This window comes from Rummeliibacillus sp. NPDC094406 (genome assembly GCF_044763875.1).
GTDB lineage: Bacteria > Bacillota > Bacilli > Bacillales_A > Planococcaceae > Rummeliibacillus.
Window position 1 is genome coordinate 230,687 of record NZ_JBIWGZ010000001.1, and the last position, 115,343, is coordinate 346,029.

A 115,343-nucleotide genomic window follows, 5' to 3' on the forward strand; every position below is an offset into this window, starting at 1 on the left:
GGCATTACACTTGAATTTGCTGAAGTAATTCAAAAGGTCTGCGATGAAAAAGGTATTTTATGTATTGTTGATGAAGTGCAAACTGGTATTGGTCGATCAGGTACAGCTTATGCTTATATGCAAACAGCCCTAAAACCCGATATTGTAACACTTGCTAAAGGCTTAGCTGGTGGTTTCCCAATTGGTGCGATGCTTGGTACAGCAGAATTATATGATAGTTTTGGTCCCGGTACTCACGGCTGTACTTTTGGTGGGAATCCATTAGCTATGTCAGTTGCAGCAACTGTTGTAAATGAAATTTTTGATGCTACTTTTTTAGAAAGAGTAAAGAAAAAATCCCAATATTTAAAGGAGAAATTAATAGAAGCATTGCCTGAATCAGTTGAAGTTAGAGGAATGGGCTTACTACTAGGTATGACTTGTGAAAATTCTACTGTAATCGTTGATACTGCAGAAAAGAACGGCTTATTACTCGTAGCAGCTGGCGAAAATGTTGTTCGTCTTTTACCGCCACTAACCGTAACCTACGACGAAATAGATGAGGCAGTTGCAATTTTACAAGCTATAATTCCGGCTACAACATCAGTGAAATAACATCAGTGAATTAAAGCGCTCAGAGAACCGCCATTCACAAGCAAATAACCTCTTTTTAGTGCTTCCAATAAGCGGAAAGGAACGGGTACCTTTCACTTATTGAAAAGCACTATTTTTTTTGGAGGTATAGAAAATAGTTTAGATAGGTAGAGCAAAGGATCTCTCAAATTTGAAAATAATATATAATAGAAGTAAGGGGGAATATTTCATGCAGTATCAATGTATAGAAGGTCAAATTTTAAATATTGAAGAGGATACTAGGATTATGTGCCAGCTTAAATACTCCGATGAAACGATTCTTTTGAAATTACAACCTCATATCCCTCTTGTAAATGGACGAAGTTTTGCTATATTACAATTTAAAGATATAAAGGTTGGTAATTATTTTAAAGCATACATTCAAAATTCAAAATTTGGATCAAGAAAGAGTTCATTAGAATTCAAGCCTTCAATTCTAGTGGTAAATGAAGGAGAAAACTTTTTTGCAGTAGCTGTTGGTCAATTTGATAATGAGACAAATATGGTTGGCAATCAAGTACGTACAAGAATAAATGAGAATGCTGTTATTTGGTCATCGCAAGGGTTTTTGAAATACAGAAGTGAAATCTTTGCAAATCATGAAGTGGCAGTTTTATATAAATTCAGTACACTTTCAATTCCACCACAAGCAACTCCTCAGCTTTGGATTATTTTGTGAGAATAAGAGAAAAAAATAAGTAACGAAAAATACAATTTTAAAATTTTATATCTAGAATTATGGATATATAATAAAGCTATCTTATGATAGCTTATTTTTATTTTTATTATAAACCTCGATAGTCTATATAATAAAAAAAGAATTTACAATAAGAGATAAAATTAAATTGGACTATTTAACAAGTTTATTAATGTTGTATTGCAATAGAGTCGAGTGATGTATATTAAATCTTCAAAAGGAATGTTTACTAAGACAATCTCCGCAAGTAGAGAGCAGCAAAAACTTTTACCTTGAACAGTAAGAGTCATAATTAAAAATGTTGAAGATCATTAAAGAAAGCTAAAACTTATTTTAACTCCCGAAGCATAAAAAAACCGAGCCTGCATCAAGCAAGCTCGGTTTTTTAAACTTACAAGTTTCTACGAATTCACATTAAGCTTCAATCTTAGAAAGTTTTCCAAGACGTTCAACTGCTTCACTTAATAATACTTCATCTTGAACTAATGCTATACGGACATAATTTTTTCCAGCTTCCCCGAAGATTGAACCAGGTACAATTACGACTCCAGTTTCTTCAATCACCTTGAAAGCAAAATCGATATCATTCAGTTCTTGCATTGGATATTTTGCCCAAACGAACATACCCCCATTTGAAGGTGTAACTGTCCAACCAATGTTATTTAAACCTTCCATCAAAGTACGATGGCGCTTTGTGAATATAGCACGTAAACGATCTGTAATTTCTTCAGCGTTATCTAAAGCCACACAAGCGGCATCTTGAATAGGTTGGAAAGTACCAAAGTCAAGGTTTGATTTAAGCTCTTGAATAATAGAAATCATTTCAGCATTTCCTGCGATATATGCGATACGTGATCCAGCTAAACTAAAGCTTTTTGATAGTGAATTAATCTCCATACCAACTTCTTTAGCACCAGGAGTAGATAAGAAACTCATTGGTTTACCACCATCAAAATAGAACTCTGAATATGCAGAATCATGAAGAACGATAATATTATGTTTTTTTGCAAATGCAACGACTTTTGCAAAAAATTCTTCAGATGGCATAGCAGGTACTGGATTACCAGGTAAATTTAAAATCATCAATTTAGCTTTTTCTGCAATTTCCGTAGGAATTGCATCTAAGTCTGGTAAAAACGAGTTTTCTTCTAATAAAGGCATATAATAAGGAATCGCTTCGGCTAAGTGAATACCGGCATCATAGGCTACATAGGCGGGATTAGTCGATAAAACATAATCCCCAGGGTTACAAAAAGCCATTGGTAAATGGACTAAACCTTCTTGTGAACCCATTGTTTGAATAATTTCTGTTTCGGGATCTAAATCTACATTGCTGCGGCGTTTATAGTAATTTGCTACAGCTTGATAGAATTTTTTTGTTCCGCCTAAAGTATAACCATAAGAACTTTCCAAAGCTGCTTGTTTTGAAAGCTCCATACGAACCTTCTCATCTGGTGGTAGATCTGGGCTACCTAGACTTAAATCAATTATCTTTGTGCCAGTAGCTGCTTTACGAGTGGCGGCGGCCTTTAAATCTCCGAATATTGCTTTTGGAAACATAGCCATTTTCTTTGATCGTTCGATTTTCACTAGTAAGCACTCCTTAGTTGAAATATAAATTTAACAAATATTCTACCATAGTTATCTATTATATAACAGAGAAATATATATAAATTAAAAAAATATAAATAATTTGGTTATAACTTGAAGTATAGTATATATCGATTTTAGAAGTATCATATTCCGGAAAAATTAAGTATTAGTGTGAATTTTCTTAAAAAATAAAATTATTTGTGAAGTATTTTGTCGAAATTTGTTATACTATTGAGGTGGAAAAATTCATGAGTCTATATTACCTGTTTAATGTTAATAATTTATTACTATGGGGCTTAGAAGGGAAAAGAATAAAATGGGTAAAACAATTAAGTGGAAAATTATAAGTACAGTTATTTTTCTGGTTGCTGTAGGATTATTTTTACTGAATATTGTCAGTACATATACAGTAAATAAAAAAACAGATGCTAGTTTAATCGACCAAAGTCAAGTACTGGTAACTGAAATGTCTTCATCAATTGAAAATTATCTTGGTAACTATGAAAAAGGTCTTATTCAATTTTCTAAATCAAGTGAAGTTCTTAATTATAAAGGCAAGTCATCGAAAAAAATCTTAAATGGAAAGTTCAATGATTTCTTATCAATCTATAACTCAACAACTTCTGTATACTATGCACAATCAAACCGACATTTAGATATTATGCCCGAAGTTGATTTAGGTTCTGATTTTGATCCTACATCACGAGATTGGTATAAAAATGCTTTCAATAATCCAGATCAAGTATATTGGACTGCTCCTTATATTGATCAAGCAACAAAGGAATATACGATTTCTGCTGCAAAAGCTGTGGTGAAAGATGGCGAAGTTATTGGTGTAGTAGGGACTGATATTTTGTTATCAAACTTATCTAAAGAAATTTCTAAAAGGGAACTTGGGTTTAATGGTTATCCAGTGATTATCGGTAACAATGGTACAGCAATTGTACATCCGACAAAATCTGGTCAAGATTTGTCTAAATATTCATATGTCAAAAAAATATTTGATAGCAGTAAAGAAAAAGGCGTTGTATATGATGACGAAGAAGGTAAATCGTACATAACTATTTACAATACTTTACCTAACTTAAAGTGGAAAATTGGGGCTGTTTATGATGAAGGGCAAATTCACAAAACAGCTACAGATATCCGAAATATCTTTGTTATTGTATCAATTATTCTATTAGCTATCCTTTTTGCTGCACTAGTAGTAGTTATTGCCAAAATTACAAAACCAATAGGTGTATTAAGAAAGTTAATGGATCAAGTTGCAAACGGTGATTTAACCGTTCGCTCAAGATACAAAGGCAATGATGAAGTAGGTCAGCTGTCTGAAGATTTCAACAAAATGACAGAAAATATGAGTTCAATTATACGAGTTGTAAAAGATTCATCTTTTGAAGTGAATGATAACTCGATCAGATTAAACGCTTTAGCTGAGGAGACCAATGCTTCAAGTGAAGAAGTTACAGCTGCTATAGGTGAAATTGCTGAAGGTGCAAGTAATTCTGCGGGTCGTGCAGAAACTGCGGGCGAACATGCAAATTCGTTAAGCATCCAAATTAATGATATTCACGAAAAATCTATTGGCATGAAGGTTATCGCAGAAGAAGCGCAACAAGTAAATAAAGGCGGCCAAAAGCAAATAAATAAATTACAATCCACATTCGCTGAGTCGGAAAATAGTATGTCAGAAATGGCAAAGGTAATTTTAGCTTTGGAAAGTAAAATCAACTCAATAAATAGTGTTATGCAAACAATAATGGATATTTCAAATCAAACAAATTTATTGGCTCTTAATGCTAGTATTGAAGCAGCAAGAGCAGGAGAACACGGAAAAGGCTTTGCTGTCGTAGCAGAAGAAGTTCGAAAATTAGCAAAGCAATCAGCAACGGCAACTGAAGAGGTTCGAGAAACTGTCAATGCATTACAATTAGAATCAAAACTAGTAACAGATCAAATGTTAGCAACCAAAAAAACTTTCCATACACAAAATGAAGTGGTAGAAATCACAAGTGAAACTTTTGGTAATATTTCGAATCTAGTTCTTCGTCTTGAAGAATCAATCTCTGAAGTTTCTAAAGATGTATTGGAAGTAACGAATTTTAAAGATGAAGTAGTTGATATTATTCAACTAATGGCAGCAACTTCTGAAGAAACAGCAGCAGCATGTGAAGAAGTAAGCGCCTCTTCAACAGAACAACTAAATGCGATCGAATCGATTTCTGTATCTGCTGAAAACTTAACTCAATTAAGTGAAAATCTTTCAAAAGCCGTTAAAAAATTTAATATAGATTAATACATTAATAAAAAGGTTATTAAAATTGACTTGAAAACCCAAATGTTTAAGTCTAACATTTGGGTTTATTACTTAAATTGTGTGTGAAATCTCAATACCTATAAAATTAATGTGTTTGGTAACCTTTATAAATCAACGTTTATTTTTGAAATTTAATTTTCAGAAAAGTTTGCATTAATAATGTTAACATGTTAGGATTACATTAATTACATAACTCTTATCAAGAGAAGCTGAGGGAAATGGCCCGACGAAGCTTCAGCAACCTCTGCATTGCAGAAAGGTGCTAAGTCCTACAAGACATTCGTCTTGGAAGATAAGAAAAAGAAGCCCAGATTTTAAACCTCTTTTCTTATCATAGAAAAGAGGTTTTTATTTTATTATGAAAAGGAGTGTTCACGAATGCCAATTAATATTCCAAAAGATCTACCTGCCACAGAACTTTTAAAGAAAGAAAAAATCTTCGTAATGGATGAGGATCGTTCAAATAGCCAAAATATACGTCCTTTAAATATTGCAATCTTAAATTTAATGCCTCAAAAAGAGAAAACAGAATTACAGCTTCTTAGATTACTAGGAAACACACCTTTACAAACAAATGTTACGTTTTTAAACACTGCAACACATGAATCAAAAAATGTTAGCAAATCTCATTTAGAAACATTCTACACAACTTATGAAGAAGTAAAACATCGAAGATTTGATGGTCTTATTATTACCGGGGCACCAATCGAACTAATGGAATTTGAAGACGTCGACTTTTGGGATGAGATTCAAGCGATAATGGATTGGTCAAAATCAAATGTTACCTCCGTATTGCATATCTGTTGGGGGGCACAAGCAGCGCTTTATCATCACTTTGGAATTGGAAAGTTTCCATTACCAGAAAAATGTTCGGGAATTTATCAACATACTGTGAATGATTCAACAATCAAATTGTTAAGAGGTTTTAATGATGTATTTACAGCACCCCATTCACGGAACACTTCCGTTTCGCTTGAAGAAGTTGAAGCACATCCAGATTTAACTGTATTATCAGCTTCAGATGAAGCAGGGCTATTTATGGCCATTTCAAACGATGAAAAATTAATAATGGTGACTGGACATTTAGAATATGATGCAGACACATTGAAGGAAGAATACGAACGAGATGTTGCAAAGGGTTTAGATATTGCCGTTCCAGAACATTACTTCCCGAATGATGATCCTACAAAAACACCATTAAATATATGGCGTTCACATACACATCTATTATTTTCAAATTGGTTAAACTACTATGTTTACCAAGAAACACCATATGAATGGGAATAATGAATTCATTAATAGTTATAGTAGCCATGTGGATTCATAATTTAGAAAGTTGAACATTGTATCAAAAGAGTTTATACATCAAGCGTGTAGATTAGTATAAAGTAGGAAGAATATTCTTCTGAAATCTAACTTTCAAGGTGCTTGAATTTCATTGTTTATTGATTGTAGCGGAGGATTGCTCGACTCCCGCGGGAAAAGCGTGGTAGCTGAGACCCTGCACGTAGCGTAGCGAAGGAAGCGGCTCAGCGCACGCCCGCAGGAAAGCGAGCAATCCGTAGCGGAAATCGGTTGATCATACATTTTTTATAGGGAAATCTGGATAATCATCAAGCGTGTTTTTAAATTAAATTTTTGATAAAAATCCAAAGAATTCTGTTCAATTTGCTACAAAATAATAGTTTACCGCTGAGTAGAATTCAATATCTTTCAGCGGTTTTTCATGCCCAATTACATAAGTATCTATGATGATTTGCTATAATAGTTGTAATGGATGTAAGAAATGAGGAAATCATTATGTTTAAAACAATTGGTGTTTTAGCACATGTTGACGCAGGGAAAACTACTTTTTCTGAACAATTGCTCTATCATACAAATAGTATAAAAGAACGTGGACGTGTCGATCACAAAGATGCATTTTTAGATAATCATGCAATAGAACGAGAACGAGGGATTACCGTTTTTGCTGAGCAAGGTCGTATCGTAATCGGGGATGATACATATACAATTATCGATACACCAGGGCATGTCGATTTTTCTCCTGAAATGGAAAGAGCGATTCAAATATTGGATTACGCAATCGTTGTTGTCAGTGCAGTGGATGGTGTCGAGGGCCATACAGAAACAGTTTGGCAACTTCTTAGAAAATATAATATTCCTACTTTTATTTTTATCAATAAAACTGATCGTGAGGGTGCGAATGTTGCTGGAGTAATTGAAGAAATGCAGCAGGAATTATCACAGAACATTATTTCTATTACAAATCAACTAGCGGACCATTCGATTTCAGATCAAATACTTGAATTTATTGCTGAAAGAGATGAAGAACTATTCGAAAAATATATGGAACAAGATATAAATAATCAACAGTTTCTTCAAAAATTTCAACAGTTAATTATAAAAGGAGAGGTATTCCCCTGTGCTGAAGGCTCAGCATTAAAAGATATTGGGGTCATTGAATTTTTTGAGCAGATTATGACTCTAACTCAAACGAATTTTAATAGTGAAGCTCCTTTTACTGCAAAAGTTTTTAAGATTCGGCATGATGATAAAAAACAGAGATTTACATTTATGAAGGCTATGACAGGAAAGTTAAAGGTTCGTGATGAACTACATTTTGGTGAGATTTCTGAAAAAGTAACAGAGATTCGCCTATATAATGGGGAACAATATGAGGTTGTGAAAGAAGTAACAGCTGGAGAAATTTTTGCAGTAACAGGCATCACTCAAGCCACAATTGGAGATGTAATCGGAGGAACTGATCCTGAAATTAAACAAATCTTTGAACTCGTACCTACATTACAATCCAAAGTGGTCAATGATGGAACTGAACATATAAAAGATGTATTAGCTAATTTCAGACTACTGGATGCTGAAGACCCTTCACTGCATGTTTTATGGAGCGAGAAATTCCAAGAAATTCATGTCCATGTTATGGGTGTTATTCAATTAGAAGTGCTCGTCGAAGTTGTAAAGGAACGATTTGGACTTCAAATTCATTTTGATAACCCTCAAATTTTATATATGGAAACAATCGATAATTCAGTAACAGGATATGGACATTTTGAGCCTTTGAAGCATTATGCTGAAGTGCATTTACGCATGGAACCAGCTAAAAAAGGTACTGGAATCTTATTTGAAAATATGTGTCATGCAGATGATTTATCAGTAGGACACCAACGATTAATTGAACAGCACATTTTTGAAAGAGAACATCATGGGCTTTTAACTGGATTTCCGATAACAGATATTAAATTTACTCTCGTCACTGGCCGAGCCCATATTAAGCATACTGAAGGTGGCGATTTCAGGGAAGCAACATATCGTGCCATTCGACAAGGTCTTGAACAAGCTGAAAATAGACTTTTAGAACCTTATTATACATTTAAAATGAAAGCTTCAAGTGAGTTTGTTGGGCGCATGATGACAGATATTCAACAGGCAAGCGGGGAATTTGAAGCACCTAGTATAATAGAAGAAAAAGTAATTATTAAAGGTCGAGCACCTGTTTCTACTTTTATGAATTACAGTACCACATTTGCAGCATATACAAATGGGAAAGGTGCACTTTCTTTAACCTTTAGTGGCTATGATTCTTGCCATAACACAGAAGAAGTAATTGAGAATATTGGATATAACAAAAATGCAGATTCAGAATACACATCATCAAGCATTTTTTGTGCAAAAGGAAAAGGTTATCCGGTGCCATGGGATAAAGCAGAAGCAGCGATGCATTGCTTAATAAAATAGAAAAAAGGTGTTGATTGGTGAAAAATGGCCAATTAGCACCTTTTTATATATGAAACTATTTTTAGAAGTTTACTGATGAAAGCACCGTATATTTTTTCATTTACTTTTATCATTTGTAGTAGATTTCAAACGTTCCGCTACTTTACCTAGCTCGGTATTAAGCTGGTATTCAAGCAAATGGATGAAATTAGTAGAAGTTCTTGAATGAGAGTTTGTTGCATAAATATTAAGATGATAGCACACTGGAATATTTCTGGTTAATGTTTTATATATATTACTATATAAGGGAAAATATTGTTTATTTGGTATAATGATTAAGAGTTCAATTTATATAAGTAAAAATAAAGATTTTAGGGGGAGAATATGAAAAAATTATGGTTTTTACTTGTTATGGTAATTTTGTTAACTGCTTGTGGATCAAAAGATGAAGTAAAAAAGGAGGGGGGAAAGATGGATGAAAAATTTTTAGGTGAATGGGCAGGGGATATTGAAATACCTCAATCACCATTGACGATTAATTTGAAGTTAGATTCAAATGAAGGATCTTTATCTGTCCCAGTACAAGGATTAAAGAATTATCCTTTTGAAAGTATTACTTATGATGGAAACAAAGTAGATATCATGATAAATTTACAAGGTTCCAAAATTAAAATCTTAGGAGAACTAAAGAAAGATATTATTGAAGGGACGTTGATACAGAATGGCCAAACTTTTGCGTTTAAATTAAAGCCATTTGAAGAACAGCCATTATTGTATAATGAGCTTTCGATTCCAGTTGAAAATGGACAACTGAAATCAGCGTTGCAAAAACCTACTAAAAACGAAAAATCATACCCAGTAGCGATTATTATTTCAGGATCAGGCGCAACAGATAAAGATGGTAATACTGCTGGAATGGGTAAAAATGATAGTTTGAAAATGTTAGCTGAAGGTCTTGCAGACGAGGGTATCGCTTCCATTCGATATGATAAACGTGGGATTGGCGAGAATATTTCTTTAATTAAAAAGGAAGAAGATTTATCAATAGAACAATATGTAGATGATGTGTTGAAAATCATGGCATATATAAAATCAAATCAGCAATTCAAAGAAATTTACATTATCGGACATAGTGAAGGTTCATTAATAGGTATGCTTGCAGCAAAGAATGCAGATATAGCTTCATTTATATCGCTTGCAGGTGCCGGTAGACCTGCAGATGAGCTGTTATTAGAACAATTAGAAGGACAATTAACACCTGCATTAATGACAGAAACAAAAGATATCTTAAGTTCATTAAAAAATGGGCAACCCGTCCAAAATGTATCAACAGAGCTTCAAGCATTATTTAGACCTTCTGTACAACCCTATTTAATGTCATGGCTGAAATATGATCCGTCAAAAAGTATTCAGGATGTAAAGTCTCCTGTTTTTATTATTCAAGGCACAAATGATTTACAGGTATCTGAGAAAGATGCACAGGCTTTAAAAGCGGGAAAAAATAATGCAAAATTAGTATACATAGATGGGATGAATCATGTATTAAAAAATGCTCCGGCTGATAAAGCGGGGAATATTGCTACTTATACGAATCCAAAATTACCGTTGCATGACGATCTTGTTCCGTCAATAGTAAAATTTATCACTAAATAAAGGATTCAATTGAACAAAAGATGATTACTGAACTGAACAGTAATCATCTTTTATATTATTTCGAAAACTATATTGTGTTTTTACATCCAAGAGAGTAATATTATGGGAAATATTATGTCTCTTTCGAAATGAGGTGTATAGTATGAAACTTGTTTTACTATTTGGTCCACAGGCAGTAGGAAAGATGACTGTTGGACAAGAGCTAGAGAAAATTACACAGTTAAAGCTATTCCATAATCATATGACAATTGATTTGTTAGAACCGTTTTTTGGATTTACTCCAGAAATGTGGAGATTAACAACTCAATTTAGAGAAGAAATTTTTAAATCATTTTCACAGAGTGATCAATTCGGTATGATTTTTACATTTGTTTGGGCATTTGATCTAAAAGAAGATTGGGGTTTTATTGAGAAAATATGTGATATTTTCAGCTCGAATGGAGCAGAAATTTACTTTGTAGAATTAGAAGCAGATGTTGAAGAAAGACTAAAACGAAATGTATCAGCAAATAGACTTGAGCATAAACCAACAAAGAGAAATATTACTCAATCTGAAGCGCACCTGCTAAGCAGTATAGAACAATATAGATTGAATTCCAAAGAAGGTGAAATCAGACAAGAAAATTATTTGAAGATTAACAATTCAAATTTATCTCCAGATGAAGTGGCACAGATAATTACAAAACGGTTTGAAATCTAATTATATTAAGTAAATATAAATAAGGGTGAAAGAAGGTATATAAAATGATCATTCGAGAAGTTGAAGAACAAGATGCAGAGGCTTTTTTGAAGTTACTATGCGAAGTTGATGAATCCAATAATATGTTGTTTAGTCCTGGTGAGAGAAAAACTACTGTCGAAAAACAAAGAAATATTATAATTAAATTTAAAAATGATCCTCGTTCTGCTTTTTTTGTTGCTGAAAGAAATGATGAACTGCTTGGCTATATAGGTATATTTGCTGGAGATTTGCAGAGAAACAAACATATTGGTCGTATTGTTATAGGAGTTTCAGAACATTCAAGAGGAATGGGTATTGGAACAAAATTATTCCAAAAAGTATTTAAATGGATTCAAGGAAAACATTTTACTAGATTAGAATTGACAGTTATTGAAACAAATGAGACCGCAATTAAACTATATGAAAAAATGGGATTTATAAAAGAAGGAATGCGAATTGATTCGTTAAATATTGATGGTCGATTTGTTGATGAATGGTCGATGTATAAGAAAATATGATTTCGGATGAATCGGGAAAGGAATGCTACTGTATTGTCGAATAAAAGGGAAGCAGAATTACTAGACATGATTCAAAAGGATGCTTGGATGCTGAAAATTTTGAAAGCGGTTGAAAAACTAAATTTGCCTGATTGCTGGGTTTGTGCTGGATTTCTTCGAAATAAAGTGTGGGATGTAGTGCATAATTATTCAGAAAGAACACAGTTAAATGATATTGATGTAATTTATTTTGATCCATCTAATCTAGCTGAAGAAGTGGAAAAAAAGTTGGAAAGTGATTTACTTAATATGATGCCTGATGAACCTTGGTCAGTGAAAAATCAAGCTAGAATGCATTAAAAAAATCATTCAAAACCGTACACATCTTCAATGGATGGTATTGCACATTTCCCTGAAATTCCTACTGCAATCGGAGCAAAAATGACGAACGAAAAAATACAAATTATGGCTCCATATGGTATTGATGTATTATTCTCTAAAAGAATAGAGCCGACACCATATTTTGCGGTAGATAAGGAATTACATAAAATTTATCAACAACGTATAAAAACAAAAAAATGGAAGCAAACATGGCCTGATTTATTTATTCTCTAACTCAAAAAATACTAACTATAAAACCCAATACACATATTTAAAGTGTGTATTGGGTTTTTATTTTATATAAACAACTAATCCTATTGATTTGGTTTGAAATCGTTATTGCTTATTACAGTATACATGAATATAATGAATACATATAAGTTTACTAAGAATAAAAATGAGGTGAGTAAATGATATTAATGATTATTACCGGTTTACTTTGCGGAGCTGCATTAGGATTCGTTTTACAAAGGGGCAGATTCTGTTTAACAGGTGGATTCCGTGATATGTATCTGGCAAAAGATAATCGAATGTTTAATGCACTTTTATTAGCTATTGTTATTCAAAGTGTGGGTGTATATGCGTTAATTCAATTTGGATTGTTACAATATGAAGCCGGAACTTTTTCTTGGGTTGCCGTTGTTCTTGGATCATTTATCTTCGGTATAGGGATTGTACTTGCTGGTGGTTGTGCAACAGGAACTTGGTATCGAGCAGCAGAAGGAATGATTGGTAGTTGGATTGCACTTATTTTCTATATGATTACAAGCGCTATTATGAAATCTGGGGTGCTATTACCAGCAAATGAGAGATTGTCATCTATTCAAGTTCACAATAACTCAATTCCAGCAACTTTTGGTTTGAATGTATGGGTATTTATTGTTATTTTGGTTTCAATTGTAGCAATAATCATGATCCGAGAAGCAAGAAAGCCAAAAGTTGTTATTCCATCCTTAAAACCTAAGAAAACTGGAATTGCACATTTATTATTTGAGCGTCGCTGGCATCCATTTTTCACAGCATCACTAGTGGGAATCATTGCAATTATCGCATGGCCATTAAGTGAAGCAACTGGGCGTAATGCTGGTTTAGGGGTTACTACTCCATCAGCAAATATTGTGCAATATTTAGTAATTGGAGATATATCTTATTTAAACTGGGGAGTATTCTTAGTTTTAGGTATTTTCGTGGGTTCATTTATTGCGGCTAAAGCTAGCAATGAATTTCGATTACGTGTGCCAGATGTAAAAACAATCGTTTCAAGTCTATTTGGCGGTATCTTCATGGGTATCGGAGCAAGTTTAGCAGGCGGTTGTACAATTGGTAATGGTCTTGTAAGTACAGCAATGATGACATGGCAAGGCTGGATTTCACTGGCATTTATGATTTTAGGTGTGTGGACAGCATCTTACTTTATCTTTGTAAGACCGAGAGTAAAAAAACAAGCAGCTGCTAAACAAGCTGTAAGTACAGTATCAGTACATTAGGAGGAATGTAAAATGGCAAAAGTATTAGAAACAATGGGGCAAGTTTGTCCATTCCCATTAGTAGAAGCAAAAAACGCAATTGAAGAAATTAAATCAGGTGAAGATTTAATCATTAACTTTGACTGCACACAAGCAACAGAAAGTATTCCAAGATGGGCTGCTGAAGAAGGTCATAAAGTTACAAATTATGAACAACTTAGCGAAGCATCATGGACAATTACTGTTCAAAAGAAATAAGAATTTAAATAAACGACAAAAAGGCAATCACAAAGCTGAATTTTCAGCTATGCGATTGCTTTTTTTAGAGAAGGATTCATTAAACTGCCTTATAGATTTTTTGCTTTAAATTTTTGATGTATATTATTAAACTTATATGTGCCTGCTTCACTAAACTCATATAGCTCTAAAGATAAAGCGAAGTAACGTTGGTTATAAATCGTATTAAAATGTACCTTCATCATATTGAATAAGTCTTCACAAGTCTTTTGTTTATCTTCGGGATTTCTACCTGCGCCAATCTTTAATGTGGCATGTACAAAAGCAAAATCCTCAGAGCCATCGGCAACATAATAATCTTGCAATTGAATTGCTCGTGATCGTATACCACCAGTTGGGAATAAGGTAGATTTTGATATTAATATTTCATTTGCTTTTTTTAGAAGATCTCGAATATTTGCTTGGTCGGCGATATTATCCGTATATTCTACGATAAAATGTGGCATTGAAAGACTCCCACCTTTCTATGATTTTACAGCAACAGGGCTAGCAATGATTGTGTTATGGAGGGCTCCAATCCCTTCAATTTCAGTAACGACATGGTCTCCAACTTTCGTATCCACAGAACCTTTAGGGGTACCTGTTAAAATAATGTCATTTTCGTTTAAAGTCATAATACTACTTAGATATTCAATCAAGACTGGGATACTAAAAATCATATCTTTTGTAGATCCTAGTTGTACAAGCTTACCGTTTACATAAGTTTTGATTGCTAAGTCCATTGGATTTGTAATATCTTCTTTATCAACAAGCCAAGGACCAAGTGGCGTTAAGGAATCACGATTTTTAACTCGTAAATTTGGACGATAGTAGTTTTCTAAATAATCTCGTATTGCATAATCATTACAAACGGTATAACCGGAGACGTAATCATAGGCATCTTCTTGCTTAATATTTTTGCCAGACTTTCCGATGACAACAGCCAATTCACATTCGTAATGCATAAATGTTACATCATCTGGACGAACTGATTCACTATTGTGGCCGATTATCGTATTTGGACCTTTTAAAAACACAAGAGGTTCTTTGGGTGCATTAAATGATAATTCTGCCGCATGATCAGCGTAGTTTAAACCAAGTGCAAAAATAGTTTGAGATGTAACAGGGGGTAACCATACGACATCATTTTCTGAGACAAGCTGACCGGAAGCTAAGCGTAAAGCACCATTTTCCTCCACTGCATTATGAATGCTTCCTTTATATGCTACAATCGCATGCTTCATATATTTTCTCCTTTCTCATAACTTTCATTTAATGCTTTAATATGGTTTGTGAGCGTACCAATTTCATTTATTGTAATAGAAACCGAATCACCACTGCGTACGAGTGGTGGATTATTCGGTATACCAGTTAACAATACATCCCCTGCAGATAATGTCATAAAATCAGTTACATCTTCGAGAAGTTGACCAATAGAGCGAACCAACTCACGGGTAGAAAACTGCTGTTTTAATTCACCATTTACATAGGTAGATATGATTAAATTATTAGGATTATTAATAGCATCCGTACTTATAATGTATGGGCCAATTGGACAGAATCCATCACGAGATTTTTGGGAAATTGCTGGACGGTAATAATTTTCGTGTGGAATGGTAATATCATTTGCAATGGTAAATCCTAAAATATACTTTTCATATTGCTCTTTTTTTATTTTATAAGCATCTTTTTTAATAACAATTGCTAGTGATCCATTTGCTTGAACTTCACTGACTCCATCTGGTAATGGAATAATGTGCTGATGTGCATTAAATGTGTTGCTTGGTTTAATATAAAGAATTGGGGATTTTGGTGGCTCATTATATGGAGCAGCTGAAAACTCTGGTTTTAATTTATTAATTTCATCTTGATAGTTTAGTAATGTACCGTATACAGTACCCTTAATTGGAAAATCTACCGGAATTTCTTGCAAATCATCTTTCTTGATTGTTTGCAGTTGAGCAGTGCCCTGATATTTTACAAATAGTGTACTCACATTCTTCACTCCTTTGTACGAAATTGATTGATTGTGGAAAAAATAGTTATTAAAATAAATATAAGACAATTGACAAAGTACATAAAATATCTTTTTCATATCTAAACGATACATTTTTAGTATTATTCATTGTCTTGATACTTTGGTAGTATGACTGAAAAAGCTCAAAAGTAAGGGCTTACAATTGGGAGGGGTGTAATCAAGACTACAGTTTCGTTTAAAAAGGGGATACAACTGAATAATGAAAAGGGGATGAAGTGGATGATTCAAACGGATGAAAAAGTATTGGTTGAACAACCATCTACAAAAAGTACTGAATATTCAGATAACAAAACAACCTTTGATTACTCTTCAATTGTAAAGTCAGAACATTTTATTAAGATGTGTAAGGAAAAAACAGTATTTACGGTTTCATATACAATTTTTTTTATGTTATATGCATTATTATTACCATATCTAGCACTTACCACGAATTTCTTGAATGCAAAAGTAATAGGTGAAATTTCATGGGCTTGGATCTATGGTATTTCTATGATTCCTATGTCATTTATCGTTTGTAGTATTTATCTTAAGAAAGCTGACTATTTCGATAAAGAAGCAAAAAATATCCTAGAGAATCAGGAGGTATAAGATGAATATAAGCATTATTACTATGTTTGCTGGGATTACACTCATGACATTATTTGTTACGTATTATGCTTCTAAAAAGACCAAAACAGCAGGTTCTTTTTATACCGCTGGAGGGGGATTAACAGCTAGGCAAAATGGTTTAGCTTTAGCTGGGGATTTTATGTCAGCTTCTACATTTTTAGGGTTAATCGGAGCATTTTCTTTAAATGGATATGACGGATTCTTCTTAATGTATCCAGCACTTATATCATTTTTAGTAATTTTGTTTTTAGTGGCAGAACCTCTGAGAAACTTGGGGAAATATACCCTCGGTGATATGATTACTGCGCGTTATCGTTATAAGCAAGTACGTGGGGTAACGGCTATTAACACGATTGTAATTTCCATATTTTATATGTTAGGTCAATTAGTAGCAGCTGGAGCACTTTTTAAACTTTTACTGGGGATTCCATATAATACGTCTGTTATATTTGTTGGCATCACCATGCTTCTTTTTGTATTATTTGGCGGTATGACAGCAACGAGCTGGGTTCAAATAATAAAAGCTATATTATTAATCGGTGGGACGGTTGTACTATTTATATTAGCAATGTTCCAATTTAATTTTAATTTCCTTAGCGTTTTTACAGAAGCAAAGACGGCAACTCCATTTGGCGAAAACTTCTTAAACCCAGGTATCAAGTATAAGAGTAGTCTAGATGGTATATCATTAACGCTAGGATTATTATTAGGTACAGCTGGATTACCACATGTATTGGTTCGATTCTTAACAGTTCCAGATGGTAAAACTGCTAGAAAATCAGTTGTATGGTTAATGTGGCTTATGGGCTTATTCCATGTGATGGTAATATTCTTAGGTCTTGCTGCAACTAAACTTGTTGGTACAGGTAAGATTATCGAAGCAAATCCTGCAGGTAATATGGCAGCACCTCTATTAGCACAAGTGTTAGGTGGAGGATTTATGTTTGCATTTGTTTCAGCAGTATCATTTGCAACTATTTTAGCTGTTGTTGCGGGTATTGTTATTACAGGGGCAACTGCATTTTCTCATGATTTATATAATGAGATTTTCAAAAATGGGAAAGCAACAGAAAAACAGCAAATGTTTATGGTTCGGATCGCATCAATTGCTATAACCGCGATTGCTATTGTATTTTCACTATTTTTACAACAATTCAATGTGGCGTTTCTTTCGACGCTTGCAATGACATTAGCTGCAAGTTCCAATTTACCAGTTATATTAATGACAATCTATTGGCGGAAATTTAATAAAACTGGTGCAATCACGGGGATGCTTGTGGGTTTATTTGGGACAATTTTGCTTGTTGTCATTGGTCCTAACTTTTGGAGTCCAGTCGAGGGTCAAGCACTTTTCGTTGGGAAGCCAATTTTCCCATTAGCATCACCTGGCATTGTTTCTATTCCTCTGGGCTTTTTAGCTTGTTACATTGGAACAATTATTGGTAATAGAAAAGTTGTAAAACAACCTGATAATTATGATGAAATTTTAGTGAAGGCGCAAACAGGTAGTGATGTTGGTGGAGTTGTAAATCATTAATACTATTAGTATATTAAAAAAGCTGTTTTCTATCGAAAACAGCTTTTTCATTTATACAAATGAATCGATAAATAATTGTGTGCATTTTGATAAATGGCGATCTTTTAACCAAATAACGCCTGATTCTGAATGTATATTTGCATCTTCAATTTCAATGATATGAATATTATCATATGATTGATTCTTTATAGCACCTTTTGGAACGATTGTTGCGCCAATTTCAGAGTTTACTAATAAAAATAAAATACTAACATCTGGACATTCGAGTATGATGTTGGGATTAAGTTGTTGATCTTTGAATGCGTTAGTAATAATTTCAAATTGACCAGCTCCATGAATACGATGTAAAAGCATTAATGGTAACTGTTTAATTTCTTTGAGTGCAATTTTAGTTTTATTTGATACTAGATGCTTCCATGTTTTGGGGATGATTAATATATAAGGTTCACTTTTAAACACTTTCATTTCTATATTTTCTTGTTCGATTGGAAATCTGGTAATGGCTACTTCTATACTACGATTTACTAATAAATCAGAAATATAAGCAGTATCACCTTCTATAATATGAAAATGAACTTCAGGATATTCAGCACGGAAATATTGAATTCGTTCCGGTAAATAAGAAAAGCACGTTTTACTAACACCAATCGATAGTTTTCCGCGAATTCCCGCATTCATTTCTTTTACCTTAGTTTTGATATCTTCAAGATCCGCAAGAATTTTTTGTGCGTTTTCATAAAGAGATTTTCCGGAATCCGTGAGCAATAGCTTACGACCTTGTCTTTCAAAAAGTACAACATCTAATTCATTTTCTAATTGTTTTAATTGTTGACTAAGAGGAGGTTGTGCCATATGTAGCCTAGCTGCAGCTTTTGTTATTTGTCCTTCTTCTACAATTGTACAAAAATAATATAGTTGTTTTATATCCATACAAATCCCCCTTTGTTTGTTAAAAAAATAGACACTAAGAAAAACGAGGGCACTGAAAAACGATTTAATTTCAAATTTTTACATTACGAATATACAATGCCGAGAAATGGAATCAGCTTCGCTTTTCGCGGTCGAACCGACGAGCCTCCTCGCTGTGGGGTTTCTCTGGCAAGCTTTCCCGCACGTAAAGATTGCTCTTACGATTACTCGTCACAGATAACTCTTCTAGCTCCTAGAGCAAAAAGAATAATGTATTTTGATTTTTTCAGTAGCCTCGGAGAAACTGTTATATACTTTTTTTGTATCTTTTAACAATAAAATCTGTATTTTAATTCTAATTTACCACATGTTACGATGTTCTTGTAGGTAATATTCAAAAAATTCAAAAAAGGAGAGGTCGCATGACAAACTTTTCAGAAATTAAACAACGTATTCGAGGATCTATTTCACCAGTTATTACACCATTTAACGAGGATGGTTCAATTGACTTTGAATCATTTGAAAAACTAGTAAACTGGCATATTGAAAGTGGTAGCCATGGTATTTCTGTTACAGGAACATCAGGTGAACCGAGCTCTTTAACAATTGAAGAACGTGTGCAAGTCATGGAAAAGGCTATTAAAGTGATTGATGGACGCGTACCATTTGTACCAGGTACTGGTTCGACTAACCATCAAGAAGCTCTTTATTTAACAAAAAAAGCAGAAGAGCTAGGTGCGGATGCAGTATTAATCATTGTTCCATATTACAACAGACCTTCACAACATGCGTTATTTAAGCATTTTAAAGCGATAGCTGATGAAGTGCCAAACTTACCAATTATCCTATACAACATCCCTGGACGTACGGCTGTTAATCTTGAAATTGATACGATGGTCAAACTTAAGGACGCTTGTCCAAATATTATCGGAGTTAAAGAATCTAACAAAGATTTTGAACATATCAATCGCGTACTTTTACGTTGTGGACGTGATTTCAATGTATATTCAGGAATTGAATTATTGTGCTACCCATTGCTAGCGATAGGTGGTGCAGGTCATATTAGTGCAACTGCGAATATAGTACCTGATAAAGTAGCAGAAGTTTACAGTGCTTGGGTTGAAGGAGATGTTAAACGATCTCAAGATTTACATTATGGTTTGATGGAGTTAAACGATGTATTGTTCAAAGATACAAACCCAGCTCCTGTAAAAGCTGCACTTGGAATGATGGGGAAAATTAAACCAGTACTTCGTTTACCAATGGATTTACCATCACAACAATTGCAAAATGAAATTCGTAATGTTCTATCCCAACATGTTGAACTTCCAGAAATCGTATCTTCAAAATAATAAAATTTATTAGTAGCAAAGTATCTTTATAGGGTATAAATACAGAATATTCATTATATTAACACTGTTAATGTTCTATGAAGATACTTTGATACATATAGAAGGGATGAGTAAAATGACAAATTCAATTACTGAACACTCAATTAGAGAAGTAATTGTAAAGGACATTTCATTATACATTAATGGTCAATTTGTACCGGCTAAAACTGGTGAGACTTTTACAAATGTAAACCCATTCTCAAATGAGCACATCAATAATATTGCAGCAGGCGATATTGAAGATATCAATGAGGCAGTAACTTCTGCTAAAAAAGCATTTGACAATGAATGGAAAAATCTAGAAATTTCAGAACGCATGAAATATATCAATAAAATTGCGGATCTCATTGAAGAAGAAGCAGAAGAAATTGCTTATTTGGAAGCGCTTGATACTGGATTACCTATAAGTCAAACGCGTAGTCAAGCTGCACGCGCAGCAACAAACTTCCGCTTTTACGCGAAAATGGTAGAGACACATTTGCACGGGCAAGCATTTCCTGTAGAAAAAGAGTTTATTAACTACACATTACATCGTCCATTAGGTGTGGTTGGTCTTATAACACCTTGGAATGCACCATTTATGTTAGAAACGTGGAAGGTTGCACCAGCATTAGCAACAGGTAATACAGTAATTTTAAAACCTGCAGAATTATCACCATTAACAGCAAATAAATTAGCTGAAATTATTGATAAAGCAGGATTGCCAAAGGGTGTCTTCAATATCGTGCATGGTTTTGGTGATACAGCAGGAGATGCACTTGTAAAACACCCGGATGTAAAAGCAATTTCATTTACAGGTGAAACGGTTACAGGTTCTATCATCATAAAAAATGCAGCTGATTCATTGAAAAAGACTTCTATGGAGCTTGGTGGAAAGTCACCATTAATTATCTTTGACGATGCAGATTTAGATCGTGCTTTGGATGCAACAATTTGGGGCATTTTCTCATTCAATGGTGAGCGTTGTACATCTAATTCACGCGTATTCGTTCATAAAAAAATTAAAGATGAATTTATAGAGAAATTAAAAGAACGAGTTGCAAATATTCGTATTGGTGATCCGCTAGATGCTTCTACAGAACTTGGCCCACTGATTGAAACACAGCATTTCAACAAAGTTAAGGGCTATATCGAGTTAGCGAAAGAAGAAGGCTGTGAAGTATTCCAAGGTACTGTACCAGAGCAATTTAAAGCAGGTAATTATGTACCGCCAACATTATTGCTAAATGCAACAAATGATATGCGTGTTTGCCAAGAAGAAATTTTCGGTCCAGTTATGGCAGTTATTGAATTTGAGCAAGAAGAGGAAGTTATTGCAGTAGCAAATGATGTGAAATATGGTCTTGCTGGTTTTGTATGGACACAAGATTTAACTCGCGGTCATCGTGTTGCTCAAGCAATTGAAGCCGGCATGATTTGGATTAATTCTCATAACACACGTGATTTACGTATTCCATTTGGAGGTACAAAAGCAAGTGGTATAGGGCGTGAGGGTGGTCATTACGCTATTTTCGAATTCTATACCGAACCTACTGTTATTCATGTTGCAATTGGTGACCATCATATCCCGCAATTTGGGAAAAAATCATAAAAATTAAAAGAGAGGGTGACTTCAATGGGGGCTAAAACAGGAGCACAATATATTGAACGACTAAAAAAAGCAGGCAACAATATTTATTTACACGGTGAACGGGTTGAGGACGTTACAACACATCCCGGCTTACAAGGTGTTATAAAATCTATGGCTAATTTATATGATTTACAATTCCAAAAGCCAGAAAAAATGTTATATAAATCTCCAACAACGGGTGAACAAGTTGGGACAACATTTTTACAACCAAAATCAATCGAAGATATTATCGCTCGAAGACAAGCAATTCAAGAATGGGCACTAACTTCAGGTGGGATGATGGGACGTTCACCAGACTACTTGAATGCCGAAGTAATGGCAATGGGTGTGTCAAATGGATTATTCGCTGAAGCAGATCCAATGTTTGCTGAAAACGCTCGTAAATATTATGAATTTGCACGCGAAAATGATATTAGTTTAACTCATACACTCATCCATCCACAAGTAAATCGTGCTAAAGCACAACACGAACAAAAGGATGCAAATGTAGCACTTCATCTCGTTGAAAAAAATAAGGAAGGTATAATCGTTGATGGCATTCGATTATTAGCTACTCAAGGCGGAATTACAGATGAAATTCTCGTATTCCCTTCAACAGTGAAAAAAGCAGGTGAACTTGACGATCCTTATTCACTAGCATTTGCTATTCCAAACAATACACCAGGTTTAAAATTCATTAGCCGTGAATCATTTGATTACAACAAAAATGACTATGATCATCCACTAGGTTCTCGTTTTGAAGAAGGAGATGCAATTGTTTCTTTTGAAAACGTTTTCGTACCATGGGAACGTGTCTTTGTTTGTGGGAACTCCTCTATTTGTAATAGAACTTTCCGAGAAACAAATGCAGTTGTCCATATGTCTCATCAAGTTGTGTCAAAAAATATCATCAAAACAGAATTTGTACTTGGTGTTGCCTTATCCATGATGGATGCTATTGGAATTGATGGTTTCCAACATGTTAAAGATAAAGGAACAGAAATTATGTTGACCCTCGAAGGCCTAAAATCACACTTATATCGTGCAGAACATAATGCAAAATTAGATAAATGGGGTACGATGACACCAGATTTTGAGGCATTAGATGCAGCACGTACATGGTTCCCACGTATTTATCCGAAATTGACTGAAATTGTTCGAGTTCTGGGTGCTTCGGGCTTGATGGGTATACCAACACAAGCTGATTTTGAAAATCCTGAAATTGGTCAATTAATTCATAGAGGATTGCAAGGTAAAAACCTCGAAGGATATGAACGTGTACAATTATTCCGCTTAGCTTGGGATATGACAATGAGTGCATTTGGTAGCCGCCAATCGCATTATGAATACTATTTCTTCGGTGATCCAATTCGTATGGGTATGTCTTATTTCGATAACTATGAAGCAAAAGATTTACTGAAAGAACGTGTAACGGATTTCTTAGGGAAATCTGCAAGTTCAGCTACAAATAATTTTATCAAAATATAAAATCTTTCGGCAGAAGTCTACCACCAATATCGGTGGTAGACTAAATTCAAATTTATGTCTACTTTCAGTCGGTGCCCATACATTCGCTGAAAGAAGTTAAAGCTTCCGGATTATATAGTGTAAAAATAGATAGGGGGATATGAATATGACTACAAACTTTGATATTATTCGCACAGCGCGTGCTATTTTACATGTTACTGATTTAGATAAATCAGAAGCATTTTATACAAAAGGTTTAGGATTGATTGTTACAGAAAGAACGGAAGATGCAATTTATCTAAGAGGTTTAGAGGAACATATTCACCATAGTTTAGTATTGAAAAAAGCAGAAACACCTGTAGTGGAAGCAATTAGTTATAAAGTACGCTCTGAAGATGATTTAGAGAAAATTGCAACTGTCTTTGCAAAACATAATTTAAAAGTGAAATGGTTAGAAGCTGGTACACAACATGCAGTAGGACGTGCATTACGAGTGCAAGATATTTCGGGATTACCAGTTGAATTTTTTGCGAAAATGGAAGGGGCAGAACGATTATTACAACGTTATGACTTATACCAAGGGGCTAAAGCGCAACGAATTGATCACTTTAACTGTATGGTTCCAGATGTGGAAAAAGCATATAATTTCTACATTAATGAACTAGATTTCTCATGTTCTGAATTTACAACAGATGATGAAGACCGAATTTGGGCAGCATGGATTCACCGTAAGCCATCTGTACATGATGTTGCATTTATGAATGGCGAAGGACCACGTGTACACCATGTTGCTTACTGGTTAAGTGATCCAATGAGCTTAATTCATGGTTGTGACGTATTAGCGTCATTAGGATACGCGGAAAATATAGAACGTGGTCCTGCTCGCCATGGCTTATCAAATGCATTCTTCTTATATTTACGTGATCCAGATGGTCACCGTATTGAACTTTATAATGGCGATTATTTAACAAGTGATCCAGACTTCAATCCAATTCGTTGGGACTTAAATGATAAACGCCGTCAAACATTCTGGGGAGCAGAAGCACCAGATTGTTGGTTCACTGAAGCATCAAAAGTTATCGATATTGAAACAAACGAAACAATCTCAACTACACAAGGTAAGTTAAAACAGGCAAAACCTATATTTGCTATTTAGAAAGAAAATGCAATTTTCCTATTTTTAGAGTAGATAATATGCTATATAGTGGGATCAAGGAAAGTGGTGGCGTTGGCAAAGAAGAAATTAAATATGCCATTGAAGAATTGGTTGCGCATAAATTAGTTGTTATGAAATGTTAATTGAAGGAGGAAATTCGATGGATGATCGCTTATTTAGAAATACAATGGGGAAATTTGCCACTGGCGTAACTGTGATTACAACAGCAGTTGAAGGTGTGCCTTATGGCATGACAGCAAATGCATTTATGTCTGTATCCCTATCGCCAAAATTAGTTGTTGTTTCGATCGGTGAGAACGCACAAATGAACTCTCGAATTTCAAAAGCTGGTGAGTTTGGTGTAAGTTTCTTAGCAGAAGACCAAAAAGATTTATCTATGATATTTGCAGGACAGGTAAAAGAAAATCAAAAAGTAGATTTTAAGTGGCTAAATAATTTACCAGTCATTGAGAATGCAATTGTAAATTTAACTTGTAAAGTATATAACACACATGTTGAAGGTGACCATACTTTATATATTGGTGAAGTAACAGATTTTGAGGTTGTTGAGGGGAATAATCCACTCGTCTTTTACGAAGGAAAATATCAAGAAATTCATTAAAAGAGAGGAGAGGGAGAAATGGAAATTATTGAGTTTAACGCAGAATTAAATGTGAAAAAATATCGTGCAACAAATCCATGTGTCTTAGCATTAGGATTTTTTGATGGTGTGCATAAAGGTCATCGAAAGTTATTGGAAGTCGCTCGATCCATTGCAAAAGAAAAATCTCTTGAACTATCAGTGATGACATTTTTCCCTCATCCTAGTAATGTTCTTCCAAATAAAAAGAAAATCAATCAATATTTAACACCTAAAGAAGGAAAAGCTGCAATTTTTGAAGAATTAAATATTGATAAAGTATACATTGTAAATTTTGATTCTCATTTTTCTAAGTTACCCTATGAACAATTTATTGAAGATTATATCATGGGTCTAAGCTGCAAACATGTTGTTGCAGGATTTGATTTCACTTTTGGGCATATGGGCAAAGGAAATATGGATATTCTACAAAATGAAAGTCGAAATCACTTTGATGTAAGCGTTATCAGAAAAGTTGAATATAAAAATGAGAAAATTAGTTCGAGTGCAATTCGTGAACTTTTGAATAAAGGAAATGTTGCTAAAATTCCACATTATTTAGGAAATCCATATTGTGTTAACGGCACTTTAAGAAGACAATCAAATGGATTATTTATTGATGTTGATTGGCAATATTTATTGCCAGAACCAGGTTTATATATAGTGGAAATAGAAATGCAACATGTAAGTTATATAGAAAACTGTATTATCTCAAATAACCATGCCGTTCGAATTTTACAAGACTTCACAACCTTTATGAAGTTTGATCAGCAATTAAAGGTCAAGTTACATATTCTAGAAAAGCAGCCTAATACAGTTTATCAATTACCTATCCAATCTACTGACTTAGGGGGAGAATTAGATGAAAAAATATCAATTGTTTATTGATGGTAAATGGCAAGAAGCAGTTTCAGGTAAAACATTTTATTCGAATAATCCGTCTACTGGAGAAGCATATGCTGAGGTTGCTGAAGCAGGAGCTATGGATGTAGATATTGCAGTAAAGGCAGCAAGGCAAGCTTTTGAAAATAGTGAATGGTCTAATATGGCTCCAAGTGATCGAGGGCGATTGCTTATGAGAGTTGCAAATCTATTAAGAGATAATCAAGAAAAGTTAGCTATTATTGAATCAACAGATAATGGTTTACCGATTAATGAGACAAAATATATTGCCATTCCAAGCATGATTGATGTATTAGAATTTTATGCTGGACTTGCAAACAAAATCCAAGGAAGCACTTTATCTTCACCTAATGACCGTTTAAATTACACATTAAAAGAACCTATTGGTGTAATTGGCGCAATTGTTCCCTGGAATTTTCCGCTTATGCTGACAATGTGGAAATTAGCACCTGCATTAGCAGCAGGTAACACAATTGTCATTAAACCTTCAGAACACACGCCAATTAGTATTTTAGAAATGGCACAGCTATTCAAAGAAGCTGGTATCCCAGATGGCGTTATTAATGTCATTCCTGGTTTTGGTAAAGAAGCTGGAAATGCTTTAGTTTCACATCCTGACATTGATAAGATTGCTTTTACAGGCTCTACAAAAACTGGTCAATTGATTATGCAAACTGCTAGCCAAAATGTGACAGATATAAGCTTAGAACTAGGTGGTAAATCTCCTAATATTGTTTTTGAAGACGCGAATATCGAACATGCAGTGAATGGTTCGATGTTTGGTATTTTCTTTGCACAAGGTCAAGTATGTGCATCAGGAACCCGCCTATTTGTGCAAGATTCTATTTATGATGAATTTGTTAAACAATTCGTAGAAAAAGCAAAAAAAATAAGAGTTGGAGATCCATTGGACGAAGCAACTCAGATGGGGCCCCAAACAAGTACAGATCAACTTGAAAAAATTGAATATTACGTCAGCAAAGGAAAAGAAGAAGGAGCAACACTACTTCTAGGCGGTGAACGTAATGAGAACTTACAGAAGGGGAATTATTATACACCAACTGTGTTTGGTGATGTTACGAATGATATGACTATTGCGCGTGAAGAAATTTTCGGTCCTGTACTTTCTATTATTCGATTTACGGATGAAGAAGATGTAATTCAAAAAGCAAATGATACATTATACGGACTTGCAGCGGGTGTATGGACATCCAATCTTCAAAGAGCGCATCGAATGACGAAAAAATTAAAAGCAGGAACTGTTTATGTAAATACTTTTAGTATGTTAGACACAGTTGCACCTTTTGGTGGTATGAAACAAAGTGGAATCGGTCGTGAACTAGGTATTGAAGCATTACAAATGTACACAACTACAAAGCATGTTTGGATTGATTTAAATGAAGATGGATTTAATTGGTATGGAGTATAAAGGCTTTGATGCTAGCTTAATCGGCTAGCTTTTTTTATACACAATTTTAGTCTTAGAAATAGGAAATAAATTCCAAATCCTTTTTTTACAAAATAAAAAGAACATCATCAAACGATGATGTTCTTTAAGTAATATGGGCGTAGTGGGGGTCGAACCCACAACCCCCTGATTAAGAGTCAGGTGCGCTAGCCAATTGCGCCATACGCCCGTATGCCTTACGACATAAATTATCATAACTCTGTATTCTTATAATGTCAAGAGGGGAACTAGGGTATTGTTATTGTTATTTTTACTGTTTATTTAATTTACTCGTTACTATGTAACATTTAGCTCCAAGCCTCTTTTAGTAATTCAACACCTTTCAAAATTTCTTCATTAGAGTTTCCTCCAAAGCCCAATTGAATCAATGGATAGTTCGGTTTTCTTTTGATGAAATAACGTGAGGCACGATACACTTTTACCCCATAATTAGCTGCTTTTTGGATTAACTGTTGTTCAGAATATCCTTTTTTTACTTGCAGTAGAACATAAAGCCCAGATTCTTTACCTAAGATCTCTATATCATTACAAAAAGCTTCTTCGATTACCGTCGTTAATGTATCCATCTTATTTTTGTAAGTAGTTCTCATTTTTCGAATATGCGATTCCCAAAAACCATCTTCCATAAAAATAGCCATCGCTCTTTGGTGAATTGCAGATGCGGTTTGCTCAATCTTTGAAAAAGATTGATGATATTGTTTCAGTAACTTTGGTGGAAGAATCATGTAACTAACCCGCATTGTAGGCAAAAATGACTCTGCAAAACTTCCTAGGTAGATTACATGACTTAAATCATGGGAAGCTAATGCAGGTATTGGTTGCTGTGAATAACGAAATTCACTGTCGTGATCGTCTTCAATGATAATACTATTTGAACTATATGCCCATTCGATTAATCTTTGGCGTTCATATATTGGCATTGTTACACCAGTTGGGAATTGATGAGAAGGCGTAGTATAGAAAATGTTATTTGTAGTTTCAGGTAACTGTTTTAAGAACGTTCCTCGTTCAGAAATAGGCATCGGACTAATTGTAAAATCAAATAATGGACTAAATTTACGGGTAGATTCAAAGCCAGGATCTTCACAAATAACTGTATGATAGTCATTTTTTAAAAGTAGACCGATTTTCATTAACAATTCCTGCTTACTACTTCCGATAATAATAGATTGCGCATCCGCATTAATCCTTCTTGATTTTAGTAAATAATAAGATAGTTGTTGACGTAAGAATGGATCACCTTGGTAATGGTCCTTTGAATAGATAAATGATTGTTCCATTGCTAGATTCGTACATTGTCTCCATTTCACTGTTGGAAATGAATCCTGGTCAACAGCGTTGGGTTGGAACTTAATCGTGTATGTTGGAATCTGGTTCCGTAAAATTGTGTAATTAGCAGTTTTCCAATTATCATGTTCTTTCTTAACTGAATTCACAAAGTAACCTTTTCTACCTTCACTGCGTATATAACCTTCAGTAAGTAATTGGTCATAAGCTGATAATGTTGTATTACGACTAACGTTCAAATCAATTGATAATTGCCTAATGGATGGTAATTGATCATCTGATTTTAATGTTTTATTTAAGATTAATTCTTTTATATGAAAATAAATTTGCTGATATTTTGGTGTCCCTTTTTTTATTAGCAGTTTCAAAGTCTTCATCCAAATCATCCTTTCCTATATGTCGAATCGTTGGTGTAAATTAGCGAAATCAAAAGAATTACTTCTTTTCATTATACAATAACCAATCCATAAAAATCATGTCAGTTTTCATAAATATTGGAATAGTTATGCGAATCCATTCTTCCAAAATCTAAAAATAAACTTAAATTTATGTCAAAATACACTATAATTCAAATCGGCGAGGCTGGTTGGAATTACTAGCCTCGTTTTTGTTATGTAAAAGTATATTACTTTACTAATATATTCCAAATAATTTATGATTTTACTATTAAGTACTCTCTAAGAAAAAAATGACAGGATGGGGGATATATATGTCAAATTTTAAAGTTCAAGTGCTTCAGATTCGAGATAGCTCATATAATATTGGATTTAAAACTGGAAAAGCTATTCAAAGTAAACCGATTATTAAAGCTTTAGAGATGATAACGAAACCTGAGATTGATTATGAAAATATGAAATCTATTTATATATCATTTGCTCCTAATCTACTTGATGAGATGCAAGGTTTGTCTGATGGTTTAGGGATTTCTTTAAACAAAGCAGCCGCATTATTTAGTGGATATGATGTTCCCAAAACAGAAGCAATGGGTTGTTCTGCTGTTATAACAAAAGATTATTATGTACGCAATTATGATTTTGGTCCGGCTTTATATGATGGCTGCTTTAGTTTAGTTCAACCTAATCAAGTTTTTTCTTCTGCAGGTTATAATCTACAAGCTATCGGAAGACATGATGGGGTGAATGAAAAAGGATTAGTGATTGGACTACATTTTGTGAGTAATCAGGATTATTCAGTTGGATTATCAGCATGGACTTCAATTAGAATGATTCTAGATACTTGTGCAACGACAGATGATGCCATTCAAATGTTGAAGGAAATCCCACATTCAGCTTGTTACAACTTTTCAATGGCTGATCGAAATGGAGATATAGCGGTTGTTGAAGCCACTCCAAGTAAAGTAGTAATAAGAAGGGACCCAGAACTATTGACATGTGTAAACCATTTCCAAGAGCAAGACCTTAAACAGCAAAATAGAACAGTTATCGATAATTCACTTAAAAGAAATAATTTTTTGCAAAGCTTTCGAGATAGCAAACTAACACAATGTGAAATGTTCAACAATTTTGCAAATAGTGAATCACCATTATTTTTCACTAATTATGATGATTTATTTGGAACACTCCATACGTTTTCATATTCGTTCAAAGATGAAAGGATTTTAACTTCCATTGCTAGAAGTGAGCAAATATTAGATATAAATTTTCTTGAGTGGCTAAAAGGGAAAAATTTAAAACCAAGTATACTATCCGGTATCATTAAATAAATTGAATTCAAAAAAATGTTGCTACAATTGGATGATATATTCATCTTATGCAAAATATTTTTTTTATAAGCTTTTAAACTATATAATAAGAATACGAATAGGAGGTTTTACAACTTGGAAAATTTCACCTTTTGGAATCCAACGAAACTTATTTTTGGTAAAGGACAACTAGAAGCTTTAAAAACAGAACTACCAAAATACGGGAAAAGAGTATTGCTTGTATATGGTGGTGGAAGCATAAAACATAATGGATTATATGAACAAGTTACAAACTTATTAGCGGAAATAGGTGCAGAGGTTTTTGAATTATCAGGGGTTGAACCAAATCCTCGTCTTTCAACAGCAGAAAAAGGAATTGAAATTTGTAAAGCAGAAAACATTGATTTTCTTTTAGCTGTTGGGGGGGGCAGTGTGATTGATTGTACAAAACTCATTGCTGCTGGGTCCAAATATGATGGAGAAGCATGGGATTTGGTAGTGAAAAAAGCATTTGCTACAGAAGCATTACCATTTGGAACTGTTTTAACAATTGCAGCAACTGGCTCTGAAATGAATTCAGGATCAGTTATTACAAATTGGGAAACACAAGAAAAACATGGCTGGGGTAGTAGCGTAACATTCCCACAATTTTCAATTTTAGATCCAGTTAATACCTTTTCACTTCCTGAAAATCAAACGATTTATGGAATTGTAGATATGATGTCACATGTATTCGAACATTACTTCCATCTTGAAGAAAACACTCCTTTCCAAGATCGTATGTGTGAATCATTACTCATTACAATTATGGAGACTGCACCTAAACTTCTGAATGATCTTGAAAATTATGAATATCGCTCTATCATTTTATATAGTGGAACAATGGCGTTAAATGGAATATTAAATATGGGGTATGCAGGTGATTGGGCGTCACATAATCTTGAGCATGCCGTTTCTGCTGTTTATGATATTCCCCATGGTGGTGGATTAGCTATTTTGTTCCCACATTGGATGGAACATAATCTAAAAGTAAAACCATCTCGATTTAAACAATTAGCCGTACGCGTGTTTAATGTCGATCCACAAGGCAAGAGTGATGAAGAAATTGGGCAAGAAGGTATTCAAAAATTACGTGAGTTTTGGAATAGCATTGGTGCACCATCACGTTTAGCTGATTATGATATTGATGACAGCAAATTAGAACTGATGGCTGATAAAGCGATGGTAAATGGAGAATTTGGTAAATTTGCAAAGCTTAATAAACAAGATGTATTAGATATTTATCTGGCTTCTTTATAGCTAAAGAAATATTGAAATTCATTTATGCCGTTGAGAGCATTATAACTCAACGGCATTTTATGTATTTCTTTATTACTTTTCTAAGAGTCTAATTAGAAATATGGGCTCTTTTTTTATTTTGGATAGATTATTTCTTTGTCAATTCATTAGGGAACATTTTTAAATACAAATGACAATACTGCTCACCAAAATTATAGGTGAGCTTCATTGAAATTAAATATTGAAATTAAATATTGAAATTAAATATTGAAATGTGAATAGTGAATTTTATTACTGAAGATTCAATTCTTTAAGTGCTAATGCTTCAACAGTTGCTGGGGTGGTTTGTAAGGCAACTGCCATTTCTGAAAATAGCGTATGCTGCATAAATTCTAGGAACTTATTGTCTTGATTCGAAAGTTTTCTTTCTGAATTAGCATATTCAGATTTTTTTCGTAAAAGTGTAATCAATACACTAACGATATCATTACGATTGCCGTTATGGATCGTATTTTCAAACATTCGTACTCGGTTTGAGGCGTTATCAATCCAATCAACACCTTCACTAGAAAATTGTTTAATTAATGCTTCCGATTCTTGTGAGTTAACTAAAGGTGAAAAAGTTTTTTCTGCACTATCAACTGGAACTCGAATAATTAATCCTTCTTTGTCAATCGGATGAAGAACGTAATATAATTTTGTATGATTATTGAATGTACTCTCACTTACCTCATCAATTTGGCAAATTCCATGTGTAGAATAAATAATCAAATCACCATTTGTATACATTGTAACGACCCCTTTAGTTTGTTTTGTCAACTTAGTTGACAATGTTAAGTATAGTCTTTATAGTGAGCTAATGTCAACTTAGTTGACGTAAAAGGCAAGCTATTATAAAGTGTATTCATTAGAAATGATAGGAGTGAACTACCTTGTGTAGTCAATTAGAAGAACTTGATGTACTAGATTTATTAAGTAAACGACACATGAACTTAAGAAAGAAAGTTGAACGTATGTGGAATTCTGCAAATGAAATTAAGATTTCAAATTCTGAATGGTATGTCATTTCGTTTACATACAAGAAACAGCCAACAATTGCTACAATCACTAAGCAGGTAGATATTACACGCCAAGCGACTCACAAATTAATTAAAGGATTAGAGCAAAAAGGCGTACTGGAAATTCATAATGCATTGCATAATAAAAAAGATAAGTGTGTAACTTTAACAAGCTACGGTGATTCCATATATGAAGAATATACAAAAATAAAAAACGAGCTAGAATCAGATATTAGTCACCATATCGGTAAAGAACAATTACAGCTCCTTAAAGCGATAATAAGTAACGACTGGGGAATAGAGGACTAAAAACAGCTGGTAATAATTTGTAAACTTTCAGTGGATATGAGATGAAAATTATCATTCCAATGTATATTAATTTCAATTAATTTCTAAGTTTAATAGAAAGACTGTTAGTTCTCTTACCAAGAATTAACAGTTTTTTTAAAAAGCGAAAAACTGAAAATGCACACTCAGTTTATACAACAAAAAGCTAAGAGTTCTTTTAATCGAATCGTACTATGTTTTAAATTAAAAAAGTCAAATCTAATGAAAGATTTGACTCATGAAAAAGAAATTTTATACATTATCCTTGATGAAGGATAGTGGTATTATTTATTTGGTTTCAAATTCTTCTTCATTAAATACTTCTACATCAACAATGCGAACGCCGATTGTATGAAGAATCGCTTCAATTTCTTTCACAGTTTGCTTATTTGCCCCTTTATCAAGCGTAATGATGATTCTTCTTAAATACCAATCATCGTCATCAATTGAGAATACAGAGTGAACTGGCCATTTTTTTCGAATAAGTGAAAGTGTTTTGGCAAGTATTCCTTCAGCAACAGGAACGGCAATTGTTAGAGCACAGCTTCCAGTCCGATACCCCCAAGCTTCTTCCAACAGTTCAAATACTTTCGAATGTGTTAGGATGCCACAAAAATTACCGTGTTCATCTGTAACGGCAAGATAAGGAAGCCATTTAATCTTTAAGAAAACTTTATAAAATGAACTGTTTATATCGATTACTCCATCTTTATCCATTGCGAGTTCTGAGATACCGATATCTTGTTCCCCATGTTTTTTCTGATATTCAAGAATATCAACTTTGTAGGCATTCCCTAAAAACTTTTCTTTGTTTTTATCTAAAATGGGGATACATCTATAACCAGAATCGTAGAGTTTCTCTAAAACAGATGAGGCAAGATCTGTCTCAGTACAAAACACAATGTCACTTTTTTTTACATATCTCTGCTTGACGATCATGTAAATCCCTCCTAGAGAATTCAAAACAAAATCATACAGGCTAGAGTATGTATCGAATGATGAAAGTATTCGGAAAAATAGAAGGTATTTTGAAGTAAATATGTTTTAAATCATATTTAAAGAACTGGATAAATGATTTAGAGACAAAAAAAGAAGTATACTTTCCCTGAATGTCGAAATAAGTAAATTCCTATTTGTTATATTAAATGGAAGGAATTATCCATTCCATTATGATGTATGAACCATTTTTGGAAGATTCAACTCCGAAAGATAAAAAGAAGAAATAAAATGAAGTATGAACAATAGAAATTTAAAAGAAAGTAAACTATCGATCTCTTTATAATGTAAAATTATTGCGTTTACTGTACAAAAAATTCTATTTTAAGTAAAATTATTATAGATTTACCTTTCGAAAGGATGGGATGGAATGGTGAAGGAAAATGTAAAAGAACAGTTGATGGCATTAGAATTACCTGTAATTGCTGCACCAATGTTTTTAGTATCTGGTATCGAGCTTGTCGTGGAAGGTTGTAAATCAGGGGTGGTTACGACTTTTCCGTTGTTAAACGCTAGAACATCAGAAGCATTAGAAGAATGGATGCGGGAGATTACGACACAGTTAGCAGAAGCGGAAAAAACAAATCAAAGTGTAGCGCCATGGGGAGTTAATCTTGTTGTGCATAAGTCAAATGATCGCTATGATGCAGATGTTGAATTAATCAAAAAATATCAGCCGCCGATTGTCATCACATCATTAGGAAAACCAACAGATATTGCGAAAATCGTTCATCAATATGGAGGACTAGTATTCTCTGATGTGATAAGTGTTAAACATGCGAAAAGAGCAATAGAAGCGGATATAGACGGACTTGTTCTTGTATGTAATGGGGCAGGTGGGCATGGTGGTACGCTGCATCCAATGGCTTTCGTACATGAAGTGAAGCAATTCTTTGATGGATTAATTATCTTATCAGGGGCAATTTCACATGGACAAGACATATTGGCTGCCCAAGTAATCGGTGCAGATTTAGCGTATATGGGTACTCGCTTTATCGCGACAGAAGAATCAATGGCAAGCAACGCTTACAAGAATATGTTGTTAGAAGCTGAAGCTGGCGATATTGTTTATACGGATAAACTGAGTGGAGTGAATGCTAATTTTATTCTGCAAAGTGTCATAAAAGCTGGACTAGATCCTAGTAAACTTCAAAAGCCTGACAAACTTGAAATCGTTCATAAAGCAGATGATGAAGCAAAAGCATGGAAGAACATTTGGAGTGCAGGCCACGGAGTTGGTGGCATCCATGAAGTATTACCAATAGCTGAGTTAGTAAAAAAACTGAGCGCTGAATACGAAGAGAGTATTAATAAAGTTATTGAAAAAAAACAAAAGAAAATTAGATTGTAAATAGATATAATAAAGCAAAGTAGCTTTTGTTCAAGTGAATATAAAGCTACTTTTTGTTATGTAATGAAATATTTCATTACACAACAAAAATATTAAGTAAACTTGATATGCGAAGTTTATATATTTAGTTTTTGATATATGAATCAATTTCATAATTCAATGATTTGATAAAATACACTAACATTAAATTGAACATTATTTTATGCCATATCTAAAGACCTTTGTCTATGAAGCTGGAGACTCCTGCAGGATAGCCAGGAAGGCACTGAATAAGTAAAAATAGATGAAAATTTATGATAAAAATCTGGTATATTTATCATCGTTGAAGTGGAATTAGCGGAGACTCCTGTGGGGAAACGAGCTAGACGAGACCCCGCAGGTAGCGAGGAGGCTCGTCAGTTCGCCCACGGAAAGCGGAGCTAATTCTACTTCATTCAATAACAGATATACTATAAATATTTTTAACCTAACCCAATATAAGCAATTAAATATTAGAACACAAAAGGACTTCATGGAAAAGTGAAGTCCTTTTGATTGTGACCAAATAATTAGTCGCAAAAATATTTCTACTTGCGTTTCATTGCTCGAATTTTATCCTTTATTCCGTGATCAATACGGTTTGATTCAATAATTTTTTGTAAGGCTTTATTGTAAGTGAATGTATCCTGCGAACTTGTTTTTAAATAGGCTTCCGTTATTTCAGGAAATTTAATATAGCAAATGGAAATCGCCCACGCAACAGCCATTTGGGTATAGAACTTTCCATTTTGAATGGAATCCAGTAAGGCAAGTGTTTGTTGTATATATGTTTCATTCACAAAATAATTAAGCAGCATGACGGCTGCAAAACGAGCCTTATATTCTTCATTTGATCCTGCATAAGGCTGGATAAACTGCCACATTTCTTTTTGATGTTTTTTTGTACTTTTTAGTCCAGTACAAAAGCTATCGCAAACAGACCAGTTATCAATTTTTGGTATGAAATCCTCTATATGTGTTAATTGCTCCTCAAAATCCATTTTTGCATAACCAATGACCATCCCACTAAGCATTTTTTCTTCATAAAATTGATATCGAGTGTTTGATAAAAATGAAGGGGCGTCTTCCTTTGCCACTTCTTTCGCTATTTTACGAATAGCTGGAATCCGCACACCGATCATCGAATCTTTATCAACTGTTGGAATCAGCTTAGCATTAAAATCTCTATAGGGCAGATCTCGCTCTTCAAATAAACGTTCTTGAATAAAATTCTTCATATAAGTTCACCTTTTTCTACAATGCTTTGTTTTAGTCTAAATGAAAATATAAAAGCGAACAAATTCAAATTAAGTGAAGACCTTAATATATAGCATTTTTATAAATCTCGATAGTCTATATACAAACATAATGGATAGCAACTAAGACAATAAAAAATGGAATCAATGATTAAATCAAAATTCCCCTAGATAAAAGTGATAACTATAGTTGAAAATGAACTTAGTGATTACGGAAAAACATTAGAACCAATACTTAGCTCACCTGATAATTGGGGAGAAAATCATATTGTAAAGGTGTACGAAAGAAAGGTATTTAGAGGATAATGGTCTGAATGATTAATAGTTATACTATAGATGAGCAATCTTATTAGTAAAAACAAAAAGCAGACCTTTAAAGTCTGCTTATTTTCATAAAAAAAGTGGTAGGGACACCAATAATTTCATTAAAAATTATCAATAATTCCTTTATTTGTCTGAATAATTATAGGAGCCTGAATAGCATGTTTAGTTGAAAATAGCCATCTTCTTCCGATCGGTCCTAAAAGTATAAAAGCACCATCTTCGAATTCACCGAAAAAATTAAGACTCATTTTCTCTAATTCTTCTCCATCACGAATTGGAATTCCTATTTTATCCAGTTTCCCTGCAGTTTCTCGAACATTTGCAGTAGTTAAACTTATTTCACTTATGGATAAAATATGATCCGATGAGAATTCTTTATCATCTGATATTGGTGATGTAGTTCTTCTTGCGATAAATTCAACAATATTCCCAGCAGGATCTTCAAAATAACAAGCATTCGCTTGAGATTTCCCATCAAAATCAATTTCATCCAGATTGTCTTCTTTTAGTAAAGTTAAACGTGTAGAAAGCCATTTCTTAGCTTCTGGAAATAAATTTGCATGGATATTAAAGGCGAAGTGGTAATAGTACGCATTATCTTCGTGATCTTTATTTAATTCAAGTATACTTTCACCAATTTGAAAAGCTGCATAATTAGTATTAAAGGTTATCATTTTAAATTGAAGTATATCTTGATAAAATTTTACTGTTTGTTCAAAGTTAGAAACCTGTAGTGAAACCTTTTCAATCTTCATCTTAATCCCTCCCGTAACAATCCTTTGAAATACATTATAATAATTAGAAGGATAAAATTGCGTCATACACAAGTATGAATTGATCTACATCTTTAGATGGAAGAAAGGATTATTTAAGTGAATCAATTTCATAATGTAAAATTCATTTAAAATATACGAACATTCAATTATCCAAGTTTGTTCATTGTAACGTTTTCGACGGCGAGTCCTCGAAAATGCATTCGATATTTTATTCGTGTGATGTTTATTCAGAGGTGTTCAATCATAGCCCTACAGGAAAAGCTTGAGCTGAAAGCCCAGCAGGAATTTAGTGAAGGCACTGAAAAAGTAAAAATAGATGAAAATTTATATTAAAAATCTTGTATAGCTATCTTCTTTGAAGTGGAATTAACGGAGACTCCTGTGGGAAAACGAGCTAGACGAGACCCCACAGCGCAGCGAGGAGGCTCGTCAGTTCGCCCACGGAAAGCGGAGCTAATTCCACTTCATTCAATAGCAGATATATACTATAAATATTTGTATTACTACACTTTTCAAGTAGCCTCAAAGCGAGGAGGCTCAACGCTCGCCCCTGGAAAGCGCCGTGTGTAGCGGAACAACCAAATTTGAATAATGAAAAGTTAGTATGTTGAAATGATCATATTAAAAACCATAAATGGATATATGAAATAGATTAAATAATAAAAATATTTAGCGTATGAAAGTTATACTCTCTGGAAATTACTTTAATTGAACTGCAATAGCAGATTCGTTAAAAGAATGAAGAAAACAGGATAATTCATACTATGATGGATTAACTTTTTAAGGAGCACACTTTTAATAATGAAAAGTATCAATAATCATTTATTAATTACATGGATTATCATAATCGTATTTATTATTGTAGTGATTCTAAGTTTAACTTTAATTCCTAAACCCCAAGGAGAAGGGGAAGAGTATATCTATTTAGGGAAAGATGCACCCATCCCGACGGCACTAGATCCAATTGTGGATGAAATGAAAAATAAGTTAATCAATAAGGCAGCAAATCAAAAAATAGATGTTTATATCACAGAAGGAATCCGATCTTTTGCAAAACAGAACGAATTGTATCAACAAGGGAGAACTACTAGAGGTAAAATTGTTACAAATTCAAAAGCAGGCGAGTCCTTACATAATTATGGATTAGCATTTGATTATGCATTATTAGATAAGAATGGCGAAATAATTTGGGATACGAATTATGATGGCAATGGAAATGGGAAATCCGATTGGTTCGAAGTTGCTGATATAGGAAAAAAACTTGGGTTTAACTGGGGGGGAGATTGGATTGGATTCAAAGACTATCCTCATCTACAAATGACGTTCGGGTTAAGCATTGACATGCTAAAAAGTGGATATCGCTTAAATGATGAAGAGATTAGGAAAAATATGAAGCAATATTTAAGTCTTAAATCTTATGAAAATTATTGAAGTATTAATCAACCAGTTTTACGTTTAATCAACGCCAATAATTCACTTGTAACAAAGAAAGCTGTCTATAAGCAAAATACAATCTGCTAATAGACAGCTCTACTTCTTTTACTAAGACAATTAAGGTAACTCTAAATGGTTACGTAATTCCTTGGAAATTTCCTTCAATTCTTTTTCATCCATCTTGTAATACCAAATCCCATTAATAATTTCACTTCCACCTTTTTCAAACCGTAATTGATCGATATTTGAAATAGAGTCTTGATAATTATGTAGAAGCTTCATCATTTCCGAAAATGTTAAGTTTGTTTGCATATTTTTCCCTAATGAATTAAAAATATCCTTATAGTTTAAGAGACTATCCACTGACACTGCCTCTTTAATAATACCTGAAATCAATTGTCTTTGTCGGTCTTGTCGACCAAAGTCCCCCTCAGGATCATCATGTCGATTACGAATAAAGGCGAGAGCAGCTTTGCCGTCTAATTTATTTGTTCCTACTTTAAATTGATAGCCATTTTGCTCAAATGCTCGTGTACTTTTTACTGTAATTCCACCGACTGCATCAATCATATCCGAAAAACCATCCATATTAACTTCTGCAACATAATCAATTGGAATATTAATTAAATGTTCTACTGAATCCATTGACATTTTAATACCCCCAAAAGCGTAAGCATGGTTCAATTTATCATTTGTATTATGCCCTAACCCTACAATTTCGGTATATGTATCTCTTGGAACACTGAGCATTTTTGTATCCTTTGAATTAGGGTTTATTGTTAATACAATAATGGTATCAGATCGACCAGTTTCACCTTCACGGCCATCAACCCCTAACAATAATATGGAAAATGGATCTCTTTTCTCAAAATTTACTTGTTTCACACGCTGTTTCGATTGATCACGATTAATGTTAACATGCGTTTCCTTCAAATTTGCTGAAAAGCTATTATACATACTGTAGGCCATCCCGCTTATTCCAAGTACTAACACCATAACAATGCCTACAATCCATTTCCAAAAGCTTTTTTTTTCATTTTCTTGTATTCTTTTTCTTCGTTCACCAGCCATCTCAAGCCTCCGTATGCAATTTGGTAATAACATCTAGTTGAACTTATCAGAAATAGCACCATATACGGCTAATTCATAAATAATATGGGCTTCTTTTAAAATAGACTACTTTTTGAAAAAATAAAGAGTTTATTAATAAAATTAATAATAATTTACAAATAGTTAATAAAAACGAATCAGTTCCTTAACAAAATATGTAAATAATTATGCTACAATGAACGCGTAAACAAAATGCCGGAGAATAAATATACAGAATAATTCGAATCTTCAAGACTGTAGCTACTTTAGGAGGTTGCTCTCATTGTCTAATTCCAAAATATTAATCATCACCCAAAATTTTTATCCTGAAATAGGTAGTCATGCAAATCGAATGAATAACATTTTCCAGCTAATACAGAAAGAAGGATATGATGTATCCGTACTGACAACCGAGCCTACTTATCCAAACAAACAACTTTATAAAGAAAAAAAATTTTGGAATGACAAATCACTAGATGATGCAAGTAAAGTTCATCGAATTAAAGTGAAAAATAGGAAATACGCTTTAAATATGCTAAATAGGTTGATTCACTATCTGGAAATATCGATTAAAATGTTACTTTTTGTACTATTTAGTAAACAAAAATATGATGTTGTTCTTGTTACAACGCCAGCTATCTTCATTGCATTTGTTGGAATTGTTGCAAAATTGAGGTATAGGTCGAGGTTTATTTTAGATGTCAGGGATCTATGGCCAGAATCATTAAAAGGAGTAGGGGTATTTAATCAAAAAGTAATTATCAACCTCTTTTCGCTATTTGAAATTTACTTATATAAGAAAGCAAATCATATCATTATAAATAGCATTGGATTTAGAGATTATATTGTTAATAAGGCTAAGATCAATCCAAACAAAATCACTTATATTCCGAATGCAGGCAGACAATATGAATTGCAACAAGCCTATAGATTTCATAGGAATTTTAGAGTCATTTACACGGGGAATATTGGACTTGCTCAGGATGTCGAATTCTTAAAAAGCTTAGTTCAAAAATTAGATAAAAACCATATTTTAATAACGATTGTTGGATATGGCCAAAAGAAAAACGAGTTACAAAGATTTATTAAGGATAACAAATTGAACAATGTTTCATTTATTAATCCTACTACACGAGAGGACTGTTTAAAATTAAACTCCGAGCATGATGTTGGAGTTCTTTCTTTAAATAACAATGATGTTTTTGATACAGTGCTACCTGGAAAATTAATAGATTATATGATTTCTGGTTTACCAGTTGTAGCGGCTGTTTCAGGGTACTCTAAAGAGATTATTCAAAAATATCAATCAGGTTTTTTTTCTGAAAAACGAGATGCATATGAAATTGTGAAATATATTTTATTATTAAAATATAGCCCTGAATTACGAGAAAAAACAGCAAATAATGCGATTAATTTAATCAAGGATCAATTCATATGGGAAAAGAATATCAAAAAATTAATATCCTTGCTTAAAGAAGAGAATCAAGTCGCAGAACCCGAAACAGTACCATTACTAAACCAAATAGATAAGGACATCAGACTATGAGAAAAAAAGTATGTATGTTTGTTTGGAACCATTTTACAAATGATGCGAGAGTACTTCGAGAATGCACAGCTTTATCAGAAAAAGGATATAAAGTAGACCTTATCTGTATTCATGATCCAAGTGATAAAAATATGAAGTATATTGAAGAAAGGAATGACAATTTCAATGTGTATAGAGTTAGGAGATATCCTTTCGTATTTACAACACTTCAATATTGCATGAAGAATAAATTAGCAGGTGGAGTAGCATTAGTTATTTGGTTATTTTTGGCATATTATTTCCCTTTAGTTTTCCTACCACTAACCTTATTAGGGGTACTTATATTAAAGACTAAATTAAAAACAGCTTTATTAAGAGGCAGTGTCATTACACGAATGATCTTAAAAGGCAGAATGAAAAAATACGATATTTATCATTCAAATGATTTAAATACATTACCTCAAGGCTATCTATGTGCAAAATGGAGACTTATAAAAAAACCATTAATTTACGATTCACATGAAGTACAAACTAGTCGAACAGGTTATGATAGCTCAATTTATAGCAAGATGGAGCAATTCTTTATTAAAAGAATGGATTCGATGATAGTGGAAAATCATACCAGAGCTAAATACAATGAAGTTCTATATGGATTTTATCCAAATGTCGTACATAATTACCCATTTATCCAAAAGAAAATTGAGAATAACCATGTGGATCTACATGAAATACTCCAACTGCCTGAGAATGAAAAAATTCTTCTTTACCAAGGCGGAATTCAAGCAGGGAGAGGATTAGATAAATTGATAAAAGCTGTTCCAAAATTCAATGCAGGAACTCTTATTCTAATTGGAGATGGTCGCATTAAAACTGATCTAATTAAAATGGTTAACGAAATGAATCTTCAAGAGAAAGTGAAATTTTTACCAAAAGTACCACTAAGTGAATTACCGAAATATACAAGAAATGCTTATTTAGGATTTCAAGTGTTAAATAACACGAACTATAATCATTACTCAGCTTCATCCAATAAATTATTTGAGTACATGATGGCAGGTGTTCCAGTCGTCGCTTGTGATTTTCCCGAAATTAAAAGAGTTGTTGAAGGAGAAGAAACCGGGATCTGTATTGATTCACATAAGCCTGATGAAATTGCAGCGGCAGTTAACAAATTATTGGATAATATTGCATTACGCAACCGATTAAGCGAAAACAGTTTAAAAGCTAGTGAATTATTCAATTGGGAAAAAGAAAGAGAATTATTCATCAATGTATATGCGAAGGTATCTTAAAACCATCTAATTTACTACTAGGAGTGCTCACATTGGAGTTAAAAACAGAAGATTTATCGAAAGAATTGGAATCTCTAAAAGAATCTTTAATTAACGAAAAAAAATCTAAAGTAATGTTTCAAGAAGAACTTTTAAGAATGTACGCCCAAGAAGAGAATCTATTAACTTCTCATCAAAAATTACAATCACAATATCATGCAATCAGTAATTCGAAACTTGGAAAGCTTACTTATGTATATTGGAGATTCTTAAAAAGAATTAAGCGAGGCAAAAGAAATGCAAATAACCAACATTGATGAGCAGCTTAAAGAGATCCAATCAAGACGACAAAATCTTGAAAATGAGATCAAAAAAGAAAAATATCAAATTGATTACTTAAAAGAAAATGGAGAGTTACCTTTAATAATCCCTGAAGAATCACTACTTCTTTATGAGATTAAAACAGCACAAACAAAAATGACGAAGGAAGAATATTTAAGCTATCGAGAAGAAATAGCTGATTTAAATTATTTTGACCACATTAAACCATTACTAGATTATATTCCTGATAGTAATGGAAGCCGGTATTACGAAAAGAATACGATTCGAGTGGGAATCATTGCAGATGAATTTTTATATCAATCCTATAAGGATGTCGCAAACTTTATACCCATTACAATTCAAAATTATCAAGAATTCAAGGATCAATTAGATTTCTTATTCGTTGTAAGTGCTTGGAAAGGCTTGGATGGTAGTTGGGTGGGATTAGCGAACTCTGCATCTTCAAAAAGAAAAGAATTATACAAAATGATAAATTTCTATAAAAAGAATCATGTAAAAACAGTATTTTACTCCAAAGAAGATCCTGTAAATTATGATAAATTTATTGGAATTGCAAAGAAATGTGATTATGTTTTTACAACAGCGAAAGAAAAAATTGATAGATATAAAAAGGCATGTAATCATGATAAAGTTTTCGTTTTAGAATTTGGAATTAATCCACTATATCATAATCCAATTGGAATAAATAATAACAAAAAGAGTAAAGGTGTTTTCTTTGCAGGGTCTTGGTTAAATAAGTATCCAGAAAGACAAAAAGAAACAATTGAGATTTTCGAGGGTGTAATCAGCGCCAATCGAAATTTAAAAATAATCGATCGAAATTTCCATTTGGATAAAGTAAATTATTTCTTCCCACAAGAGTACTTAGAATATGTTTCGCCATCTATTGAACATGAGTATCTTCAAAAAGTTCATAAACTATATGATTGGGCAATTAATTTAAACTCAGTGAAATTCAGTGAAACCATGTTTGCCAACAGAATTTATGAGCTACAAGCGATTGGGAATATTATCATTTCGAATTATAGTGTAGGGGTGAATGACAAGTTTCCAAATGTCTTTATAGTGAATAATCGCAAAGAAGTCCAAGATATTTTGAACGGATTTACAGATGAAGAAGTTTATAAGCATCAAGTAGTAGGAATACGAAATGTGATGTCATCACATACAACATTCCAAAGATTTAATAACTTATTAGAGAAAATTGAAATAGTCTCACATTTTACCGCTAAAAAAGTACTAGTTGTGGCTGATAAATTAACTAAAGACGTTATTAGAGATTTTGAAAATCAATCATATCTAGAAAAGTATTTAATTTCTGAGCAAGAATTCAATGAGCAGATAAAATCACAATATGATATCGTTGCTTTTTTCAGCTCAAACTATCAATATCTAGAATTCTATTTAGAAGATATGATCAATGGATTTAAGTATACAGATTCGGATTATATTGCTAAAAACAGCTTCTATAATGGCAGCAAATTAATCGAAGGCTTAGAACACAACTATATCAATGTAATTCAAGATAAATATAAAACAGTTTTTTGGGCAAATACTTTCCATGCAGATGAATTGCTAGAAATGCCTACAAATTACAAGAAGAAATATGGCTATAGTATAGATCATTTTGAATTAAATACTACTAGAGTTCATGAACTTGAGATACCAGATATTGAATATGAATTATCTGTAATTGTTCCTGTTTATAATAACGGAAAATACTTGTTAAACAAGTGTTTTAATAGCTTAAAAAGAAGTAGCATTTTTGAGAAAATGCAAATAATTATGGTGGATGATGGTTCTTCAAACAAAGAAACCTTGAACACAATTAATAGAATTGCAAGAGAGCATCCAAATGTAATTACCTATTTCTTTCCAGAGGGTGGAAGTGGTAGTGCTTCAAGAGCAAGGAACATGGGAGTAGACTTAGCAAACTGTGAATATGTAACTTATTTAGATCCAGACAATGAGGCAGTTAATGATGGTTATGCTCAGTTATTAATTCTATTAAAAAGTGATCATGAATTAGATATTGCAATAGGTAACATGATTAAATTTGATAATACGAAAATTAGCTATTTTAAATATTATCAAACAGTAACTGAAGCTATTCAAAGTAGGATCATTAATAATCCAAAACAATTATTAATTCATACTGATTTGAGAACGCAAAGTATTCAGGCATTAGTTGTGAAAAGAAAAATCATTACAGAGCATCAATTGAAAATGGTTGAAAATGCAGGTGGTCAAGATACGTTATTTTTCCAAGAGTTACTTTTACATTCAACAAAAGGTGCAGTAATTGATCTGGATATACACATTTATTATGCAGCTGTATCAGGTTCAGTTACGAATACTGTGACAAAAAAATTCTTTGAAAAATATTACACATTGGAGAAAGAGAGACTGCCATTTTTGATTAGCAATGATTTGCTCACTTTGTATATGGAAAAGCGATTTACTTTCTATTTCAGAAATTGGTATCTGATAAGAATTAAACGAATAAATGATGAAGATCAAAAAGAGGCTATCGATACTCTTTACAAAATTTATTCTTTATACAAAGAATTTGTAGTGGAACAATCAGTAGAAATTGATAAATTTGAAGCTTTTTATAAAAGAGGTAAATACAAAAAAATTGCTAAGTACTTCTCTAAAATTTGATAATTGAAAATTCAGATATCAAATTGAAGGGAGGTGACATGCAACTATTCGTACTAGATTCAAAATTTTATTTTTACCGATTTTCTCATACAGTTTCAAGGTTAACTTGAATCAATATATTGATCGAAAACCTTATCAAAATGACTAATTTGTATATTGGAGGAAAATAATGATGAAATTATGTACGATTGGCTTAGGATATATTGGATTACCTACATCAATAATGTTTGCAAAACACAATGTGAATGTTGTGGGCGTAGATGTTAAAAAGGAAGTAGTAGAATCATTGAATAGCGGGAAAATTCATTTAGAAGAGCCAGGATTACAAGAAGCTCTAGAAGAAGTTATCTCAATGGGAACTTTTAGAGCTGAAATTGCACCTGAAAAGGCGGATACGTTCATTATTTCCGTACCAACCCCTAATTATCATGATCAATATAAATCTTGTGATTTAACTTATGTGCTAAGTGCAGTAAAATCAGTATTACCATATATTGAGAGTGGGAATACAATCATTGTTGAATCGACAATAGCACCCCGTAGTATGGATGATTTCGTAAGACCGTTAGTAGAAGGGGCTGGCTTTATAGTTGGAAAGGATGTTTTCCTAGTTCACTGCCCTGAAAGAGTTTTACCAGGACAAATTATGCAAGAGTTAGTATTCAATAATCGTATTGTTGGAGGAATTACAGCAGCTTGTACGGAAGCTGGTGTAAATGTATATAGTACATTTGTTCAGGGAGAAATTATTCGAACAGATGCAAAAACAGCAGAAATGTCTAAACTTATGGAAAATACATTTAGAGATGTTAATATTGCACTGGCAAATGAACTCGCGAAAGTATGTAATGAGTTAGAAATTAATAGCCTTGATGTTATTAAAATGGCCAATAAACATCCAAGAGTTAACTTACATACACCAGGACCTGGAGTAGGGGGGCATTGTTTAGCAGTCGATCCATATTTTATCGTCGCAAAAGCTCCTGAAACAGCACAATTAATCAATTTATCTCGCACGATTAATACATCCATGCCACATTTCGTGGTAGATAATGTTAATAAATTGATGGAAAATGCAAGTGGAAAAGTCGTTACTGTTTTTGGGCTAACGTATAAAGGAAATGTAGACGATATCCGTGAAAGTCCAGCTTTAGAAATTTTTGAAATGCTTAAATCCCAAGGAAATTATGAAGTTCGTGCATATGACCCACATGTTCAATTGAATTGGGTTATGCAAGACCTTGCGCAAGCTGTCGATGGCTCAGATTTAATTGTTGTACTTACAGATCATGATGAATTTAAGAGATTTGGCGAAAGTGTTTTTATGCAGATGTCGAACAGAAGAATTTTTGATACAAAAAATATTGTGCAAAAACTATCACATGATGTTGAATATATGAATTATGGAAATCTCTTTAAATATACGAAAAAGGAAGCTACACTTGTATGAACTTCGCTGGGCAAGTTTTGAAAGAGCAATTTCTCCATTTAAATTTGATATTCCGTTTAAGTTTATATGAAGAAAAAGGGAAATATACAATGCACTACTTGGGTGCATTATGGCAAATATTAAACCCATTCATTCAAATAGGAGTTTATTGGCTTATTTTCGGACTTGGGATTAGAAAAGGGTCGCCAGTTGATGGAACCCCATTTTTCCTTTGGTTGATCATTGGACTTGTTCCATGGCTATATATAAGTCGAACAATTACGCAAGCTTCAAATAGTGTTTTTGCAAAAGTAAATTTAGTATCTAAAATGCATTTTCCAGTTAGCGTTTTACCAACGATAAAAATCGTGGGGAATTCAATATCTTTAATTCCCATGCTTATTATTACGATTGGGATTGCGTTATTATACGGTATCTTCTCAGGTGCCTATTTAATTCAACTAATCTATTATCTAATTTGCTTATATTTCTTGCTCTTTGCAATTACATTACTCTTATCGACACTTACAACCATTATTCGAGATGTGCAGATGATGGTGCAATCAATTGTGCGTCTATTAATGTTTTTCTTACCAATTGTATGGAACGTTCATAATTTTCCCGATTTCTTTGTCAATATATTAAAATTAAATCCATTATTTTACATTATTGAAGGCTTTAGATTTTCTATTTTGGGCGGACAATGGTTTTTTGAAGACCTACCATATACAGTTTATTTCTGGAGTTTAAGTATTTTAATATTAACAGTTGGCTCCTTTTTACACATCAAATTCCGTAACAAATTTGTTGACTACCTATAATCGGAGGAAGAGGTATGAATCCGAAAATTCGATGCACGGATATAACAAAAAGTTTCAGTTTATATAGTAAACAATCTGATAAATTAGTAGATATTATTTCTTTAAAAAAAGATCGAGATCAGTTTAATGCACTAAGAAATATCAGTTTTGAGGTAAATGCAGGCGAGGCGATTGGTATTATTGGATTGAATGGATCTGGTAAGTCTACTCTCTCAAATTTACTAGCACAAGTCATTCCGCCAAGTTCAGGAACGATAGAAATTAACGGTGAAACATCGCTAATTGCCATTTCTGTTGGTTTAAATGCATCCTTAACAGGCTTGGAAAATATTAAAATGAAATGTTTGATGCACGGTTTAAGCATTGCAGATATCAATGAATTAACTGCAGAAATAATCGAATTTGCAGACATAGGCAATTTCATAAACCAACCAGTAAAAAATTATTCAAGTGGTATGAAATCACGCTTAGGTTTCGCTATTTCGATTCATACAAATCCTGATATCTTAATAGTCGATGAAGCATTGTCTGTTGGTGACCAGACATTTTATCAAAAATGCCTAAATAAGATTAATGAATTTAAAAGCCAGGGAAAAACGATTATCTTTGTTAGTCATTCCTTGTCCCAAATCGAAGCATTTTGTGATCGAGTGATGTGGATTCATTTTGGACAAATTAAGATGTTTGACGCAACAAAAAAAGTAATTGGGGAATATAAACAGTTTATTAAATGGTTTAATGCTCTAAGTGAAGAAGAAAAGAAAGTAAATAGGACCAAATTGTTGGATGAACAGTATGAAGAGGAATCAAGCAATTTAATAAGCGAAAACAAGCAAAAGAGTGGCTTTAATTTTTCTTTTCTAACACAGACTGCTATTTTACTATTTGTAGTAATTATAAGTGCAGCGTATATTTTTGCCTAATTTATATAGATAGAGGTGTAGGTTCTAGATGACTAATCAAAGTAAAGTGAAAATAATGACAATATTCGGTACAAGACCAGAAGCGATAAAATTAGCGCCATTAGTACTTGAATTAGAAAAACATCAAGATGATATCGAATCGATTGTAACTGTAACAGCTCAGCATCGAGAAATGCTTGATCAAGTGTTGGATGTATTTAATATTCAGCCTCAATATGATTTGAATATTATGACAAAACAACAAACCTTAGTTGATGTTACCACACGTGCATTAGAAGGTTTGAATGAAGTATTGCAGAAAGAAAAGCCTGACTTAGTGCTTGTTCACGGCGATACATCAACAACATTTGTCGCAAGTCTTGCAGCATTTTACAACCAAATTTTAGTTGGCCATGTTGAAGCTGGATTACGTACATGGAACAAATACTCTCCATTTCCAGAAGAGATGAATCGACAACTAACTGGAGTGATCGCAGATTTTCATTTTGCGCCTACTAAAAAAGCACAGCAAAATTTATTGAATGAAAACAAGAAAATAGAAACAATTTTTGTAACAGGAAATACAGCAATCGATGCCTTATCGACAACTGTTTCTGAAAATTATGGTCATCCTATTTTAGAGAAAATAGGCAACGATAAAATGATACTTTTGACAGCTCATCGTAGGGAAAACCTTGGTGAACCAATGAGACATATGTTCAAAGCGATCAAACAAATTGTAGATGAACATAATGATCTTCAAGTAGTATATCCAGTTCATTTGAATCCTGCAGTAAGAGAAATTGCTGCTGAAATATTAGGAGAGAACTCGAGAATTCACTTAATTGAACCGTTAGAAGTGATTGATTTTCATAATTTCTTATCAAGAGCACATATCATATTAACAGATTCAGGTGGCATTCAAGAAGAAGCACCTTCCTTAGGTGTTCCGGTATTAGTCCTTCGTGATACAACAGAAAGACCAGAAGGTATTGAAGCAGGAACATTAAAACTTGCGGGTACTGACCAATCAACAATTTATGAATTAACAAAAGAATTACTAACGGATTCAAAGAAATATGAAAGGATGTCGAAAGCATCCAATCCATATGGTGATGGACATGCTTCAGAAAGAATTGTGGAATCGATACTATATCATTTTAAGAAAAGCGAATCTATGCCAAGCCCTTTCGAAAGATTGGAAAACACTAGTTTACATAAAAATATTGAAAAGCTTCTCAATTGAATATAAAAATATAAGAGTTAATATAGGAAAAAATCTCATATTGCAGAACTTTTCCGTAAAATGATAGTACAAGCATCATTTCCTCTTAACTAAAAGATTGGAAAATGAATCAATTTAATAATGCAAAATTTATCTGAAATATACGAACATTAGTGAGTTGAAGCCAAGCCCGTGGAAAGCGCCGTCTGTAGCGGAACATCCAAAACTAAATATTAAAAGTTAATGTGTTGAAATGTTCGTATTTTTAAACCGAAAACGGATTTATGAAATTGATTCAAATGAATAAAAATTACAAATAAATCTTCTTAAAACTTATCGTTTTAAATCTCAAATTGAAAGGCAATACGGTCACCATACCGTATTGCCTTTTCAAATTTGTAATGAGCGAAAGTAATCTAGCAATAACTTAAGTTAAATGACCACCCAATCATTAAACCTGAATTATTTATACTTTAATTCAATAGTTTCAGCTTTGATTGCCTTTTTGAAGAAATCTATTAGTAATTAAGTAAAACGCATTTTTCTTTAAAAAAACTAACCAAAATAAGAATGAAAGATATAGACACCGAATAGTATTTCTATTAAGGCATAGTATTTTAGATGAAATAAATTAATATCCTTATGTGATCTATTAAAAAGGTGGTCTGCTCATGTATCTCTTACTAATATTTTTTACAAGTGTTTTATTCTTTATTTTAACTTTTATCGTTTCAACACTTGGAACCAAGTTTCTTTGTTTACTCATTTCAATTTTATTGTATAAATGGGGCTCATATCAGATTAAATTAATAGAGATGAGAAGAGAAGAGGCAATTAAAAAGGAAACAGAAGAAATGTTGCAAGAATATCCGCATAGTCATTCTACAGTATCTTCAGATTATTTAAATGCATTACTCATAGGAGAGGCATCGCAAACATTCTTTGTTGCAAAAAGAGAAGATACAGATTCTGATTTTGAAGTAAGGGAATATTTATTCAATGAAATTTATGAAACAGCCATTGAAGAAGATGGAAATCAAATAGCATTAATCTCAAGAGGTGGACTACTTGGAGGATCATTAATTGACGGTGGCGGAAATTCATTAGTATATGTTATGGAACCAGAAAATAGTTTGAAAGATAATTCAGATGAGGAATCTGAAGAAACAACAGAAAAGAGCTCTGAAGAAGTATCTAAGTTAAGTTTAAAAGTGGTAGTTGATGATTTGTCCAACCCAATTATTGAGTATGTATTTTTGGAACCTGAGGAACCAGTGGAAAAAGATTCGGATGTATACAAGGAAGCATCTAAGCAATGTAAAAAATGGCATCAAATGATCAGTGTCTTAATTAAACGACATGATAACCTAAATAAAGTAGTCATTAAACGTTATGAAAATTCAAATAGAGTAGTTTAGCTTTTAATGATTACTCGTATTGGTTTAATAGAGTTTCGCAGCTGATTTTAATATATTTTTATAAATTGAATTAATTTCATAATTCGAAGATTTAATGAAAAACACGAAAATTAAATGGTCCATTTTTATATGTAATATCTATTAGAACATTGTCTATGAAGCGGAAGAGGGTGACTCTTTGGGGGAAGCGCCATCTGGAGCTGCATACTAAGTAATTATAGAAATAGAATATTATCCGAATTATTGAGTTGTTTATGTAGGAAATATTCGTATTTTTTAACTAGAAAAGTACTTATGAAATTAACTCAATTGAAAATAAATAATAAATTATTAATGATTTTTCAGATTAAAAGTGATATACTTTGCGCATAGATGAATAATTCCTTCGGGGTCGGGTGAAATTCCCAATCGACGGTGATGAAGCAATTCTAAGCCCGTGAGCCTTTTATAGGCAGGATTTGGTGTAAGTCCAAAGCCGACAGTATAGTCTGGATGAGAGAAGGATGTATGGAACGTTAAATTCTTATGATTTACTATTGTATTTCATAGGTTTATTTGATGATGAAATAAACAGACTTCCAATCCACCCCGTAGAGAAAAATCTATGGGGTTTTCTTTTTTATTAAGCTTTGAATGCTAGAGAGTATTCTGCTTAAATTTTAGAAAACCATTAACAATTTAAAATACGTAGTCCTTCGGGGGCGGGTGAAATTCCCAATCGACGGTGATGAAGCAATTCTAAGCCCGTGAGCCTTTTATAGGCAGGATTTGGTGTAAATCCAAAGCCGACAGTATAGTCTGGATGGGAGAAGGACAATGAGCAATGGTAGAAGCTTTTGAAAAATTAATTTCAATAGGCTTATTTAGTGATACCATTTACTACATATTCTCCCGAAAACTCCTTAGGTAAATTTCCTTTAGGAGTTTTCTTTTTGGTTAAAATATCCAAAATGGAGGGGTAAATTGACTGCTGACTATTATATGAATCGGAAGTAATGATCAAAAACTTCCAACAAACTCGAAATGAGATTGTCTAATTAAAAAAGCCTACTATATCCATAGAAAAAGTATTGAAAAACCTTTGAAAAAAAGCAATCTTACTAAAATTAAGCTATGTGGACAAATACGTAATAATTAGCAAAGATATCAAGATTACTTCTGTTTTGAAATGAGGTGTTACATTTGTTTACAGGAATTGTAGAAGATTTAGGGAAAGTTAAGGCAATAAAAAGTGCAACAAATAGTATGCAACTAACGATTGAATCAAGAAAAATCCTAGAAGATGTCCATCTTGGTGACAGTATCGCAGTTAATGGAGTTTGCTTAACTGTCATTTCTTTTTCAAATAGTCAATTCACAGTGGATGTCATGCCTGAATCAGTAAAAGCAACAAATATCCAATCTCTACAAATTGGTCAATATGTAAACTTAGAAAGAGCGATGCCCGCAAATGGTCGATTCGGAGGTCATTTCGTATCTGGGCATGTGGATGGTACAGGAGTCATATTGAGAAAAAGAAAATTTGCAAATGCCGTTTATGTGGATATAGGAATAAGCAAAGAGTTAAGCAAGTTTTGTATGTTAAAAGGCTCTATTACAATCGATGGCATCAGCTTAACGATTTTCGATGTCAAGCCAACTCAACTGACAGTATCTCTTATTCCCCATACTTTTGATCTAACATTATTAGGCGTAAAAAAAGAACATGATGTAGTAAATATTGAGAATGATTTACTAGGAAAATATGTGATCAACCATTTGGATCGAAAACAAGAAAATTCAACGATAACGATGGATTTTCTAAATGAAAATGGATTTTAAAAAGGCTGGTGTATTGAAATGTTTAATACAATCGAAGAAGCAATTGAAGATTTAAAAAACGGTAAGATAGTTATTGTTGTTGATGATGAAAAACGTGAAAATGAAGGGGATTTTCTAGTGTTGGCCGAATTTGCAACACCTGAAAATATTAACTTTATGGCGAAATATGGCCGTGGCTTAATCTGTACGCCAATGTCTAGAGCATTAGCAAATCATCTTGAGTTAAATCCGATGGTTGACAATAATACAGATAATCACCAAACAGCATTTACGGTTAGTGTCGATTACAAAACGACTGAAACAGGGATCAGTGCGTATGAACGTTCCGAAACGATGTTACAATTGATCAGCCCAGAAGCAAAAAGCTCTGATTTCCGTCGACCTGGACACGTATTTCCTTTAATAGCAAAAGATAATGGTGTATTGGAAAGACAAGGGCATACAGAAGCTGCAGTCGATTTTGCTAAACTTTGTGGTTCAGATCCTGCAGGTGTCATTTGCGAAATAATGCTTGATAACGGAAAAATGGCAAGAGTACCACATCTGCACGATATTGCTAAAGAGCATAACTTAAAATTCGTAACTATCGCTGATTTAATAAGCTATCGTTATGAAAAAGAACAATTGATTGAGCGAGTAGCTTCAGTAAATTTACCTACATCATTTGGAGAATTTCAAATGATTGGCTATTCAAACCAATTAAATGATAAAGAACACCTTGCTATTTTAAAAGGAAATCCACAAGATGATGAAGTACCACTTGTACGCATTCACTCAGAATGTTTAACCGGAGATATTTTTCATTCAAAACGCTGTGATTGTGGACCGCAACTCCACAAATCATTAGAAATGATTGAAGAAGCAGGTACTGGAGTTGTCTTATATATGCGTCAAGAGGGAAGAGGAATCGGACTACTTAACAAACTAAAAGCCTATGAGTTACAAGAACAAGGCTATGACACTGTTGAAGCAAATGTTCACTTAGGTTTCGCTGCAGAAATGCGTGATTATGGTTTAAGTGCTCAAATGCTACGCGATTTAGGTATTACAAAAATACGTTTAATGACAAACAATCCTGCAAAGATTGAAGGATTAACGAAATATGGCATTGAAGTTGTTGACCGCGTACCAGTAGAAATTACAGCAGAGCCAGAAAACGAAAAATATTTAGAAACAAAAAAATTAAAAATGAGACATATACTAGCATAGGAGTGAATGGAAATGGCAAAAACATTTGAAGCACAATTAATCGGAACTGACTTAAAAGTTGGAATTGTAGTAAGTAGATTTAATGAGTTTTTAACTGCAAAATTATTAAGCGGTGCAATGGACGGTTTAAAACGTCATGGCGTTTCAGAAGATGATATCGATGTAGCATGGGTTCCAGGTGTATTTGAAGTACCATTTATTACAAAAAAAATGGCTGATACAAAAAAATATGATGCCATTATAGGATTAGGAACTGTTATTCGAGGAGCAACTTCTCACTATGATTATGTTTGTAATGAAGCAGCAAAAGGTATTGCTAACGTAGGATTAAATACAGGAGTTCCAGTTATGTTCGGTATCGTTACAACAGAAAATATTGAACAAGCAATCGAACGCTCTGGAACAAAAGCAGGAAACAAAGGTTATGATGCAGCGGTTTCAGCAATTGAAATGGCTAATTTAAGCCGCATGTTCGATTAATTTAAAATGAACGATAACTTTTTGAAGTAAAATGTATAAAAACGATTGCTGGGGCTATACTATTAAAGATTTCACTTAAGAAATCCTTTTATGATCAGGAGGGGTTAATCCTATGGGTGAACCAAGTCCAGGTGAGCACTATAGCTCTAAACAAAGATTAAATCGTTAAAATTCTCAGGTAATAAGAAACGGAGTGAAGTCCCGTGGATCAGGTCTGAGTAATGAAGCTTAATGCAAAACAATTTAATCATCATGAAGGATAAAGTTATATTACTGCATCTAGAATGATCAGGAGGGTGAAAATCCAATGAGTGAACCAGACAAAATAGTTCAGGTATCTCAGGGAGTTCACAATCTCTGGGTAAAGGTTAAATAGTTAAATTTCAGGTGATGGACACGGCTTAAAATCCCGCGTAAAGAGTCTGAGTTGAAATGCAAAGCTAAAACAATTTAATCGTCATAAAGGATAAAGTGAAATCAGACCCGGAATTAATTTTCCGGGTTTTTATTTGGAGTTTTATAAATAATTGCAAATTGAATCATTTTCATAAATCCATTTTCGGTTTTTAAATACGAACGTTTCAATACATTTATTTCCAACGTTCATATTTGTATGCTCCGCTACAGACGGCGCTTTCCACGGGCTTGGCTTCAATCTCCTCGTCATGCGGGGCTTTCAGCTCAAGCTTTTCCCGTAGGAGTCGCCGTCTTTCTTTTTCCTTTAATAGTTTTTGAAGATTTTCAATTTTTTTCTCTAAATTTTTTATTTCAGCCTCATTTGATTCTACAGCATAATAATAAGGGGCTATAACTAAATTGCATAATACAATACAAATTCTACAAAGAGTAATTTTGGTGTTATTTAACATAGATACACCTCAAAATTATTTTGCTTTATTCATGCGAAAGTATGCACTTTTGAAATTTCCCTATAGAAAGAACTTTTCTTATAAAATAATTTTATTAAGAGGTATACAAAACGTACATTAGGCTATACTATTAAAGATTTCACTTAAGATATTCTTTATTGATCAGGAGGGGTTAATCCTATGGGTGAACCAAGTCCAGGTGAGCACAAAAGCTCTAAATAAAGATTAAATCGTTAAAAATTCTCAGTTAATAAGAAACGGAGTGAAGTCCCGTGGATCAGGTCTGAGTATTGAAGCAGAATGCAAAACAATTTAATCGTCGTAAAGGATAAAAGTGAAATCAGACCCGGAATTAATTTTCCGGGTTTTTATTTTGATTTTAACTAAAAATAATTGCAAATAATTGCAACTTGCAGGAAAATGTTACTAATAAAGAGAAATTTTAAGCGGAGAATAAGTTCCTTTAGGGGGAATTGAAAATGAAACGCTTCATAAGTTATTTAATGTGGGTAGCTATAATTGGGATAGGAATATATTCTGGATTAAGATTTAGAGTATATTTAGGTAAGGAAGAAGAAATATCATATAACGATTTACCAATAATGATATTTTCGTTCGTATTTCCTATAATTATTGGTATATTGTTAAGATTACCTAATTTTTTAATTGAGAAAAAAGGGAAAAAGAAGTGGAGTTTTGATTGGGTAAAGTTAATCGCTATTGCATTTCCAGTACTTTATGTTGCATTGTTACCTTACTTAGTATATTCATCATTAGGAGAAGAATTATTATTTTCAAAGCAAGTTTTTCTGTTAGGTGATACAACGATAACTTTAACAACAGTTGCTGGTATTGTTTTTGGATATGTATTGCTGGATAGTGTGAAAGTTTAACATTGAAATTTCCTTTTAAATGATTTAACAAGAGGTATACAAAACCGTAGCTTAGGCGATACTATTTAAGATTTCACTTATGAAATCCGACATGATATCAGGAGGGTGAAAGCAATGGGAAAACCGGACCATTTAGATCCAAAATCTCAAAAAGTTCATCAGCTCTGGACTAGGTTAAAACATTCAAAATCTCAGGTAAATGGACAGTCGGAGATGACTCTTCATAATCGTATTTTGAAAAGTGAAGCGAAAGCTCGACAATTTTAATCTTCGTGTACGGATAAGGTGTAATCAACTTGGAAGTCACATAAGTAGTTAAAACTACTTATGTGACTTCTTCCATTTTTCCCTTACATATTATTAACTGCTGCTACTTCTTGCATTTCTAGATTCTTTGGCTTTGGTAGGAATATCTTTGCATCTTCACATAACGAATTATAAATTCTAGGATTAGATAATAAATCTTTTTGTAAAAAAGCATAAGATTTAAGCTCTGCAAATTTACAGTCATAAGCTAAAGAATTTATGTGCCTAATAATTAGTTGCGTTTCTCTAGAAAATAAATCTTGATTTCTTTTATCATTTAATTGAATAACACAATTTAAGAAGGTTAATGCTTCCATACTTAGTTTTGAGCGAATTCGAGGACTTGATAGTTTTTCTATGTTGTTCTCAATAATAGTACGGGCAGAAGCATAATCGCTTTTTGCAATACTTTTTTCTAAAAAAACAATATCTCGATCTAATTTCATTCTTTTTACCCCTAAACAATCTATATTTATATGATTAAAGTCATGTGACGTATTCATTATATAGATACTTAAGAACTAAGTAAATAAGATGTAATGAAAATATATATTTTATTAACATTATGTTTTGGTTTTTTATTTGAAAATTGAAATCATATGAAATTATTTTATGAATGTATTTAGAAATGATTAATTACTTGCCAATTTTTTATCCTTATTCGTAGGCAATCGACACACTTTAGAGGGAAAATACATATCCTTTATTGAAGAGGTGGTGAAGAATGAGGGACGAAAAAATAACTAAAACCCATAACCCTGTCGAAATTGAACAAAAGGAATGGAAAAAAAGACTGTTAAATGAACGAATGAAGCAGATGCTTACGATCGCTTCACCTATTTTTCTCTTACTTTTATGGGAGTTTTTATCTCGAACAAATTTGATTGATGTCCGTTTCTTCCCGCCACCAACTGAAATTCTACACACTTTCTTTAGTATGGCAGTAAGTGGAGAATTATTTCATCACATTTGGATCTCTTTATACCGGATATTTGCTGGCTTTTTGTTGGGCGTTATCCCTGGTGTAGTCATCGGATTATTAATGGGATTATATTCTCCTATTCGGCATTTCATTTCACCAATCGTTATGGCACTAATGCCAATTCCAACTCTAGCCCTGTTACCAATCATAATCATTTTATTTGGAATCGGTGATCTATCGAAGGTAGTGACAATCGCTGGAAGTGTATTTTTCCCAGTCGTTATTAACACTACTGCAGGAGTAATCAACATTGATTCCATTTACTTGGATGTAGCTAGAAACTATGGGGCTGGTTCAAAGGATTTCTTCTTTAAGATTGCATTTCCAGGTGCTTTACCTGTTATGATGGAAGGCATTCAAATGGGGCAGGCAATTGCTCTTTTAACGATTGTTGCTGCTGAAATGATGGGGGCAACTTCAGGAATCGGATACTTAATCTGGACCTCCTATAAAGCCTTTTTGCTTAAAGAGATGTTTGTTGGGCTCATACTCATCTCATTTTTTGGCTATCTATTTTCACTAATACTTCGATATCTTCAGAAGAAAATTCTTCCTTGGAGGTGAGACAATGGAAGATCAAACGAAAATATCTATCAAAAATATGACGAAAGCTTTTTATAAGAAAAATAGTAGTGTCACAGCTTTAGATCAAGTCTCTTTAGATATTTCAGAAGGTGAATTTGTTTGTCTTGTAGGCCCAAGTGGTTGCGGGAAAACAACATTACTCAGAATTTTGGCGGGACTGGAAACAACAAGTGTTGGTGAATTCGAAATTATGCAGGGACAGGAAGATCGACCTCTTCAATCGATGGTTTTTCAAGAAAGAGGGATTATTCCTTGGTTAACAGTTGAGGAAAACGTAGCGTTCGGTTTGAAAATGAGACATTTACCTAGCAACTTAATTAAAGAAAGAACGGATTACTATTTAAAGAAAGTTGGTCTAGAAAAGTTTTCAAAGTTATATCCGAAAGAGTTATCCGGTGGTATGAAACAACGTGTTAGTATTGCACGTGCGTTTGCAAATGATCCAGAAATATTGTTAATGGATGAACCTTTTGCAGCACTTGATGAACAAAATAAATTCATTCTACAAGAAGAATTATTATCCATTTGGGAAGAAACGAAGAAGACAGTACTTTTTATTACACATAGTATCGATGAAGCTTTATTGCTAAGCGATCGTATATTATTAATGAGTGCACAGCCTGGGAAAATCATAAAAGAAATTAAGAACGATTTACCAAGACCACGGAATATCGAACAGATTCGTGCTAATCAACAAACTGCGGAGTACTTTATAGATATATTAAAGCATTTACATGAAGAAGTACAAAAGTCTAGAAAGTAACAGGTTTTATAAAGGGGGATTTGAATGGGGAAATGGTTGAAACGGGGGCTTGTGATACCATTCATATTACTAGCGATGGTCATTACTGGATGTACTGATAAGAGTACAACTACGACTAATCATAATAAAGTTGACAATGAAGTAAGTAAGGATAATAAATCAGGGGATTTAGCACCATTAGAAAAGAAAGCTAAAGTAGTCATTGCCGAAGATGGGGCAGCCTCCGGAGCGGGTTTTTATATTGCAAATGAGAAAGGCTACTTTGCAGATTATAATATTGAGGTAGAATTTGCACAATTTGCAAATAGTGATGATATGCTCCCAGCACTTGCAGCAGGTGAAGTAGATATTGCGGGCGGGGTATCGACAGCGTCATTCTTTAATGCCATCGCACAAGGAATAGACGTTAAAATTGTAGGGGATAAAGGTCACAACATGCCAGGGAAATCCTATTTCACATTCGTTATTGGGAACAGGATGAAAGATGTAATTAAAGAATATTCAGATTTCAAAGGGAAAAAAATAGCAATCTCTTCAAAGAACTCTATTGATGGCTATATCTATCAACTGATGTTAAAACATGCTGGATTAACAGAAAAGGATGTTAAGACAGTTATTATGAATGATTTTGGTAGCATGCTTGGTGCTTTGGAAAATGGATCAATCGATGCAGCACTCAGTATTGAACCATTGATTGCTCAAGGTGTTAGTAAAGGAATTCTTACCCGTTTTGGCGATGCGACTGATTTTGCACCAGATTCACAAATTGCATTAGTTTTAGCTTCACCTAAGTTTATGAAAGATGAAAAGGATATATCGCTACGCTTCATGCTTGCATATTTAAAAGGTGTACGTGATTACAACGATGCTTTCACTAAAGGGGAAGGAAAAGCCGAAGTCGTCAATATCATGACAAAATATACAGCATTAAAAGATCCTGCAATATGGGATAAAGTAAATGTGACTGGGCTTGATCCAGATGGAAAAATGCGTGTAGATGATATTAAAAAGCAGTATGAAATGTACAAAGCAAATGGTGCTACTCAAGGTAAATTCGACTTTGATAAAGCGATTGATACATCTGTTACTGAAGAAGCTATTAAGATTTTAGGTAGCTATAAATAGAGTATGAAAAAATGGAGCAAGCGAATGTGCTTACTCCATTTTGTTATGGATAAGATTATTTTACATTTTTAATTTCAGAAATTTGGAAGAAACTTTGTGCATCATTGCCTTCAACATAATTGTAATAGACCTTATATTTGCGATGGAATACTTTTGTATCCTTCTTGCTATTTTGTGTTTTGGCAATGACTTCTTTTGTATTAACAGTGAAATCAGTGTCTGAATCACGTTTGATGGATGAAATTTCAACTTTATTTACTTTTTCTTGAATACCTTGTTTATGTTTTTTGGGGATTTCTGCTAAAAGGTCTTCGTATAGTTTTGTGTCGTGCATAATGTATTCGTTTGCTAAAGGAGTAAAGTCACCTGATTCAACAGCCTTCGCATATTCAACTGGATATTTTGCAATAAAATCGCTAAGTTTTTGTATTTCAATATCTGTCATTTTTTGTCCAGAAACAATAGGCTTGTTTGACGAGTTCTCAGGTTGCTGACTATAAGATGAAGAAGTAGAACTTTGATCAGTTTTATTTGATTGAGTCGTCTTATGCGTTTCAGTAGTAAATGCCTCTGTTTTTGCGGGTTCTTTTGAAGTTTTTTCTGAATCATTGCTGCATGCGGCTATTAGTGAAGCTGCTATACAAATTGAACAAATGAGCTTCCATTTTTTCATTTCAGTACCTTCTTTCACAAACTATTTTCTATTATTATAAGGTATTTGTTACAAAGTTGATAGTATGGAAGGTATTAGTTTTATTGTAAAGTAATTTATTTTATGAATGAATCAATTTCATAAATACTTTTCTAGACAAAAAACGCGAATATTATCTAAATGTACAATCCAATAATTCGGAATATACTTCAAATATACTATTTGTTTAATATGCCGCTACAGATGGCGCTTTCCGCGGGCGAGCGTTGAGCCTCCTCGCTCACTTCGTTCCCTGCGGGGTCTCACCTGTCTCGCTTTCCCGCAGGAGTCACCATCTTCCGCTCTAGACAATATTCTAATAGATATAGCACAAACAATGCCTCATTTAATGTTCGTGTTTTATATCAAAACATCGAAATATGAAATTAACTCGAATATTAAAGAAATATTTGGAATTAGAAAAAATAAAAATTATAAAATAAAAGCCTTTCGATTTTTCATAATAAGTAGTATTATTTATATAATTCTTATGCGAAAGGTTGGTTTTAAAATGCAAAGACCAGTGTCTATTCCAAGACCTCTAGTTCGCGTTAATCAATGGACTATTTTATTAAGTACAATAGCTACATGGATATTTCATCAACCACTAATATTATTAATACCACTTATTGCAAATTTATTAGGATTATTTTTCAATTTTAATCCATTAATGAAATTTGCACGATTATTTTTAAAGAAAAAGCTTTCTGAATATATTCCTGAAGATGTCATTCAACAAAAATTTAATTCGTGCATTGCCATAAGTTGCTTAGTTCTTGGTTTTATAGGATTTGAATTAGAAAAACCAGCAATGGGTTATATTTTTACAATTATGGTTGCAATTGCATCTGGTATTGCAATTCTAGGATTTTGTATTGGCTGCTTTATCTTTTTCCAATTGAATCAATTCCGTTACAAATTAAAAAAAGCTACTCATTCATAAAATTATGATGTAGTAAAAGGGGAATTAATATATTACTAAAGTTAAACCCTAGCATGTTTCCCTGAAAAGTGCTACAATAACTCCTGTAGCTGATAAACAATCTATCATCTAAATGCCGATTTAGTTTAATGGTAGAACGGTGGTCTCGTAATCCATTGATAAGAGTTCGATTCTCTTATTCGGCATAATATAGCTAATTGATCTTTATTAATACGAAAGAGCCTTATAACGGTTTAAAAAATACGGATGAACGTTGGAATAACAACGATTATCTGTATTTTTTTTATGCTTATTATTTGAAATTTAGATAAAAATTCCAACTTTTATGATCATATTACACATTTTGTTACACATTACACACAACGTTACACATGATAAACGCTGTTATCACGGTTTTTGAACTCTTTTATAATATGATTTTAAGTGTTGAGAGTAGTTTGTACATCTTTGTGTCCTAATCTTTCAGAAATATATTATGCACTTGTAGAACGATACAGTAAGACACTGGCATGCGTGTGTGTATATTGGTTACTTAATTATTTCTAAAATATCTAGTTTTTCCAGGATATGAGCCACCATTAGTTTAGTGTAGCATAGCAGTTATGATTACTCTTTATTGATTTTTTATAATTATAAGTAATAAAAGGAATATATTACTATATGTCGAATTATAAAGATAATAGGGAGGTATTTAGAATGAAGCTTAAAGAATTTTTAGATGAAATTATTAACTCTGATAAGTTTGATTGGACATATGATGATGATCTAGGTAGATACAACTATATAAATGATATTAGAATCAGTATTGCTAGTGATAGAGAACCTGATGAATCATATGAGAATGAATGGTTGAACTGTTATCCTGATAAAAAGGGTTATTTTAATAGATATAATTTATGTTTTAACGGGGCTAGTATCGAATCTTTTTATGGTGTTGCAGTCGATGGATATAGAATGATTATTCCAAGTCCTCGGCTAAATGATTTGACTATTACACGAAAACAGAAACAAATTGGAAGAATCATTAATAAACCCTATACAGAAGTAAGCGATGAGTATGAGCAGTATTTAAATATGGCAGGAATTACAATCAGAAACGAAGAAGAATAGTAAGATTCAACATTCTCATACGCGGGTGTTTCTTTTTTTATCTTTGAAAGGAATAACGTTGAAGTGATTGCAAATGAGTTAGATTACAAAACAGGGCATATATATAACAAACACGCTCAAATTGTGCTGACGAGTATTCGAGAGTGTGAATGAATAAAATGCAGTAGATAAATCAGGGGGGGATAGGTTGGAGAAGAAAGAAACTGTAAAAACAGGCATTGGATTTGGTTCAGCTTTAGCGATAGCAATTTCGTGGAGTGTAAACAAATCGATTTTGTGGGCGATATTCCATGGTATTCTAAGTTGGATTTATGTAATCTACTATGCGTTAACAAGATAAACCGAATCTAACATAACTTTAGATTAAGTTAAGATGAGGCAATAGAAACTATAGTATATTCGCGAAAGATTAATATTGTGATAGTTTACAGAAGTAATTACATGCATTAGTCCTCCTTGAATATGGACCACTCAAAATGGGGGACTAATAAAATTCCGAGACAGTTCTTGAGACTCTGACCTGTAATACACGGCTTATATGCTTGGATCCCCCCTTTCCAAGGGGGGATTTGCTTAATTTATCTAATTTAATAAGTGATTGGTGAAAAAATATTAATCTTACCTCATTTCTTCTTGTAGTATTTCAATAAAATTTAAAACATCGATATCGGAATCATTTTTAAGTATGTTTATTATTTTATTTAGTATGTCTTTGTCTATTAAGTATTCTAATACAATTGCTGCTTTAACAGCCGCTATTCTGACATCACTAACATTATGGTGACTTAGCTGTATTAATTTATCAGTATACCAATTTAAATCTATATGATCCATTTCATCTATGTCATGACTAATAAGATTTATTGCACCAATAATTTCGCCGATATTGTTTTCATTAATAAACTGTTCTACCTCTTGTTGAGATGTTTGAGGTGCCTCATAAAGTTCGAGTAAAGACATTCCAGTATTTTCTTGAGTATATAATATTGAAACAAATTCACTAAATGAGTCAGCTACAGTTATTATTTCGTTACTGTCATTATTAATATAAATAATAGGCGGATTTGTTTTGGTATTTCTATAATCAAAAGCAATCCATTCTGACCCATCCCCACTAATTAGTACGATATTCTCAGGCATTTTCCACTCTTGTATATAATAAGGTGTATCTAATATTCCTGGATCTTTACTTATTCCAAAAATATGATCAATATATCTAGAAGTCTCATCCCATGCAGTAGGTATAGGGCTTGGGAAAGCATTGTATATAATTTCCCCTCCGTTTTGATCTTTAAGAATTTCTATATATTCTTTCGGTAAGTTAATGCCGAAAATTTTTTCAGCCTTTTTAATATTGGATTCTTTTAGTTTTATTAATTTATATGTATCTTCAGGGTTATTTGCCCAAATTTTAACCATACAATTTCCTCCATCTATAGAATAATCTAATAATCATAAATATATTATAATGTAAAATTTGTAATATGTACTTAGCAGGCATACATAGGGTGCTTTTTGGATTTAACAAGTAGTACGAATAGTACCATTCCATTAAAATGACAGCTTAATAGGGTGAATGGAAATATTTGTTGAATAATCTGTAAAGAAAAGAATTTACTTTTAATGAAGTAAAGGGAGGAAGTGTTTTAATAAAATTAAATAAAGAAGGTATAATGAATGAAAAAATCATTAGAAAAAAGGTTTTTATATTTATATACAGGTGAATTAATCTCTGGGATTCTTTTTATTTTTCTAAGCTACTTTTTTAATAGCAAGTATCCGCAATTTCATTTGTATTCATTGTGTTCGTTTTGGTTTTCATTTATTTTTTTTGACCTCCTTTTATTTCAAGGAGCGTATTATTGGTACATAAAATGGAAGAGGATACGAACTGAAAATAAAGTGAATACCCCCTTTAAAATCGTACGTATGTTTAAGCTTTTCAAAACAATAAACACAGTTTTGCTACTTGTGCCAATACTTGGATTTATCGTTGATTATATAAAATGGAATAATTTATCACCAATTAGTGGGTTTCTTTATATTTTTGCGATATTAGAATACGTTAACTATTTCTACATTCAGCTTTCTTACGATAATCGGATGGATATTGAATATTTACTAAAAAACAAAAGACTAAAAAAGTCTTCTATTAGTAAAGATCTGGAAAAAATGAGTAAAGAGTGAAATAATAAAACAAATCAGGTTTACAGTTGAATCTAGGTTGCTATGCCATTAAGCCAAGAGAAGAGATTACCATCTAAAGCGTTTCCTTTTATTATCGTGATTTTTATAATAAGTTACATTTTGCGTTAACTTAGTGTAATGTGAATTGAATTTGAACTGCGTATTCATTAATTTACATATGGGCATATATACAAGAAACATGCACAAATTACACGAATGAATGAATATGATGAAAGTGTGAACGCAATTTTAAACAATAAGTGGAGGAGAGAAATTTTGAGCTTTATATATAAGGATGAAATACTTAACAGTTTGAGCTTGGTCAGAGAACTTGTTAGAGATTATGAATCCTGTCCTGAATGTGGAAGTAATAGCATAGGAAGTAGCACAAATCTTGGTTCGATGGGCTACAATGGTAAATTAGGAACTTTTGAACGAACATGTAAATGTGGTTGGAAATCGAAAATTAAAGTCGAAAAAGTATGAAACATTTTGAGGATTGAGCTTAACTTCACATTCTAGTCTGGTATTAGGTAGTAGGGAAGTAACTAATAGCAAAGCTGTTACAGGTGGTCTTTTTATGTGAAGATGTAAGTGCAATAAATGATGACATTTTAAGAAGATAGTAAAGAAGCAGTTCTTTATTTGCTCCTACCGTAGCCTTAGTTAATAAATAATTAGTTGCCTAAACAAAATAAGACCACCTTAATCGGTAGCCTAGATGACTATTATTTTACGTCAATTTTCCATTTTATTTCTTTATGATCTAAACTAAATGTAGGAGTGTAAATTAATTTATAAGTACCATTTTTAGATACGTCGTATTTGATGATACCTGAAAGTTTTTCCCCCTTGTTTATATCTCCAGAAATAGGTGTTTTACCACCATAGTATTCGTCTTGAGATTTATCACCTTTGTATAAATTAAAATGACTTGAATCTACATATATTTTATTTTTGCTAGAGTTTTTTACTGTTATGTTCAGTTGAAGTACTTTTCCATTTTGAGGTTTAATGTTTTTATCAGGTTTTACAATTTTCGCTTTAGTAATAGTAATTTTAACACCATTAACTTTAACTGTTTCACCGACTTTGTAGATTTTGTTTTTCTTCTTCTCTTTTTTCTCTGCTTTTTGTTCAGTTTTTGTAGATGAATCACCTTCTTCTTTTTTCACTTTCGTATCTCCACAAGCTGAAAGGAATAGTACTAAAACCATAGGGGCAATATACATTAACTTTTTTATCATTTTTTTCTTCCTCCTCTAAAAAGACCGCCATTACAGTACAAATTATAAGCAAATTGTTCAAATTAATAGTTGGAATTTACTAAAAAACATTGATTTAAGTGCAAGTTAAAGTTAGTCTTTACGAGTTTTATTTAAGTTATTCGTTTGCGTTGTTTACTTATTTAAAGGTTTTGAATTCAATATTGAATTTTATAGAGTGGTCTTTATCTTTACTTCCACAGATGAAACTACTCCGATGTATGAAGAGAATTGCTAGTGGCTACACTAGTTCTATTGTAAGTTGGACTTTCAAAATTTGGAGGCGATAAAGATGCAAATGACAGAACAAGCTGCAGCATTTTTTAAGAAGGAAATGGCAGAGAAGAATGAAGATACTTTGCGTTTTTATAATTTAGCAGGATGTTGTCAGCCAGTTTTGACCGCTGAATTCGAACCCGCTCAGACGGATGACAAAATTGAAATCGTCGACAATGTGAAAATAGCAATAGAATATGCTGTTGTGGACGATTTAAAAGATGTCACAATTGGCATTGATGATACCGGTGAAGAAGTCGAACTCGTTTTAGATGGATATATTATTCCTGAACCATGTGGTTGTGATCATGACCACGAACAGAATGACGAGTATAACCATAATCACAATTAACGTAAAATCACTAAAATTGAGAAAGGGGCGAGACTAAATACATAGCAGTTTTATTAGAACCATATTGTCTTTAAGAGAAGAAATGGCGAACCAATTGAATATTGCTACACAAGCTCGTTAATCCACGGACTTTTAACAATTTCAGTCCTAATTTATATTTTGTATAATATATTAAGTAGATACATGCTGGAAATTTGGAAATAACATCGTTATTTTAACTGGCGGAATTAAGGGACTAAATGTCATAAGAAAATCTTATGTAAATGATAAGTTTTATATTAATTTTATTAATATTGCTTCTATTTTAAGATAAATGTAAAGAGGCTGAGTTATGAAAGAAAATACAAAGTAAAGAGGGGACTACTTTGCAATTTATAATCAGTCCAATAGCTTTTGTTAATAATTCTAGAATTGATATTGAAGATGATCAGTGGGGATCAATCATATCAACAATTAAGCTTGACGAAAATATAAATATTGCAGCAATTAAAGGAATAAATGAGTTTTCTCACTTAGAAATCATTTTTTATTTCAACAAAGTTTCCGACGATAAAATTCAGTTTGAAGCTAGACATCCGAGAAATAATACAAAATATCCTGAAGTTGGAATATTTGCTCAAAGAGGAAAGAATAGACCGAATAAATTGGGCGTAACAATTGTGGAACTATTACAGGTTGAAGACAATCGAATCATAGTAAAAGGGTTAGATGCGATTGATGGAACACCAATTATTGATATTAAACCAGTAATGAAAGAATTTTTACCTAAGGGTGAAGTAAGTCAGCCAAATTGGTCTGTCTCCTTAATGGAAAGATATTGGGAGGAATGACATAGGAAGATCATTCGTTAAATCTTCCCATAATCACAGTATTATAGTATTTTTCATCTAAAAGGATTTTATCTTTTATCAAAATACCTTCTATTTCAAACCCTAATTTGGTATAAATTTTAATCGCTTTTTCGTTTGTTTCTAAAACGTTTAAGGTGATTTTTTTTATGTCATTGGAAACAGCCCAGCGAATGGATTCTTTTAGTAGATTCTTTCCAATACCGTTTCCCAAAAATTCTTTCAAAATGCACACGCCAAATTCAACTTTATGAGAGAATCTATGTAGATATGTTCCTTCACACCTTGAAAATCCTACGATGGTTTTCTGAACAACCGCGACTAAAAATAAGTTTCTTGTCATCTCAGTGTCTGTTTTGACAAGCTGTTCAAATCCCTGAATATCGATGAATGCCTCTCCTTTTTCTCTATCAAGATTTTCCGTTTCTCCGTCAATCTGTAATCTTAACTCAGACAAGACTTTTGCATCTTTTTCAACTGCAGATCTTATAGTGTAAGTTAAACCATTTGATGAAAATGCTTTATCATTTATAATCATTGAAATGCTCCGTTCATATTATGTTTATTTAGGTAATTAAGTGTCATAAATAATTTCTCTTTTATATCAAAAAAACCTTAAAGTATCTATTTTAATAACAAATTAAATGGTAATTAATGATAATATATATTAAAAATGGATAGTGTAAACGACCAGAAATTAGGATTAATTAGGGGGTGGAAGCTTTGATCACGATCAAATATGATTTAGATCAACAAGATTTGGCTATTTTAAAGGATATTTATCAATCTGTTGATTGGGTGAAACATGATGAATCAATAATTGAAAAAGTTTTTGATGCAAGTACTCATAAGGTATTTGTAATGGAAGATAAAAAAATTATTGGGTTTGCAAGAGCTCTTTCGGATGGTGTATTTAATGCTGCAATTTATGATGTTGTAGTACATAAAGACTTTCAAAATAGAGGTGTTGCAAGAATAGCTTTAGAAAATTTACTAAACCAATTAAAACATGTGTCTTGCATACAATTAATTGCAACAACTGGAAACGATACTTTTTATGAAAAATTTGGTTTTAAAAAGCTGAAAACAGGTATGGCAATCTATCAAAATAAGGATTTAGCAAATGAATATTTAGAATAAGATGAATAGTCGTTAGTTTATTTACTTAAATTCTTTGATTTAGTGGGAAATTAGTAAAAAAAGAGGTGCATGAACATTTTTGTAATAAAGCAAAATCAAAAGAAAGTAGTAGTATTATTACACGAGATTTATGGTATAAATGACCATATGAAGTATTATGCCAATTATTTTGCTGATTTTGGTTATGATGTAGTTTGTCCAAATCTAATTAAGTTGGAAAGTCCATTTAGTTATGAAGATGAACAACAAGCTTATCGTCATTTCACAGAAACTATTGCTTTTATATCCGCAGCATTGGAAAGCAAGCAATTGATTGAAGAATTAAGCTCTGAATATGAAGAAATACATATCATAGGCTTTAGTGTTGGTGCAACTATTGCTTGGTTATGTAGTGAGTTGAAAGAAGTTGATCGAATCGTTTGTTTTTATGGGTCTCGTATTCGAAATTATTTAGAAATAACACCAGCTTGCTCAGTTCTATGTATTTATGGTGAATCAGAAAAATCATTCGATGTTACATTACTTGTGAATCATCTACAAATGAAGCGGATTGAATCCCACATACTTACAGGTGCTCATGGATTTGCTGATCCATATTCGAAGGAGTTTAAAAAGGATACATATAATAAAGCAAAAGAAATAGTAAAGAGCTTCTTATTGAAAAAGATTGGGTATTAGGGGGATATGATGAGGCTATATGGAATTCCATATAAATCTATCCTTAATTGTTTAAAACAAAAAAGAGAAATGTTACTATTTTCTCTATAATAAAAAAATTCCATTTATGTGTGGTAAAGGTGGTGTTTATATATGGGAATTGGACCTTTTGCTTCGTTATTTATGTTAATCATTTACATTACACCAATTGCTTTTGTGATTTGGTTTATGGTAAATATGGTGAAATTACAGAAAGAGAATAATAGAATTTTACAGTCAATTGATGAAAAATTAAATCGAAAATGTTAAAAGGTAGAGGAGAATAGTAACATTCAAGGAGAAGAGTAGATTACACATTAACTTGAAAAGGGTTAGAACAGGTTGGGAAAATGGCTATACGTGTAAAAGTGGAATTTTCAATTGACATGATTTGGGCAAGTACACTGCATGAACTAGTAAGACGACTGAAATCTTGAGTGAGATATTTAGCTGCTCTGTTAAATACATAGACGAACTAAAAGTTCTTGATAATGGTGATATAGCTTGTAAACCAATTGATGTAGTAGAAGTTCAAATTAAGCTTTTACCACATGAAAGACGGGGAACATTTGGAGAAACAAAAATTTAATTTCGTATGAGTGAATGTGCCCGCAATTTGATTTGCGGGCACATTCATTTTCTAATACTACTGAAAAGTTCGTGTTTTCAATATTTCTTGAAGCTCAATAAATGCTTTAAATTTAAATAAGTGTTTAGGTGAATTATGTAATAAGCTAATTTAATTTAAAATATATTTTAATGAATAAAATTAATATAAATTAATTTTTTGAAATTTTGATGCAATATTGCCTTTTTTTGATGCATGATGCCATCATAGTAAGAATTAGTTGGATAATAATTGCCTATTTATAGGGTTTTAAAAGTTGGCACATATTTTGCAATATATTTAAATGAGCGTGCAAAACACGTGAAAGGAGGATTAGGATCTTGAAAGAAGTTATTGTATTAGGTGCAACTGGAACTATTGGTAATGTTATTGTCAGAGATTTAGTTGAAAGTGGAGTGGAAGTAATTGGAGCTGATATGGACCTCGGTAAACTCCATCAACTAAAAAATGAGTTAAATGCAAAAAATTTAGAAGTGCATTCCTTAGATATTAGAAACTATGAGAATACGGTAAATCTAATGAAACAAGCAAAGGTATGTGTAAATGCAACCAATTACATGTTTAACATTGATGTAATGAAAATGGCAGCTGCTGCAAAAGTAGATGTACTAGATTTGGGTGGACTCTATACCTTAACTAAAGAACAACTTAAACTTGATGAATTTATGAAAGAGGCAGGTGTTCTTTCAATTCCAGGTATGGGATCGGACCCTGGTATCTCCAATGTGTTAAGTAGATATGGAGTAGAATTATTAGACATTGCAGAAGAAATCCATATTCGTTATGGGTCTACAACTACTGGAGTAACTTTCCCTTTTGCTATTGATACTATTATAGATGAAGCTACTAAAAATGCAATGGTTGTTAAAAAAGGACATTTATATGAAATACCACCTTTAAGTGATGAAGAGGATACAATTTTTAATGAAAAAATTGGTGCTCAAAGAACATACTCTATTCTTCATTCTGAGTTAGCTACGCTGCCAATAAGCTTTCCACAAGTGAAAGAAATAACTTATAAAGATACTTGGGATCCGTCAACAATTGAAAAGATTAAAGTGTTTGAACAATTTGGAATGCTTAATGATACTCGTAGCAATAACTCTCTCTCTCCTAGACAAAAGTTGGTATCTTTGCTTAAAGAAACGATTTCTGAAAATCCTCAGTGGGGAACAGATGAACTAATGGTTGAAATAAAAGGAAGTAAAGCAGGAAAAAAAGCTTCTGTTAAATTTGAATTATTATGTGGCTGGCAAGAAAAGTGGAATATTAATGCGTTAGCGTATGTCACAAGTATGCCTGCATCAATCGTAGCTCAAATGTTATTAAATAATGAAATCGAAGGAAAAGGTGTAAAACCTCCTGAACAATGTATTGATCCAGTGAAGTTTGTTTCTTATTTAGCCCAAAAGAATATCACTTTAATCTCTACCTATTCAGAAAAAGAACAAATTAAACAAGAACAAATAAAAATAAAAAATACTATTAAGTAGTAATTTGTAAAAGAAATTAGTTTCGTAATGTTATAAAACTATCTTCTCTTTAATCAAAATGGTTTTTTATGAGTTTTAAAAACTAAAAAAGGGGTTGTTGTTATGCAAACTAAAATGGTGGTATTACGAAATTTTATTAATGGGGAATGGACAGAGTCAGATAGTGAAAACGTACGTGAAATAGTTTCACCGGTTACTGGTGAAATAATACATCGAGCTCCAGAGTCTACTAAAGAAGAAATTGACGCTACGGTTGCTGCAGCACGAAAGGCTCAATTATCATGGGAATCTTTAACTGCATGGGACCGTGGTCGCGTTTGTTACGCAATCGCTGATGCAATTGATCGAAATAAAGAAAAATTAAGCCGTGCTCTTACTCTGGAACAAGGTAAACCATATGAAGGTGAATCACTTCCAGATATAGAAGAATCAGCAGAACTATTTAGAATTGCTGCAGAAGATGCTAAACGTATGGAAACGTCAATTATCCCATCTCTAGATAAAAATAAAAGAATTTTCACATTCCGAAAAGCAAATGGTGTTTATGGAATCATTATTCCATGGAACTTCCCAACGCTTATGTTAGCAGAGTTTGTAGCTCCTGCAATTGCAGCAGGAAATACAATCGTACTTAAACCTTCGGAGTATACACCAGGCATTATTAGTCTGTTTACAGAAATAATGCACGAAGCGGACATCCCACCAGGAGTATTTAACTTGGTTTATGGTGACGGAAAAGTAGGCCAACAATTGATTGAACACCCAGAAGTTGATGCAATTGGATTTATCGGATCCCATACTGCTGCTGAAAAAATTGTCCGTGCAGCGGGCTTAAAACCATCGATTATTGAAGCAAGTGGTAATGGTCCAACAATTGTTTGTGAAGATGCTGATCTTGATGCTGCAGCAAAAGGAGCAGTTCATGGAGGGTTCTTTAATGGTGGCCAAGTTTGCTGTGCTACAGCAAGAGTTCTTGTTAATGAAAAAGTTCACGATGAGTTCGTAGAACGTGTAGTTGAAGAGGCAAAAAAATGGTCATTAGGAGATCCATTTAATGAGTCAACAAAAGTTGGGCCGATGAACAATGAAGCGGTAGCTTCAAAGATGGAATCTCATGTACAAGATGCTCTCGAAAAAGGTGCAGAAGTTCTTTTAGGAGGTAAAAGAGCAACAAATTATCCAACCAATCTTTATTTCGAACCTACAGTTATTGATAATGTTGGACTAGATACTTTAATCAATCAACATGAAACTTTTGGACCGATTGTACCAATCATTACTGTGAGTAGTGATGAAGAGGCTATCAGAATTGGTAATGACTCTTATTTAGGACTACAGTCTGCTGTGTATACAAAAAGCTCTGCACGTGCTTTTAAATATATGAATAATTTACGAACTGGGAATACGATTATCAATGAACATGGCGGTTATTGGGAGCCTCATGTACCATTTGGTGGAGCAGCCGGAACTCGCACAGGCTGGGGACGTATTGGTGGAAGATATACAATGTTAGATATGACACATCTTCGAACTGTTACTTGGGATTTCTCTTCTTAATGTATTTAATTGTATATATGGTTGCGACATATGTTCGCAACCATATATTAAATCGCTTCCTGAGTTAATACCAAATAATATCACATTAGGGGTAATAGGTATGGATATTAGAAAACATCATATACACAATGCTATTTGTATTCCATGGCCAACTACCATTGAAATAATCCTTCTCAAGGTATTAGAAGTAGATTGTCAATGGCTCATTTTGCAAGAAGATGAAAAGACTATAGGATATATAAACAGAACCACTCTGTATAAAAAAGTGAAGGAAGTCGGTTTCAAAAAAGTTCTATCGCTGTCTTTAGAAGAACTTATTACGAAACCCGTAGTTAATAATGAATATGAAATTTTACTAAAAAAGAATAAAGAGTCTATTTTAAAAAATAAATTTGAAAAAATAGAAAGTATCATTGATTGGCAAATTGATCAAAAAATAAGGGATCATATTGCTTCAGATAAATGGGTAATTAAAGAGTTGGAAGCTATTTTTTGTAACTTTTTCGAAAATATACTTATCACTGATGGATATGGAAATATCACATTTGCGACAGCTAAGGATGACCAACAATATCTAGGGAAAAATGTTTTTGATTTAGAAAGACAAAAAGAATTCTATCCCTCTGTTTCTGCAAAAGTACTTAATACGGGGAAAAGAGAACGAGGATTACAATATACAAAGACTGGGGAAGTTTTTACAATAGAATCGATTCCTATAAAGGATAGTAATGGGGAAATTGTTCGTGTTATATCTATTACTAAAGATTCTACCGAAATTAATGAGTTAACAGAAACACTAACCGAAGTTAAAAGTCTTTTGACTAGCTATCAGCAAGAAGTAATAAGAATTCAGCAAGAAAATTCAAATAAAAAATCTTTTGTTTACGAAAGTAAGAAAATGAAAGATATAGACAGTCTTGTTAAATCCATTGCACCGGTTGACACCACAGTACTCATTTTAGGTGAAACTGGGGTTGGAAAAGAAGTAATTGCTAATAGAATTCATAGTTTGAGTAACAGAAATGGAAAACCTTTTGTAGCAGTAAACTGTGGAGCTATACCTGAGAACTTGATAGAATCGGAGTTATTTGGTTTTGAAGATGGTTCATTTTCAGGTGCTAGAAAGGGAGGTAAAATAGGTTTTTTTGAATTGGCTAATAAAGGTACGATATTTTTAGATGAAATTGGTGAAATCCCCGTAAATCTTCAAGTAAAACTTTTGAGGGTTTTACAAGAAAAAAAGATAAAAAGAGTAGGGGGAGTAGAAGATATACCGATAGATATGCGTATTATTGCAGCTACAAATCAAAATCTTGAAAAAAAAGTAAAAGAAAAATCATTTCGAGAAGATTTATATTATCGACTCAATGTAGTTCCTATTAATATCCCTCCTCTTAGAGAAAGAAAAGAAGATATACAGGCTCTTGCATTTTACTATCTTCAATTTTTTAACGAAAAATATAATAAAAATATTGAAATTGATGAACTGATGTTAGAAAGATTAAAAAAATATTCATGGCCAGGGAATGTTCGTGAACTTCAAAATATAATTGAAAGATTTGTTATTACTAATCAAGATTTTTTCATTAATTTTAATCCCTCATCATTTTTATCAAATGATATGGTATTGAGTGATAATAGGAAGTTGCCAGGTTTAGTTGATTTTGTTGAAAAAGCTGAACAGCAAATATTACTAGAGGCAAAAGCAAAAGCAAAAAATACTAGGGAAATGGCTGAACTTTTGGGTGTTAATCAATCGACTATTGTTAGGAAACTAAAAAAGTATAATTTATAAGTTACTTGTTGATAGAAAGTTTAATAACCGATTATCCATATCTAATATTTAACTTAAATTATTTGAAAGTTTAATGTTTTCTAATAATTTGTTTTGTTAATTTTTTAGGAGGTGTTTCGCCTATGGAGAATATAAAAGTAAAAGGTCAATGGACAATGCTTTGGTTATCTTATTTAGCTTTAATAGGTTGTTTCCTTCCCTATATTGGGTACTCAACACAGATAACTAAAATAATGGAGGACACATCTATCAGTTATGCTCAAACAGGGATGTTGGCTTCAGTTACGGCATTAGTTGGAGGCTTAACATTACCTTTTGTGGGTGTATTGGTCGATAAGTGGGGTGCTCGAAACACAATTTTATGGGGACTATTGATTAGTTCTATAGGTCAAATTCTTTTTTCATATATGCCAGATTATTCTTTATTGGTATTGTCTCGAGCTCTGATCGGTTTGGGCGTTGGTTTATTGTTTGTAGGACCTTACACAATGGCTGCCCAATGGTTTGAAAAGTCTAATGGTGTTGGTTCTGCCATGGGGGTAATGTTTTCATCTGATGGGGTGGGAACGGTTTTTGCTCTTTATTTATTTTCGTATGTTCTTACTGCCATAGGATGGAGACATGGATCTGCTCTTGGAGGTATTTTCTTAGTAGCCGTATTAATAATAGCCTTCATATTTTTAAAGAATCCACCACATATCACGGATCGCCAAAACTCATCGAAAGAATTGGGAGAAAAATTTTCTTTAAAAGACTATTTGAAAGTTATTGGTAATCGAAACGTAATCGTTGCGTCCGCCTTTTTCATCGGTGAATGGGGTTTATATGCAGTTATTGCCTATTGGGTACCAACTATTTTAATAGAAGATGCAGGCTGGTCAGAGGGACTTGCTGGATTTTTGACATCCCTATATGTCCTAGTTGGGGTCATTCCTTCCATTATTTTTGGATTAGTCTCCGATAAGATGGGGAAAAGAAAGCCGTTTATCTTACTCGCGGGCTTATGGATGACGCTAACATTAATTGTTCTCACACTTGCTTTAGCAAATGGTAATTATGGTCTAGTTGCCTTTATGATGCCACTTGTTGGTATTGGGGTTTATACGGGAATGCCAGTAGCATTAGCTTCAGCAATAGATTCTGTAGGAACTAAGGCTGTTGCGACCGCAAATGGATTCATTCTAGGAATAGGATTTGTGGTAGGGGGATTTTTATATCCATATATAATAGGATATATAAAAGACATTACGGGTGCTTACACAGTAGGATTTATAGGAATCATCGTTGCTACCTTTATTCTAAATTTCCTTGCTTCATTATTAGGAAAAGATTCAAAAAAAGATTCGAATTATAGTGAAGAGATCAAAACAAGTGATGAGGATGCACCAGTCCGTATTTATCAATAAATAGATTTAATAGTCCACTGTTACCTATTGATGCGTTCGTTGTAGCGCTAAGTAAATACGTAATGATCGTCGAAACCTTACATTTTCGTGCTCTTTCGAAATAGTTGAACTAAGTTAAAATGGGTTGAAGCTTAGTTTAAGAAGGTAAGCTTTGAATGAGTGTAAGTATCGGATTATTTGTTCAAGAGAGATTCCTCATTTAGTAAAATGTTGTTCTGGTGACTACTATTTTACATGAGAATCTCTCTTTTTCATGCAGTTTTATTGGTTCAAATCAGAAAATCTCAAATAATTATCCCTGACAGCTAAAGATGCATTTTATTGTTTTTATGTAGTGGGATAGCAAAAAGATTAAAAGGCAAGAGTATAATCAATAAAATATAATAAATTAATCTAACTCTGTACCTCCTACTTTCAAATTCGATGATTTCTTTATTACAATAATTAACTATAATGTTATATATGTATTTACTTCCATTATGTGTATAATGTAATAAGTATTTCTATTTGAATGGATTGTGAAAAGGTTAAATCTACGGGGGGGAACTAATGGAATTTTATAAATTTACAACCGAGAGTGGCCATCATATTACAGAATTTAATTCAAACTTTTATATGAAGCAGATAATGATGATTGATGAAGAAGCTAAAATTGGCTTAATTCAGTTAAATGAAAATGGAGTGATTGGTTATCATCAAGCTGTAACTCCTCAATTGTTACTAATTATTCAAGGTGTGGGGCTTGTTCGTAGTTATTCTGAGAAGTTTTGTTCACTTCAACCAGGTGAAGCAGTTTTTTGGACACAAGATGAATGGCATGAAACAAAAACAGAGAAAGGGCTTATTGGTCTAATAATAGAAAGTAAAATAATTACGTCGGAACAAATCCTACTGGAGAAAATTCGTAAATAATTAGCTAGGTTTGGATGTATTATATTAAATTTTTAAGTGCTTATTTACAACACGTTTTAATAATAAATTAGGTTACTAAATAAATATGATGGAGGAAGAACTGTGATTAAAACATTAAAATGGCAACTTATTTTATCTATACTTGTTTCTTTCGCTTTTATTTACAATATTTCTTCGAATATTGAGTTCCTTAAAGGGGATAAATTTGCACAAAAAGCATTTTTCTTCGTGATGATTCTGAGTATCTATAATTCTGGTATGTTAACACAAAAATTTATTCAATCCAGGGAAAAGAAATTTCGTGAAAATTGAGGTGTAAAAGTGAAAGAAGATTTTTATATTGGATGGGGAACGTTGGCACTTATTAATGCCGGAATTGCCCAAGGTAAGAATAGAACAGGATTTAATTGGTTTTTCTTATCTTTATTTTTAGGCCCATTAGCAACATTTATTTTACTTTTTGTGGAAAAAAGAGAAAAATAATTCTAAAGATGAATTTTTAATAATAAAGAATTCATACAGATTAAGGGGAATAATCAATGAAATGGATTAGACAATATGTTTCAACTGAAAGAGGTGTTTTTGAAATTTTCATTTCAGGGGATGGTTCGCCTGTTTGTATAACTCATAATTATTCTGAATTCAATGAAACTGGGGATGCTTTTGCAGAAACGTTTACTGATAATCACAAAGTAATTCTTGTTAATCTACGAGAAACTGGTAATTCAGCAAAAGCAACTGAACCATATCAACTGAGTATAATCGAGGCTGTGTTGGACTTAGATGAAATAAGAAAAGAATTAGGATATAATAAATGGTCTTTTGCAGGTCACTCAACTGGTGGCATGATTGGAGTTTTATATGGTATACATTTTTCAAACTCATTAAAATCTTTAATACTTGTGGGAACTTCTGCAAGAGAATATACTTTGTCTTCAAAAGATTGTATATATAATGCAAAGCATCCAAAAAATCAAAGAATGATTGAATTGATCTCTCTCTTGAAATCAGGGACATTAACTGAAATTGAAAAAGAAAAATTAACCGAGGAAAGAACAAAATTTTCATTATATAATCCTAATAAATATAATGAGTACTTTTCTTTTAATATAAAAAAAGAAATGTCAACTAAACGATTAGATTTTTTCAATAGGGAATTAAGCATTTTCGATGTGACAAGACAGCTAGATAGAATAACTACAAATACACTAATTATTTGTGGACGGTACGATGTTCAATGTCCTATTCAATATTCAATTGAAATGAGTAAATTAATTCCAAATAACAAATTAGTAATATTTGAAGAAAGCAATCATTATCCGTTTCTAGAAGAAAAGGAGAAATTTAAAGATAGCATATTATGCATAGTATCATAATTTTTAGTATTTAAGCATATAATACTGTTTTTCTTTACAATACATATACGCCATACAAATGATTGAGAGTATCATTGTTCGGAAAAATAGGTCATACCTATGTATAAACTACATAAAATATCATTGTTGAACACTTCTATTAAGATATGAATAAGGAATTCAAAAGTATCTTCAAAGGATAAAAACACTAGAAAAATAGTTCATTATAAAATAACGGATAAGTTAGGGGGAGGGCTTTTTGAATTTTGTCGCTTGGATGATTGTCGCATCTGAAATTCTGTTTTGGATTGTTATTGTATTAGGATTGGTGACGCGATATGTGCTAAAGCTAAATACGTTAGGATTATTCTTATTAGCTTTAACTCCTGTAATTGATTTAATTTTATTAATTACAACGAGTATTGATTTATTTCGTGGGGCAACTGCAACACATGCTCATGCGATTGCTGCCATTTATATAGGTGTTTCTATCGCCTTTGGAAAAAGCATGGTTGACTGGGCTGATAAGAAATTTCTTTATTACGTAAAAAAAGAAGGTGTAAAACCAATTCCATTAGTCGGAATGGATTATGCATTGCATTATTTAAAAGGTTATGGTAAACACGTACTATCATATCTAATTGGTGCAGGTCTTTTAGGAGGAATGATCTTTTTGATAAATGATCCCTCCCGAACGGAAGCATTATTTGGTGTGTTAAAAATATGGACACTTGTGTTAGGTATCGACCTTGTTTTCACGATTTCTTACTTTATTTGGCCTAAAAAGGAGAAAGTCTAATTACATGCGAAAGAAAATTGTTTTGACAACAGATTGGTTACCGAAATATTGGTTTTAAGCTTACTTTAAGAGAATTTTATAAAAGACAATGGCATTAAAAACTATAAAAGGTTTTTATCTTAGAAAATTAAAGTTAGCTATTAAAAAAACAGCTATTGGAGGTGCAACATTTGAAAAGGATGATTCAACGGTCCTTTTATAATTTTTTATCTGAAGAGTTAAAGTTTTTAGAGTCAGAAGGAAAACTTCAACAAGGTCAAGCCAACGAATTGATGCAATTGTATGACTATCCGAACCATCTTCAATCCCAAACAAAGGGTAATATTAATGTTATTCAAGTTTTACTGACAATTGGTTCAATTCTTATTGGCTTGGGTATCCTTACGTTTGTTGCCAGTAATTGGTCGCAATTAACAAGTACCACGAAGTATATCATTTTATTAGTAACCTTAATCAGCTTCTTCATTGTAGGTAAGTTGCTAGAAGAGAAGAAACCTTCCCTTTCAAGAACATCTTACTACATTGGTGTTTTCGCTTTTGGTGGAGAACTATTCTATATTGGTCAGTTATTTCACTTAGGGATTCACGCATCAGATATGTTCCTAGCATGGGGGATAGGTATCTTTCCACTAGCGTATTACTTGAAGGATAAGTATGTAAAAATATCCAGTTTAGCTTTCGTTTATATTTTTGTAGAAATGAAATTTATTTCGATCGACAGCCCATATCCATACGGGGCAATTATCGTAATACCACTACTGTTCATAATCGGACATTTTATGTTAAAGGAATATCACTCCATATTGAAATGGGTGAATTTATTCTTTGTTTATCAATATATCCAATTCCATTTCTATTATATTCCTATAGGGGAAAATAATATCCCGTGGATATTCTTAATTAGTATTCCAATATTATATTTCATAGGACATCGATTCTATAATAAATCAATCCCACTATTTGTCATTAATACTGCAGTTGTCATTCAAGCTATTACTTCCATATATTCCGAAGACTCAAATATCAGCAATACATTGGAAATAGCATTTGGTTTAATAACTTTCCTTGTCGTTATTCCAACACTTTATTATTTAACACACTATTACTATGATAAATCCATCATCTTATTCACAACGAACACTTTAACTTTATTAATAGCTTTTATCACCATTTACACTTATTATACCCAATTAAATAATACAGTATTACCTGTAGCAATATTGTTTATTACAGGTATGATTTTATTCTACCTACCTTTCAAAGAGTATGAACCATCTTCAAAAATAATGGGTACATTCATACACTTCAGCACAGCTTTAACTTTAACCTTTCCAGATTTATGGGAATCCAGTTACCCTAGTCTATGTTACCCTAGTCTATCAGATTCATCAATTCCTGCAATCATTTGTCTAGTATTTGGAGTAGCATACTGTATCTATGCATTAACACTGGTAGCTAAAAACAACCTACTGGGGGTAGCTATTATATGTATCTTTGTATTCAGATTCTATGTTGACTTGTCACTTCAATTTATGAGTAAATCAATAGCTTTCATATTAGGGGGCATTCTCCTAATCGCGCTGGGTTATTGGTTTGAACGTACACGTAAAGGAGGAAAGAAGAATGAGCAAGCTGTCAAGAAATAAGCAATTCTTCCTCTCTCTTCTAGTTCCTGTAATCATATTAATTGCAATGACAGTAAAACCTCTTTTAACTGTCTTAACAGGTGAAACAATTTATTTACAAACTACACCTGTTGACCCATCCGATCTAGCTTATGGAGACTATGTAGACTTAGAGTTTGAAATCGAAACCGTACCTCTGGATCTATTAGATAATGGGTTAAAGAAACAACTAGGCGATGATAAGGACTATTTCAATTTTGATAGTGACAAATCTGTCTACATTACTATAAAGCAAAACAAGAATACAAATATCTATGAAGTATTGAAAGTAACGGAAACCAAGCCTAGATCAGGGATATTTATCAAAGGTAAATTAGCATACTATATTGATCAAGCATGGGATAACAATAGTTCAACCAAAGAGGCTCATATTAATATTCCCATAGAACGATACTATGTAGAAGATAACACAGGTACACACTTAGAAAAACTATCCCAAAAAGGTAAATTAAGAGCAGAAATCAAAGTAAGAGATGGATACGCTGTATTAAGAGGTATCACAGTTATTGACTAATAAGTTGAGAGTGTGATTTTCATAAAAGATCGAAAAAATGATCAGTTTCATAGTAGAACAAGCGACCAACCCTTATATTCTAGGGAATTCTTCACATTTGTTGTATATAGGAAAGAAAAAGTAGTGGTTTTAGAAAATTCAAACACTATATAAATTAAACAGTTCTAAGATGATAAAAGTTCTTACTGCTTAATCTAATTTGTAAATTTGTATGGAGGGTTCAAATTATGAATATTAATCTTAGAGATATTACAGAAGAGAATTGGATTAAGTGTATTTCTTTAACAACCAATACTGATGGTAGTAATACAGTTTTTGAAGAATTTGTTGCTTCAAATGCGGTATCAATTGCTCAATCAAAGATCCAAGATGGGTGGATAACAAAAGCTATATATGATGAAGATACAATCGTTGGATTTACGATGTATGGATATGCCAATGATCTTGAAATTTATGAAATATGTAGACTCATGATAGATTATAATTATCAACAAAGAGGCTATGGTACTCAAGCATTATTAAAAGTAATTGATGAGATGAAAAGTTGGAATGATTGCAACGAAATATTTTTGAGTTTTGAATCAAATAATATAGTAGCGAAAAAGCTATATGAAAAGATTGGATTTAAAGACACTGGTAAAATTGTTGAAGGTGAGATTTTATATAAATTAATTTTAGAATGAAAATAGAATAATAGGGGATTTAAAAGTGCAAACTTGTGCAGCGTTTTAGTACCAAGTCCAGCACTTTTTTTTTGAATCTTGCTTGTCCTCGGAAAGGGAGCGGTTTCTACCCATCCCCATCACAAACGAAATTGTTCAAAATCACATTAATTATTTGATGTAAAATAAAAAACGAAAAAAGCAGATCTTATCAACTTTTTTCGCTCATATTTAATGCCAAGAATATTTAACATAGCCTAAAAATAAAATTATTACTCATTTAGCATACATATGGAATTGGAGGTCAAAAAGTTTTATCACTTGAACTCCTTCAAATTAAAAACCCCATGTTCAAAAAAATCTTCTAAAATGGTTTGCGGTAATAATTCTAAGGCTTGATCTTTTGCTGCCCACATAAATTGCTCGTGTTCACTAGATAATGTAATCGTATTAGATATGTTTTCGCATAGATATGTTAGTAAAACTAGTTGACGAGTCTTAGCAGTGAAAAAAGTCGTTGCATATAATAGAGGTTTTACTTTAATTTCCAATCCAACTTCTTCAAGAAATTCGCGTTTTAATGCCATTTCAAAATCTTCTCCAAACTCCATCTTTCCTCCAACTGTTTCCCATGTTCCAGCCCCAATCTCATTATTTTGAGATCTTTTTACGATAAGTAATTGACCATTTTTAAAAATTAAACCTTTTAATGCCACAATTATAGAATTCATAATTGTCCTCCTCTTTTTGAATTCTCTCCAAAGTACAACTACGTATCAAAAATTAAGTTAATGTTACAATCATATTTCATAAGTATACCGAATTTTAAAAATTCTGTAATGATAATGTATCAAAATTTTAAATAAGATGTATAAACGAAAATATTAAAACCATTGATTCTAATGACAGATATGAAATTTTAAACTAGGAGGTGAAAATAGAATCGCAATACTAAAGCTCTAAAAAGATGATAAAGAATTTTGGGGAAAATTAATAGATGAAAAAATCACTTAGTTTTTAATTAGTCTAAAGTATTTAAAGTTACTCAAATAGTTGAAATGAAAGGTGATGTTCATTGATGAATAAGTGTAGGAATATAATTAGTTGCAGTGTTCTCTTAATGTTTCTTTTAATTATTGTGGGGTGTTCGCAGATTGAACAATCCGGAGAAGAGACAACCGTGAAAGTAGATTATAATGTAGAAGCAGATAATAAGAGCGTAAAATCAATTGCACATGTTCTTAAATCTGAATTTACAAGTCCAAAACAAAAATACAATGAAATTCTGAAAGATCCCAATAATATTATGAAGATTAATGGTCAGAAAGTCTTGAAAGCTTCAAATGGAAGCGAATTACATCAATATATAGAAGACTTATATCAGCCGTATTTTACCAATAGTGGCTTCGAAAAATTTTTTGTAGCATCTGCATTTTCTTACACCCTGCATTCAAAAGAAATTCAAATCAAAGTAGACAATATTTCAATTAAGAAAAATAAGAATTATAAAGATGACTATGATTTTGTTGTAAACGTAAAATATAGAAAGACCGGAGATTCTGAAAAGAATTATAAAGTTAAAGGACTTGCGACTATACCGGAGAACGGAAAAATTGAGAATATTACGTATGTTGATGACGGTGGCTTGCTCAAGAAGATAAAAAAGAATACCTAGATCAAGATTCGAAAATCTAAATTTTTTAATACAACAGCCTATTTTTCTCATTAAATACCGAGAAAAATTAGGCTGTTTTATATTTTAATATTTAGTAAAATAAGTATGCAGTTTAATTTTTGAATATAAACAATATTTTCCACAGCATGACTTGATATTATAGAAAAGAGCATTTTGAGGTGGCTATTAAATGGATGTCTTATTATTTGGTGGTAGCGAATTTGTAGGTAGAGCTTATTTAGAAAAGTTAATAGCTGAAGGCTATACTGTCGATGTTATTACGAGAGGGATTAAGCCGATTACTGTTAAAGGATATCGGAACCACTTTAAATGTGATCGAAAAGATGAAAAGGATTTAGCAGAGCATATTGAAAATCGTACATATGATTATATTTTTGATATTTCAGCTTATACAGTTGAGGATATTAAGCCAATATTAAGTATACTCAATCGATCAAGATTAAAAAGATACTTCTTAGTGAGCACTGGTGGAGTATACACCCCATCCGATTCAATAGTATCTGAAGAAGGCAATATTGGTTATAACAAAAATTGGGGAATCTATGGTGTTAATAAAAGAAATGTAGAGTTGAAATTAATTAAGGAACACGCTTTAGCAAATTTCCCAATCTTAATTTTCAGACCAACTTATATATATGGTGAAGGAAACAATTTATATAGGGAATCCTATTTTTTCCAAAGATTAATCGATCAACTACCAATACCTTATCCAGATACTAATATGGGAAAAGCGCAATATATCCATATTGATGATTTAGTTAATATATCAATTAAAGCAATAAAAGTTGAAAAGACGAATGGAGAAGCCTTTAACATAACAAACCCAGAAATTTTTACTTGGAAGCAATTAATTCAAACTTTTAAAGAAGTAACGAATAGGGAAGGGGAAGTAATTTCAATTTCTCAAAGTGATATGGAAAGATTAGAAGTTACCAGTAAAGAATTTTTCCCGTTTAGAGATGTTACATATTTATTGGATATACAAAAGTTACAAGAATTTGGTTTACCTACACCGACTATATCATTAAGAGCAGGGCTAGAAAGAAGTTTTAAATGGTTTACTGGTCAGAATATTCCTAGACAATATCATCTATTCAATAGTTTGGATAAAGTTATTTCATCGAATATATATATAATTACGAATGAAACCAGAATTGTTCATTATTAATACTGCTATATTTTATATTTAAGGATTTTCATGCAAACTATAGACGGAAAAATCTGATTTAATTACTGTTTGGATTAACTCGCCATGAATTTTCAACAACGAACTGTTCGTCCTCTTCCTTTAAGATATCTTGTTCCGGACTTGCAACTTTTTTTAAGTCTGGAAATACATCAATCAAATAATTTTGATGTGTTTGATTATTCCATCCTGTGAATACAAGGATATGCAATTTGTTTTTTAGAGAAAATGCAATTTCTCCTCCGAGTAATCCGGTAGGTTTCTCTATTCCGGAATTCCAAACATTTCTTTGCATTTCAATAAAATGATGAAGGTTTTTTTCTTTAAAATGTGAGCTTGTTGTTCGAATGAACTTGCAATCTTCCAAAGTTGATAAGATGTAGGAACTAGGTCCCGGAATACCGAACTCCACTTGAAATAGATCAACGGAAATTGAATGATAGGTTTCTTTTTGTCCTGATGCGATGAATATTCGATCATGTATCTCTTCCATAAAATTCTGATATGATTCTAAGTCTTGCCAAAATGAAAAGATACAGGCTTTCAAAGGATCCTTTAAACTCCAACCGCCAATTTGTCCTAAAAAACCATCTGCTTTATGAATTGTTTGCCATTCTAGTTGATGTTGGGAAAATTCTAATTTCATACCTTCATTTACTTTACAGAAAATGCTTTTAATAATCATTGTCTTCTCACTCTTTTCTATATTTTATGTAATTTTCAATTAAACAAATTATTAGAATAATTATACCTAAATGAGTCAAAAATCGATTACATAATGTAAAATTCATATAAAATAAACGAATATTTAATGATTTTTAATTTTGTTCATTGTGGAGCGGAAGACGGCGACTCCTACGGGAAAAGCTTGAGCTGAAAGCCCCGCAGGAACGTAGTGTGTTAATAAGTCGAAGCTAGCGTAGCGATGCAGACTTCAACGAGGAGATTGAAGCCAAGCCCGTGGAAAGCGCCGTCTGTAGCGGAACATCCACATCTCAATAGTGAAAAGTTAATGTGTTGAAATGTTTGAATTTAAAAACCGAAAATGGATTTATGAAATTGCCTCATATATTAAGAATTCATAAAACTTCATTAAAACATGTAACTTTTTTGGCACTACTGAATATTTCCTCTATAATAGTAGGAAATGTAAATATTAGTGAAATGAGGGGTTGCATGTTTCAACCATTGAAAAAAGGTGATGTTGTAGGCGTATATTCTCCCTCAAAACCAGCTTCTGTATCTGCACATGCTCGTTATGCTAGAGGGAAGAAAATACTTCAATCACTTGGTTTAAAAGTAAAAGAGGGGAAGTTAACTGGAAAAGAGGATTATTATAGGTCCGGGACGCCGAAAGAACGTGCAGCTGAATTAAATGCACTGCTACGTGATCCAGATGTCAAAATGATCCTACCATCTATTGGAGGTACAAATGCTAATAGTATCTTGCCGTATATCGATTATGAAGCATTTCGTAAGAACCCCAAAATCGTTGTAGGTTTGTCGGATGTAACAGCTATCTTACTTGCTTTATATAGAAAAACAGGGATACCTGTATTCTATGGACCTTCGGTTGCCTCAACTTTAGGAGAATTTCCACCATTAGTTGAAGATACGACACAGTATTTTAGAATGATGTTTATGGAAGGGTTACAAGCACCTTATAATGTGCCAATGCCGAAGTGGTGGTCTGATGATAGGGTGAATTGGTTAGAAAAGACAGTAACAAAAAAGTTATTCAAAAATGAATGGATTTGTGTTCAAAAAGGAAAGTCAATAGGTAGGCTTATAGGTGGGAATATTAATACGATGTATGGCACGATTGGTACAGAGTATTTTCCGAAAATTGAAGTGGGCGATCTACTATTAATAGAAGATACGACGAAGACAGCTGCAATTATTGAAAAAAACTTTGCCATGTTAAAACTTCATGGGATTTTGGACAAGGTATCAGGCATTATTTTAGGAAAACACGAACAATATGATGATATGGGTACAGGAAGAAAACCGTATGAAATATTATTAGAACAACTAGATGGACGAGAGATTCCGATTTTAGCGGATTTCGATACATGTCACACACATCCGCTGCATTCAATGCCGTTTGGGCGACAAGTCGAACTTAATGCAACAGAGAAAAGAGTAACATTAGTGGAAAATTGGCTATAAAATAGGAGTGGGAAAATGTACATAGGTGGAAAAAAAGATTTAAATCTATTAGATCAATACACGATTGAGACACTAGGTTTACCTGGAACTGTGCTAATGGAAAATGCGGGTACAGCTGTAGCTTCAACATTGTTGGAACACTACGAAGATGTTGAAGGAAAGATACTTGTATTAGCTGGTGCAGGTAATAACGGTGGAGATGGCTTTGTTATTGCTCGGAAATTGAGTGATCATGGCTTAAATGTAGAACTCTGCCTCCTTGTAAGTGAATCAAAAATAAAAGGTGATGCATTAGTTCATTATAATGTTTATAGAAAACGGCAATTACCTTTCTTACAATTGACTGAAGAGAACTTAAACGAACTTAGAAAAAAAATTAATCACTCAACAATTATTGTCGATGCCATGTTAGGTACAGGTTCTTATGGCAATTTAAGAGAACCATATCGTTCAGTCATTCAAATGGTTAATCAATCCACCGCATTTGTTTTATCTGTGGATATTCCCTCTGGGCTTCAAGCAGACGATGGTCATGTAGAAGAATTTGCAATAAAGGCAGATCAAACAGTTACCTTTGTTTTGCCGAAAGTCGGTTTCTTTTTGCAAGAGGGACCTAACTATGTTGGAGATTGGAAAGTAGTGAATATTTCGGTGCCGACAACACTTGTGAAGCAGTTAAACCTTTCGTTACCTAAACTGATTACAAGTGCTGATGTTTTTGCACAAATGCCTAAACGTCCTGCGAATGGTCATAAAGGAACATTTGGTCATGGTTTAGTAATTGGAGGTTCCAAACAGTATGTAGGAGCACCTATTTATTCAGCAAAAGCTGCATTTCATACAGGAATTGGCTTAATAACCCTTGCAGTTCCTGAATGTAATTATCCTCTTTCAGCTGTTCAGCTTCCTGAATCATTATTTTTGCCATTAAATGAACAAAATGGTCATCTGTCATCTACTGCTTTAAACGAAATGGAGTTATCAAAGTATAAAGCGATTGCATTTGGTCCTGGGATTGGAAGATTTGATGATGGTGAAGCATTAGTACGAGGATTGTTCAATGAGTTGGATGGGCAGCCCGTCATTATTGATGCGGATGGACTCTATTTCTTGAAAAATCAAATGCAATTAGTAAAAGATTACGAGGGGCCAGTGATTATTACACCTCATCCAGGAGAAATGGCCACATTGTTAGATACAACAGTAAAAAATGTAGAAACAAATAGATTAGCAATTGCAAAACAACTTGCAGAAAAATATAATGTGTATGTTTTATTAAAAGGTCATCGTTCGATCATCGCTACACCTGAAGGTAATACTTGGATCAATCCATTTGGTCATGATGCTTTAGGTAAAGGGGGGAGCGGTGATGTATTAACTGGTGTCATCCTCTCATTATTATGCCAAGGGGCTAACGCAGAACAAGCTTTAGTATGTGCTACTTTTTTACATGCTAGAGCAGCAGAATTACAAGCAGAGGATTTATCACATTACGGTGTAACGCCAAATGATATTATTGAAGGAATGCCTCAAATTCTCAACAAATTGTTTTAGAAGTAAAATGTCAAATTTTATCTATGCTATTTGCGAAATTTGAAGATTTTTGTCATTGAAAGGAGAATTAAATTGCGAAATTTAGCATGGTACATATCTTTGGCAATTACGTTTTTCGGGTTTATCATAATCGAATTTTATTTTACACAAGATCCAACAAAAAGTGATGTTAATGGAAATGAAGCTTTCATACCTATTGTGATTCTTATTCCGTTTCTATTGTTAAGTATTTTTATCACATGGTCAGTTGGTAGAAAATATTTTGCAATAAAACCATTAAAGAGACCATTGTTATTATTGTTCATCATTGCTCTTATTCTACTAGTTAGTATTTCTGGAGAATATCAGCTTGTACAGAACTCATTGAAAGCCTTACATGGAAATTGGAATGATACTGATTCTGTTATTTATCAAAAAGGACCATTCAATTTTTACACAAACAGTTGGTATTTTAACGAAAATATGTTTTTACTTATCCATCTCTTCGTATTTATATGTGGATTCTTTGGCCGAAAAGGAGAATGGCAATTAGATAACGAAGAAGAAATACAAAATTGATAAGCGTATTTGAAAATAATATGAAGTGCTTCCTGTCAAGTAGACAGTGGAAATAAAAAAAACGTTAATCGGCTTGATTCCTGAATTCTAAAGGACTTAAGCCGTTTATTCGTTTTTGAGTACTTTTCTAGTTAATAAATACTAATGTATCTAAATAAACAATTCAATAAGTCGGATAAGATTTCATTTTTAGTATTTACTTAGTATACCGCTCCAGATAGCGCTTTCGTGCTAAGCGAGCGTTGAGCCTCCTCGGAAGCTAAAACATTGGTGCTCCTGCGGTTACTCGTCGCAGAAAAACATTTGCTCCTGCATAGCTTCGCTAGCTTCGTCGCAGAAAATTCTTTCTGCGGGGCAAAAAGAATTTTTGCTTCACTGCGGGGTCTCACCTGTCTCGCTTTCCCGCAGGACTTTGAATGGACCTCTCTGAAACAACATCGCACGAAGGAAATGCGAATGTATTTTCGAGGACTCGCCATCTTCCGCTTCATAGACAATGTTCTAATAGATATGGCATATAACAATGGTCCATTTTTAATGTTCGTGTTTATTATACAATCTTTGAATAATGAAATTGATTCATTTAGATATTATTTTTCGCACTTCAAAGTACACCAAACGATTCCATCGGACCGTTATCAAAACATTTTCCTAATGAAGATATGCAAACTAGCGTAAAAATCATTTAACAAATAAAAAACACCTTCAAACGAAAGAAGGTGTTATACATATTGAGTATTACTGCTAATTCGTTTATATATAGTTTTTTTAAAATTTAACAGCTCATTTAGACAAAATCTCTAAAAGCAATCACTGCAATTACGAGCCCGAGTGTTAGAAAGGCAACTGTATTTCCGATTATTAAAATTGCTTTCAAAAATCCTTTTTCTCCAATAATTGCAAAGAGAAGACCTGCTAATGGAGAAGCAAAAACAATGATGAAACAAATATACCCTACAAATCCTGTTTGACTATAATTATCTGACATTGAATTGCTTGCATACTGCCACAACTTATAACAGCCTAAAAACGAGATAACTGTAGCAATAAAACAACTAATTGAAATCTTGTTAAACTTCCTTTTCTCCAATTGTATTCCCCCATTTTAATTGTATTGTCTCTTCTTTTTGTCGAACAACTTGAAAATTAATACAACTAACATTTTAATAACGGAAATTTCAAAATAGCTTTTGGAAGCATGACAATTTGTATATCAAATAATATGACGACAAAATGGATTTAATTAGCATATTTTTTCTTAATGTTCAAAAATTTTTCATTCATATTTATGGTTATTGAAATTTATGTTTTGGAGTAAAGAAAAAATTGTACATAAGTATAAGTACTTTAATAAAACACTCTCAAAATAAAGTATGGATAGGAGCACATGTATGAAAATAATAGATAAAATATACGGGGATTGTTCTATCGATGGTGTTCTTGAAGAGTTGATTTTGAGTAGTTCAATATGTCGACTAAAGGGAATCTATCAAGGAGGTGCTAGTTATTTAGTAAATGAAAAATGGAATGTGACAAGATATGATCACTCAATAGGTGTGATGCTATTAATTAAAAAATTTGATGGTTCCATAGAAGAACAAATTGCTGGATTACTACATGATGTGTCGCACACAGCTTTTTCTCATGTGATTGATTTCGTACTTGAAAATAGGGAAGAAGATTTTCATGAAAAAATATATGAATCAATCGTAACGAAATCTGAAATACCGAAGATTTTAAGTAAGTATGGTTACAACTATCAACATCTTCTTGAAAGACCTGCCCCAGACTTATGTGAAGATCGTGTTGATTACAAACTTCGTGATATGTATCAATATGGTCAAATTATAATAGAGGAGATTCAGCTCTTTTTAGAGAATATAACTATTCTAAACGGTAAACTATATCTTAAAAATATTGAGACTGCAGAATGGTTTGTTCATACGTATTATAAAGAAATCATTGATTTCTTTATGGATCCATTAAATATATATGCTTATGATTTTTTAGCAAAAGCTATAAAATTAGCTTTAAACAAAAATATTATCACTATGGATACATTATTAGGATCAGACGCAATAGTAATGAATCAATTGCGCACAAACCAAGATGAAGAAATACAAGCTCTTGTAAAACATGTTCATCGAAATGTAATTGTTAAAGAAGACAAGAAAAACTTTGACTTACATCGAAGAAATAAGTTGAGAATTGTTGATCCATCTGTACTTCATGGTTAAGAATTAATAAGAGCATCTAAACTTTCCGAAAGAATTAAGAAAATGGGAAAAGCAGCAAAGAAAAAAGCTGAGGAAGGCATGTTTGTGAAAATAATATCTAATTAGCTAATCAGACTGCAAGGGAGGATTTTCATGCAAAACAAAAAGAAAATAGATAATTACGAAAAGGATAGAGAAAAGTGGAATGTGGAACAAAAAAGTAAAATCGAAACAAATGATCAATTTAATCGAACTTTTTATGGAGGTCCGACTATCGGGGGAATTGTTGTATTTTTAGTCATTATAATTGTAATCATTATAAATATTATAAAACATTAACAATGTAAATAGAGGATTGGCATAACCCATTAGCATTGTTATTTCAAGAAGCAGCTGCAAAATAATTTTTAAGGCAAATTGTGCAATATGAACCTGAAAAAATATAAACAGCCTCAGCAAATTGAAAACTGAGGCAGCTACTATTTATAAACTACCAATACTTTGTAAAATGTAACATTGATTGATCATGTTTCATGCCCATTTTTTTATAAAGAGATTGAGCAGTTAGATTATCATTAGCTGTTTCTAATGTTATGTACCGTGCATCATTCGCTTTACAGAACTTATAACATTCCTCAATTAATGTTCGTGCAACCCCTAGATTTCTTGCATCTTTTGAAACAAATAAATCATTTAAGATAAATGCACGTTTCATAGCTACCGATGAAAATGTTGGATATAGTTGGGCAAAGCCAACTGGTGAAGAATCGATATAAGCAAGTAGAACAAGGGATTGCTGCTGTTCCAATCGAGAATTTAGAAAAGCTTTTGCTCCTTCAAGATCACTTGTCTGTTCGTAAAATTGGCGATATTGATCAAATAAATTACTTGCGTCATCAATTGTGTTAGCGGTCAAAAATTGAATTTCCATTATTTGTTCTCCCTTCATATATGTTCTAATATGATTATAAGTAAGATGCAAACTTGAAGATAGTGACAAAATAAAACTTTTTTAAATGCAAAACAAAGCATAGACTATTTCAAAAACAAGAGGAATTTTAAATATAATAACCCAAAAATATAATTATAAAATTTTGAGAGGTGTAAAAAATTAAAATGGATATTCGAAAAATGGATGTGGATGAAAATCCACCATTAGATTTGTTGTTAATAGCTGATCCTTCTGAATTACTTATTGAAGAATATCTTCTAAGAGGAGAATGTTTTGTAGCAGAGAATGAAAATCAAACGATTGGAGTATATGTACTACTTCCGACAAGACCTGAAACTGTTGAGTTAGTAAATATTGCAGTTATAGAAAACCTCCATAATAGAGGGATTGGAAAACAGTTAGTATTACATGCAATACAAACAGCTAAATCAAGAGGATATAAAACGATAGAAGTGGGAACAGGAAATTCAAGTATAGGACAATTAGCGCTTTATCAAAAATGTGGATTTAGAATAATTGGTGTTGATCTAGAATTTTTCATTAGACACTACACGAAAGAAATTTTTGAAAATGGTATACAGTGTAGGGATATGATTCGGTTATCTCAAGATTTATAGGTTGAAAAGAGAGATTATGTAATATTCTATATGATTACGAACTTCAATTATATTAATTAATAAAAAAAGGTGGGATTCATGGATATCGATAAATTAAAAGAAGAATATGGAAAATTGAGCGAAATTATATATTTTGATGAAAGTCAATATTTTCGTGAACAAACAAGTTCTAACCAACATGTGAAAAAGTTTATAGAAGATGCAGAACAAGCAATTAATTTAACATTGATGAACCAAGAACGATATTTTTTATATAGTGCTTTAGGATATTCATACAGAGTAATAAATGAAGCCGATCAAGCAATTTATTACTTCAAAAAATGTTTGAACATGGCTGAGCATCATCCAAAAAGGAGAATTGAGACGTTGATTCGTTTGGGAGAAGCCTATAAATATGCGGATTTACATAAAAAAGCATTACAACTATTTGATTGTGCATTGAATCTGTCTATAGATTTCCAAATCACAAACTACAAGGACTTCATTTTTCAGCATATAGGAAAGTGCTTAATGGAGCTGGGGAAAATAGAGTTAGCAAAAGAATATCTAAATGAAGCACTCAAAATTCGTGAAATAAGTGGTGATGTGGAATTGATTCGATCAACACAAAAAGTGTTGGATTATTTAAACAATTAGACGGTTAAATACATTAATATTCAGAAAATAGAATAGAAAACGGTAATTAAATATCCACAAATCCCAATTTGAATCAAAAGGCTCAACCATATTAAAGTAGGGCGATAACTACTGATCAATAAACTACATAGCCAAAGAAACGTTAAAATAACGGCCGGTAGTAATCTTGAGATATCTGCTGCACTTCCAAAAATCAAAAAACCGACAAGAATTAATAGAGCATAAAAAATTACAATCATGCCACTGAGGGTATTACAAATTACAATAAAGATTCGATTTTTTGTTTTATATGATTTGAATTGACTTTTAACTGGCTGATAAATAGCACCAAGAATCATATTAACTATGATTAGAATTAAAAATATAATTGCAAGTACGCGAGAAATCCACGGGATAACTTGATGTAATGGTCCATCAGCTAACATAATTCCGTAAAACCATACAAGTATATAGAAAAAGCAAAATAAGATAAATATCATACGATATCTAGCTATAAATAATTGCTTTTTCGATAGAAAGATAGTCAGAACTGTAAGAATAGCTATTATTGAAATCCATAAATAAGGCAGGTCAATATTTTCAATTGAAAATTTAAAGATGACAAAAACGGTAAAAATCACAGAAATTATTGCAAGCAGATACATAGCAATTGTCCGTTGTGGAGAGAAAGATTTTGATAAAGCTTTTCCAACTTCATCAGCTTCACCGAAATCCTCTATTGTCTTTTCTATAGCTTTGTTTTCTGTTAACCCTTGTTGAATATAGTTTTCTTTTTTCTCGTTTAATAAAGAAGTTAATTCGGATTTCAAATTTCGATGCTCATCTTTGTTTACTTCAACACGCTCTAAGATAAGATCGATATACCTGTCTAAATTTGACATATTATTTTTCCTCCAATGCAGATTCAATTAGAACATTAATCTTTCGCCATCCTTCTAACTTTTCTTCAAATAAAGCACGTCCAGAAGTTGTTATCCGATAATACTTTCTTCTGCCACCTAAATGTTCTTCACCCCAATAAGACTCAATGTAGGATTTTTTTTCTAAGCGCTTTAAAAGTGAATACAGAGAACCTTCACTGATTTTAAGGGTATTCTCACTTGCTTCGTACACTTCCTTTAGAATGCCACCCCCATATTTATCCTCTTTCACCATCCTAGAAAGAATAATTAACTCCAAGCTACCTCGTAATTGTTCTTTATCCATGTTTCTTCACAACCTTAACTTACTTTAATTAAGTACATAATACAACGAGGTAATTAATAAAGTCAAAATATTTCATCAATTTATTCTGTACAATTTCTTCTATCCTCATAATTTTCTTATAGGATAAAATAAATGGAGGAAAAAAATGGATTTTGTCGAATGGTTATTGTTAAGGATATAAATCCAAATCTTAAAATTTTAATAAGGGGACCTAGAGAATGATAAAAGCAGTTATTTTTGATTTAGATGGGACATTACTTAATCGAAAAGCTTCAGTCGCTTCCTTTATTGAAAATCAGTATGAACGATTGCTTGTATATCTTTCTCATATTAAAAAAGACTCATATGTATAAACGATTTATTGAGTTAGATAATGACGGTTATGTATGGAAAGATAAAGTATATAGTCAACTGATAAAAGAATATAAAATTTCTGGTATGGCAACTGAGGATTTATTAGAGGATTATCTTACGGAATTTAATCATCATTGTAAGGCTTTTGAAAATGTTAAAGAAGTGTTATCTCAGCTAAAAAAGCAGGGGGTATCAATAGGAATGATTACAAATGGATTTGGACAGTTTCAGTTAGATAATATAAAAGCCTTAAATATTGAAGAGTATTTTGATGTAATCAGTATTTCTGAATGGGAAGGCATAAAAAAGCCCAATCCACAAATATTTGAACGTACATTAAAAAGGTTAGGAGTAAAAGCTACTGAAAGTGTATTTATCGGAGATCATCCGAAAAATGATATAGAAGCAGCTAAAAGCATCGGTATGATAGCGATTTGGAAAAGCGATTTAACTAATAAAAATGTAATAGCAAATTACATTGTAAACAATTTAATAGAAATTCCAGGAATTATTCAAGTTATGGAAAAAGAGAAGAATTCCATATGAAATAATCTATTAAATACAATTACATAATTATTCGGAGGCATAATATGGGGAATTGGAAGAAATATTCACTTTTATTTAGTGGGATAGGGGTATCTAATTTAGGTAACTGGATATATCTAATAGCTTTGAATTTATTGATATTAGACATGACAAATTCTATGACAGCTATAGCTGGTATTTATATTGTAGGTCCAATAGCCAGAATATTAACAAGCTTATGGGCTGGATCCGTAATAGATCGTATGAATAAAAGGCAATTAATGATAATAACTGATGTATTAAGAGGGATGGTAGTTCTATTAGTTCCCTTTATCCATTCTATTTGGGGGATTTATGCAATTATATTTGCGACAAACATTGCTGGAGCATTCTTTGGACCAAGCTCAACTTTTTATATTTCAAAATCTGTAGACGATGCAGATAAGAAAAAATTCAATTCAATAATGGGTGTATTGAATACAGGAGCATTTTGTACAGGTCCAGCTATTGCAGGCTTTTTGATAGGACTTTCTGGTATAACATGGTGCATTATTATTAATGCAGTTTCATTTTTTATCTGTGCATTCTGTATCTATTTATTACCGGATGTTCAAGATGAAAATTCTAAAAAACGCGTATCAATTAACTTGAAAGTAATAAAAGATGATTGGCGAATCGTAAAGAATTTTATGATAGGCGAACGATACTTTACTAAAATATATTTGTTATTCCAAGCCACTTTAATGATAGCATTTGCTCTTGATTCACAGGAGGCTACTTTTATTAAACATGATTTAGAGCAATCTGAAAAAATGTATGGATTGATAGTTAGTCTGACAGGTATTGGCGCTGTTGTTGGTGCGTCTGCATCGGTTGCTCTAGTAAAGTTTTTATCACTTCAAGCATATTTAGGTATTGGAATGTTTTTAACTTCAGTTGGATATTTATTGTTCTATTGCTCAACAGGATTTTGGTCAGCTACATCAGCATTTCTATTTTTAGGATTCTTTATGTCATTTAGTAATGCAGGATTTGATACTTTTTATCAAAAAAATGTACCTTCAAGTATTATGGGGCGATTTGGAGGAAGTGTTTCTATACTTCAAAATGTATTGCAAATTACTCTTACGATTATTCTTGGAAGTCTTGCTGATTTGTTTTCTTTACAAATTGTAGCAATATTATTTGCAGCAACAAGTGTTTTAGTAGCAACTATCTTGTGCTTTGGTGTTTTCGATAAAGAACACAATAGTTATTATGTTGAAACGGAAAATACGTAATCGCAAAATAACTTTTGAAAATGTATTTAAGAAGAATAAATTAAAATCATAAATACATAAATGGAGGGATAAAATGAGGGGATTTTCGGTTATAGCATTGTCTATTGTATTCTTTTCAGTTTTTGGGGCATTTACGACTATAGCTAAAACAATAGACGACATTGATTTTTTACTTATACCTTATCAAAAAGTACTGGATAACCTTAGTAAGGAATTTGGAATTACTTTTTATGTTGAAGATGAAAATAAAGAAAAATTATATAACAATGTAAAAGATATGACGCCCAAAAAATTTGAACAATCACTTAGAGATCAATTCAAAGAAGCTCAGCAGTACATGCATGATTCATCTTATGACAATGGTGAAGACGCCTCATTTGGACCTAAAAACATCCCGAATGCACAAGAGGTCTTACCGACAACACCCCTTAAATAATATTAAATTAAGAAAAGCTTAGTCTCCTTAAATTTTGAAACCGTGCTTTAAATTTCAGCGAATATTCGGAAGTCTATAAGCTTGATTCAATTATCATTCGTATCTAAATAATTCTTAAGTGAATAAAATTCATAATGCAAAATTCATTTAAAATAAACGAGCATTTAATAATATCCAATTCTGTTAATTATGGAGCGAAAGACGTTGACTCCTACGGAATAAGCTTGAGCTGAAAGCCCCGCAGGAACGTAGTGACGAGGAGATTGAAGCCAAGCCCGTGGAAAGCGCCGTCTGTAGCGGAACATCCAAATCTGAATAGGGAAAAGTAAAAGTGGCGAAATGTTCGTATTTAAAATCGAAAATGGATTTATAAAATTGATTCATGTGAAAAATTTAATCTAATGTAAGAAAAATGAATCTTTGTTAATAAAAAATGAGTAGATAAAATACAAATACATATAGATATGGGAGGGGAAAATGTGAAAAGAACAGTTGGATTATTGTTATTATGTATTATGGCGTTAACTTTATTTGCTTGTGGTCAAGATCAAGCAAGCGAAAAAGATGTTTTGAAGCTTCTAAAAGATTACAAGACTGTACAGTATAACATTAAAGATCCGTTGAACCCGCCATCTGGAACAGAAATAGGAGAAAAAGTAAAAGTGTACTTTTCGGAAGATGAGTTTGAAAGACAGATGGCTAATCGAGTATTTCAATTAGCACCAGAAATATCGAAAACTTCAAATAAAAGCATCCAATTAGAAAATGTTAAGCTAAAGAAATCTAAAGAAAATAAAGATGGGTCAATTGATTACAATTACACAATGAAATTGAAATTTTATGATGATGAATCCTCTGAAGTTATTGAAAAAAATGGCCAATTAACAGTTGATGGACTTAAAATAACTCGAGATTGGGAAAAACAACCATCTTAAAATGTAAATTTTAAGATATCTAATAAAAAAGAAGCATTAACTATAAATGCTTCTTTTTGTTATTTTTCAAGATTGTTAAAAATTTTAGTACAACATTTACTGCCATCTAATTAAATATGTAGTTAAGTGAAGAAATGAAGGAGAGAACCATCTTTTAAATCTAACTATAGCTTTCTCATTGCCAGTGTTTACACCTGTTATATTATTTTTTGTCTTGTAAAATCAAATTACTCATTTTATCATCCTTCATTCAATAATTTTTCCCATTCCTCAAAAGATAACATATCTGTTATATGATGTAGGAAATCAGGAACTTCAACATAACACATCAATTCTAAACTGTTTCCATCGGGGTCTTGAAAGTAAACTGAAGCATTATTTTGGTATGGACGAACAAACGGTTCTATAGAATTTCTACCACCAAAGGGTACAGCATCAATTTGAATAGAATCTAACCATTTTAAAGACGCTTTTAAGTCATCATATGAAACTTCAAAAGCAATATGTCGCAGAGAAGGGTGATATGGAGCTTGATACTCTTTTCCCTCCCATAAGCCTAACCAGCTTCTACCTTCTACAATCCAAAAGAAAGCAGTATTATCATTACGCCAAGCCAACTTCAAGCCTAATTTTTCATAAAAGTTTATTGATGTACTTAAATGTTTTACAGGTAAATGTGATTCATATAAACCCTTTATCAAATTCTCCAACTCCTTCATTTATTAGAATCTATTATCCAATATACGATAAATTCAGAATTTTAAAATCAATCAAAGGTCTAAACTTGCTTATTTTAAAGGATTCTTCTTAGAAAATGAATTATATCAGGTTAAAAAACTCCATCTTTTTAATCTGTTTAAAACTGGAATTAATAGTAGTATTAAGGCGCTACCTAGTATATTATTAAAATATAACAATATTTGTATATTTAAAAGAGAAGGTGTCAATGATTGCGTCGAGATAATTCAACAAACAAAATACATGAAAAGCTTTCATTTCGTATGAATGTTCTTTTTTTCTCAATTTTTGTCTTATTTTCTATCCTTATTTTACGATTGGGTTACATGCAAATTGTAAAAGGGAATGAATATGTTAGAGCATTACAGCAAACAGAAGAAGTAACAGTTAATACAAGTGTACCTCGGGGGCGAATTTATGATCGTCAAGGAAGAGTATTAGTTGATAATAAGCCGAAAAATGCAATTACGTATACGAAACTTCAATCGACAACGAGCGATGAAATGTTAAAAACAGCAGAAAAATTAGCAATGCTCATTAAGATGGATACAACTAAAATTGCATTACGAGATAAACAAGATTTTTGGATCAAGCTTCATAAAATAGAAGCATATGAAAAGGTTTCGAAAAGTGAAAAAAACGCCATCGATAAGAATGAGAAATTGTCTGCTGCTGACAAACAATCAGAACTCGACCAATTAGTACGAGATCGAATTACAAAATCAGAGCTGAAAAGTTTAACTAAAAAAGACTTACAAGTTTTAGCGATATACAGCAAAATGGTTGCAGGTTATAACTTATCACCACAAATCATAAAAAGTGATCATGTAACAGATAAAGAATTCGCTGTTGTTTCAGAACATTTATTTGATTTACCAAATGTCAACACAACTACTGATTGGGATCGTGTAAAAAATTCTGATTTAAGTATTCTCGGCTCTACCACATCCCCAACTGAAGGTATACCAAAAGATAAATTAGATTACTATTTAGCTCGAAATTATTCGAGGAATGACCGAGTTGGGAAAAGTTATATAGAGGAAGAATATGAAGAAGTACTACAAGGGCAAAAAGCAGTGGTAAAAAGTGAAACAAATGGTTCTGGACAAGTAGTTGATACAACTACCGTATCTGAAGGAGCACCTGGTAATGACTTAGTTTTAACTGTTGATAGTGAATTGCAATTACAATTAGATAAGATTGTAGAAAAGCAATTGCTTACTGCAAAATCACAAGGTGGTTCCTACTTATTGGACCGTGCCTTTTTAGTCATGATGAACCCAAATACGGGTGAAATTTTATCAATGGTAGGAAAAAAACTTGATACAGATGATGAAGGTAAGATGACCGTTAACGATTATGCAATTGGTACATTCACCTCTTCCTATGAAGTAGGTTCTGTTGTTAAACCGGCAACATTGTTAACGGGCTACTCTTTAGGTGCAATTAAGCCGAATCAAGTCTTACTAGATACCCCTATAAATATTGCTGGTACAGTAAAAAAATCTATTTTTAACCCATCTGGTGCTATGTATTTAGATGACTTAACTGCATTAGAACGTTCTTCTAACGTTTATATGTTCCAAACAGCATTTAGAATTGCTGGAGTTAATTATGTACCTGGTGCTGGTTTACGTATAGATGCTAATAATTTTGCTAAAGTCCGTAATTCTTTTGCACAGTTTGGCTTAGGTGTTGAAACGGGTATTGACCTACCTGGCGAAGCAACAGGAGTTAAAGGACAGGAAACCATTTCTGGAAAATTTCTTGACCTAGTCATTGGGCAATATGATACGTTTACGCCGCTACAATTAGCCCAATATGTTTCGACCATTGCCAATGGAGGTAAAAGAATACAACCACATTTAATAAAAGAAATTCGGGAACCTTCAAAAGATGGTAAAAACCTTGGTCCATTAGTTAAAGAAGTTGGACCTACAGTATTGAATACAATCGATAACTCACAATATGAAATTGACCATGTGAAACAAGGGATGCATCAAGTATACTTTGGTAGTCAAGGCTCTGCAGCTAAATATTTCAGAGATGCCAAATTTGATGCAGCAGGGAAAACAGGTACAGCAGAAGTAGTATACTATGGTCCTAAAAGATCATCATATGGTACAAAAACATTGACAATTACACATATCGGATTTGCTCCCTATGACAATCCAGAAATTGCGTATGCAGTTGTCATTCCATGGGTTACTACTTCAGGTTCAATCACTAATTCTACCAATAACATCATCGCAAGACAGGCCATTGAAAAGTATTTTGAACTACAAAAGAAAAAAACAAAAAAGGCCGAAGAAACTGTTGGACAAAAAATTCAAAAATCTACATCTGATTAAGCGAACTCTGAAATCAGGGAGCAGGAAATCTATGATCATTGAAAGAATACTAAGTGATAAATTTAATTCGGTTGTTACGCATGTTAGGAATACTTCAAAATTAGTAGATTGTACCGGCGCTGCTATCAACTTATGCACGAGGTGTTAGAGCACGTTCAATTTTCGGTGTTTTCCAGAAGATGTACCTGATTACCTAAAAGCAATTCAATACATTAAACTCTTTAAAATAGGAGGAGTTTTAGTATGGGAAAAGTAAAATTACTATTTATACTAACATTTTTACTTTTGTTGTCCACAGGTTGTTCTGAACAAGAGGATAAAGAGCAAAATGGTGTTGAAGATGCAAAAACTTTTCTAAATGCATACTACAATGTATCATATGAAGAAAGTATTAAAATAATGGATAAGGTAACCAATCCATTAGCTGAACAAGTAAAAGACAATATAGAAGAAAATCCAACAGCAGATGTACATTATAGAGTAGGTGAACTTTACCCTAAATCATTTGAACCCTTCTTCACTAAAGAGGGGTATAATAGAGCATTAAAGAACGGTATGTTTAGTTTACTACCACAATTAGCAATTAAGAAACATGCTAACTATAAATTAGAGTCATTAAAACAAATCTCTTATGAAAGAAAAAAGGGGTATTCAGAATATAAGTATGAAGCAAAGGTAAGCGAAATAATAAAAGGAAAGACAAAAGAGTATACAGATAATGTTCAATTCTACATGGTAGAGGATAAAGGTAAATGGAGGATTAGCAATCTACGTATCTTAGACTCAGAATACATGAAATAACCTAACTCAACTCTCAAAATAAAATAAGTGAGCAACTAGAAAAATTAATCTAGTTGCTTACTTTTATATTCAAACGGATAATCTATGAATCGACCTTTCTTTGCAATATATCATAATTATGGTATAATTAGACATCTGTTAAAAACTAACAATTTTACTAGATTTAGCTGTTTCATACTACAAGAATTAAATAAAAGCAGTAAGTCAAGTAACAGAAATGAATTACTAATGAATTACTTTAGTAACTAGCAAGACACTAAATAAAAACGAATAGGGGTACTTTCAAATGAAATTAAAAAAGTTCTTAATTTTCGCTTTAACTGCCTTACTAGCAATTACAACTTTAGCAACGGTACAAGCAAATGCCAAATCGAAATATGTTGAATACGAGTACAAGTACAAAACAGATTCAGCATACACGATAAGTGAAATGAAGAAATCCAAAGATTACACTATAGCTGATGAATCTTCTAACCCTAAGTATGAGAAGAATCAGCTAAAAATGAATAAGAGTCTTTATGGTTTCACGTATGTTAAGTTAAAAAAGAACCAAACAGTAACTTTACAAGATACAAAGGTATCGATTAAAGATGGTTATTTCGTCACTGCAAATCAAAGCAAGAAAATCAACAAAACAATGAAAAACACAAGTACTAAATACATCAACGGAAAAATCGTACCGAAGGTTATCAAAGTAGTTGATGGGGTACTCTATTATGAAGGTAAGAAATTAACTGGTTCAATGTCGCATAAATGTGTAAAGAACAAAGAATTGATTCTCCACTTCCATGAAGGTAAAGTAATAGACGTACAAGAAACATATTACTAATAAGTAATATCATCATAAAACAGATGAAAGACCATCATTTAATACTTTAATCAGATATATTGGATAATTACAATGAAAGGAACAGTGCGTTTGCGTAGAACCATTTTTACGTATTTATCAATGATATTCTTATTTTTGACATTTCTTATTTACGGATTAGCTCCACAATTTCTTTTGAAAATAAGCTTATTTATTCCATTTATTTTAGGGATATTTGGTTTATTTTTCGCTATTTTAGGAATCAAAGGACCAACCCGTATGATTTTAGTTGTCCTAAATTCGTTTATATTGGTAGTGTTTACCGGCGTATATATAATGGCTTTTTATGGGTTTAATGAACCTGTTCAACGACAAAAAATGCCGATTGATATTGTCGCAAAAATGTTACATCAAAAAGATTTGAACGTAACAGGTTATTATTCAGCTCCTACGCCTTCACAAATTTCGGAGTCGGTTAGTGAATTGCTTGATGTGATTGCAAGTTATGTTGATATTGATGATGCGTATTTAAGGAGTCCACAAGAACTAAAAAAAGAATTAGCCGATTATACAGAAAAGGTCGGTGTATTTAATAAGGTATTAGGTGGGACTTGTGTAACAGATTATGTATGTCCAACTAAAATGCAATGTTTAGGTTGTAAAGCAAAAGTGCCTGAACCAGATCAAGAGGAAGAACTTTTAGAAGTTATTCAATTATCGAAAGATATGGAGAAGCGTTTTAAACAATTAGGATTAGAAGTTGAAGTACGGAAGGCAAAGGAAATGGCGAAACAAGCCAAAATAGAGTTGAAAGAGATTGATTTAATCAAGAAATTTAGAGAGGAACGTCAATATGAACCAACTATCCAGCACAATCCATTCAGATAAGCGACAATGGCTTGATAAAGTGCATCAACAACGTAAAGAGCGTTCTGTTTCCATTGGGATTGAAACAATTGAATATCTTATCAAACAAGGCATTCCTGTAACCTATCATAATATTAGTCAGCATTCCAAACAGTTTGACACTCAAGGGAAAGGGATTCATCCCAATACAATAAAGAGTAATGATGAATTGTATACCTATTACAAAAAGCATAGTAAAACATTTAAAGTAAATAGAGTTCGTAAAAAGCTCAAAACGCCTCCTAAATTTGATGAATCAAGTATAAGAAAGATTTCCACTAATCGTAATATAGATGTTGTTAAAAAGAAGTATATGAAGTTTTCAAAGGAAGAATTAGTGAACAAGCTAATAGCTGTGGAGCAATATATAGCAGAGAATCAAAGTCGTTGGGTTGCTAACCATTTTGAGCAGTTTAAATAGATAATTAATGAGATTCAAAATAGCCTAGTTAAAATATTTTTAACTAGGCTAACTTAACTTTCTTGTTAAAATAAAGCCCCCTTTAATTGAATAAAAAAAGATGCTTCTTCAACAATCGCGCCCGTTCGTATTATAAGGTCAGCCAGAAAATATTTCTGGTTGACCATTTTTTATATCGATATATGATAACGGTAGCCGGGGTAGAACGTTCGCGCCCGTGGGGCTAAGACCCCGTCCGCAAAACAGTTCGCCCCCTACTTATAGAAACATGTTTGAGGCTGGTTGGGACAATGATCTCGTATAACAAGCGAAGCTATGACACTATGAGGAGGATTTAGGGGTTACCGGCAATTATATTTTTGAAGGAGGAATTTTAATGAATCCAGTCGTTGGTCTGGATGTAGCAAAAGGTGAAAGTCAGGTTCAAGCATACTTGGAAAGAAAGAAGCCCTACAAGAAAAGTTTCAAAGTAAAACACGATCTTGATGGGTTAGCTAGTTTATTAGATTTTATTAAAGAGATAGAAGATATTTCAGGAGAACGTCCCCCTCTTGTAATGGAATCAACGGGTCATTATCACACACCTGTTGTTCAATATTTTGAGGACAAAGGTTATTTAATCATTATCGTAAATCCACTCATCTCTTATAAAGCAAAAAGTTCTAGTTTACGAAAGGTAAAAACAGATATCATCGATGCCCATCACCTCTGCGAGCTGTATTATAAAGAGGATTTAGAGCCTTATAAAAAGCGTGGTATCCAACTTATGAACTTACGTCATCTTACGAGACAGCACGATAATATTACAGGCATGTTTGTACAAACCAAACTACAATTCCAGGCCGTTTTGGATCAAGTTTTTCCTGAGTATAGTAAGGTTTTTGGAGACTTATATTCAGATGTTTCTTTAAAAACATTACAAGCATTTCCTACTTCAGAAGATGCCTTGAAAGTTGATACTGAAACATTAACAACTAAAATAAAAGAATTCTGTAATACTCGTTCACTACAATGGGCAAACAAACAGGTGTAGAATTGAAATAAAGTTGCGATGTTTATAAAAAGGATACGATGTTTAAAATAAAGTCGCGACGATTATAAAAAAGTTACGATTAATAACCCTGGGTATTGGCTCAGTGGGCCACGTCCGGACGATGCCAGGTACGTGCTTTCCTTGTAGGTCGCCGTTTACATGCTTCAGGATGAGTTTGGAACGGTTTCTGTAACCTTATTCCCGCAAGTTTTTCATCTTGTTCAAGAGCTTTTACTAGAAGATGAATTGCTTTACATTGAGAGAACGCTTGAAAAGCGCTTTGGTAGACCTCAAGTGAAAATAAAATATGCACAAACGACGAAAAGAATATGAAATTGAAGGGAATTTTAGAAACTGAATAAATTTTTATGCAGTTTTTTCTTTACTTTCAAATAATTATTTTGTAAGATAAAGCCAACTTCAAAAGTGGCCAGACCACTTTTGAATTCATTCAGTAAGAGACGCCATCATCTGAAGGTGGTGGATTTTGTTTCTTTTTAGTAGGTATCCAAACACCTATTGAATGAAGATAAAGCCTTTGGATGCATTGTTTATCTGCGCGAAAGGAAAGCGACAGCAATAATTATTCCAAGGCGAATAGATTGACCGAGGAGTTGATCGTATGGATAAAAAAACCGAACAAAAGAAAGTGTTTTTAGATATCGTCCAACAATTACGACAACTTATTAAAATAGAAAAAATACAGGCTGGTGAAAAGTTACCTTCCGAAAGAGTCCTTTCAGAACGTCTAGGTGTCGGGCGATCCTCTGTGAGAGAGGCATTGCGAAGTTTAGAGTTATTAGGTCTTATTGAAACGAGACATGGGGAAGGTACGTTTCTAGCTTCTACAAAAGCATCAGCTCGTAGAAATTTTGTAAGATAAAGCCAACTTCAAAAGTGGCCAGACCACTTTTGAATTCATTCAGTAAGAGACGCCATCATCTGAAGGTGGTGGATTTTGTTTCTTTATAGTAGGTATCCAAACACCTACTGAATGAAGATAAAGCCTTTGGATGCATTGTTTATCTGCGCGAAAGGAAAGCGACAGCAATAATTATTCCAAGGCGAATAGATTGACCGAGGAGTTGATCGTATGGATAAAAAAACTGAACAAAAGAAAGTGTTTTTAGATATCTTCCAACAATTACGACAACTTATTAAAATAGAAAAAATACAGGCTGGTGAAAAGTTACCTTCCGAAAGAGTCCTTTCAGAACGTCTAGGTGTCGGGCGATCCTCTGTGAGAGAGGCATTGCGAAGTTTAGAGTTATTAGGTCTTATTGAAACGAGACATGGGGAAGGTACGTTTCTAGCTTCTACAAAAGCATCAGCTCGTAGAAATTTTGTAAGATAAAGCCAACTTCAAAAGTGGCCAGACCACTTTTGAATTCATTCAGTAAGAGACGCCATCATCTGAAGGTGGTGGATTTTGTTTCTTTATAGTAGGTATCCAAACACCTACTGAATGAAGATAAAGCCTTTGGATGCATTGTTTATCTGCGCGAAAGGAAAGCGACAGCAATAATTATTCCAAGGCGAATAGATTGACCGAGGAGTTGATCGTATGGATAAAAAAACCGAACAAAAGAAAGTGTTTTTAGATATCGTCCAACAATTACGACAACTTATAAAAATGGAAAAAATACAGGCTGGTGAAAAGTACCTTCCGAACGAGCCCTTTCAAAACGTCTGGGTGTCGGGCGATCCTCTGTGAGAGAGGCATTGCGAAGTTTAGAGTTGTTAGGTCTTATTAAAACGAGACGTAGGTGAGGTACGTTTCTAGCTTCTACATAAAAGCATCAGCTCGTAGAAATTTTGTCGATGTTTATATTAGAAGATTAAAAAAATCAAAAAAAGGATGTCGAATTAACGCGACAAATTCATGAAAAGGAAGCCATTCGTGTTATAAGTTGTACAGTGACTCTGCGAACACTACCTGTGTGGGACAGTTTTTTTGTAAAGCTAGAGTTAGAGGTACGATTAATTGTCTGGATGTTTTACGAGAAATAATCATCACGTCAGAAATCGTTTTTCACTAAAAGTCTGGTTTCAATTAGCAGTTTATGCCGGTGACCGTTTAAATCGAAACTCAACAGAAGAAGAAAAATTAATCATTCAAACTATGTTGAAATCGATGCAGCTTGGCTATGAAAAAGAAGCATTAAAAGCTCTTACGAACCAAATGCTGAACAAGGCATTTAGACAAACATAGGGGGAGTAAAACATGGCAATACGTAGCTTATTTAGTAAAAAGAAAGAGGACGGACAGGAAAAGGGATTTCCAGAAGGACTTATAACAAAATGTCCAGAATGCCGTCACATTCAGTTAACAAAGGAATTAGAAAAAAATCATAAAGTGTGTACAAAATGCGACCATCATTTCAAAATGACTGCACAGGAGCGCGTAACATATTTCTTAGATGAAGGTTCATTTGTTTCAATGGATGATCATTTACAAACAAGTAATCCACTAAATTTCCCTGATTATGTAGAAAAAATTTCAGTGGCTAAACAACAAACGGGATTAAGCGAAGCTGTACTGACTGGGTTAGGTACTCTTGATGGAGAAGAAATTGTTGTAGCAATTATGGATTCTCATTTCCGTATGGGCTCAATGGGCTCCGTTGTAGGAGAAAAAATCACACGTGCCGTTGAAAAAGCTATTGAATTACGTGTACCTGTTATTATCTTTACTGCTAGTGGTGGAGCGCGCATGCAAGAAGGTATTCTATCATTAATGCAAATGGTAAAAACGAGTGTGGAATTAAAACGTCATAGTGAAGAAGGACTATTATTTATTTCGATCATGACGCACCCTACATACGGTGGCGTTTCAGCAAGCTTTGCTTCTGTTGGAGATATTAATATTGCAGAACCACAAGCATTGATTGGCTTTGCTGGTCGCCGTGTAATCGAACAAACATTAAGAGAAAAATTACCAAATGATTTCCAAAAGTCAGAGTTTTTACTAGCGCATGGTCAGCTTGATGCAATCTTCCATCGAAAAGATTTACGAAACCAAGTAGCAATGCTTGTAAAAATGCATACAAAAGGCGGTGTGCAACATGTCTAAAAATTTAGCTTTTGAAGAACCAGTAGTACAATTACGAGAAAAAATTGATGAATTAAAAACGATTGCTACAGAGGCAGATGTAGATATGACAAGCGAAATCGAAAAGCTTGAAACACGTCTAACACAGCTAGAACAATCTATTTATGCCAATATGAAGCCATGGGATCGTGTACAGGTTGCTAGACATCCAGAACGACCAACTACTTTACAATATATAGAAGCTATGTGTGAAAACTTTATTGAGTTACATGGAGATCGTACATTTGGTGATGATGCAGCTATTCTTGGAGGAATTGCTCTCTTTGAAGAACAGCCCGTAACAATTGTTGGACATCAACGCGGAAAATCAACTAAAGAAAATATTCGACGAAATTTTGGTATGCCACACCCTGAAGGATATCGTAAGGCATTACGCTTAATGAAGCAAGCTGAGAAATTTAAGCGCCCAATTATTTGTTTTATTGATACAAAAGGAGCCTTTCCGGGTAAGGCAGCCGAGGAACGCGGCCCAAGTGAAGCCATTGCTAGAACTCTCTCTGAAATGGCGATTCTAACAGTACCAGTTATTAGTATTGTTATTGGGGAAGGCGGAAGTGGGGGTGCCATTGCATTAGGGGTAGCTAATCGCGTCTTTATGTTAGAGAACTCAACGTATTCGGTTATCTCGCCTGAAGGGGCTGCATCGATCTTATGGCGAGATGGTAGCCTAGGGAAGCAAGCTGCAGAAGCAATGCGTATAACAGCACCTGACTTAAAAGAGCTCGACGTTATTGATGGAATAATCCCTGAAATAACTGGTGGAGCACACCGCAATGTTGTGAAGCAAGCATCTTATATAAAAGAATGTATAAGCGTCACACTAAAAGCATTGAATTCTCTAAATGGCGAACAATTAATTGAAGATCGCTATGAGAAATTCAGAAAGATTGGACAATATACAGAAGTTTAAATTCATTTTTAGGTTATTGGACATGTGAATTTGTTCGTAAAGAGATAAAAAATGTTTCTTAAATAAATTAATATCCTAATGATGGAAGAAAAAAGATTGATCAATTATAATAAAGTTCGATTATTTGTAATATAGTTTGATAAAAATAACTTCGCATTTAAATAAAACCCACGCATTTTGATCAAACTTTTTTCAAAATGCGTGGGTTTCTTCTATTATAAAATCAACGATTGCAACAAACTTTTAATCAAACTTTATTCCAAACCAACAACAGGCTGAAAGCTAATGACTGCCGCAGCTCAAAACCCTTTTCAGAAGGCTTTATATTCTAGTCTTGCCCTAAGCTTAGATATGTATATTAATATGCTCTTTGAATACAAAAAACATCTATCCATGCTTGAAAATGAGATAGATGCTTTAGCAAAAAGTATTGAAGAATCTAAGATTATCCGAACAATTCCCGGTATCGGCGAAAAAATCGTAGCCACGATTATTTCTGAAATTGGGGAAATTGAAAGGTTTAATCATCCTAAGAAACTAGTCGCATTTGCCGGTCTTGATCCAAGTGTCTTTGAATCTGGTACATTCAAGGGTACTTACAATCGAATTACAAAAAGAGGCTCTAGCAGACTACGGCAAGCTTTGTATATGGCTGTTAAATGTGCTATTCGTGACTGTCGTAAACAGAAAACAACGGATGAAATTCTTCCTCGTAATAAGAAATTACGGGCGTTTTATGATAAAAAACGGGAAGAAGGAAAACCATTTAGAGTAGCTGTGATAGCTTGTGCAAACAAACTCTTACATTGGATTTATGCACTTTTAAAAAACAAAACTTCTTTTCAAGATTTAGCTTGATTTAACAATTCAGCCGAGTGAACCAAAACTTTCCAAGATATAGTATTTGGAAGGTTATTTGGCATGCATAAATTTAGTATATCATGAAACATTTTAAGTTTTTATTGAAAAATGTTGACAACTATTGGCTGGTTTAACGGAATAAATTAAGATATTTAACCAAAGCCTTTCGTTACTGCTAATTACGTTACTTAACAATTCTGTTGTTCTGTTTTATCAAATCTAAAAGACCTTCAGGAACAAGTCGTAATTCGCCGTTTTGAAACTTACTTACAGGCAATCGCAAAATTTTAAATATTTTCCCGTCATCTTCCTTACCTTCAAACAATTCCTCGGTATAAAAAGAGGTATCAACAAAGGCTGCATCGTATACTTGTACAATCTCATGTCCTACTTCCCCGTTAAAAGTAAAGATATTTTCAACAGTTCCCAAATATTTGAGATTAAAAATATCAGTTTCAATTTCTTCTCGTACCTCTCTTATTAATGCTTCTGCGCTTTTTTCTCCGTATTCAATTCCGCCTCCTATAGGACGGTAATAATAATCACCTTTTACTGGACCATAGCCCTCTGCAACAAGGATGGAATCGTCTTTTTGAAATATACAAATAACCAGTGGTCGTATTATTCCTTTTTTCATTGTAATCCTCCAAATCGTTAATCAATACCCTTTAGTTGTTTCGATTCACTTACGAATAAACCCTTCTTTTATTCCTCATAATGGCATTTTAGCTAAAGAAGGCACAATTCTTTTTCAAGAATTGCGCCCGTTTACGAAATTATAAAGCTTCAGTTTTTCTTCCTGAAAACCAAAAATAAATTGTAAGTATTAACAGAATGATTGGAGTAAAACCTACATACTTCCAAGCGTTTTCTGCTCCCCAAAAATAGTATGCGATAGGTATAAAAGTAATTGTACTTATTAGCATGAAAAGCCAAGATCGCTTAAAAATCCCGAATATCAATGTGAAAATTGATACCAAAAATGAAGCGTACCAAATTAAAAGCATGCTAACCCCTCCTTAATTGACAGCGGACCTCTTTAATAAGCTCAAATGGGTAACGCTTATTTAACTTAACATCTTCAATAATTTTCTTAATAGAATTTCCATTCCAAAGTTTTTTATCTTCCATGTTTAACACTTCTTCGAAAGTAAACCATTTCGCATTAATGATATCTTCACCATCAAAGTTAATATCACCATCTATGATTTCACTTACAAAGTTAAATCGTACTAAGTGGTTTCCGATTTGACTAATAAAGTTATAAACGCCTGTTAAACCCAATACTTTTACATTGTAACCAGTTTCTTCTTTCACTTCTCTTATAGAGGCTTCAACGATATTTTCACCTTGTTCAATTCCTCCAGATGGAATGTTCCAAAGTCCAAAATTATCTTTTCCTCCTTCCTGAACCATTAAAATTTTATCGTCTGTTGTAATAACTGTGCTAACAATCGCTATTGCCATAATTCACCTCATAATAAAATAAGAATTATTTTGTATCTCCTACTAATTCTCTATCAAAGATCAGATCTCCTTTCACTTGATACTCCTTATATTCAACTAACCTGTCCGTTACTTGTTATTCAACAATCTGGCCCGATTGTTGAACATAAGTTATATCTTTAAACACAAATAAAAGCTGAACTAATACAAAAATTAGTTCAGCTTTAAAATAACTTATTATAATGTTACACATTGTATAAAGAATACTGATACATTAAGTGTATTACTTAAAATCTTGACTTTTAATAAAATATAAAACTGTGGTTCTTTATTTTTTACTTCTACTTGAATCAATTTCATAATAAATTTTATCTCTAAAACAGCCATTAAAAAAATGAATGTATATATGAATGTATACATAAAGTTAATTTCTAAAACGCAAAACTTAAAAGAAACACCCATAAGATCACAATTATTAAAAAAATAAAATTAACAATTATACCCGAATATCTAATGATGACCTTCTTTTCCTTGTTTTTCAGTCCAATAATTCCAACTATCAAACTGGCAAGCCAACAAATTAATCCTAAAATTGCTACACTAATTGTTGCAATGGCCCTCTCTTTGCTCAAATCACCGTATACATTCCCAAGATATTGACTAATGCATAGTAAAATTATACCTACAAGACTTAACAATAAAGAATAAAAGCTATGATTCTTCAAAAAAAATTCTCCTTTCTTTATAGCATAGTGTTAGTAGCTTGAATGTTGAAAGGATTTTAGAAAACTAATAGTATTTATAATTATATTTTACAATTATTACAAATAATTGTAAAATATAATTATGTTTTAAAAGTCCACTATTTTTTATTGGCCATTTATTTTATAGATCCTATGTACGTCCCTTAAATAACAATGTAGAATGTTGGGGCATTCCTAAACTGCAGAGCTTTTCAGGAAGAATAATAATCTTTGCTGCATTCTAAGTTGTAAGAAAATTGTTAAAATTATCCGTGGATTTGATTGAAACAAATCAAAAGGAGAGAACTTACCTTGATTGAACAGGAATATTTAAAAGCTGTGCTAACCAGGTTTTTGGAAATGAAAAAATTAGGTGATAAAACTTTTCAGCGACTAACTAATATGGATATTCATTGGATTCCAACCGAAGGATCTAATAGTATAGCGATTATTGTTAAACATGTAAGTGGAAATATGATTTCAAGGTGGACTGATTTTTTGACAACTGATGGAGAAAAGACAAGTAGAAATAGAGATGTTGAATTCTTGGATACCATTTCTTCGGTCGAAGAATTAATTACTATTTGGAGTAAAGGGTGGACTATACTTTTGGAAACCTTAAATTCACTAAAAGCTGACGATTTATTAAAAAGCATTTACATCCGCGGAGAAAAACATAGTGTAATTGAGGCAATAGAACGACAAGTCGCTCACTATTCTTATCATGTTGGTCAAATTGTATATATTGGCAAGCAATTAAAAGGTAAAGAATGGGATAGCCTTAGTATTCCAGTGGGTAAATCAGATGAATTTTTACGAGAAATGCTCAATAAGCATAAGTAATCGTAAGGAGAAGACGGAATATAAAAATAAAAGAGCTAATTAATGAGAGAGAAAAAGCATACTAATGATCTTAATTTACTTAATAGTAAAAAGAGGAGTTTTTATGGAGAAATTACTTAAAAAAAGTGCATTATATGGGTTTGTCATAGGTTTAGGGATAGCAATTATATTTGTTAATTACAAAGAAATTAGAGATTTGGGTAATGGAGGTATAGAAATTGCTTATTTGCCTCTTAGTGAGTATATAATCTCTGTTTTGAGATATGGGGTAATAGCCTCTTTTGTTGGCGTACTATGTGGATGGATAATTTATATAAATCAGAAAAAATAGAACATTTTATAATAAAAGGGAAATTAGATTAAGAATTTATAAGAATAAAACCTAATTATTGTCGGATTCGATTAGTCTAAAGGATTATCATCCGCAAGCTCATCACCGTTTGTAGCTCTATCCCAACCATCGAATTCACAATTTAATACTGCTTCTTTTTTTGCTGTACGATTGAAATTTGCCTCTAAAAATTTTCCGTTTAAATCA

Annotated in this window: 113 protein-coding genes, 2 tRNA genes, 8 pseudogenes and 3 riboswitches (2 of these 126 running past the window's edge); of the genes and pseudogenes, 94 read left to right on the forward strand and 29 right to left on the reverse strand. The window is 32.8% G+C overall.

Going from position 1 to position 115,343, the window contains the following annotated elements; translation table 11 throughout:
* Together ACIQ4I_RS01075 and ACIQ4I_RS01080 are read left to right on the forward strand one after the other, a co-directional pair.
* Window positions 1–594: the 3' portion of an acetylornithine transaminase gene (locus ACIQ4I_RS01075; protein WP_403092008.1), read on the forward strand. It extends 549 nt beyond the left edge of the window; only the last 594 of its 1,143 coding nucleotides appear in the window; its start codon lies off the left edge, out of view; the stop codon is at window positions 592–594.
* 208 nt (window positions 595–802) lie between these two features.
* Window positions 803–1,291 carry a hypothetical protein gene (locus ACIQ4I_RS01080; protein ID WP_403092010.1) on the forward strand — a complete coding sequence of 163 codons (489 nt, stop codon included), beginning with the start codon at window positions 803–805 and terminating at the stop codon, window positions 1,289–1,291.
* A 432-nt stretch (window positions 1,292–1,723) separates the two neighbouring features.
* Here ACIQ4I_RS01080 and ACIQ4I_RS01085 read toward each other — a convergent pair whose 3' ends face one another.
* Window positions 1,724–2,899, reverse strand: coding sequence for an aminotransferase class I/II-fold pyridoxal phosphate-dependent enzyme (locus tag ACIQ4I_RS01085; RefSeq protein ID WP_403092012.1), 1,176 nt, complete (start codon window positions 2,897–2,899; stop codon window positions 1,724–1,726).
* Window positions 2,900–3,218: 319 nt separating this feature from the next.
* On the opposite strand from ACIQ4I_RS01085, the gene ACIQ4I_RS01090 reads away from it, so the two are divergent.
* The 9 genes and pseudogenes from ACIQ4I_RS01090 to ACIQ4I_RS01130 all read left to right on the forward strand — a co-directional run bounded on the left by ACIQ4I_RS01090 (window position 3,219) and on the right by ACIQ4I_RS01130 (window position 13,927).
* Window positions 3,219–5,198, forward strand: a complete 1,980-nt coding sequence (locus tag ACIQ4I_RS01090) for a methyl-accepting chemotaxis protein (protein ID WP_403092014.1) — start codon at window positions 3,219–3,221, stop codon at window positions 5,196–5,198.
* 214 nt (window positions 5,199–5,412) lie between these two features.
* Window positions 5,413–5,518, forward strand: a riboswitch (SAM riboswitch).
* A gap of 79 nt (window positions 5,519–5,597) precedes the next feature.
* Window positions 5,598–6,506, forward strand: a complete 909-nt coding sequence (gene metA / locus ACIQ4I_RS01095; protein ID WP_403092016.1) for a homoserine O-acetyltransferase MetA — start codon at window positions 5,598–5,600, stop codon at window positions 6,504–6,506.
* A 513-nt stretch (window positions 6,507–7,019) separates the two neighbouring features.
* Window positions 7,020–8,972, forward strand: a complete 1,953-nt coding sequence (locus ACIQ4I_RS01100) for a GTP-binding protein (protein WP_403092018.1) — start codon at window positions 7,020–7,022, stop codon at window positions 8,970–8,972.
* Between the two features lie 363 nt (window positions 8,973–9,335).
* Window positions 9,336–10,604 (forward strand): alpha/beta hydrolase, encoded by a 1,269-nt coding sequence (locus tag ACIQ4I_RS01105; RefSeq protein WP_403092020.1) that lies wholly within the window; start codon window positions 9,336–9,338, stop codon window positions 10,602–10,604.
* Between the two features lie 142 nt (window positions 10,605–10,746).
* A complete protein-coding gene (locus tag ACIQ4I_RS01110; protein WP_403092022.1) occupies window positions 10,747–11,304 on the forward strand; it encodes an AAA family ATPase in 558 nt (185 codons plus the stop codon).
* Window positions 11,305–11,348: 44 nt separating this feature from the next.
* Window positions 11,349–11,843, forward strand: coding sequence for a GNAT family N-acetyltransferase (locus ACIQ4I_RS01115; RefSeq protein ID WP_403092024.1), 495 nt, complete (start codon window positions 11,349–11,351; stop codon window positions 11,841–11,843).
* An 87-nt stretch (window positions 11,844–11,930) separates the two neighbouring features.
* Window positions 11,931–12,437 (forward strand): annotated as a pseudogene (locus ACIQ4I_RS01120) (nucleotidyltransferase family protein).
* A gap of 176 nt (window positions 12,438–12,613) precedes the next feature.
* Entirely contained in the window at window positions 12,614–13,690 is a 1,077-nt protein-coding gene (locus ACIQ4I_RS01125; protein WP_403092026.1) for a YeeE/YedE thiosulfate transporter family protein, read from the forward strand.
* A 12-nt stretch (window positions 13,691–13,702) separates the two neighbouring features.
* Window positions 13,703–13,927 (forward strand): sulfurtransferase TusA family protein, encoded by a 225-nt coding sequence (locus tag ACIQ4I_RS01130; protein WP_403092027.1) that lies wholly within the window; start codon window positions 13,703–13,705, stop codon window positions 13,925–13,927.
* Between the two features lie 89 nt (window positions 13,928–14,016).
* Here ACIQ4I_RS01130 and ACIQ4I_RS01135 read toward each other — a convergent pair whose 3' ends face one another.
* The 3 genes from ACIQ4I_RS01135 to ACIQ4I_RS01145 are packed head-to-tail and all read right to left on the reverse strand — an operon-like array spanning window position 14,017 to window position 15,941.
* A complete protein-coding gene (locus ACIQ4I_RS01135) occupies window positions 14,017–14,412 on the reverse strand; it encodes a 5-carboxymethyl-2-hydroxymuconate Delta-isomerase (RefSeq protein WP_403092031.1) in 396 nt (131 codons plus the stop codon).
* An 18-nt stretch (window positions 14,413–14,430) separates the two neighbouring features.
* Window positions 14,431–15,189 (reverse strand): fumarylacetoacetate hydrolase family protein, encoded by a 759-nt coding sequence (locus tag ACIQ4I_RS01140; RefSeq protein WP_403092034.1) that lies wholly within the window; start codon window positions 15,187–15,189, stop codon window positions 14,431–14,433.
* The gene (locus tag ACIQ4I_RS01145; protein ID WP_403092036.1) at window positions 15,186–15,941 is read right to left on the reverse strand and encodes a fumarylacetoacetate hydrolase family protein; all 756 of its coding nucleotides are present in this window, start codon (window positions 15,939–15,941) and stop codon (window positions 15,186–15,188) included. Before ACIQ4I_RS01145 ends, ACIQ4I_RS01140 begins: the two co-directional genes overlap by 4 nt.
* 261 nt (window positions 15,942–16,202) lie before the next feature.
* Here ACIQ4I_RS01145 and ACIQ4I_RS01150 point away from each other — a divergent pair, with 261 nt between their 5' ends.
* Together ACIQ4I_RS01150 and ACIQ4I_RS01155 are read left to right on the forward strand one after the other, a co-directional pair.
* Window positions 16,203–16,571: a DUF485 domain-containing protein gene (locus ACIQ4I_RS01150; RefSeq protein WP_403092037.1), complete on the forward strand. Its 369-nt coding sequence runs from the start codon at window positions 16,203–16,205 to the stop codon at window positions 16,569–16,571.
* Between the two features lies 1 nt (window position 16,572).
* Entirely contained in the window at window positions 16,573–18,129 is a 1,557-nt protein-coding gene (locus ACIQ4I_RS01155; RefSeq protein ID WP_403092039.1) for a solute symporter family protein, read from the forward strand.
* Window positions 18,130–18,180: 51 nt separating this feature from the next.
* Here ACIQ4I_RS01155 and ACIQ4I_RS01160 read toward each other — a convergent pair whose 3' ends face one another.
* Window positions 18,181–19,059: a LysR family transcriptional regulator gene (locus ACIQ4I_RS01160; protein ID WP_403092041.1), complete on the reverse strand. Its 879-nt coding sequence runs from the start codon at window positions 19,057–19,059 to the stop codon at window positions 18,181–18,183.
* Window positions 19,060–19,460: 401 nt separating this feature from the next.
* On the opposite strand from ACIQ4I_RS01160, the gene hpaI reads away from it, so the two are divergent.
* The 7 genes from hpaI (at window position 19,461) to betB (ending at window position 27,633) form a co-directional block, all read left to right on the forward strand.
* Complete coding sequence (hpaI, locus tag ACIQ4I_RS01165) at window positions 19,461–20,390, forward strand: 2,4-dihydroxyhept-2-ene-1,7-dioic acid aldolase (protein ID WP_403092043.1); 930 nt, start codon at window positions 19,461–19,463, stop codon at window positions 20,388–20,390.
* A 115-nt stretch (window positions 20,391–20,505) separates the two neighbouring features.
* On the forward strand, window positions 20,506–22,020 hold the full coding sequence (gene hpaE, locus ACIQ4I_RS01170) for a 5-carboxymethyl-2-hydroxymuconate semialdehyde dehydrogenase (RefSeq protein ID WP_403092045.1): 1,515 nt from the start codon (window positions 20,506–20,508) through the stop codon (window positions 22,018–22,020).
* 24 nt (window positions 22,021–22,044) lie between these two features.
* Entirely contained in the window at window positions 22,045–23,526 is a 1,482-nt protein-coding gene (gene hpaB / locus ACIQ4I_RS01175) for a 4-hydroxyphenylacetate 3-monooxygenase, oxygenase component (RefSeq protein ID WP_403092047.1), read from the forward strand.
* Between the two features lie 145 nt (window positions 23,527–23,671).
* Window positions 23,672–24,661, forward strand: coding sequence for a 3,4-dihydroxyphenylacetate 2,3-dioxygenase (gene hpaD / locus ACIQ4I_RS01180; RefSeq protein ID WP_403092049.1), 990 nt, complete (start codon window positions 23,672–23,674; stop codon window positions 24,659–24,661).
* A gap of 160 nt (window positions 24,662–24,821) precedes the next feature.
* Window positions 24,822–25,283: a flavin reductase family protein gene (locus ACIQ4I_RS01185; protein WP_403092050.1), complete on the forward strand. Its 462-nt coding sequence runs from the start codon at window positions 24,822–24,824 to the stop codon at window positions 25,281–25,283.
* 18 nt (window positions 25,284–25,301) lie between these two features.
* Window positions 25,302–26,189 carry a cytidyltransferase gene (locus ACIQ4I_RS01190; protein ID WP_403092052.1) on the forward strand — a complete coding sequence of 296 codons (888 nt, stop codon included), beginning with the start codon at window positions 25,302–25,304 and terminating at the stop codon, window positions 26,187–26,189.
* Entirely contained in the window at window positions 26,164–27,633 is a 1,470-nt protein-coding gene (betB, locus tag ACIQ4I_RS01195) for a betaine-aldehyde dehydrogenase (RefSeq protein ID WP_403092054.1), read from the forward strand. The genes ACIQ4I_RS01190 and betB overlap by 26 nt, the downstream gene beginning before the upstream one ends.
* A 134-nt stretch (window positions 27,634–27,767) precedes the next feature.
* On the opposite strand, the gene ACIQ4I_RS01200 is transcribed toward betB, so the two are convergent.
* A tRNA-Lys gene (locus tag ACIQ4I_RS01200) sits at window positions 27,768–27,841 on the reverse strand.
* Window positions 27,842–27,959: 118 nt separating this feature from the next.
* Entirely contained in the window at window positions 27,960–29,336 is a 1,377-nt protein-coding gene (pdxR, locus tag ACIQ4I_RS01205; RefSeq protein ID WP_403092056.1) for a MocR-like pyridoxine biosynthesis transcription factor PdxR, read from the reverse strand.
* 332 nt (window positions 29,337–29,668) lie between these two features.
* Here pdxR and ACIQ4I_RS01210 point away from each other — a divergent pair, with 332 nt between their 5' ends.
* A complete protein-coding gene (locus ACIQ4I_RS01210; RefSeq protein WP_403092058.1) occupies window positions 29,669–30,682 on the forward strand; it encodes a C45 family autoproteolytic acyltransferase/hydrolase in 1,014 nt (337 codons plus the stop codon).
* Window positions 30,683–30,796: 114 nt separating this feature from the next.
* Window positions 30,797–31,960 (forward strand): iron-containing alcohol dehydrogenase, encoded by a 1,164-nt coding sequence (locus ACIQ4I_RS01215; protein WP_403092060.1) that lies wholly within the window; start codon window positions 30,797–30,799, stop codon window positions 31,958–31,960.
* A 270-nt stretch (window positions 31,961–32,230) separates the two neighbouring features.
* On the opposite strand, the gene ACIQ4I_RS01220 is transcribed toward ACIQ4I_RS01215, so the two are convergent.
* Complete coding sequence (locus ACIQ4I_RS01220) at window positions 32,231–32,728, reverse strand: CarD family transcriptional regulator (protein WP_403092062.1); 498 nt, start codon at window positions 32,726–32,728, stop codon at window positions 32,231–32,233.
* Between the two features lie 143 nt (window positions 32,729–32,871).
* Here ACIQ4I_RS01220 and ACIQ4I_RS01225 point away from each other — a divergent pair, with 143 nt between their 5' ends.
* Window positions 32,872–33,306, forward strand: coding sequence for a MarR family transcriptional regulator (locus ACIQ4I_RS01225; RefSeq protein WP_403092064.1), 435 nt, complete (start codon window positions 32,872–32,874; stop codon window positions 33,304–33,306).
* A gap of 306 nt (window positions 33,307–33,612) precedes the next feature.
* On the opposite strand, the gene cbpA is transcribed toward ACIQ4I_RS01225, so the two are convergent.
* Window positions 33,613–34,263 (reverse strand): cyclic di-AMP binding protein CbpA, encoded by a 651-nt coding sequence (gene cbpA, locus ACIQ4I_RS01230; RefSeq protein WP_403092065.1) that lies wholly within the window; start codon window positions 34,261–34,263, stop codon window positions 33,613–33,615.
* 427 nt (window positions 34,264–34,690) lie between these two features.
* Here cbpA and ACIQ4I_RS01235 point away from each other — a divergent pair, with 427 nt between their 5' ends.
* Window positions 34,691–35,671 (forward strand): NAD(P)H-dependent flavin oxidoreductase, encoded by a 981-nt coding sequence (locus ACIQ4I_RS01235; RefSeq protein WP_403092066.1) that lies wholly within the window; start codon window positions 34,691–34,693, stop codon window positions 35,669–35,671.
* A 566-nt stretch (window positions 35,672–36,237) separates the two neighbouring features.
* On the opposite strand, the gene ACIQ4I_RS01240 is transcribed toward ACIQ4I_RS01235, so the two are convergent.
* Window positions 36,238–36,927, reverse strand: a complete 690-nt coding sequence (locus ACIQ4I_RS01240; RefSeq protein WP_403092068.1) for a DNA alkylation repair protein — start codon at window positions 36,925–36,927, stop codon at window positions 36,238–36,240.
* A 443-nt stretch (window positions 36,928–37,370) separates the two neighbouring features.
* On the reverse strand, window positions 37,371–38,024 hold the full coding sequence (locus ACIQ4I_RS01245) for a VOC family protein (RefSeq protein ID WP_403092070.1): 654 nt from the start codon (window positions 38,022–38,024) through the stop codon (window positions 37,371–37,373).
* A gap of 822 nt (window positions 38,025–38,846) precedes the next feature.
* Between ACIQ4I_RS01245 and ACIQ4I_RS01250 the strand changes: the two genes are divergently transcribed.
* Entirely contained in the window at window positions 38,847–39,476 is a 630-nt protein-coding gene (locus ACIQ4I_RS01250) for a M15 family metallopeptidase (RefSeq protein WP_403092072.1), read from the forward strand.
* A 120-nt stretch (window positions 39,477–39,596) separates the two neighbouring features.
* On the opposite strand, the gene ACIQ4I_RS01255 is transcribed toward ACIQ4I_RS01250, so the two are convergent.
* Complete coding sequence (locus ACIQ4I_RS01255; RefSeq protein ID WP_403092074.1) at window positions 39,597–40,550, reverse strand: LCP family glycopolymer transferase; 954 nt, start codon at window positions 40,548–40,550, stop codon at window positions 39,597–39,599.
* A 301-nt stretch (window positions 40,551–40,851) separates the two neighbouring features.
* On the opposite strand from ACIQ4I_RS01255, the gene ACIQ4I_RS01260 reads away from it, so the two are divergent.
* From ACIQ4I_RS01260 to ribH, 12 genes are all read left to right on the forward strand, one after another.
* Window positions 40,852–42,114 (forward strand): glycosyltransferase family 4 protein, encoded by a 1,263-nt coding sequence (locus ACIQ4I_RS01260; protein ID WP_403092076.1) that lies wholly within the window; start codon window positions 40,852–40,854, stop codon window positions 42,112–42,114.
* Window positions 42,111–43,385: a glycosyltransferase gene (locus ACIQ4I_RS01265; protein WP_403092078.1), complete on the forward strand. Its 1,275-nt coding sequence runs from the start codon at window positions 42,111–42,113 to the stop codon at window positions 43,383–43,385. Before ACIQ4I_RS01260 ends, ACIQ4I_RS01265 begins: the two co-directional genes overlap by 4 nt.
* Window positions 43,386–43,417: 32 nt before the next feature.
* Complete coding sequence (locus ACIQ4I_RS01270; protein ID WP_403092080.1) at window positions 43,418–43,681, forward strand: hypothetical protein; 264 nt, start codon at window positions 43,418–43,420, stop codon at window positions 43,679–43,681.
* Entirely contained in the window at window positions 43,662–46,370 is a 2,709-nt protein-coding gene (locus ACIQ4I_RS01275; RefSeq protein ID WP_403092082.1) for a glycosyltransferase, read from the forward strand. The genes ACIQ4I_RS01270 and ACIQ4I_RS01275 overlap by 20 nt, the downstream gene beginning before the upstream one ends.
* Before the next feature lie 172 nt (window positions 46,371–46,542).
* Window positions 46,543–47,820, forward strand: coding sequence for a nucleotide sugar dehydrogenase (locus ACIQ4I_RS01280; protein ID WP_403093326.1), 1,278 nt, complete (start codon window positions 46,543–46,545; stop codon window positions 47,818–47,820).
* Window positions 47,817–48,620: an ABC transporter permease gene (locus ACIQ4I_RS01285; RefSeq protein ID WP_403092084.1), complete on the forward strand. Its 804-nt coding sequence runs from the start codon at window positions 47,817–47,819 to the stop codon at window positions 48,618–48,620. Before ACIQ4I_RS01280 ends, ACIQ4I_RS01285 begins: the two co-directional genes overlap by 4 nt.
* 14 nt (window positions 48,621–48,634) lie before the next feature.
* Window positions 48,635–49,543: an ABC transporter ATP-binding protein gene (locus ACIQ4I_RS01290; protein ID WP_403092085.1), complete on the forward strand. Its 909-nt coding sequence runs from the start codon at window positions 48,635–48,637 to the stop codon at window positions 49,541–49,543.
* A 28-nt stretch (window positions 49,544–49,571) separates the two neighbouring features.
* The gene (gene wecB, locus ACIQ4I_RS01295; protein WP_403092087.1) at window positions 49,572–50,768 is read left to right on the forward strand and encodes a non-hydrolyzing UDP-N-acetylglucosamine 2-epimerase; all 1,197 of its coding nucleotides are present in this window, start codon (window positions 49,572–49,574) and stop codon (window positions 50,766–50,768) included.
* Window positions 50,769–51,418: 650 nt separating this feature from the next.
* Window positions 51,419–52,165: a hypothetical protein gene (locus ACIQ4I_RS01300; RefSeq protein ID WP_403092088.1), complete on the forward strand. Its 747-nt coding sequence runs from the start codon at window positions 51,419–51,421 to the stop codon at window positions 52,163–52,165.
* A gap of 377 nt (window positions 52,166–52,542) precedes the next feature.
* A riboswitch (FMN riboswitch) is annotated at window positions 52,543–52,673 on the forward strand.
* A 179-nt stretch (window positions 52,674–52,852) separates the two neighbouring features.
* Window positions 52,853–52,983: riboswitch (FMN riboswitch) on the forward strand.
* 364 nt (window positions 52,984–53,347) lie between these two features.
* Complete coding sequence (ribE, locus tag ACIQ4I_RS01305) at window positions 53,348–53,986, forward strand: riboflavin synthase (protein WP_403092090.1); 639 nt, start codon at window positions 53,348–53,350, stop codon at window positions 53,984–53,986.
* Window positions 53,987–54,004: 18 nt separating this feature from the next.
* Window positions 54,005–55,195, forward strand: coding sequence for a bifunctional 3,4-dihydroxy-2-butanone-4-phosphate synthase/GTP cyclohydrolase II (locus ACIQ4I_RS01310; protein ID WP_403092092.1), 1,191 nt, complete (start codon window positions 54,005–54,007; stop codon window positions 55,193–55,195).
* 12 nt (window positions 55,196–55,207) lie between these two features.
* A complete protein-coding gene (gene ribH / locus ACIQ4I_RS01315; RefSeq protein WP_403092094.1) occupies window positions 55,208–55,675 on the forward strand; it encodes a 6,7-dimethyl-8-ribityllumazine synthase in 468 nt (155 codons plus the stop codon).
* Between the two features lie 590 nt (window positions 55,676–56,265).
* Here ribH and ACIQ4I_RS01320 read toward each other — a convergent pair.
* Window positions 56,266–56,544 carry a hypothetical protein gene (locus ACIQ4I_RS01320; protein WP_403092096.1) on the reverse strand — a complete coding sequence of 93 codons (279 nt, stop codon included), beginning with the start codon at window positions 56,542–56,544 and terminating at the stop codon, window positions 56,266–56,268.
* A 479-nt stretch (window positions 56,545–57,023) separates the two neighbouring features.
* Between ACIQ4I_RS01320 and ACIQ4I_RS01325 the strand changes: the two genes are divergently transcribed.
* Together ACIQ4I_RS01325 and ACIQ4I_RS01330 are read left to right on the forward strand one after the other, a co-directional pair.
* Window positions 57,024–57,437, forward strand: coding sequence for a hypothetical protein (locus tag ACIQ4I_RS01325; protein ID WP_403092098.1), 414 nt, complete (start codon window positions 57,024–57,026; stop codon window positions 57,435–57,437).
* Between the two features lie 114 nt (window positions 57,438–57,551).
* Entirely contained in the window at window positions 57,552–57,704 is a 153-nt protein-coding gene (locus ACIQ4I_RS01330) for a YpzG family protein (protein WP_403092100.1), read from the forward strand.
* A gap of 83 nt (window positions 57,705–57,787) precedes the next feature.
* On the opposite strand, the gene ACIQ4I_RS01335 is transcribed toward ACIQ4I_RS01330, so the two are convergent.
* On the reverse strand, window positions 57,788–58,189 hold the full coding sequence (locus tag ACIQ4I_RS01335; protein ID WP_403092102.1) for a hypothetical protein: 402 nt from the start codon (window positions 58,187–58,189) through the stop codon (window positions 57,788–57,790).
* A gap of 278 nt (window positions 58,190–58,467) precedes the next feature.
* Between ACIQ4I_RS01335 and ACIQ4I_RS01340 the strand changes: the two genes are divergently transcribed.
* From ACIQ4I_RS01340 to ACIQ4I_RS01350, 3 genes are read left to right on the forward strand one after another with little or no spacing between them, the layout of a single operon-like run.
* On the forward strand, window positions 58,468–59,289 hold the full coding sequence (locus ACIQ4I_RS01340) for an ABC transporter permease (protein ID WP_403092103.1): 822 nt from the start codon (window positions 58,468–58,470) through the stop codon (window positions 59,287–59,289).
* 4 nt (window positions 59,290–59,293) lie between these two features.
* Window positions 59,294–60,073 (forward strand): ABC transporter ATP-binding protein, encoded by a 780-nt coding sequence (locus ACIQ4I_RS01345; protein WP_403092105.1) that lies wholly within the window; start codon window positions 59,294–59,296, stop codon window positions 60,071–60,073.
* 24 nt (window positions 60,074–60,097) lie between these two features.
* Window positions 60,098–61,198: an ABC transporter substrate-binding protein gene (locus ACIQ4I_RS01350; protein ID WP_403092107.1), complete on the forward strand. Its 1,101-nt coding sequence runs from the start codon at window positions 60,098–60,100 to the stop codon at window positions 61,196–61,198.
* 55 nt (window positions 61,199–61,253) lie between these two features.
* Here ACIQ4I_RS01350 and ACIQ4I_RS01355 read toward each other — a convergent pair whose 3' ends face one another.
* Window positions 61,254–61,871: a TcaA NTF2-like domain-containing protein gene (locus ACIQ4I_RS01355; protein ID WP_403092109.1), complete on the reverse strand. Its 618-nt coding sequence runs from the start codon at window positions 61,869–61,871 to the stop codon at window positions 61,254–61,256.
* 529 nt (window positions 61,872–62,400) lie between these two features.
* Between ACIQ4I_RS01355 and ACIQ4I_RS01360 the strand changes: the two genes are divergently transcribed.
* The 4 genes from ACIQ4I_RS01360 to ACIQ4I_RS01375 all read left to right on the forward strand — a co-directional run bounded on the left by ACIQ4I_RS01360 (window position 62,401) and on the right by ACIQ4I_RS01375 (window position 64,282).
* Window positions 62,401–62,832: a DUF4395 domain-containing protein gene (locus ACIQ4I_RS01360; RefSeq protein WP_403092111.1), complete on the forward strand. Its 432-nt coding sequence runs from the start codon at window positions 62,401–62,403 to the stop codon at window positions 62,830–62,832.
* A gap of 114 nt (window positions 62,833–62,946) precedes the next feature.
* Window positions 62,947–63,017: transfer RNA gene (locus tag ACIQ4I_RS01365), tRNA-Thr, on the forward strand.
* A gap of 511 nt (window positions 63,018–63,528) precedes the next feature.
* On the forward strand, window positions 63,529–63,942 hold the full coding sequence (locus ACIQ4I_RS01370; protein ID WP_403092113.1) for a hypothetical protein: 414 nt from the start codon (window positions 63,529–63,531) through the stop codon (window positions 63,940–63,942).
* Between the two features lie 187 nt (window positions 63,943–64,129).
* The gene (locus tag ACIQ4I_RS01375) at window positions 64,130–64,282 is read left to right on the forward strand and encodes a hypothetical protein (protein ID WP_403092115.1); all 153 of its coding nucleotides are present in this window, start codon (window positions 64,130–64,132) and stop codon (window positions 64,280–64,282) included.
* 278 nt (window positions 64,283–64,560) lie between these two features.
* On the opposite strand, the gene ACIQ4I_RS01380 is transcribed toward ACIQ4I_RS01375, so the two are convergent.
* Entirely contained in the window at window positions 64,561–65,361 is an 801-nt protein-coding gene (locus tag ACIQ4I_RS01380; RefSeq protein ID WP_403092117.1) for an SMI1/KNR4 family protein, read from the reverse strand.
* 258 nt (window positions 65,362–65,619) lie between these two features.
* On the opposite strand from ACIQ4I_RS01380, the gene ACIQ4I_RS01385 reads away from it, so the two are divergent.
* Window positions 65,620–66,129 carry a general stress protein gene (locus ACIQ4I_RS01385; protein ID WP_403092119.1) on the forward strand — a complete coding sequence of 170 codons (510 nt, stop codon included), beginning with the start codon at window positions 65,620–65,622 and terminating at the stop codon, window positions 66,127–66,129.
* A gap of 728 nt (window positions 66,130–66,857) precedes the next feature.
* On the opposite strand, the gene ACIQ4I_RS01390 is transcribed toward ACIQ4I_RS01385, so the two are convergent.
* The gene (locus ACIQ4I_RS01390) at window positions 66,858–67,376 is read right to left on the reverse strand and encodes a DUF4352 domain-containing protein (protein ID WP_403092121.1); all 519 of its coding nucleotides are present in this window, start codon (window positions 67,374–67,376) and stop codon (window positions 66,858–66,860) included.
* A gap of 295 nt (window positions 67,377–67,671) precedes the next feature.
* On the opposite strand from ACIQ4I_RS01390, the gene ACIQ4I_RS01395 reads away from it, so the two are divergent.
* Together ACIQ4I_RS01395 and ACIQ4I_RS01400 are read left to right on the forward strand one after the other, a co-directional pair.
* Window positions 67,672–68,022, forward strand: coding sequence for a hypothetical protein (locus ACIQ4I_RS01395; RefSeq protein ID WP_403092123.1), 351 nt, complete (start codon window positions 67,672–67,674; stop codon window positions 68,020–68,022).
* Between the two features lie 365 nt (window positions 68,023–68,387).
* Window positions 68,388–68,852, forward strand: coding sequence for an SAM-dependent methyltransferase (locus ACIQ4I_RS01400; protein WP_403092124.1), 465 nt, complete (start codon window positions 68,388–68,390; stop codon window positions 68,850–68,852).
* Window positions 68,853–68,862: 10 nt separating this feature from the next.
* On the opposite strand, the gene ACIQ4I_RS01405 is transcribed toward ACIQ4I_RS01400, so the two are convergent.
* Window positions 68,863–69,408 carry a GNAT family N-acetyltransferase gene (locus ACIQ4I_RS01405; RefSeq protein ID WP_403092126.1) on the reverse strand — a complete coding sequence of 182 codons (546 nt, stop codon included), beginning with the start codon at window positions 69,406–69,408 and terminating at the stop codon, window positions 68,863–68,865.
* A 185-nt stretch (window positions 69,409–69,593) separates the two neighbouring features.
* Between ACIQ4I_RS01405 and ACIQ4I_RS01410 the strand changes: the two genes are divergently transcribed.
* From ACIQ4I_RS01410 to ACIQ4I_RS01485, 16 genes are all read left to right on the forward strand, one after another.
* Entirely contained in the window at window positions 69,594–70,010 is a 417-nt protein-coding gene (locus tag ACIQ4I_RS01410; protein WP_403092128.1) for a GNAT family N-acetyltransferase, read from the forward strand.
* A 69-nt stretch (window positions 70,011–70,079) separates the two neighbouring features.
* A complete protein-coding gene (locus ACIQ4I_RS01415) occupies window positions 70,080–70,688 on the forward strand; it encodes a dienelactone hydrolase family protein (RefSeq protein WP_403092130.1) in 609 nt (202 codons plus the stop codon).
* A 132-nt stretch (window positions 70,689–70,820) separates the two neighbouring features.
* Window positions 70,821–70,976 carry a hypothetical protein gene (locus ACIQ4I_RS01420; RefSeq protein ID WP_403092132.1) on the forward strand — a complete coding sequence of 52 codons (156 nt, stop codon included), beginning with the start codon at window positions 70,821–70,823 and terminating at the stop codon, window positions 70,974–70,976.
* Window positions 70,977–71,139: 163 nt separating this feature from the next.
* Window positions 71,140–71,295, forward strand: a complete 156-nt coding sequence (locus tag ACIQ4I_RS01425) for a hypothetical protein (RefSeq protein WP_403092134.1) — start codon at window positions 71,140–71,142, stop codon at window positions 71,293–71,295.
* A 359-nt stretch (window positions 71,296–71,654) separates the two neighbouring features.
* The gene (locus ACIQ4I_RS01430; protein WP_403092136.1) at window positions 71,655–72,827 is read left to right on the forward strand and encodes a saccharopine dehydrogenase family protein; all 1,173 of its coding nucleotides are present in this window, start codon (window positions 71,655–71,657) and stop codon (window positions 72,825–72,827) included.
* Window positions 72,828–72,929: 102 nt separating this feature from the next.
* On the forward strand, window positions 72,930–74,384 hold the full coding sequence (locus ACIQ4I_RS01435; protein WP_403092138.1) for an aldehyde dehydrogenase family protein: 1,455 nt from the start codon (window positions 72,930–72,932) through the stop codon (window positions 74,382–74,384).
* A 100-nt stretch (window positions 74,385–74,484) separates the two neighbouring features.
* Window positions 74,485–76,179: a sigma-54 interaction domain-containing protein gene (locus tag ACIQ4I_RS01440; RefSeq protein ID WP_403092139.1), complete on the forward strand. Its 1,695-nt coding sequence runs from the start codon at window positions 74,485–74,487 to the stop codon at window positions 76,177–76,179.
* Window positions 76,180–76,301: 122 nt separating this feature from the next.
* Window positions 76,302–77,585 (forward strand): MFS transporter, encoded by a 1,284-nt coding sequence (locus ACIQ4I_RS01445; RefSeq protein ID WP_403092141.1) that lies wholly within the window; start codon window positions 76,302–76,304, stop codon window positions 77,583–77,585.
* Window positions 77,586–78,134: 549 nt separating this feature from the next.
* Window positions 78,135–78,497, forward strand: coding sequence for a cupin (locus ACIQ4I_RS01450; protein ID WP_403092143.1), 363 nt, complete (start codon window positions 78,135–78,137; stop codon window positions 78,495–78,497).
* Between the two features lie 102 nt (window positions 78,498–78,599).
* The gene (locus ACIQ4I_RS01455; protein ID WP_403092145.1) at window positions 78,600–78,809 is read left to right on the forward strand and encodes a hypothetical protein; all 210 of its coding nucleotides are present in this window, start codon (window positions 78,600–78,602) and stop codon (window positions 78,807–78,809) included.
* A 9-nt stretch (window positions 78,810–78,818) separates the two neighbouring features.
* Entirely contained in the window at window positions 78,819–78,980 is a 162-nt protein-coding gene (locus tag ACIQ4I_RS01460) for a hypothetical protein (RefSeq protein WP_403092147.1), read from the forward strand.
* Window positions 78,981–79,036: 56 nt separating this feature from the next.
* On the forward strand, window positions 79,037–79,873 hold the full coding sequence (locus ACIQ4I_RS01465; protein WP_403092149.1) for an alpha/beta fold hydrolase: 837 nt from the start codon (window positions 79,037–79,039) through the stop codon (window positions 79,871–79,873).
* A 238-nt stretch (window positions 79,874–80,111) separates the two neighbouring features.
* The gene (locus ACIQ4I_RS01470; RefSeq protein WP_403092151.1) at window positions 80,112–80,651 is read left to right on the forward strand and encodes a hypothetical protein; all 540 of its coding nucleotides are present in this window, start codon (window positions 80,112–80,114) and stop codon (window positions 80,649–80,651) included.
* Between the two features lie 179 nt (window positions 80,652–80,830).
* On the forward strand, window positions 80,831–82,297 hold the full coding sequence (locus ACIQ4I_RS01475; RefSeq protein ID WP_403093328.1) for a DUF2157 domain-containing protein: 1,467 nt from the start codon (window positions 80,831–80,833) through the stop codon (window positions 82,295–82,297).
* Entirely contained in the window at window positions 82,275–82,850 is a 576-nt protein-coding gene (locus tag ACIQ4I_RS01480; protein WP_403092153.1) for a GDYXXLXY domain-containing protein, read from the forward strand. The genes ACIQ4I_RS01475 and ACIQ4I_RS01480 overlap by 23 nt, the downstream gene beginning before the upstream one ends.
* Window positions 82,851–83,077: 227 nt before the next feature.
* Window positions 83,078–83,533, forward strand: coding sequence for a GNAT family N-acetyltransferase (locus tag ACIQ4I_RS01485; protein ID WP_403092155.1), 456 nt, complete (start codon window positions 83,078–83,080; stop codon window positions 83,531–83,533).
* Window positions 83,534–83,829: 296 nt separating this feature from the next.
* Here ACIQ4I_RS01485 and ACIQ4I_RS01490 read toward each other — a convergent pair whose 3' ends face one another.
* A complete protein-coding gene (locus tag ACIQ4I_RS01490; protein WP_403092156.1) occupies window positions 83,830–84,243 on the reverse strand; it encodes an NUDIX hydrolase in 414 nt (137 codons plus the stop codon).
* Between the two features lie 449 nt (window positions 84,244–84,692).
* Between ACIQ4I_RS01490 and ACIQ4I_RS01495 the strand changes: the two genes are divergently transcribed.
* The gene (locus tag ACIQ4I_RS01495) at window positions 84,693–85,187 is read left to right on the forward strand and encodes a hypothetical protein (protein ID WP_403092158.1); all 495 of its coding nucleotides are present in this window, start codon (window positions 84,693–84,695) and stop codon (window positions 85,185–85,187) included.
* Window positions 85,188–85,377: 190 nt separating this feature from the next.
* Window positions 85,378–86,376: an NAD-dependent epimerase/dehydratase family protein gene (locus ACIQ4I_RS01500; RefSeq protein WP_403092159.1), complete on the forward strand. Its 999-nt coding sequence runs from the start codon at window positions 85,378–85,380 to the stop codon at window positions 86,374–86,376.
* 58 nt (window positions 86,377–86,434) lie between these two features.
* On the opposite strand, the gene ACIQ4I_RS01505 is transcribed toward ACIQ4I_RS01500, so the two are convergent.
* On the reverse strand, window positions 86,435–87,079 hold the full coding sequence (locus ACIQ4I_RS01505) for a YdbC family protein (protein WP_403092161.1): 645 nt from the start codon (window positions 87,077–87,079) through the stop codon (window positions 86,435–86,437).
* Window positions 87,080–87,570: 491 nt separating this feature from the next.
* On the opposite strand from ACIQ4I_RS01505, the gene ACIQ4I_RS01510 reads away from it, so the two are divergent.
* From ACIQ4I_RS01510 to ACIQ4I_RS01520, 3 genes are all read left to right on the forward strand, one after another.
* Window positions 87,571–88,563: a S66 family peptidase gene (locus tag ACIQ4I_RS01510; protein WP_403092163.1), complete on the forward strand. Its 993-nt coding sequence runs from the start codon at window positions 87,571–87,573 to the stop codon at window positions 88,561–88,563.
* Between the two features lie 15 nt (window positions 88,564–88,578).
* Complete coding sequence (locus ACIQ4I_RS01515; RefSeq protein WP_403092165.1) at window positions 88,579–90,117, forward strand: NAD(P)H-hydrate dehydratase; 1,539 nt, start codon at window positions 88,579–88,581, stop codon at window positions 90,115–90,117.
* Between the two features lie 72 nt (window positions 90,118–90,189).
* Complete coding sequence (locus tag ACIQ4I_RS01520; protein ID WP_403092167.1) at window positions 90,190–90,675, forward strand: hypothetical protein; 486 nt, start codon at window positions 90,190–90,192, stop codon at window positions 90,673–90,675.
* Between the two features lie 787 nt (window positions 90,676–91,462).
* Here ACIQ4I_RS01520 and ACIQ4I_RS01525 read toward each other — a convergent pair.
* The gene (locus tag ACIQ4I_RS01525; RefSeq protein ID WP_403092168.1) at window positions 91,463–91,765 is read right to left on the reverse strand and encodes a hypothetical protein; all 303 of its coding nucleotides are present in this window, start codon (window positions 91,763–91,765) and stop codon (window positions 91,463–91,465) included.
* Window positions 91,766–92,066: 301 nt separating this feature from the next.
* On the opposite strand from ACIQ4I_RS01525, the pseudogene ACIQ4I_RS01530 reads away from it, so the two are divergent.
* Window positions 92,067–93,017: pseudogene (locus ACIQ4I_RS01530) on the forward strand (HD domain-containing protein).
* A gap of 27 nt (window positions 93,018–93,044) precedes the next feature.
* Window positions 93,045–93,230, forward strand: a complete 186-nt coding sequence (locus ACIQ4I_RS01535; protein ID WP_403092170.1) for a hypothetical protein — start codon at window positions 93,045–93,047, stop codon at window positions 93,228–93,230.
* A gap of 151 nt (window positions 93,231–93,381) precedes the next feature.
* Here the strand turns inward: ACIQ4I_RS01535 and ACIQ4I_RS01540 are convergent, their stop codons facing one another.
* Entirely contained in the window at window positions 93,382–93,822 is a 441-nt protein-coding gene (locus ACIQ4I_RS01540; RefSeq protein WP_403092172.1) for a GNAT family N-acetyltransferase, read from the reverse strand.
* Window positions 93,823–94,007: 185 nt separating this feature from the next.
* Here ACIQ4I_RS01540 and ACIQ4I_RS01545 point away from each other — a divergent pair, with 185 nt between their 5' ends.
* Window positions 94,008–94,460 carry a GNAT family N-acetyltransferase gene (locus tag ACIQ4I_RS01545; protein WP_403092173.1) on the forward strand — a complete coding sequence of 151 codons (453 nt, stop codon included), beginning with the start codon at window positions 94,008–94,010 and terminating at the stop codon, window positions 94,458–94,460.
* 78 nt (window positions 94,461–94,538) lie between these two features.
* Window positions 94,539–95,096, forward strand: coding sequence for a tetratricopeptide repeat protein (locus tag ACIQ4I_RS01550; RefSeq protein WP_403092174.1), 558 nt, complete (start codon window positions 94,539–94,541; stop codon window positions 95,094–95,096).
* 20 nt (window positions 95,097–95,116) lie between these two features.
* Here the strand turns inward: ACIQ4I_RS01550 and ACIQ4I_RS01555 are convergent, their stop codons facing one another.
* A complete protein-coding gene (locus tag ACIQ4I_RS01555) occupies window positions 95,117–95,977 on the reverse strand; it encodes a permease prefix domain 1-containing protein (RefSeq protein WP_403092176.1) in 861 nt (286 codons plus the stop codon).
* Window position 95,978: 1 nt separating this feature from the next.
* Window positions 95,979–96,302, reverse strand: coding sequence for a PadR family transcriptional regulator (locus ACIQ4I_RS01560; protein WP_403092177.1), 324 nt, complete (start codon window positions 96,300–96,302; stop codon window positions 95,979–95,981).
* A 218-nt stretch (window positions 96,303–96,520) separates the two neighbouring features.
* Between ACIQ4I_RS01560 and ACIQ4I_RS01565 the strand changes: the two genes are divergently transcribed.
* The 5 genes from ACIQ4I_RS01565 to ACIQ4I_RS01585 all read left to right on the forward strand — a co-directional run bounded on the left by ACIQ4I_RS01565 (window position 96,521) and on the right by ACIQ4I_RS01585 (window position 99,832).
* On the forward strand, window positions 96,521–96,655 hold the full coding sequence (locus ACIQ4I_RS01565) for a hypothetical protein (RefSeq protein WP_403092179.1): 135 nt from the start codon (window positions 96,521–96,523) through the stop codon (window positions 96,653–96,655).
* A complete protein-coding gene (locus ACIQ4I_RS01570; protein ID WP_403092181.1) occupies window positions 96,648–97,202 on the forward strand; it encodes an HAD family hydrolase in 555 nt (184 codons plus the stop codon). The genes ACIQ4I_RS01565 and ACIQ4I_RS01570 overlap by 8 nt, the downstream gene beginning before the upstream one ends.
* A gap of 44 nt (window positions 97,203–97,246) precedes the next feature.
* Complete coding sequence (locus ACIQ4I_RS01575; protein WP_403092183.1) at window positions 97,247–98,461, forward strand: MFS transporter; 1,215 nt, start codon at window positions 97,247–97,249, stop codon at window positions 98,459–98,461.
* Between the two features lie 73 nt (window positions 98,462–98,534).
* Window positions 98,535–98,897 carry a hypothetical protein gene (locus ACIQ4I_RS01580; RefSeq protein ID WP_403092185.1) on the forward strand — a complete coding sequence of 121 codons (363 nt, stop codon included), beginning with the start codon at window positions 98,535–98,537 and terminating at the stop codon, window positions 98,895–98,897.
* A 479-nt stretch (window positions 98,898–99,376) separates the two neighbouring features.
* Window positions 99,377–99,832: a lipoprotein gene (locus ACIQ4I_RS01585; protein ID WP_403092187.1), complete on the forward strand. Its 456-nt coding sequence runs from the start codon at window positions 99,377–99,379 to the stop codon at window positions 99,830–99,832.
* A gap of 239 nt (window positions 99,833–100,071) precedes the next feature.
* Here the strand turns inward: ACIQ4I_RS01585 and ACIQ4I_RS01590 are convergent, their stop codons facing one another.
* Window positions 100,072–100,533 carry a VOC family protein gene (locus tag ACIQ4I_RS01590; RefSeq protein ID WP_403092188.1) on the reverse strand — a complete coding sequence of 154 codons (462 nt, stop codon included), beginning with the start codon at window positions 100,531–100,533 and terminating at the stop codon, window positions 100,072–100,074.
* Window positions 100,534–100,833: 300 nt separating this feature from the next.
* Here ACIQ4I_RS01590 and ACIQ4I_RS01595 point away from each other — a divergent pair, with 300 nt between their 5' ends.
* The 13 genes and pseudogenes from ACIQ4I_RS01595 to ACIQ4I_RS01655 all read left to right on the forward strand — a co-directional run.
* Window positions 100,834–102,921 (forward strand): peptidoglycan D,D-transpeptidase FtsI family protein, encoded by a 2,088-nt coding sequence (locus tag ACIQ4I_RS01595; RefSeq protein ID WP_403093330.1) that lies wholly within the window; start codon window positions 100,834–100,836, stop codon window positions 102,919–102,921.
* 243 nt (window positions 102,922–103,164) lie between these two features.
* A complete protein-coding gene (locus ACIQ4I_RS01600; RefSeq protein WP_403092190.1) occupies window positions 103,165–103,722 on the forward strand; it encodes a hypothetical protein in 558 nt (185 codons plus the stop codon).
* Window positions 103,723–104,008: 286 nt separating this feature from the next.
* On the forward strand, window positions 104,009–104,551 hold the full coding sequence (locus ACIQ4I_RS01605; protein ID WP_403092191.1) for a hypothetical protein: 543 nt from the start codon (window positions 104,009–104,011) through the stop codon (window positions 104,549–104,551).
* Window positions 104,552–104,887: 336 nt separating this feature from the next.
* A pseudogene (locus ACIQ4I_RS01610) lies at window positions 104,888–105,418 on the forward strand (site-specific integrase); the annotation flags it as partial.
* Window positions 105,384–105,857: a hypothetical protein gene (locus ACIQ4I_RS01615; RefSeq protein WP_403092193.1), complete on the forward strand. Its 474-nt coding sequence runs from the start codon at window positions 105,384–105,386 to the stop codon at window positions 105,855–105,857. The pseudogene ACIQ4I_RS01610 and the gene ACIQ4I_RS01615, both read left to right, overlap by 35 nt.
* 376 nt (window positions 105,858–106,233) lie before the next feature.
* Window positions 106,234–106,875: pseudogene (locus ACIQ4I_RS01620) on the forward strand (IS110 family transposase); the annotation flags it as partial.
* Between the two features lie 174 nt (window positions 106,876–107,049).
* A complete protein-coding gene (locus ACIQ4I_RS01625; protein WP_157059193.1) occupies window positions 107,050–107,223 on the forward strand; it encodes a hypothetical protein in 174 nt (57 codons plus the stop codon).
* 289 nt (window positions 107,224–107,512) lie between these two features.
* Window positions 107,513–107,765, forward strand: a pseudogene (locus ACIQ4I_RS01630) (FadR/GntR family transcriptional regulator); the annotation flags it as partial.
* Window positions 107,766–107,983: 218 nt separating this feature from the next.
* A pseudogene (locus ACIQ4I_RS01635) lies at window positions 107,984–108,236 on the forward strand (FadR/GntR family transcriptional regulator); the annotation flags it as partial.
* Between the two features lie 218 nt (window positions 108,237–108,454).
* Window positions 108,455–109,102: pseudogene (locus ACIQ4I_RS01640) on the forward strand (FadR/GntR family transcriptional regulator).
* Between the two features lie 12 nt (window positions 109,103–109,114).
* Entirely contained in the window at window positions 109,115–109,963 is an 849-nt protein-coding gene (gene accD, locus ACIQ4I_RS01645) for an acetyl-CoA carboxylase, carboxyltransferase subunit beta (RefSeq protein WP_340706885.1), read from the forward strand.
* Entirely contained in the window at window positions 109,956–110,912 is a 957-nt protein-coding gene (locus tag ACIQ4I_RS01650) for an acetyl-CoA carboxylase carboxyltransferase subunit alpha (RefSeq protein ID WP_403092195.1), read from the forward strand. The genes accD and ACIQ4I_RS01650 overlap by 8 nt, the downstream gene beginning before the upstream one ends.
* 279 nt (window positions 110,913–111,191) lie before the next feature.
* Window positions 111,192–111,770, forward strand: a pseudogene (locus ACIQ4I_RS01655) (IS110 family RNA-guided transposase); the annotation flags it as partial.
* 187 nt (window positions 111,771–111,957) lie between these two features.
* Here the strand turns inward: ACIQ4I_RS01655 and ACIQ4I_RS01660 are convergent.
* From ACIQ4I_RS01660 to ACIQ4I_RS01670, 3 genes are all read right to left on the reverse strand, one after another.
* Window positions 111,958–112,410, reverse strand: coding sequence for an NUDIX hydrolase (locus ACIQ4I_RS01660; RefSeq protein ID WP_403092197.1), 453 nt, complete (start codon window positions 112,408–112,410; stop codon window positions 111,958–111,960).
* Between the two features lie 139 nt (window positions 112,411–112,549).
* Complete coding sequence (locus ACIQ4I_RS01665) at window positions 112,550–112,780, reverse strand: hypothetical protein (protein WP_403092199.1); 231 nt, start codon at window positions 112,778–112,780, stop codon at window positions 112,550–112,552.
* A gap of 1 nt (window position 112,781) precedes the next feature.
* A complete protein-coding gene (locus tag ACIQ4I_RS01670; protein ID WP_403092200.1) occupies window positions 112,782–113,240 on the reverse strand; it encodes an NUDIX hydrolase in 459 nt (152 codons plus the stop codon).
* A 1,034-nt stretch (window positions 113,241–114,274) separates the two neighbouring features.
* Between ACIQ4I_RS01670 and ACIQ4I_RS01675 the strand changes: the two genes are divergently transcribed.
* Both ACIQ4I_RS01675 and ACIQ4I_RS01680 read left to right on the forward strand, forming a co-directional pair.
* Window positions 114,275–114,805 carry a DUF1572 family protein gene (locus ACIQ4I_RS01675; protein ID WP_403092202.1) on the forward strand — a complete coding sequence of 177 codons (531 nt, stop codon included), beginning with the start codon at window positions 114,275–114,277 and terminating at the stop codon, window positions 114,803–114,805.
* 103 nt (window positions 114,806–114,908) lie between these two features.
* Window positions 114,909–115,136 carry a hypothetical protein gene (locus ACIQ4I_RS01680; protein ID WP_403092204.1) on the forward strand — a complete coding sequence of 76 codons (228 nt, stop codon included), beginning with the start codon at window positions 114,909–114,911 and terminating at the stop codon, window positions 115,134–115,136.
* Window positions 115,137–115,207: 71 nt separating this feature from the next.
* Here the strand turns inward: ACIQ4I_RS01680 and ACIQ4I_RS01685 are convergent, their stop codons facing one another.
* Window positions 115,208–115,343 carry the final stretch of a hypothetical protein gene (locus ACIQ4I_RS01685; protein ID WP_403092206.1) on the reverse strand. The gene runs 317 nt beyond the window's last position, so the window shows 136 of its 453 coding nt (coding positions 318–453); the start codon falls outside the window, past its right edge; its stop codon occupies window positions 115,208–115,210.

Coding starts and splice junctions, on each gene's coding strand:
- ACIQ4I_RS01485 (WP_403092155.1), top strand. CDS start 83,078: ATGAATATTAATCTTAGAGATATTACAGAAGAGAATTGGATTAAGTGT.
- hpaI (WP_403092043.1), top strand. CDS start 19,461: ATGACAAACTTTTCAGAAATTAAACAACGTATTCGAGGATCTATTTCA.
- ACIQ4I_RS01405 (WP_403092126.1), bottom strand. CDS start 69,408: ATGATTATAAATGATAAAGCATTTTCATCAAATGGTTTAACTTACACT.
- ACIQ4I_RS01555 (WP_403092176.1), bottom strand. CDS start 95,977: ATGTCAAATTTAGACAGGTATATCGATCTTATCTTAGAGCGTGTTGAA.
- ACIQ4I_RS01600 (WP_403092190.1), top strand. CDS start 103,165: ATGGGAAAAGTAAAATTACTATTTATACTAACATTTTTACTTTTGTTG.
- ACIQ4I_RS01240 (WP_403092068.1), bottom strand. CDS start 36,927: ATGAAGAATTTTATTCAAGAACGTTTATTTGAAGAGCGAGATCTGCCC.
- ACIQ4I_RS01285 (WP_403092084.1), top strand. CDS start 47,817: ATGAACTTCGCTGGGCAAGTTTTGAAAGAGCAATTTCTCCATTTAAAT.
- ACIQ4I_RS01650 (WP_403092195.1), top strand. CDS start 109,956: ATGTCTAAAAATTTAGCTTTTGAAGAACCAGTAGTACAATTACGAGAA.
- ACIQ4I_RS01340 (WP_403092103.1), top strand. CDS start 58,468: ATGAGGGACGAAAAAATAACTAAAACCCATAACCCTGTCGAAATTGAA.
- ACIQ4I_RS01450 (WP_403092143.1), top strand. CDS start 78,135: ATGGAATTTTATAAATTTACAACCGAGAGTGGCCATCATATTACAGAA.
- ACIQ4I_RS01235 (WP_403092066.1), top strand. CDS start 34,691: ATGGTGAAGGAAAATGTAAAAGAACAGTTGATGGCATTAGAATTACCT.
- ACIQ4I_RS01320 (WP_403092096.1), bottom strand. CDS start 56,544: ATGTTAAATAACACCAAAATTACTCTTTGTAGAATTTGTATTGTATTA.
- ACIQ4I_RS01385 (WP_403092119.1), top strand. CDS start 65,620: ATGAAAAAATCATTAGAAAAAAGGTTTTTATATTTATATACAGGTGAA.
- ACIQ4I_RS01480 (WP_403092153.1), top strand. CDS start 82,275: ATGAGCAAGCTGTCAAGAAATAAGCAATTCTTCCTCTCTCTTCTAGTT.
- ACIQ4I_RS01130 (WP_403092027.1), top strand. CDS start 13,703: ATGGCAAAAGTATTAGAAACAATGGGGCAAGTTTGTCCATTCCCATTA.
- ACIQ4I_RS01255 (WP_403092074.1), bottom strand. CDS start 40,550: ATGGCTGGTGAACGAAGAAAAAGAATACAAGAAAATGAAAAAAAAAGC.
- ACIQ4I_RS01210 (WP_403092058.1), top strand. CDS start 29,669: ATGTCAAATTTTAAAGTTCAAGTGCTTCAGATTCGAGATAGCTCATAT.
- ACIQ4I_RS01325 (WP_403092098.1), top strand. CDS start 57,024: ATGAAACGCTTCATAAGTTATTTAATGTGGGTAGCTATAATTGGGATA.
- ACIQ4I_RS01505 (WP_403092161.1), bottom strand. CDS start 87,079: ATGATTATTAAAAGCATTTTCTGTAAAGTAAATGAAGGTATGAAATTA.
- betB (WP_403092054.1), top strand. CDS start 26,164: ATGAAAAAATATCAATTGTTTATTGATGGTAAATGGCAAGAAGCAGTT.
- ACIQ4I_RS01535 (WP_403092170.1), top strand. CDS start 93,045: ATGCAAAACAAAAAGAAAATAGATAATTACGAAAAGGATAGAGAAAAG.
- wecB (WP_403092087.1), top strand. CDS start 49,572: ATGACTAATCAAAGTAAAGTGAAAATAATGACAATATTCGGTACAAGA.
- ACIQ4I_RS01345 (WP_403092105.1), top strand. CDS start 59,294: ATGGAAGATCAAACGAAAATATCTATCAAAAATATGACGAAAGCTTTT.
- ACIQ4I_RS01615 (WP_403092193.1), top strand. CDS start 105,384: ATGAACCAACTATCCAGCACAATCCATTCAGATAAGCGACAATGGCTT.
- ACIQ4I_RS01300 (WP_403092088.1), top strand. CDS start 51,419: ATGTATCTCTTACTAATATTTTTTACAAGTGTTTTATTCTTTATTTTA.
- ACIQ4I_RS01415 (WP_403092130.1), top strand. CDS start 70,080: ATGAACATTTTTGTAATAAAGCAAAATCAAAAGAAAGTAGTAGTATTA.
- ACIQ4I_RS01355 (WP_403092109.1), bottom strand. CDS start 61,871: ATGAAAAAATGGAAGCTCATTTGTTCAATTTGTATAGCAGCTTCACTA.
- ACIQ4I_RS01150 (WP_403092037.1), top strand. CDS start 16,203: ATGATTCAAACGGATGAAAAAGTATTGGTTGAACAACCATCTACAAAA.
- ACIQ4I_RS01560 (WP_403092177.1), bottom strand. CDS start 96,302: ATGGATAAAGAACAATTACGAGGTAGCTTGGAGTTAATTATTCTTTCT.
- ACIQ4I_RS01390 (WP_403092121.1), bottom strand. CDS start 67,376: ATGATAAAAAAGTTAATGTATATTGCCCCTATGGTTTTAGTACTATTC.
- ACIQ4I_RS01515 (WP_403092165.1), top strand. CDS start 88,579: ATGTACATAGGTGGAAAAAAAGATTTAAATCTATTAGATCAATACACG.
- accD (WP_340706885.1), top strand. CDS start 109,115: ATGGCAATACGTAGCTTATTTAGTAAAAAGAAAGAGGACGGACAGGAA.
- ACIQ4I_RS01580 (WP_403092185.1), top strand. CDS start 98,535: ATGAGGGGATTTTCGGTTATAGCATTGTCTATTGTATTCTTTTCAGTT.
- ACIQ4I_RS01265 (WP_403092078.1), top strand. CDS start 42,111: ATGAGAAAAAAAGTATGTATGTTTGTTTGGAACCATTTTACAAATGAT.
- ACIQ4I_RS01155 (WP_403092039.1), top strand. CDS start 16,573: ATGAATATAAGCATTATTACTATGTTTGCTGGGATTACACTCATGACA.
- ACIQ4I_RS01135 (WP_403092031.1), bottom strand. CDS start 14,412: ATGCCACATTTTATCGTAGAATATACGGATAATATCGCCGACCAAGCA.
- ACIQ4I_RS01190 (WP_403092052.1), top strand. CDS start 25,302: ATGGAAATTATTGAGTTTAACGCAGAATTAAATGTGAAAAAATATCGT.
- ACIQ4I_RS01570 (WP_403092181.1), top strand. CDS start 96,648: ATGTATAAACGATTTATTGAGTTAGATAATGACGGTTATGTATGGAAA.
- ACIQ4I_RS01445 (WP_403092141.1), top strand. CDS start 76,302: ATGGAGAATATAAAAGTAAAAGGTCAATGGACAATGCTTTGGTTATCT.
- ACIQ4I_RS01680 (WP_403092204.1), top strand. CDS start 114,909: ATGGAGAAATTACTTAAAAAAAGTGCATTATATGGGTTTGTCATAGGT.
- ACIQ4I_RS01290 (WP_403092085.1), top strand. CDS start 48,635: ATGAATCCGAAAATTCGATGCACGGATATAACAAAAAGTTTCAGTTTA.
- ACIQ4I_RS01440 (WP_403092139.1), top strand. CDS start 74,485: ATGGATATTAGAAAACATCATATACACAATGCTATTTGTATTCCATGG.
- ACIQ4I_RS01310 (WP_403092092.1), top strand. CDS start 54,005: ATGTTTAATACAATCGAAGAAGCAATTGAAGATTTAAAAAACGGTAAG.
- metA (WP_403092016.1), top strand. CDS start 5,598: ATGCCAATTAATATTCCAAAAGATCTACCTGCCACAGAACTTTTAAAG.
- ACIQ4I_RS01090 (WP_403092014.1), top strand. CDS start 3,219: ATGGGTAAAACAATTAAGTGGAAAATTATAAGTACAGTTATTTTTCTG.
- ACIQ4I_RS01420 (WP_403092132.1), top strand. CDS start 70,821: ATGGGAATTGGACCTTTTGCTTCGTTATTTATGTTAATCATTTACATT.
- ACIQ4I_RS01660 (WP_403092197.1), bottom strand. CDS start 112,410: ATGAAAAAAGGAATAATACGACCACTGGTTATTTGTATATTTCAAAAA.
- ACIQ4I_RS01465 (WP_403092149.1), top strand. CDS start 79,037: ATGAAATGGATTAGACAATATGTTTCAACTGAAAGAGGTGTTTTTGAA.
- ACIQ4I_RS01330 (WP_403092100.1), top strand. CDS start 57,552: ATGGGAAAACCGGACCATTTAGATCCAAAATCTCAAAAAGTTCATCAG.
- ACIQ4I_RS01140 (WP_403092034.1), bottom strand. CDS start 15,189: ATGAAGCATGCGATTGTAGCATATAAAGGAAGCATTCATAATGCAGTG.
- ACIQ4I_RS01080 (WP_403092010.1), top strand. CDS start 803: ATGCAGTATCAATGTATAGAAGGTCAAATTTTAAATATTGAAGAGGAT.
- ACIQ4I_RS01380 (WP_403092117.1), bottom strand. CDS start 65,361: ATGGTTAAAATTTGGGCAAATAACCCTGAAGATACATATAAATTAATA.
- hpaD (WP_403092049.1), top strand. CDS start 23,672: ATGACTACAAACTTTGATATTATTCGCACAGCGCGTGCTATTTTACAT.
- cbpA (WP_403092065.1), bottom strand. CDS start 34,263: ATGATCGTCAAGCAGAGATATGTAAAAAAAAGTGACATTGTGTTTTGT.
- ACIQ4I_RS01475 (WP_403093328.1), top strand. CDS start 80,831: ATGATTCAACGGTCCTTTTATAATTTTTTATCTGAAGAGTTAAAGTTT.
- ACIQ4I_RS01575 (WP_403092183.1), top strand. CDS start 97,247: ATGGGGAATTGGAAGAAATATTCACTTTTATTTAGTGGGATAGGGGTA.
- ACIQ4I_RS01110 (WP_403092022.1), top strand. CDS start 10,747: ATGAAACTTGTTTTACTATTTGGTCCACAGGCAGTAGGAAAGATGACT.
- ACIQ4I_RS01105 (WP_403092020.1), top strand. CDS start 9,336: ATGAAAAAATTATGGTTTTTACTTGTTATGGTAATTTTGTTAACTGCT.
- ACIQ4I_RS01510 (WP_403092163.1), top strand. CDS start 87,571: ATGTTTCAACCATTGAAAAAAGGTGATGTTGTAGGCGTATATTCTCCC.
- ACIQ4I_RS01545 (WP_403092173.1), top strand. CDS start 94,008: ATGGATATTCGAAAAATGGATGTGGATGAAAATCCACCATTAGATTTG.
- ACIQ4I_RS01360 (WP_403092111.1), top strand. CDS start 62,401: ATGCAAAGACCAGTGTCTATTCCAAGACCTCTAGTTCGCGTTAATCAA.
- ACIQ4I_RS01350 (WP_403092107.1), top strand. CDS start 60,098: ATGGGGAAATGGTTGAAACGGGGGCTTGTGATACCATTCATATTACTA.
- ACIQ4I_RS01245 (WP_403092070.1), bottom strand. CDS start 38,024: ATGAAGATTGAAAAGGTTTCACTACAGGTTTCTAACTTTGAACAAACA.
- ACIQ4I_RS01550 (WP_403092174.1), top strand. CDS start 94,539: ATGGATATCGATAAATTAAAAGAAGAATATGGAAAATTGAGCGAAATT.
- ACIQ4I_RS01665 (WP_403092199.1), bottom strand. CDS start 112,780: ATGCTTTTAATTTGGTACGCTTCATTTTTGGTATCAATTTTCACATTG.
- ACIQ4I_RS01540 (WP_403092172.1), bottom strand. CDS start 93,822: ATGGAAATTCAATTTTTGACCGCTAACACAATTGATGACGCAAGTAAT.
- ACIQ4I_RS01435 (WP_403092138.1), top strand. CDS start 72,930: ATGCAAACTAAAATGGTGGTATTACGAAATTTTATTAATGGGGAATGG.
- ribH (WP_403092094.1), top strand. CDS start 55,208: ATGGCAAAAACATTTGAAGCACAATTAATCGGAACTGACTTAAAAGTT.
- hpaB (WP_403092047.1), top strand. CDS start 22,045: ATGGGGGCTAAAACAGGAGCACAATATATTGAACGACTAAAAAAAGCA.
- hpaE (WP_403092045.1), top strand. CDS start 20,506: ATGACAAATTCAATTACTGAACACTCAATTAGAGAAGTAATTGTAAAG.
- ACIQ4I_RS01335 (WP_403092102.1), bottom strand. CDS start 58,189: ATGAAATTAGATCGAGATATTGTTTTTTTAGAAAAAAGTATTGCAAAA.
- ACIQ4I_RS01605 (WP_403092191.1), top strand. CDS start 104,009: ATGAAATTAAAAAAGTTCTTAATTTTCGCTTTAACTGCCTTACTAGCA.
- ACIQ4I_RS01115 (WP_403092024.1), top strand. CDS start 11,349: ATGATCATTCGAGAAGTTGAAGAACAAGATGCAGAGGCTTTTTTGAAG.
- ACIQ4I_RS01275 (WP_403092082.1), top strand. CDS start 43,662: ATGCAAATAACCAACATTGATGAGCAGCTTAAAGAGATCCAATCAAGA.
- ACIQ4I_RS01500 (WP_403092159.1), top strand. CDS start 85,378: ATGGATGTCTTATTATTTGGTGGTAGCGAATTTGTAGGTAGAGCTTAT.
- ACIQ4I_RS01185 (WP_403092050.1), top strand. CDS start 24,822: ATGGATGATCGCTTATTTAGAAATACAATGGGGAAATTTGCCACTGGC.
- ACIQ4I_RS01670 (WP_403092200.1), bottom strand. CDS start 113,240: ATGGCAATAGCGATTGTTAGCACAGTTATTACAACAGACGATAAAATT.
- ACIQ4I_RS01370 (WP_403092113.1), top strand. CDS start 63,529: ATGAAGCTTAAAGAATTTTTAGATGAAATTATTAACTCTGATAAGTTT.
- ACIQ4I_RS01280 (WP_403093326.1), top strand. CDS start 46,543: ATGAAATTATGTACGATTGGCTTAGGATATATTGGATTACCTACATCA.
- pdxR (WP_403092056.1), bottom strand. CDS start 29,336: ATGAAGACTTTGAAACTGCTAATAAAAAAAGGGACACCAAAATATCAG.
- ACIQ4I_RS01490 (WP_403092156.1), bottom strand. CDS start 84,243: ATGAATTCTATAATTGTGGCATTAAAAGGTTTAATTTTTAAAAATGGT.
- ACIQ4I_RS01160 (WP_403092041.1), bottom strand. CDS start 19,059: ATGGATATAAAACAACTATATTATTTTTGTACAATTGTAGAAGAAGGA.
- ACIQ4I_RS01625 (WP_157059193.1), top strand. CDS start 107,050: ATGCTTCAGGATGAGTTTGGAACGGTTTCTGTAACCTTATTCCCGCAA.
- ACIQ4I_RS01100 (WP_403092018.1), top strand. CDS start 7,020: ATGTTTAAAACAATTGGTGTTTTAGCACATGTTGACGCAGGGAAAACT.
- ACIQ4I_RS01220 (WP_403092062.1), bottom strand. CDS start 32,728: ATGTATACAAATGGTGATTTGATTATTTATTCTACACATGGAATTTGC.
- ACIQ4I_RS01565 (WP_403092179.1), top strand. CDS start 96,521: ATGATAAAAGCAGTTATTTTTGATTTAGATGGGACATTACTTAATCGA.
- ACIQ4I_RS01250 (WP_403092072.1), top strand. CDS start 38,847: ATGAAAAGTATCAATAATCATTTATTAATTACATGGATTATCATAATC.
- ACIQ4I_RS01595 (WP_403093330.1), top strand. CDS start 100,834: ATGAATGTTCTTTTTTTCTCAATTTTTGTCTTATTTTCTATCCTTATT.
- ACIQ4I_RS01125 (WP_403092026.1), top strand. CDS start 12,614: ATGATATTAATGATTATTACCGGTTTACTTTGCGGAGCTGCATTAGGA.